This is a genomic window from Nocardioides sp. NBC_00163 (assembly GCF_045206295.1).
Classification (GTDB): domain Bacteria; phylum Actinomycetota; class Actinomycetes; order Propionibacteriales; family Nocardioidaceae; genus Nocardioides.
Genome location: NZ_CP108155.1, coordinates 1 through 111498, shown reverse-complemented (window position 1 = coordinate 111498; position 111498 = coordinate 1). Strand labels below are relative to the sequence as shown.

Genomic DNA, 111498 nt, shown 5'->3' with positions numbered 1-111498 from the left:
GCGCGCCTGCTCGAGTCCGACGGCCACCTCGACGCGCTCGAGCTCACCGGCGGCTCCTCGTTCATGAACCCGATGTATCTCTTCCGCGGCGACGCCCCCTACCGCGAGATGGCCGCCAACATGCCGCTGCACCCGATGATCAGGATGGGCATGCGAATGGTGGGGAAGGGCTTCTTCAAGGAGTACCCCTACAAGCCGCTCTACTTCCTCGACAACGCCCGCGAGTTCCGCCGCGCCCTGAGCATGCCGCTGGTCCTCCTCGGCGGGGTCACCGACCTGACCGGGATGCGGACCGCGATGGACGAGGGCTTCGAGTACGTCGCGATGGCCCGCGCGCTGCTCCGCGAGCCGGACCTCGTCAACCGGCTCCGGGCCGACCCCTCGGCCGTCTCGCGATGCACCCACTGCAACCTGTGCATGTCGACCATCTATCCGGGGACCCATTGCCACCTCGACGCCGAGCACGTCTACGGTGAGGCTCACCCGATCCTGCTGCCCCCATCCTGAACGCGAGGCCCCAGATGTCCATGCACTACGGACGTGCCACCCACCCGAAGGCCCCAGCCGGATACGTCCATGACGACATGACCAAGGCCGAGATCAAGGAGCGGGAGGCCACCCTGGTCCCGCTGACCGACTCGGTGCGCCGGCTCGTCGACGCCGTCGTGCGCACCCAGGTCGCGGACTCGGTCCTCGACGACGTACGCCGCCGGGTCGAGGCGCTGACCGAAGAGCTGCTCGCCGAGGCGCTGCCTGGGCCGCACGGGGTCCGGTTCGGGGCGGACGGCGGCTTCCGCAACTACGGCAACCCGGTGGTCGGGAAGGGGAACGCCTTCGCCCCGCCGCTGGCGGTCCAGCGCGACGGCGAGGACGTCTGGGCCGACTTCGAGCTCGGGCCGGCGTACGAGGGTCCGCCCGGACTGGTCCATGGCGGTGTGTCTGCGCTGATCCTGGACCAGTTGCTCGGCGAGGCCGCCTCGGCGGGTGGTCGCCCCGGGATGACCGGCACCTTGACGATCGTCTACAAGCAGGGGACACCCCTGGGGCCGCTGCGGGGTGAGGCGCGGATCGCATCGACCGAGGGCGTGAAGGCGGTCGTACGCGGCCGGCTGCTGACCCGGCCGGCCGACGGCTCCGAGCCGGTGCTGTGCGTCGAGGCCGAGGGCATCTTCATCCTGCCGCGCTGGGCCCGCGAGGCGATGGCCGCCGTCGACCGGGACCACGTCGGCGACGCCTGAATCGACTCTCGCCGCAGCAGCCTCCAACGGGGCTAGAACACGTTCTAGTTTCGCGGTAAGGTGCGGGCATGGATACCAGCCGCATCGGTCCCCACAACGGTCATCTGATGGTCTCGGCGCTCGAGCGCCACAAGAACCGTCCGATCATCCATCTCGGCGACGTCAGCCTGACCGGGTCGGAGGTGGCGGCGCGGATCAGTCAGTACGTCCAGGCCTTCGAGGCGCTCGGCGCCGGCACCGGCTCGGCGACCGCGCTGCTCGCGCTCAACCGCCCCGAGGTGCTCTTCATCCTCGGCGCCGGCCAGACCCAGGGATTCCAGCGCACGGCGCTGCACCCGCTGGGCAGCGCGGAGGACCAGGCGTACGTCATCAACGATGCCGGGATCACCGGTCTGATCATCGACCCCTACTTCGCCGACCGCGCGGTCGAGCTGCTGGAGATGTGCCCGGGGCTGAAGCGGGTGCTGACCATCGGGCCGGTCCCGCCGCAGCTGGCGGATGTCGGCGTCGATCTCGTCGCCGCCGCGGAGACCTACCCGGTCGAGCCGCTCGCTGCGAGGCTGCTCCCGCCGAACCACGTCACCTCGATCACCTACACCGGCGGCACGACCGGGAAGCCGAAGGGCGTGATCGGGCTGTCCGGGTCGTTCGCGACGATGACCCAGGTGCAGCTCTCGGAGTGGGAGTGGCCCGAGGCGCCCCGGTTCCTGATGTGCACACCGCTCTCGCACGCCGGTGCCGCCTTCTTCGTGCCCGTCGTGATCAAGGGCGGCACCCTCTTCGTGATGCCGAGGTTCGACCCCGCCGCCGTCCTGGAGACCATCGAGCGCGAGCGGATCTCCTCGCTGATGGTGGTCCCGACGATGCTGTACGCGCTTCTCGACCACCCGGACTCCCGCACCCGCGACCTGTCCTCGCTCGAGACCGTCTACTACGGCGCCTCCGCGATCAACCCGGTGCGCCTGGCGGAGGCGATCGAGCGGTTCGGGCCGATCTTCGCGCAGTACTACGGCCAGTCCGAGGCGCCGATGGCGATCACCTACTTCGCCAAGGGCGACCACGTCGACCCCGACGGGAAGCCGCTCACCCATCGGCTCACCTCCTGCGGCCGGCCGTCCGCGCTGGTCCGTACGGCCCTGCTCGGTGCGGACGGCCAGCCGGTCGCTCCTGGCGAGCCCGGCGAGATCTGCGTCGCCGGACCGCTGCTCTCCGGTGGCTACTGGCAGCTGCCCGAGGTCACCGCCGAAACCTTCCGGGACGGCTGGATGCACACCGGCGACGTCGCCCGGGAGGACGAGGACGGCTTCTGGTACATCGTCGACCGCACGAAGGACATGATCGTCACCGGCGGCTTCAACGTCTTCCCCCGCGAGGTCGAAGACGTCATCGCGACCCATCCCGCGGTCGCCCAGGTCGCCGTCATCGGCACCCCGCACGAGAAGTTCGGCGAGGCCGTCACCGCCGTGGTCGTCCCCCGCCCCGACGCCGTCCTCTCGGACGAGGTCGTCGCCGAGATCCAGGCCCTGGTCAAGGAGCGGAAGGGATCCGTCCATGCACCCAAGTCGGTCATCGAGATCGACGCGATCCCGATGACCGCCCTCGGCAAGCCGGACAAGAAGGCCCTCCGCGCGCGCTACGCTGCCTCCTGATGTCAGGCACGTCGGCAACGGGCTATGGGGTCGTCGCCAAGACCCTTCACTGGCTGACGGTCGCCGCCTTCGGGATGCAGTTCGTGGTCGGCTATGCCATGTCGACAGAGACCGACTGCGACCCGCCGGGGGAGGACCGCAGCGGCGGTGACACCTCCGACGCGGAGGAGGAGCGGATCGACCGCCTCGAGGAAGCCTGCGAGGCCCGGGTCGGCGACGAGGGCTCGCTCGACACCGCCTGGGCCGACCTGTGGGGCGGCGGCATCGGTGTGGACGGCATCAGCCTGCCCGAGCTGCACATCCTGCTCGGCCTGGCCATCCTGCTTCTCGGCGGTCTTCGGGTCGCCTGGCGCATGATCGCCCCGCTACCCCCGTGGGACCCGCGACTCACCGCGACCGACCGACGCCTGGCCCATGTCACCGAGCGGGTGCTGCTCTCGCTGATGTTCGTCGTCCCGCTCACCGGCCTCGCGCTGGTGGCGGTCTCCGACGACCTGGTCGCGCTGCACATCGCCGCCCACATCGCGTTCTTCGTCGCGCTCGGCGCACATCTGCTGCTGGTGCTGCGGCGGGGGCTGCTTCCGCGGATGCTGCCAGGGGCTGCGTACGTCAGGAAGGGCCGCGCCTGAGGGGGTCTCAGCGTCCCTTGAACTCGGGCTTGCGCTTCTCGAGGAAGGCCTTGGGGCCCTCCTTGGCGTCCTCGGAGGCGAAAACGGCGGCACCGACCTTGGCGTCGTCGGCCCAGGCCTCCTCCTCGTGCTTGCCCTCGGACTCGCGCATGGTGCGGAGGATCGCCTGGACGGCCAGAGGCCCGTTGGCGGCGATCATGTCGGCGAGCTCGTGGGCCTTCTCGAGCGCGGTGCCGTCGGGGACGACGTGGCCGATGAGGCCGAGCTCCTTGGCCTCGGGGGCGAGCAGCGTACGTCCGGTCAGGAGCAGCTCGGCGGCGACGGTGTAGGGGATCTGGCGGGGGAGACGGACCGCGGAGCCGCCCATCGGGTAGAGCGACCAGCGGGCCTCGGCGACGCCGAACTTGGCTGACTCGCCGGCGACCCGGATGTCGGTGCCCTGCAGGATCTCGGTGCCGCCGGCGATGGCGGGGCCCTCGACGGCGGCGATCAGCGGCTTGGTGAGCCGGAAGCCCTTGAGCAGGCCCTTGATCACCGTCGGGTCGAAGCCCTCCTCGAACGACTCCGAGGGCGGCTTCTCGTCGGCCTTCTTCAGGTCCATCCCGGCACAGAAGTAGCCACTCGCGCCGGTCAGGATGCAGACCCGGATCTCGGGGTCCGAGTTCACCCGGTCCCAGGCGTCCTCCATGATCCGCAGCATCTCGGAAGAGAGGGCGTTGCGGCGCTCGGGACGGTTCATGGTGACGATGAGCTTGTGGCCGTCCTGCTCGACGATCGCGTGCGGCTGAGCAGAAGTTTCTGTGATCGGCATAACATCAGACCCTAGCGGAAAACTGAAACGTGTTCTAGTGTCGCAGTCATGGCGCTGAACCTTGCTGACCTCTTCGAACACGCCGTCGACGCCGCGCCTGCGAAGGTGTCGGTCCAAGTCGGCGACCGCAAAGTGACTTACGCAGAGCTCGAGCGTGAGTCCAACAAGCTGGCCCACTATCTGGCCGGCCAGGGGATCGGGAAGGGCGATCACGTCGGGCTCTACTCCAAGAACTCCGTCGAGCACGTCGTCGCCCTGCTCGCGATCCTCAAGATCCGTGCCGTGGCGATCAACGTGAACTATCGCTACGTCGCCGGTGAGCTGGAGTACCTCTTCGGCAACGCCGACCTCAAGGCCCTGGTCCACGACCGCGTCTACGCGCCGCTGGTCGCCGAGGTCTCCCCGAAGCTGGAGGGGCTGAAGACGTTCGTCGCCGTCGCCAACCCGCTCGAGCCCCACGACGACTCCGACCTGAGTCCGTTCGGCGGCGTCACGCTCGAGGATGCCCAGGCCGGGCAGTCCGACGCGCGAGACTTCGGCGAGCGCAGCCCCGACGACATCCACGTCATCTACACCGGCGGCACCACCGGCTTCCCCAAGGGCGTGATGTGGCGCCACGAGGATTTCTGGCGCGTGCTCGGCGGCGGCATCGACTTCATGACGGGTGTGCCCCTGGAGGAGTACGACCAGTCCAAGCAGGCCGCCGGAGGCGGGCTCATCACCCTGCCGCTCAGCCCGCTGATGCACGGCGGTGCGCAGGCGAGCCTGCTGATGCACCTCTTCGCCGGCCAGGTCACGATCCTGGAGCCGAAGTTCGACCCGGTACGCACCTGGGAGATCGTCGACCGCGAGAAGGTCCAGATGATGTTCATGACCGGTGACGCGATGGCGGTGCCGCTCATCGACGCGTACGAGGCCGGCCCCGGCAACGGGCAGAGCTTCGACGGTCAGTCGCTGTTCGCCATCGCCTCCTCGGCCGCGATCTTCTCCAAGTCGGTCAAGGAACGTTGGATGAGGGCCTTCCCGAACGCGGTGTTCACCGATTCGATCGGATCGACCGAGACCGGCTTCCAGGGCACCGGCCTGCAGGACGCCTCTGCGCTCTCGACCGACGGACCCGTGGTCACCGCGGGTGCCCACACCGCCGTGATCGGCGACGACGGCCACCCGCTCGACCTCGCCACCGACGTCGGCAAGATCGGCCGTACCGCTCGCAAGGGCCACGTGCCGGTCGGCTACTACAAGGACCCCGAGAAGTCGGCGAAGACCTTCGTGGAGATCGACGGCATCCGCTACGCGATCCCGGGGGACTACGCCCGGGTCGAGACAGACAACCGCCTCACCCTGCTCGGACGAGGCTCCAACTGCATCAACACCGGCGGCGAGAAGGTCTATCCCGAGGAGGTCGAGGCTGCCATCAAGGCGCACCCCGACGTCTACGACACGCTCGTCGTCGGGATCCCGGACGAACGCTACGGCCAGGCCGTCGCCGCGGTCGTCCAGCCGCGACCGGGCGCGACCATCGAGCTCGAGGGGCTGCGTACATTCCTGCGGGCTCACCTGTCCGGCTACAAGCTGCCGCGCGCCCTGACCATCGTCGACGAGGTGCCCCGCAACGCCACGGGCAAGGCCCAGTACCCCAAGGCCAAGGAGATCGCCCTGGCCACCCAAGCGACCGCAACAGAGCAGGACCCCGAAGGAGCAAAGGCATGATCCGTACGGCACTGTGCGAGGCGTTCGGGATCGACTACCCGATCTTCGCCTTCACCCCCTCGGAGCACGTGGCCGCGGAGGTCTCCAAGGCCGGTGGGCTGGGCGTGCTGGGCTGCGTACGCTTCAACGACGCCGAGGAGCTCGACCGCACCCTGACGTGGATGGACGAGAACACCGACGGCAAGCCCTACGGCGTCGACGTGGTCATGCCGATGAAGGTGCCGACCGAAGGCACCTCGACCGACCTGTCCGCCTACATCCCGGCGGAGCACGCCGAGTGGGTCGACAAGACGCTGCTCTCCCTCGGCGTACCGCCGCTGCCGGAGGGGGAGGGGCGCGAGGGCGTGCTCGGCTGGCTGCACTCGACCGCGCGCTCGCACGTCGACGTCGCGCTGCAGCACCGGCCGGTGCTGATCGCCAACGCGCTCGGCACCCCGCCCAACGACGTGATCGAGAAGGCCCACGAGCACGGCGTCAAGGTGGCCGCCCTCGCGGGTGCACCGAAGCACGCGGTGTCGCACGTCTCGAACGGCGTCGACATCATCGTCGCCCAGGGCTACGAGGCCGGCGGGCACACCGGAGAGATCGCCTCGATGGTGCTCCAGCCCGACATCGTCGACGCGGTCGGGCCGGACGTGCCGGTGCTGGGTGCCGGCGGGATCGGCTCGGGCCGTCAGATCGCCGCCTCGCTGGCGCTCGGTGCACAGGGCGTCTGGACCGGCTCCATCTGGCTCGGGACGAGCGAGTATCGCAACCTCAACACCCACGCCGGCTGGGAGAGTGCCTTCACCCGCGCCACCTCCGCCGACACCCGCCGGATGCGGATCTACACCGGCAAGCCCGCTCGACTGCTGAAGTCGAAGTGGACCGACGCCTGGGAGGCCGAGGGCTCGCCGGAACCGCTGCCGATGCCACTGCAGAACCTGCTCGTCTCCGACGCCCACAACCGGATCAACGCCGCCGGGGATCCCGACGTCGTCGCGATGCCGGTCGGGCAGATCGTCGGCCGGATGAACGAGGTACGCCCCGTCGCCGCGGTCATGGCCGACCTCATCGCCGAGTTCGAGGCCACCGTCAAGCGCCTGGACGCGATCGCCGAGGGATAGTCCGCAGCACCACGAAGGCGCCGGCTCGTCGACCGAGCCGGCGCCTTTCTCGTGCCGTGATTCCGTCGCGCCTTACCTCAGCGCGCTATCGCACACACTGGTCGTTGGCGCCGCTACCGCACACCACAGCCCCGCCGCAGAGACGGAAGAGGCACTGACAGGATGGCCGCGTGACGATCTCGAGCTACGTACGTGACGGACTCACCTTCGACGTGATCGACTCGGGCCCGGCCGACGGCGACCCGGTCGTGCTCCTGCACGGTTTCCCGGAGCGGGCGACCTGCTGGCGTGAGGTGTCACCGATCCTGCACGAGGCCGGCTTCCGCACGATCGCCCCGGACCAGCGCGGCTACTCGCCGGGCGCCAGGCCGCGTACGCGCCTCGGCTACGGCGCCGGCAAGCTGGTCGAGGACGTGGTGGCGCTCATCGACGAGATCGGCCGGCCGGTGCACCTGGCCGGCCACGACTGGGGGAGTGCGGTCGGTTGGGGAGTGGCGGCCAAGCGACCCGACCTGGTCCGGAGCTGGACCGCGATGTCGGTGCCGCACCCGGTTCCGTTCGCCCGGTCGATGAAAGGTCCGCAGCGGCGCAAGTCCACCTACATAGCGCTCTTCAACATCCCGCTGCTGCCCGAGCTGGTCTCCGGGCGAGGCGGCCGGATGGAGCGGATGATGCGGGGGAGCGGCTGGAACGACGAAGACGTCGAGCGCTTCCGGGAGGAGATCGTCGACTACGGCGCGCTGCCCGGTGGTCTGGGCTGGTATCGCGCCCTGCCCCTGGCCCCGCGCATCGGCCGCGTCTCGGTGCCGACGACGATGCTCTGGAGCGATGGCGACGTCGCGATCGGCCGAACGGCCCTGGAGGGCAACGAGGACTCCGTCACCGGTCCCTACGAGTTCATCGAGCTGACCGGAGTCAGCCACTGGATCCCCATCAAGGCGCCGCAGGCGGCTGCCGACGCGATCCTCTCGACCATCGCCAGGGCGAGTCGGTCGTGATCGATGGCCGAGGCGGAGTGGCGCGCCATTCCGTGATCGGTGGTGCCGCCGCGGCTGCTGGTGCGTTGGCGGGCATCGGGCTGATGCGGCTGCTGTTCGCGCCGGCTGTGGCCTTCTTCGGTGGCTTCATCGAGGTGGAGGGGGCCGAGACCGGATCGGCGCTGGGCGACGCGCTCGCCACCGGGCTCGGCGCGGTGGGGGCGGTGCTGGCCGCGTTCTTCTTCGCGGCCGTCGCGCTGCTCACTGTCGTGGCGGTGATGCCGTTGGTGGCGATGGGTCTTACGCTCGGAGGCTCCGGGTTCGAGCGCGCTTGGCTGGCAGTGCTGATCACGCTTCCGCTCGCCCTGGTCTGGTTCTTCGGGATCGGACAGCTGTTGCCCGGTTCGGTCCCGTGGTGGTTCTGGCCGGTGACCGTGGCAGCCGCGGCGGCGGGATCGGTCTGGCTCGCAGCGGCCCTCCCTGCACCGGTGCTCAGTCGGTCGCGGCCACGGTAGGAGAGCTCGACCGGGGCGTGGTGTCGCGAGCTGTGATCGCGTCCCGGACACCGCGGATCGCTGTGCGGATCATGTCGCCGTACGGCCCTTGCGGCAGGGTAGCGACACGTTCCTCGGCCTCGCTGATCTGGCCGGCGGCTGCCTCGAAGGAGCCCAGGCGGCGCAGGTTGTCGGCGATGTTGAGGTGCAGGCTCGGATAGAAGCCGGCAACCTCGAGGCCCGCGTGGTGCTCGCCGGCCCGACGGTCGGTGAGGGCGCCTGCGGCGTCGAGGGCGCGTACGTCCCACATCAGTGCCTCGGCCGGGTCGGGATGCAGGTCGGCGAGGTAGTGGGCGAGGGTGCACCGGTGAAGCGGATCGCCCAGCACTCCGAGGTCTTCCCAGATGACGAGCAGCTCCTGCCGTGCTCTGGCGGTCTCGCCTTGGTGGCCAAGGGTCACGGCGGTGGTGATGGCGTCCATCGTCGGATCGGCTGCAGGGGTCGCGGTCATGCGCCGATGCTGGGGCTTCGACCGACCTGAAGGTCAAGAGTTGAGTACGCGGGCTCATCACGCCGCGCCGCGGCGCCGCGAGACTCGTCGCATGCTCGCTTTCGACCGCCCGGCCAGTGTCCGCTGGCGCATCACGCGCGTGCCCTGGTTTCCCGTCACCACGGCTCTCGCGTCCGTCGTGGCTCTTCTCGCCATCGGGAAGCTGGCCATGAACTGGCTGGACGTCTATCTCGTCTTCTTCGGCGAGCAGCCGGAGATCGACCCGGCGAACATCGCGGCGTACCGCGTCTGGGGTGCGATCGCGCTCGCCGCGCTCCTGTGCGGCGCGGTCGCCCACATGCTCAACCCCGACCGCCGAATGCTCGGAACCTTCTGGCAGGGCCTGTTGGTCCTCGTCGGCACGGCGATGGTCCTGCTCTGCTACATCCCCGGCTCGGTGGATCTACCGGCGCCGGAGCGGGAGGACGACGGGTATCGCGCCCCGCCCTGCTACTCCGGCGGCGACAACGACGAGTGTGTCGGTGGCTGACGCTGTCAGCCGCGGTCGTGGAGCGTGATCTGGTAGCCGTCGGGGTCGGCGAAGGTGAACGTACGCCCGAAGGGACCGTCGATCGCGGGGGAGACGATGGTGTGTCCGTCGGCGACGAGAGCGTCGTGGATGGCCTGGACGTCGGTGGCATGGAGCCAGATCGCGGCACCGATGCCAGGTTGGGCGACCGAGGCGAGATCGGTGCCCGGGACGACCTCGCGAAGCGCGAACGCGATCGGCTTGGTCTCGAAGACGACGGCATGCGGTGGCCCGGCCGGCGAGCGGACGAGGCCGAGGTAGAGCTCGTAGAACGCCTGCGACGCGTCGAGGTCGCGCGCCTGCAGGGAGATGAAGTCGGGGCCGGTGACGGGCATGGGATGCTCCTTCGATGTGTGTCAGGTAACTGACACGGCAAACGTATGTCAGAATACTGACATGAGTCAAGACGGCGTCGACCTGGACAAGTCGCTGGGCTACCTGCTGAAGGAGGCGTCGAGCGCCCTGCGCGCCGCGATGGAGGAGGTGCTTCGCCCGCTCGGGATGAGCATCACCCACTACGCATGCCTGGAACTACTGGCGCAGCGGCCCGGTCTGTCGAACTCCGAGCTCGCCCGAGGCGCGTTCGTGACGCGCCAGACGATGAACGTGCTGCTCCGTTCCTTGGAGCGAGACGGTGACGTGACCAGGCCGGCGGCGGCCCCCGTCGGAAAAGTCCTCCCCACGCAGCTCACGCCTCGTGGCAGGCAGAAGCTCGAGGAGGCGACCGTGGCGGTCCGCTCTGTGGAGGTCAGGATGCTGGCCGGCATGACTCCGACCGATCAGTCCGAGGCCTTCCGGCTCCTGCAGGGCATGGTCCACTCTCTACGCGATGGGGGCGACGGCGCCTGATCGGCCCGCAGTTGCGAGGAGGCTACGAGCGGACCCTCGAAGCACGCCAGAGCGCAGCGGCAAGCCATAGCGCCGCGACGGCGACGAGTACGCCCCAGACGATCCGCCCCGCGTGCGGGAGGAAGTACTGGGGGAGCATCGTGACCAGGAGAGCTGCCAGCGGGACGGCGCTCCAGCGGGGCAGGGACCCCGAGCGCCAGACCGCGATCGCGACGAGCACGGCGGCGACGGCGATGAGCAGCAGTCCGATCACGAAGACGGTCATCGCGGTCGGGTCGAGGCGGAAGTCGTTGCCCACGTCGGTCAGGCTGGGGTCGCCGTCGGCCACGGCGCGCTCGCCGATGGCCTTGAGACCGTAGACCTCGGCGCCGTAGTAGGAGATGGTCAGACCGGAGCCGATGTAGCCGATGACGGCGGCAAGATATGCGGTCCTCTCCTGTGGTGTGCCGTCGAGGAAGTGGCGGATCGCGCCATAGCCGAGCGGGATGAGAATGAGGCCGACGATGGCACTGATGTGCGCGATGCTCCAGCCGGCGGAGGCCCACGCCGCTGCTCCGTCAAGCGTGGTCTCGTCGGCGCGTGGGGCAACGACCTCGTAGACGGCAAAGAGGATGCCACTGATCGCAAACGCGACGGCGCCCATCTGGGTGCGGCGGTCGGGGGAGGCGTGGGGGACGGTCACTGCGGAGCTCCTAGGTGGATGCAGTGAGAGCAGTGCTCTCAATTGCGAGCGATGATGACATGCATCCGCCTGCGCCGCACGCGATTTGCCCGGCCTTCGTCCAAGACCGATCCGGGCGGCCCTCCCGTGAGTGACTCATAGGTCGAAGCGCTATCGCACACCGTGGTCATTTGGCGCGATACAGCACAGACAGCCGCGACGAAGATGTGGAATCGCGTCCGTGCCGCAGGCGAGATGGAGAACCCGGCCCGGTGCCGATCTTCGCGATCCTGGCACTTTCTAAGTGCGTCGGGTGAAGCGGATGTCGCCGCTGGGTAGGCGTTCGTGGAGGTACGCGGTGTCGTGGGCGCGGTGGTGGTGATGACTGCAGAGCAGGGCGGCGTTTTCGAGGTCGGTGGCGCCGCCTTGGGCCCATTCGATCCAGTGGTGGGCCTCGGCCCAGGTGCCGGGGATGTCGCATCCCTCGGCCTCACAGGTCGCCGACCTCAGCAGGAGGGCTCGGCGTTGGGCGGCGGTGAAGAAGCGTTCCTTGCGCCCGAGATCGAGAACCTCGGATGCACCGCCGAGGACGGCGGGGAGGATGCCTGCGGTGCAGGCCAGCCGCCGGGCCTCGGCCGCGGTGATCGGGCTGCCGCCGACGATGCTGGCGATGCCGGCTTCCTTGCGGAGCTGGTCGATGTCGATAGTGACGATCACCGTGGTGGCGTCCCCGCCATGGACGGGAAGCCGGGTCGGGTCGAGGGTCTCCAGCATCTGGCACAACGCCCGACCCAGCCTGCGGTCGTAGGGCAGGTACTCGCCGGTCTCGGTGCGGGTGCCGTCGTCGCGCCGGGGCGAGGCGAACGCTTCCAGGTTGGTCGCGAGCCGATCCGCGGCCCCGTTTGGGACCACCGCAGTGATCCGGGTGGTGCCGTCCCCGACACGGCGCATGGTCAGCCGGGTCTTCTTCCGAGCGTGGGCCTCCTCCGCGGCGAGCCGTCGGGCTTCCTCGGCCTCGGCGATCTCAGGCGCGATCACGTCCAGGATCCGACGCCCGAGGCGGCGCAGTTGGGTGGGGTCGAACTGGGTCGCGTAGCCGACCAGCGTCTCCTCGGCCTTCATCTTGATCTCCGGGTCGAGGTCGGCGGGCAGATCGTCGAGGGCATTCACGATCACCTGGGCCTGCGCCGGGTTGCACGCACCGGCGCGCATCGCCGCCGCGACCAGCCCATAGGAACGATCCAGGGCCTCAGCCAGCCGCAGGTCAGCACGCAAAGTCTCGGGGCGCTGGTGGGTGTGGTGATGCAACCACACCGCCACATCCCGCGCGGCGGACTCGGCCGCGACGTCATCAGCGGCAGCGAGCACCCGCAGCTCGAGCTCAGCCAACTGGGCCTTGGCCCGGGCGATCTCGATCAGGGTGGTGGCCTTCTGGTCGGTGGCCATGAACGAGGGGTTCGCCTCAGCAACCTGCTCGAGGGAGGCGGTGATCGCGACCACCGCCCCCAGCACAGGGTGTTGTGGCTGCTGCAGCGTGGTCATCACGGTCACCTCCCGACGCACGAACTCTCCACACCCGCTGATGCGGATGTGTTCTGGTTCGCTGGTCTCGGAGGCCCGGCAGTACGGGCTATTACTTACCCTCGCAGCTCAGCGTTCACGCCCCTGGTTCCCCTGGATTACCCCACACCCGTTGTCTCCCGAGCGACAGAGCACGCCTCATTCTGAGGTGGTCGGCCTTCACGTTCACGCCTGCGCCGAGCCTACCACACAAAGCAAAACCAATGAACCCAGTCAGGGACAGGTATCCCCAACAAAACCCGGACCGCTGCTGGAAGCCCGCAAGACAGGTAAATGGCACCCCACCCAGGCACCCTGGCTCTAAATCTCCCAACCCAGACAACGTATTGGCCCCACCCGCGCTGGAACGCCGCACGAGACCAACGGACACACATCCAGATCCCCACTCGAAGGCGGCCAGCCCTGGACGAGGGATTGACTGAGGTCAATGAGACAAAGCGCTATCGCACACAATGGGTACTTTCCGCGATACAGCACAAAACCAGCCACAAATGAGAGGCCCCGGCAGCCGCCGGGGCCTCTCATGACGTCGGTACGAATCAGGACGCAGCGAGAGATCGTCCGATCCGCAAAGCCTGCTCGGTAGCCCCGCCAAAGACGAACTCGAAGCGCTTGGCGGTCGTGAAGTAGCGATGGGCCTCGCCGTCGAGGTCGATGCCGACACCGCCGTGGACGTGGACGGTGGTGTGGGCGAGCCGGTGGGCGGCGTCGGCGGCCCAGAGCTTGGCGACGGCGACCTGGTCGGCGGCGGGGAGGCCGGAGGAGACCCGCCAGACGGCCTGCCAGAGGGTGAGCCGCTGGGCGAGTACGTCGATGAACCCGTCGGCCAGCCGCTGGGAGACGGCCTGGAAGGTGCCGATGGCGCGGCCGAACTGCTCCCGGGTCTTGGCGTACGACGACGTGAGCGAGAGGGCTCCTTCGGTGACTCCCAACAGCTCGGCGGCCGCCGCCACGGTCAACATCGAGCCGAGCCGGGAAGCGGCCGGGGAGTCCCCGACACGACGAGCGGGGGCCGAGGCGAACGAGACCAGCGCGGTGACGTCGCCGTCGCTGGTGTGCTGCGCGCGGCGGTCGACGCCTTCGGCGGATGCTTCGACCAGGAAGACCCCGACGGTGCCGTCCGGGGATGCCGCGGTCACCAGGAACGCATCGGCGATCATCCCTGCCCTGACCAGCGTCTTCACGCCGGTGACAGTGTCCCCGGTGGCGACGACCATAGGGATGTCGGGCAGGTGGGAGTGCTCCTCGGCGACCGCGGCCGTCAGGATCCGGGAGCCGTCGGCGACGCCGGTCAGCGTGTCCGCGGCGGTCTCGGCGAGGAACAGGCCGCACGGCCCGTGCACGGCGAGCGGTACCGGCGCGACCTGCCGCCCGGCCTCGACCAGCACCCGGCACAGCTCGACGAGCCCGAGCCCGGCACCGTCGTACGTCTCGGGCAGATGCAGCCCGAGCAGCCCGGCCTCGCCGAGGGCGGACCAGAGGGAGGCGTCGAAGCGGCCGCGGTCGCCGGCAGCCGCCTCGACCGTACGCAGCCGCTCGACCGAGGTCGCATCGCCGATGATCTTGGCCGCGAGCTCGGCGGCGTCGTCGGATTCGGTGGTGAAGGAGAAGTCCATGAGGTGTCCTCGGGTCGGGGTGGTCAACGCTTGGCGGCGGGGAGGCCGAGGCCCACGTAGCCGATGATGTCTCGCTGGATCTCGTTGGTGCCGCCGCCGAAGGTCATGACCAGCGAGGACCGGTGGAACCGCTCGAGGCGGCCGGCGAGCACGGCGCCGGGGGAGTCGGCCGTCAGGCCGGCCTGCGGTCCGACGATCTCCATCAGCGTGCGGTAGACCTCGGTCGCGAGCTCGGAGCCGTAGACCTTGGTCGCCGACGCCTCGGCCGGCGAGAGCGCGACCCCGTGGTCGGCGTCCGAGGCGAGCTTCCAGTTGATCAGCGAGAGCGCCTCGATGCGTGCGTGCGCTCGTCCGAGGGCCAGCTGGACCCACTCGGCGTCGATCACTCGGCTGCCATCAGGGAGCACCGTGGTCAGCGCCCACTCCTTCACCAGTCCGAGCGAGTGGACCAGCGGTGCCGCCGAGGTCAGCGCAACTCGCTCGTGGTTGAGCTGGTTGGTCATCAGCGCCCAGCCCCCGCCGCGCGAGGAGACGAGGTTCGACGCCGGCACGCGCACGTCGGAGTAGTAGGTGGCCGAGGTGCCCACTCCGGCCACGGTCTGCACCGGCGTGTAGGAGAACCCCTCGGACGATGTTGGCACCAGGATCATCGACAGCCCCTTGTGCCGCGATGCCTCCGGCTCTGTCCGGCAGGCGAGCCAGATCCAGTCCGCATACTGGATCAGCGAGGTCCACATCTTCTGGCCGTTGATGACCCACTCACCAGAGCCCTCGTCGAGCACCGCGCGAGTCTGCAGCGAGGCGAGGTCCGTCCCGGAGCCCGGCTCTGAGTAGCCGATCGAGAAGTGCAGCTCGCCGGCGAGGATCTTCGGCAGGAAGTACGCCTTCTGCTCGTCGGTCCCGAACCGCATGATCGTCGGTCCGACCGTGTTGAGCGTGAGATAGGGGATCGGCACCCCGGCCACGGCGGCGGCGTCGGTGAAGATCAGCTGCTCCACCATGGAGCGGTCCTGGCCGCCGTACTCCTTCGGCCAGCCGATCCCGAGCCAGCCGTCCGCGCCGATCTGCCGGATGGTCGAGAGGTAGACCTCCTTGTCCGCTTCATCCCCGAACTCGCCCGAGGCTCGCGCGAGAGCAGCCCGGCGCTCCGGCGTGACCAACTGGGCGAAATAGGAGTTGAGCTCTGAGCGAAGTTGCTCCTGGGCGGGTGTCAAGGCCACATGCATGTGATAAAACTAGAACAGGTTCCACTTCTTGGATAGACCCCAGCGGAAGGTACGACGATGGCCGACCCCACCACCCAGACCCGCACGCTCGACCACGGCACCCAGCCGGAGCGCTTCGCGCGCGGCTGGCACTGCCTGGGTCTGGCCAGCGAGTTCAAGGACGGCAAGCCCCACGCCGTCGAGGCGTTCGGCGGCAAGCTGGTCGTCTGGGAGAACACCAAGGGCGAGCTGGGCGTGCTCGACGGCTACTGCCGGCACATGGGCGGCGACCTCACCCAGGGCACGGTGAAGGGCGACGAGGTCGGCTGTCCGTTCCACGACTGGCGCTGGGGCGCCGACGGCCGCTGCAAGCAGATCCCGTACGCCCGCCGTGTCCCGCTGCGCGCCCGCACGAAGGCGTACGAGACCGTGATCCGCAACGACTCGCTGCTGATCTGGCACGACCCCGAGGGGTCGAAGCCCGACTACGACATCCTGCCGCCGGAGTTGCCCGACGTCAGCGACCGCGAGATCTACACCGACTGGATCTGGAACACCGTCCCGATCAAGGGCAGCCACTGCCGCGAGCTGATCGACAACGTGGTCGACATGGCGCACTTCTACTACGTGCACTTCGCCTTCCCGACCGACTTCCGCAACGTCTTCGAGGACCACACGGCCACGCAGTACATGGCCTCCCGAGGGCGTCCGGACGTGTCCGGCGGCTACGGTGACGCCGAGATGTTCCTCAAGTCCGAGGCGACCTACTACGGCCCGGCGTACATGATCAACTGGCTCGAGGTCGACTACAAGGGCTTCGTGACCGAGGTGATCCTGATCAACTGCCACATCCCGACCGGCCCCGACTCGTTCCTCCTGCAGTACGGCATCACCGTCAAGAAGCCCGAGGGTCTCGACGACAAGACCGCCAACTTCATCGGCAGGAAGTACGCCGACATGTTCGGTGACGGGTTCCTGCAGGACGTAGCGATCTGGGAGAACAAGGCGCCGGTGCAGAACCCGCTGCTGTGCGAGGAGGACGGCCCGGTCTACCAGCTGCGCCGCTGGTACGAGCAGTTCTACGTCGACGTCGCCGACATCGAGCCCGAGATGCGTGCCCGCTTCGAGTTCGAGGTAGACACCACCAAGGCCAACGAGTTCTGGCACGAGGAGGTCGCCGAGAACCTGCGCCGGATCGAGGCCGAGAAGGCGGAGAACCCTGAGTCGAGCGACGCAGGGGTCAGTTGATGGCCTCGTTCGTCCCGACGTCCGAGGACACCGTCGAGGATCAGCGGCTCTATACCCAGGCCCGCTTGGTCGAGGTGGAGTGCCTCGACTGCCTCGCCCTCGTCGGGGTGAAGAAGAACAGCGAGCACCAGACTTCCGTCCAGTGGACGGCCGAGGCGCAGGCCCAGTGTCCGGATCTCGTACGCCGCAAGGCCGCCGCCAATGGCGAGCGGCTCGTCCATGCCCGCTGCCCTCGTCTGGCCGCGTCCATCGAAGCAGCCGTCGCCGACGGCCGGATCCAGATCGGAGCCGAGGATGGCTACTGACTCTTTCCTGCTGCCTGTCAGCGACGTGGTCAAGGAGACCGCCGACGCCCACTCGATCGTCTTCGAGGTCCCCGAGGACGTGAGGCACGCGTTCCAGCCGAAGCCGGGGCAGTTCCTCACCGTCGCCGTGCCGAGCGACCGGGACGGCCTGGCGGCGCGCTGCTACTCGCTCTCCAGCGCCCCGGGCGACCCGCTCACGGTCACCGTCAAGCGCACCGTGGACGGCTACGCGTCCAACTGGATCTGCGACAATCTCCGGCCCGGCGACACGCTTCGCGTGCTGCCGCCGAGCGGGATCTTCACCCCTGCCGACATCGACGCCGACTTCCTGCTCTTCGCCGGCGGTTCGGGCGTCACCCCGATCATCTCGATCGCCCGCACGGCCCTGCGCGAGGGCACGGGAAGGATCGTGGTCTTCTACGCCAATCGCGACGAGCGCTCGGTGATCTTCGCCGAGGAGTGGGCGCGGCTCTCCGCCGAGCACCCGGACCGGCTCCAGGTGGTCCACTGGCTCGAGTCGGTCCAGGGGCTGCCCACCGGTGAGCAGCTCAAGGCGTTCGCGGCCGAGCATCTGACGTACGACGCCTTCGTCTGTGGGCCGGCGCCGTTCATGAAGGCGACGGTCGCGGCGCTCAAGGAGCTCGAGTTCCCGCGGGCGCGGCGACACCAGGAGAAGTTCGCCTCCCTGGGCGGCAACCCGTTCGGCGAGGTCGCCCCGGTCGAGGAGGCGGAGACGGAGGTCGTCGACGACGGCCCCAAGCAGCCCGCCACGCTCGAGATCGAGCTCGACGGCACCACCACGACGTACGACGACTGGGACCCGGGCACCCCGATGCTCGAGTTCCTCGAGGCGAAGGGTGTCAAGGCGCCCTACTCCTGTCGCGAGGGCGAGTGCTCGGCGTGCGCGTTCCGGCTGCTCGAGGGTGAGGTGAAGATGGTGCGCAACGACGTGCTCGAGCAGGAGGACCTCGACGACGGGATCCGGCTCGGCTGCCAGTCGTTGCCGACCACCGACACCGTCCGCGGCACCTACTCCTGAGGGACTCGCGAGAGACACAGATCACCAACCGGTTGCCAGGTCGAGGCGCGCGGCGCGATAGTGTCGCGCTGCCCGAACCACATCCCACCGTGTCACCCCGAGGAACGTCGTCGGCTGACCGGTAGGGCTCAAGCGAGGTATCCCCCAACGTGTTCAATCGCAACTTCTACGCCGCCCAGGACGATCGGCGCTTCGTCGTCGGCTATGCCCTCGATCTCGGCTTCAGAGTTTTCGATGCCTACTCGGCACCTGGCCAGCCGTTGACCGAGATCACCACGACGGCATCGGCCTCGCTGCTCGCCGCGAGGCCCGCGTTCAAGCTGTACGCCCCCAACACCGGCCCCGAGCCGGTGATCACCCGGGTCGAGCTGGAGGAGTCGGAGTTCGGTCCCTCAGCCTTCGAGTACCGGTGCAACGGCTGGGGTCTGATCGGGCTCAACTTCGGTGGCGTCGTGGGTCTCGGCGGCCTTGGCTGGAGCACGCTCAACACGATGGCCGAGGCCCGTGCGGCTCGCTGGCACGCGGTGGAGCCGATCGGTGCCGCTCCCTCGGAGTGGAACTGGCCGGCTGTCGACGACGCCGCGATCAAGATGTTCGAGGCGATCGCCTCGATGGCGGGATCCGCCGTGGGCGACAGCCCGATCCTGGCCGCCGCGGGCCAGCTCATCAAGGACAAGGGTCTGCTCTACGAGTCCGGTGGCGGGCTGCACGCGCGTCCGGGTCTCGGCTGAGCGCGCCGCGCGGAGGTTGATACGCCGGGCGTATCAATCGTCCGCGAATCGATACTTCCCAACAACAGGTCAGCGATCCTAGATTCTCGGGCATGGACGCCACCTACGAACCCATCCGAGTGCACCACGTCGTCTCGGGCCAGCCGGACGGCCCGGTGGTGGTGCTGTCCAACTCTTTGGGGGCGACCCACGCGATGTGGGACGAGAACCTGCCCGGCCTCGAGCGGCACTTCCGCGTGGTGCGCTACGACACCCGCGGACACGGGTCCTCGCCCGTGCCCGCTGGCCCGTACTCGATCGACGACCTGGTCGACGACGTCGTCGCCCTCCTGGATCGCCTCGGTGTCGAGCGGGCCCACTTCGTGGGCCTCTCGCTCGGCGGCATGACTGGGATGCGGCTCGCCGCGCGCAACCCCGAGCGCGTCAACCGCCTCGTCCTCCTGTGCACCGGAGCACATCTGGCCCCTTCCTCCGCCTGGCATGACCGTGCAGCCACGGTGCGAGCCGACGGCACTCAGGCCGTCGCCGAGGCGGTCGTAACCCGCTGGTTCACGCCGGGATTCCTCGAGGCGAACCCCGAGGTGAAGGCGACCTGCGAGGCCACGGTCGCTGCCACCCCGGACGAGGGCTACGCCGGCTGCTGTGAGGTCATCGCCGCCATGGACCTCCGCCCCGATCTCCCGACGATCACCGCCCCGACCCTGGCCATCGCCGGTGCCGACGACGCCGCCACGCCGCCCCCGCACCTGGAGGCCATCGCCGATGCTGTCCAGCACGGCCGGCTCCTGGTGGTCCCCGACTCGGCGCACCTGGCCAACGCTGAGCAACCCGAGATCATCACCCGCGCCATCATCGACCACCTCGAAGCGCGTTGACGGGCACCGCCGAATGGTCTCGGGTGGATAACCAGGTGCGTCCAGGTGCGCGACCTGGCTAGGTTCGGAGCCGATGCGAGAACCCGATGCCGCGTTCGCGGACCCACGTCAAGCAGTCCTCTACGACGTCCTTGACGACGACCGTTCCGACCTGGATGCCTATGTCGCGATCGCCGATGAGCTCGGTGCCCGTCACGTCATCGACATCGGGTGCGGGACGGGCTCACTCGCCGTTCGGCTGGTAGGTGAAGGGATCACTGTCGTCGGCCTCGACCCAGCCGCGGCATCTCTCGACGTCGCCCGCACCAAGCCATACGCCGACCGGGTCACCTGGATCAACGGCGACGCAACCGCTCTCGCCGGCCTCTCCGGCACTGCCGACATGGCGGTCATGACCGGCAACGTCGCCCAGGTCTTCGTCTCCGACGCGGACTGGTCCGAGACCCTGACCGCGGTCCACGCGGCGCTCCGTCCTGGCGGCTGGTTCGTCTTCGAGACCCGTCGACCCGAGGTCCGGGCCTGGGAGGACTGGGACATCGCGCCGACAACCGTCGACCTCCCGGATGGCCGAACCGCGGTCGTCACTCGCACAGTCACCGTCGTCGACCTCCCGCTGGTCACCTTCGAGGGGTCGACCACCATCGGCGACGAGATCCTGACCTCGTTCTCCACTCTCCGCTTCCGCGACCGCCCGGAGATCGAGCGCGACCTCCTCGCCCACGGCTTTGCCGTGAGTGACGTACGCGACGCCCCGGACCGGCCGGGCAAGGAGCATGTCTTCATCGCCCGGGCTGGGTGAGCACGTCGAAGACCAGCTCTTGCTCCTCGCCGGAGGCCAGGCGCCAGACGGCGTCGGCGAGCTCGTCGGGGTCGAGGGTGGCGTACGCGGTGGGAGTGGTGAGGTCGGTGAGCATCCGGTGGATGTCGCCGCGCTCGATCAGGCCGCCGACGACGAGGGAGCCGACGTGCACTCCGTCCTCGGCTGCCGCGGCGGCCAGGGTGCGGGCGTAGGTGCGCAGGGCGCCCGAGGCCGGGGCGTAGGGGCCGAGGAACGGTAGCGGGACGAGTGCGCTGAGGCCCGAGACGTAAACCACGGCACCGCTGCGGCGCGAGCGCATCGCGGGCAGGACCAGGCCGGCGACCTCGGCGGCCGGCTCGACGGTCTCGGCCACCGCCCGCCTGATGTCGTCGGAGCCGGTCTCGAGAATCCCGACGGAAGCTGCGCTCAGGTCGTGGGCGCCGGGGCCGTGGTAGACGACGTCGATCGGGCCCAGCTTCGAGGTGATCTCGGCGAGAGCCCGGGCGGCACCGCCCGCGGACCGCAGGTCAGCGGCGACCGCGACGGCGCGTACGCCGCTCGGCGACAGCTCCTCCAGATAGCCCGGGTGCCGGTCAGCGCTGCGGGAGACCAGCCCGACGGCGTACCCCTCCTTGGCGAACCTCCTCGCCACTGACATGCCGAGGCCGGGGCCGGCGCCGAGGACCGCGATCGTGCTCATCTTCTTCTCCCTCATGGATAGGTTGCTGATGTCAGCAACCCTCGCCGCCCGGCGGCGTTCGCGGAAGAAGGCACTTCAATGTCAGATGGGAACACCGATGTGCCCCGACACATCGTGAGCGCGGCGCTCGGGCCCGGCCTGCCGCAGAAGGTCCCGGCGGGGGAGTACGAGACCTGTCCGGTGACACAGGCCGTGCAGATGCTCGGGGACAAGTGGACGCTGCTGATCGTGATGATGCTGGCCGAGCGGCCGCATCGCTACAACGAGCTGCGGCGCCGCGTCGAGGGGATCAGCCAGCGCATGCTCACCCGGACGCTGCGCGTCCTGGAGGAGGAAGGGATCGTGACGCGTACGGTCTTCCCGACGGTGCCGCCGGGTGTGGAGTACGGACTCAGCGACCGGGGCCGGGAGCTGTTGGTTCCGCTCGCCGGGCTAGCGGACTGGGTGATCCGGGGCCGCGCGGCCTGAGGGCTCAGAAGCCGCGGGTCCAGAAGACCTCCTCGTGAAGGTGGCGCGAGCGCCAACCCTCCGGCGTACGCACGAAGGCGTGGCGGTATCGACCGCCCACCTCGACGACGCGCTCGCCCCCGGACCCGTCGGAGATGACCATCGGGTTGTCGAAGTATGCGATGACTTCCGCGCCCTCGTCGGTGAACGTGATGCCGACCTGGCCGATCGTGTGTAGGCGCTTCTGGGAGAACGCGGGCAGCATCTCGGCAAGCCACTTCTTGACCTCGGCGAGCTCGCCGACCGTACCGCCGGACTCGGAGTAGTCGATCGTCGCGTCGGCGGCGAAGACCGTGTCGAGCGCGTCCCAGTCGCCGTCGTCGACAGCCAGGGTGTAGCGGGTCAACGCGTCGGTGATCTCGGCGCGGTCGATCAGCTCTTGAACGCCTTTGATGTGCCCAGTCATGAACGTCTCTCCTTCAGCGGGGTGATAGGACGATGACCGGGATCTCCCGGTCGGTCCAGGTCTGGTAGGTCTCGAAGTCGGCGTACGTCTCCAGCAGCCGTGGCCACAGCTCAGCCCGCTCGGAGGGGTCGGCGACGCGTGCCCGGGCGAGCCGGCGCCCCTGACGAGGGACGCGGACCGCGACGTCGGGCTGGGCGCGCAGGTTGGCGACCCACTGCGGGTCCTTCGGAAGCCCGCCCTGGGAGCCGACGACCACGAGATCCGCTCCCGAGCGCATGAACAGCAGGGGAGTGGTGAAGGTGCGGCCCGACTTGCGGCCGATGTGCTCGAGCAGCAGGACCGGGGCGGGTTTGCGCCAGCCGGCCATCACCCGCCAGGTGCCGCCGATCCGGCCGTTGGTCAGCTTGAACAGCGCGGTGTTGGCGCGGGCGCCGTACTTGATGATTCTCGCCGTCAGCGGCGAGTCGAGGCCTGCGGGACGTTCGAGAGAAGGCGACATGACGAACACTCTGGCAGAAACTTAGAACACGTTCTAGTGTTGGCACATGCGCTTCACCTATGCCGAGGCAATGACGCAGGCCGACTACTACGCACCGCTGGCCCAAGCGGCGGAGGCCGCCGGCTACACCAGCATGACGGTGGCCGACAGCCTGATCTATCCCGAGGAGTCCGACTCCACCTATCCCTACACCGACACCGGCGACCGTGAGTTCCTGCAGGGCAAGGAGTTCATCGAGGCGTTCATCCTGTGCGCCCATCTCTTCGCGGTGACCGAGACGCTGAGACTGACTCCGTTCGTGGTGAAGCTGCCAGTGCGTCCCCCGGTGCTGGCCGCCAAGCAGGCCTCGAGCCTCGCCTTCCTCTCCGGCAACCGGCTCGGACTCGGCGTCGGGCTGTCCCCGTGGCCGGAGGACTTCGCCGCCCTCGGCGTCGACTGGAAACGCCGCGGCAAGCGGATGGACGAGTGCATGGACATCCTGCGCGGCCTCACCGACCCGAGTGGCGACTTCTTCGGCTATGCGGGCGAGTTCTACGAGTTCGCGCCGCTCCAGCAGCGCCCCGCGCCGACCGAGAAGATCCCGCTCCTCGTCGGCGGCCACGCCGACGCCGCCCTGCGCCGCGCGGTGCTCAAGGGCGACGGCTGGATGCACGCCGGCGGCGACGGTGAGGAGCTCGACCGCCTCCTCGTCCGCCTCGCCGAGATCCGGCGCGAGGAGGGTGACACCCGGGACGACTTCGAGGTCCACGTGATCAGCTACGACGCGTACGACCTGGACGGGATCAAGCGGCTCGAGGACAAGGGCGTCACCGACTGCATCGTCGGCTTCCGCGACCCCTACGTGAAGGGCGCCGACCCCGAGCCGCTGGAGAAGAAGATCAAGCACCTGGAGTGGTACGGGGAGAACATCATCGCGAAGGCTGCGCAGTGACCGAGCAGAGCGCGGCGTACGGCCTGACCGAGCCGCTGCAGCGGGCGATCGCTGAGGCGGAGGAGCTGATCGCGAACGCGCCGTTCATCCGGACCGAGGCCGACCGGCTCGAGGGCTATGAGTATCTCTCCGGCCGGATCCGGATGGCGATGCAGACGGCGTTCGACTACGACCTCGAGCAGCCGCTCTTCGTGAACCCGACCCACCAGTTCTCCAAGCAGGGCCTGGACAACCCCGACGCGATCTACTTCAACGCCTACCTGCGAGAGGGCGTCGAGTACGTCGTCCGCGGCCGCCGCGGGACCAGCGCCGACCTCTCCTTCCAGGTGATGGGCGGTGCCTATACCGCGGACTCCGCCGCGACCAGCCTGATGGCCTTCGACGACCGCAAGCTCCAGCTCGACTACGACGGGTCTTTCGAGTTCACCTATGTGGCCGAGCCGGGCGCGAAGACCCTGATCGTGCGCGAGGTCTTCAACGACTGGGACACCGAGACCCGCGGCACGATCACCATCGAGCGCCCCGACACCCTCGGCCGGCCGCGCCGCCCGCTCACCCAGGAGTTGCTCCGCAAGAAGTACGAGGTCGCCGCCCGGTCGCTGACCGGCTCGATCCAGACCTGGTTCGCCTTCCCTCAGTTCTTCCAGTACAAGGAGCCGGTCAACACGCTCACGGTCCCGGCCCGGACCCCGGGCGGGCTGGAGTCGCAGTTCTCCTCGATCGGTCACTACGAGCTGGCCGAGGACGAGGCGCTCGTGGTGGAGGTGCCGCGCTGTGACGACTGCAGCTATCAGGCCATCCAGGTCGGCTCGGACTGGTACGCCTCGACGGACTACGAGACCCACCAGACCAGCCTCACCAAGGCCCAGGCCGTCACCGACCCCGACGGCGTGATGCGCTTCGTGATCTCCGAGCACCCGCCCCTGGACGGCAGGCCGATCGCGAACTGGCTCGAGACCACCGGCCACCGCACCGGCTCGCTGATGCTGCGCTGGCAGAGGCTTGAACGCGACCTCACTGCCGCCGACGGGCCCGTGGTCCACAAGGTGAGCATGGATGACGTACGCGACCTGCTGCCGCACACCGAGGCGTTGAGCCCCGGGGGGTATGCCGAGCGGATCACCGCACGTCAGCGGGCCGTTGCACGCAGGATGCTGAGCTGAGAGCGGACGCGACGCGAAGGCGTAGGACGCCTATGCTTGCCGCCCATGGCCAGTCCCCACCACGAGCCACCGACGATCCCGGGCTTCCGGCATCGTCGACTGATCGGCGCAGGCGGCTCCTCCGAGGTCTTCCTCTACGAGTGGCCCCAGGAGAAGGTCGACGTCGTCGTCAAGGTCTGGAATGACCGGCTCAGCGGCGAGACCCAGGACGCGCTCGCCAAGGAGACCAAGGAGGTCGCCGAGCTCGCCGCCCATCCCCATGTGCTGCCGCTGCACGCCGTCGGCGTCAGTGACGACGACCGCTGCTTCGTGGTGATGGACCACCGCACCGGCGGCGATCTGCAGGCCCGCTGGCGGCGCGAGCGGCTCTCGGTCGCCGAGGCCCTGAGCATCACGATCAAGGTCGCGGGCGCGCTCGACGTCGCCGCCCGGCACGGGATCCTGCACGGTGACGTCAAGCCCGCCAACATCCTGCTGACCAGCGGCGGTGAGCCGCAGCTGGTCGGCTTCGGAGGCCTCTCCTCGGCCGGGCGCCCCGGCGGCGCCGATTCGACCTCGCTGCCGTGGATGGCTCCGGAGATGCTCTCCGATCCGCCCGAGCCGAGCGGCTGGGCGGACATCTGGAGTCTGGCCGCGACCTGCTACACGCTGCTGGCGGGACGTACGCCGTTCGAGGGGCCGGGCCGTGGCGATGCCCCCGCGGCGCTGTCGGAGCGGATCCGGGAGTACGACCCGCTGCCCATCGAACGCGACGACATCCCGGCGTCGTTCGACGAGGCGCTGCGCAAGGCGATGTTCAAGCGCCGGGCCGGACGGCACTGGAGCGCCGCCGACTTCGCCAAGGCGCTCCAGGCGGTCGAGGCGGAGCTCGGGCTGTCGGTCACGCCGCTCGCGGAGATGCGCGAGCCCCGGGACGAGATCGCCGAGGCCGCGGAGGTGGTTGAGATAGCCGAGCCGGCCCCGGTCGAGGTCGCTCCGGATCCGGTTCCGTCGCAGGTCGAGTCGCCGGGGATGGGGGATACGGCCGAGGTGCCGATCGTCACCGGCCCCGTGATCGGCCCCGTGATCGACCCTGTGGTCGAACCCGTGATCGCCCCCGCGCCGGTGCTCGACCAGACCGACGACGACGTCCTCGGCCACCGGGTCGACGTCGACCGGCTGGCCCGCCTGCTCGCCTCCGCGCGCACCCAGCTCCCGATCTCGGTCGCCGTCCAGGGGCTGCCCGGCAGTGGCCGGTCGACCTTCCTGCGGAAGGTCCAGGAGCGCATCGAGTGGCTCACCGAGAACGACGAGACCTACCCCGCCCGCACCACCCACGTACGTATAGACGCCCGCCAGTACGCCGATGGAGACGTGGCGGGCGCGGTGCTCGAGAGCGTGCGGAGCGCCGGGAAGAGCGAGCCGCCGCCGCTGGTGGCGAAGCACCAGGCCGCGCAGCGGCGGACCGCCGAGCTGCGGGCGGCGCTCGCGGGTGTGCCCGAGGATGACGGCACCCGCGGCAAGCGCCGCGCACAGCCGATGAGCACCACGATGGCCCTGGCGGCCATGGACCGCGAGGTCGCGGCCTACGAGGCGGCGCTGCGGGCAGCCCCGCCCGGACCTCCGCCGCGCCCGTCGGCCGGCTCGCTGAGAGGGCCGCTGGCGAGCCGCACCATCGTCTACGTCGACGACCTCGACAGGTGCGACCCGGCGACCGCGGCCGGGGTGCTGCAGGCGATCGACGAGCTGAGCAGCCAAGAGGGTGTCGCGGTCGTGGCGGCCGTGGACGCCCAGACGCTGCGGCGGGCGATCGGGGGCCGAGTGGCGGAGCCAGCGGCGTACCTCTCCCGGGTCTTCGACGTGCCGTTCGGGCTGCGGGCGTTCGCGGGCGACCCCGCGGTGCGGTTCATGCGGTCGCTGATGCGTCAGGCGGTGCCGTCTTGGCCGGCCGCGCTGGCCACCGGCACGGGCGATCGGGCCGGGCGTACGAGCCCGGTCGAGAGCTTCGAGATGACCCCGGGCGAGGCGCTGTTCGCGAGCGAGCTGGCCAGGTTCTGCCCGACGCCCGGAGCGGCCCGGAAGCTGCTCGCGGTCTATCGGCTGGCGCGCACGGCCCCGGTGGCGAGCGTGGGCACCGAGCCGGCCGGCCACCATGCCCTCGGGATCCTGATGGCGATCCTGGTCGGGGCGCCGGCGCAGGCCGTCCAGGTGCTCGGGGCCGTGGTCGAGTCGCTGGCCGCGGGCGAGGACGGGACGACGTTCCGGAAGCTGATCGAGCAGGTCGCGCGCGAGCACACCGCGGGCTGCGGTCGGGCCACCTGCGGCTCGTGCGCCGACTGGTCCCGGGTGCTCCGTGCCCACGCCGACCTCGTCCGGACTCAGCAGGTGCCGCATGAGGTCGGGGCGTACGCCGCCTGGGTCGACGAGGTCGCCAGGTTCAGCTTCCCGACCTGACCCAGCACACCCCTTCCGCAAAAGTGAAACACGTTCTAGTCTAGGCGCCATGACTGGACTCCTGGATGGCAAGGTCGTCGTGCTCTCGGGGGTCGGCCCCGGCCTCGGCCGCTCGCTGGGCGAGCAGGCGGCGCTGATGGGCGCCGACCTGGTGCTCGCCAGCCGCACCGAGAAGCGGCTGCAGAAGATGGCCGGCGTCATCGAGGAGCACGGACGACGTGCGCTGGTGGTGCCGACCGACATCACCGACGAGGACGCGCGCCGGCACCTGGTCGACGCCGCGCTGGAGGAGTTCGGGCGCGTCGACGTACTCCTCAACAACGCCTTCGGCATCCCGCCGATGGATCCGCTCACCCAGATCCCGCTCGACGCGCTCCGGCTGGCCCAGGAGTCCAACGTGTACGCCCCGCTGCGGCTCTCCGCGCTCTTCGCCGACGCGCTCGCGGCCACCCCGGACAAGCCCGGAGGCGCGATCGTGATGATCAACTCCGCGGTGCTCTACCAGAGCCAGCCGGAGTTCGCGGGCTACAAGCTCTCCAAGGGCGCTCTCGCCCATCTGGCCTCCTCGCTGGCCACCGAGCTCGGCCCGCGCGGCATCCGGGTCAACTCGGTCGCGCCGTCCTACATCTACGAGGACGTCAACAAGGCCTACTTCGACTGGATGGCGTCGGAGTCGGGGCGCACCCACGAGGAGGTGTACGCCGAGAAGGCCGCACCCACCGACCTGAAGCGCCTCGCCACGCCTGAGGAGGTAGCCCGGGCGGCGCTGTTCCTGGGCAGCGACCTGGCCTCAGCGGTCACCGGGACCGTGCTCAACGTGGACTGCGGGGAGTTCCATGACTGAGACGGCGCCCCGCGAACGGGCGGATGTCGGGACGTACGAGGACATCTGCGCCGCCGCTGTCCGCACGACCGGGCTGAACGACTTCGGTGGGACAGACCACGAGGAGGGGCTGCGGCTCCTGGTCGAGGATCTGGCCTCGCCCGAGGCCGGGCTGACTCCGGTCGGCAACTACTTCCATCGGTCCCAGGTGAAGTCGGCACTTGTCGGCCGGCTGATGACGCAGGCCCGGCTCGCGGAGTTCCCCCAGCACCAGGACGTACGCATCGAGCGCCCGATCTTCGTCACCGGCCTCGTCCGCACCGGCACCACGGCCCTGCACCGGCTGCTGGCCGCCGACCCGGCGCACCAGGGTCTGGAGACCTGGCTGACCGAGTTCCCCCAGCCGCGCCCTCCGCGCGAGACCTGGGAGCAGGACCCGGTCTTCAACGCCCTGCAGGGCGCCTACCGGCAGCACCATGTCTCCAACCCCGAGTTCATGGGGATCCACTACATGGACGCCACCAGCGTCGAGGAGTGCTGGCGGGTGCTGCGGCAGAGCGGCAAGTCGATCTCGTTCGAGTCGCTGGCCCACGTCCCGCGCTACTCGGCCTGGCTGGCGAAGCAGGACTGGCGCGATGCGTACGAGGTCCATCGCCGTTCCCTCCAGCTCATCGGGCTCAACGACACCGACAAGCGCTGGGTGCTCAAGAACCCCTCGCACCTGGTCGCGCTAGACGCGCTGATGGAGGTCTACCCGGACGCACTCGTGGTGGTTACCCATCGCGACCCGGTCGTCTCGGTCGCCTCCGGCTGCTCGCTCTCCGCCGAGGCGACCGCCGGGATGTCGACCACGTTCGTCGGGGAGATCATCGGCAAGACCCAGCTCGAGATGCTCTCCCGCTCGTGGCGCTCCTTCGGTGAGACCCGGAAGAGGTATGACCCGGCGCAGTTCCTCGACGTCGACTACCGCGGGTTCGTCAAGGACCCGGTCGGCACCGTCGAGAACATCTACGCCCACTTCGACATCCCCTGGAGCGACGCCGCCCGAGCCGAGGTCTCCCGCATCGACGCCGAGTCCCGATCGGGGAGCGCCCGGCCCAAGCACGACTACAGCCTGGCCGACTACGGGCTGACGGAGGACGAGGTTCGCCAGGCGTTCACCCTCTGATTCCGCACGGCGGCCACCACTGCTCCATCGAGGTGTTCTACGGTTCGACGCGAGCTCACGGGGGTGCGGCTCATGACGCCGTCCGACCACGGGAGCCATGTGATGAGCCATGCCGCTGCGGTGCTGAGCACCGAGCCGACGGACGCGCCCGCCAGGCCGACGGCCAGGCTGGTCACGGTTCTCGCCCTGCTGGCCGCGTTCGCGGCCTCGATGAGCCTCTACGTCGCCACCACGCAGGCGTTGTCGTACCACGCGCGTGACGAGGGCCCGAACGCCTCGTACGCCATCACGCTCCACGAGGGCGAGCTGCCCACGATCGACACACCGGTGGCGCAGGACAAGGAGCACTTCCCACAGATCACCCGTGGCGCGAACCGCGAGGAGTTCGATCGCCACCGGATGATCTGGACCGCCAACCATCCGCCGCTCTACTACCTCCTCGGCGTGCCGTGGGTCGCCCTGGCCGACGCGCTCGACAACCCGCAGGTGCTGATCGCCGGGATGCGGGCGGTGAGCGCTCTGGCGTACGGGGCCCTGGTGTTCCTGGTCGGCCTGATCGCCTTCGAGGTCACCCCGCGGCGTCCGGCCGCGGCGATGCTCGCCACCGCGATCACGGCCTCGCCGGCGGTGCTGGCGATCGCGGCGGGGTTCATCATGAACGACAGTCTGTCGGTGGCGGCGTCGTCGCTGACCGTGCTCGCGACCCTGCGCATCCTCCGCCTCGGGGTGACCCGGAACCGGATGATCGTCATGGCTGTCGCCGGCACCCTGGCCGCCGCGACGAAGGCGCCCGGCGTGATCGCGGTGATCATGTGCGGTGCCGCGCTCGGGGTGACGCTGCTGCTCCGCGACCGCACCCGGCAGGGCTTCCTCCGGGCGACCTGGCTGACCGCGATCGCCACCGGGGTGCCCGGCCTGGCGATCGGCTGGTTCTACGTACGCAACATCGTGCTCTACGGTGACGCGACCGCGAGCTCGGCGCTCCTGGAGCGCTACCAGCGGGTGCAGGTCGACACCTGGTTCGAGGTGATGACCGCGCCGCGCTTCTGGCACGGCTGGTACGACCACCTGTGGGTGCCGCTCCAACTGCGCGGCACGGCGCTGCACTGGGTGATCGACGCCATCACCTTCATCGCTCTGCTCGGACTGGCCCTGGGGGTCGTCGCGCGTCTGCGGGATCACGGTCGCGAGCGCGGTCTCGTGGTCAGCGCTCCCCGGGTCCCCTCGGTGGCGACCGTCGGGCTGCTCGTGCTGATCGCGCACGCGTTCGTGATCATCGTCAACCTCGCCCAGTTCCGCTCCGGCGGCGGCAACCCGCACGAGCGCTACCTGATGACGATCATGCCGCTGGTCGCGATCATGCTGTCCGTCGGCCTCCTCGCCATCGTCGATGCGCTGCCGTGGGGTGAGATCCGCCGGCGTGAGGAGATCGCGGCAGCGCTGATCTCGGCGTTCCTGGTGGGGATGGCGACCGCCACCTTCGCCGTCTGGGTGCGCACCCAGATCCGTCTGGGGGTCGATCTCATGCTTCCCGAGATGCGGCCGGTGCCATATCTGGTGCTGGGCGTCGGGGCGATCTGTGCGGTCGCTGCGGTGGTGCTGCCATTGCTCTGGCGGCCACGCGCCGAGTCGGCGGAACCCCTTGACGTACGCATCGTGGAGCCGCGGCGAAGCGGAAGCACACGCGAAACTGTCGGTGGTCCCGCGTAGCCTTGGTGTCATGCGTCCAGTCACCGATCTCGAGCGTCGTGTCGCCCCGTTCAAGGTGGTCTCCGACTACCAGCCCTCGGGTGACCAACCGGCTGCGATCGCGGAGATCACCCAGCGGATCCAGGGCGGCGTCAAGGACGTCGTTCTGCTCGGCGCGACCGGCACCGGAAAGACGGCGACCGTCGCCTGGACCGCCGAGCAGCTGCAGCGCCCATTGCTGGTGCTGCAGCCCAACAAGACCCTCGCCGCCCAGTTCGCCAACGAGCTGCGCCAGCTCTTCCCGGACAACGCGGTCGAATACTTCGTCTCCTACTACGACTACTACCAGCCTGAGGCGTACGTCCCCCAGACCGACACCTACATCGAGAAGGACTCCTCGATCAACGAGGAGGTCGAGCGGCTGCGCCACTCGGCCACCAACTCGCTGCTGACCAGGCGCGACGTCATCGTGGTCTCCACCGTCTCCTGCATCTACGGTCTCGGCACCCCGCAGGAGTACGTCGACCGGATGCTCCGGCTGCGGGTGGGGGAGGAGCACGACCGCGACTCGATCCTGCGGCGGCTGGTGGAGATCCAGTACACCCGCAACGACCTCTCCTTCACCCGAGGCACGTTCCGGGTGCGCGGCGACACCCTGGAGATCTTCCCGGTCTACGAGGAGCACGCGGTCCGGATCGAGTTCTTCGGCGACGAGATCGAGCGGCTGATGACGCTGCACGCCGTCACCGGCGAGGTCCTCACCGAGGACCAGGAGCTCTACGTCTTCCCCGCGACCCACTATGTCGCCGGCCCCGAGCGCATGGAGCGCGCGATCAACGGCATCGAGGCCGAGCTCGACCAGCAGCTGAGCACCTTCGAGAAGCAGGGCAAGATGCTCGAGGCGCAGCGGCTGCGGATGCGTACGAACTATGACATCGAGATGATGCGCCAGGTCGGGTCCTGCTCTGGGATCGAGAACTACTCGATGCACATCGACGGCCGGGAGCGCGGCACAGCGCCCAACTGCCTGCTCGACTACTTCCCGGAGGACTTCGTCCTCGTCGTCGACGAGTCCCACGTCGCGGTCCCGCAGGTCGGCGGGATGTACGAGGGCGACATGTCCCGCAAGCGCAACCTGGTCGAGCACGGCTTCCGGCTGCCCAGCGCCCAGGACAACCGCCCGCTGAAGTGGGAGGAGTTCTTGGAGCGGATCGGCCAGACGATCTACCTCTCCGCGACGCCGGGCAACTACGAGCTGGACCTGGTCAGTCGCGACGGCGGCGAACCTGATGTGGTCGAGCAGATCATCCGCCCGACCGGCCTGATCGACCCCGAGGTGATCATCAAGCAGACCAAGGGCCAGATCGACGACCTGATCGGCGAGATCAACGACCGGGTCGCCAAGAACGAGCGCGTCCTGGTCACCACGCTCACCAAGAAGATGTCCGAGGACCTCACCGACTATCTGCTCGATGCCGGGATCCGGACGCGCTATCTCCACTCCGAGGTCGACACGCTCAAGCGGATCGAGCTGCTCCGCGACCTGCGGCTGGGGGAGTACGACGTCCTGGTCGGCATCAACCTGCTCCGTGAGGGTCTCGACCTCCCCGAGGTGTCGCTGGTCTCGATCCTCGACGCCGACAAGGAAGGCTTCCTGCGCTCGGACAAGTCGCTGATCCAGACCATCGGCCGTGCGGCCCGAAACGTTTCCGGTCAGGTGCACATGTACGCCGACAAGATCACCCCCTCCATGGAGTCGGCGATCGAGGAGACCAACCGCCGCCGTGCGATCCAGACGGCCTACAACGAGGCCAACGGCATCGACCCGCAGCCGCTGCGCAAGAAGATCGCCGACATCACCGACATGCTCGCCCGCGAGGAGGAGAGCACCCAGGAGCTGCTCAACACCTGGGCCGGCACCGAGGCCAAGGGTCGAGCGGGCAAGACGGCGGCCAAGTCGCCGACCCCGATGCTCGGCGACGCCGCTCGCGAGGCCCGCGAGCGCGGTCTCGTCGGCCTCCCCGCCTCCGACCTGGCTCAGCTCATCGGCGACCTCACCGACCAGATGAAGGGCGCCGCCGCCGAGCTCCAGTTCGAGGTCGCCGCCCGCCTCCGCGATGAGATCTCTGATCTCAAGAAGGAGCTCAGGCAGATGATGGAAGCCACTAAGTAACACCCGTTGGTCTCGACACACCTTTGCCTAGCGGCTCGAGCAGCGGGGTGCTGGATCAACCCGCGAGCATGCCCTCGATCAGGTCGGCGGCGCGACGAGTGCCGCCCTCGGCGATCGCGTCTGCGCGCAGCTGAGCCGATCGCGCGGCGCGGTCGGGGTCGTCGAGCAGCTCGAGCAGTGCCGTACGCAGCGCAGGGGCGGTGACGTCCTCGGTGTCGATCCGTCGGGCGACGCCGAGTTCGACCAGACGGTCGGCGTTCATGAACTGGTCGACCGCCTGCGGGACGGCGACCATGGGGACGCCTGCCATCAGACCCTCGCTGCTCCCGCCCATCCCGGCGTGGGTGACGAACGCGTCGGCCTGGGCGAGGACTGCGCGCTGCGGCAGCCAGGAGTGGACCTCGACGTTGCTGGGGAGGTCGCCGAGGTCGGCCGGGTCGAGCTGGGTGCCGATCGACATCACGACGTGCCAGCCGGGGAGGGCTGCGTACGCCTCGATGCAGGCGCGGAAGAAGCCCGCGTCGGCGGTGTAGGCCGAGCCGAGGGAGACCAGCAGGACGTGATCGGCCTCGGCGGGGCGGGTCCAGCTCTCGTTGGAGTCGAGCGCGAAGCACGGTCCGACGAAGGTGACGACCTCCTCGTCGACCTTGTCGGCGTTGGGCTGCATCGCCCGCGGAATGAGGGCGAGCGCCCGGTTCGGCGCTCCGGCGAACGTCTCCGGGTCACGAGTGATCGCACCGGCGTCCGCGAGCCAGGCGCCGAACCGGTCCAAGTAGCTGTCGTAGCCCGGCAGCTGCCGCACCTGGGCGCCGACCTCCTCGGCGTACCCGTTCCAGGCGACGAACGTCGGTGAGAGCTGCACGAACGGACGCTGCTGCTTCTCCGCGAGAGCCCGGGCGGCATAGCCGCCGATGTCGTAGAGGTAGAGGTCGGCCGGCTCGGCTCCGTAGAACGCCTCCAGATGCGGGAGCACCTGGACGGCATCCTCGAGGAAGACGCCCATCCCGGCGACCGGGTCCTCGGGCCAGAGCCGGTCCTCGACGGGCAGCACCGTCGGCACCGGAACCAGCTCGGCCCCGGTCGGCTTGATCGCGTCGGACATCGACTCGTGGGTGGCGTACGTGACCCGGTGGCCGCGCGCGACCAGCTCCTTGATGAGCTCGAGACTCGGCAGGAGATGGCTGATCGCGGGGGAGGCGACCATGGCGATGTGGCGCGGCAGCGACCGCTGCGGTGAAGTAGTCATGACACCGTCGGACGCTATCGGCCCGTCAGGGGCGGACGCGACCGAGTTTTGCGTCAACCTTCGCTCACCCGCCCGTCGCGCTCTGTTCACCGCCCGTGAGCCGTGGCTCGTGTGTCTCGTCAGTTTCGACGGTTACCGTCGCCTGCGTGTCTGTTCCTCGGGTCTCCATGTCCCAATCCACGATCTGCGTCCTGCTGCTGGGTGTGCTCGGCTTCGCGATGAGCGCCCAGGTGGCGATCGCGATGCCGGCCCTGTTCAAGGCCGACGAGCGGGCCCATGCGGCGTACGCGGTGGCGCTGTCCCAGGGGACGCTGCCGACGATCGACACCGACATCCCCGACGACCCGGCTCGCTACCCGCAGCTGGCCGAGAGCCTCTTCGGGGCCGATGAGGCCCACCGCGACATCTGGGTCGCCAACCACCCGCCGCTGTTCTACGCGATGAGCCTGCCGCTCGTCTGGCTCGGCGACGCCGTCGGCTCGCCAGGCCTGACGCTGCTCGGGATGCGCCTGCTGAATGCGCTCGGTTTCGCCCTGACCACGATCTTGGTCGGCCTGTTGGCGCGCGAGCTGGTGCCACGACGCCCGGCCGTGCCGGTGATCGCCTCGGCGATGTGCATCGGCTGCGGCGCGATGACCTTCGTGGGCGGCGGCATCTACAACGACGGCTGGGGATCGGCGGCGGCGTTCATGACGCTCTACCTCGGGTTCCGGATGATCCGCCAGGGCGTGACGCGCGAGCGCGTGATCGCCGCGGCCGCGGTCGGCGTCGCCGCCGCCGGGTTCCGCTCGACCGGCCTGGTCGCGGTCCTCTTCCTCGGTGCCTGCGTGCTGGTGGCGATGTGGCTGCGAGAGCCGTCGCTGCGTACGTTCCTGCGCGGTACGTTCTGGCGCGCTGTCGGGATCGCGGCGTGCATCGGGATGGCGCCGGTGGCCGTGTTCGGCTGGTTCTACGTGCGCAACATCCAGATCTACGGTGACCCGACCGCGTCGAGCTCGCTCTTCGAGAAGTTCGGGCGCGAGCCCAACGGCACCACGCTGTTCCAGCTGGTCAACCCGGAGTTCTACGGCCACCTGCTCGGCAGCTTGTGGACCGACGGCAACATCGCCAACACCTGGAGCCAGGCGGCCGTCATCGTGCTGACGCTGACCCTGATCGGCCTGGTGCTCGATGCCGCCGCGAAGGCCAACCCGCGCCGTACGGGAGTCCTGCGGCGCATCCGGCTCGCGCCGCAGAGCACGATGCAGCACCGCCAGGACCTGGCCATCTGGGCGCTCCTGGGTGGCTACTGCCTGCTGATCCTGGTCAACGTCGCCGGGTTCATCGCCGGTGGCGGCTGGATCCACGCCCGCTACGCGGTGCCGTTCCTGCCGTTCCTCGCCGCCGGCGCCGGGATCGCCGCGCTGCGCCTGGGGCGGCTCCTGCCGCTGCGGGTCATCTCGACAGGCTCGCGCACCGGCGTCACCGCGATCGACGAGGCGCGCGACCTGCGCATCGGCCTGGGGGTCTCGCTTGCCTTCGTGGTCGTCGGCTTGGTGTGCCACCTCGACACCGAGCAGTACGTCGACGGACCGGTCAGCAGCACCTTCGCGCTCGTCGCCCTGGTGGCCGCCGACCTGGTGATGTTCGCGGTCGCCGCGTACGTCGCCACCGAGCTTCGTCGGCGCATGCGGCCGGGCACCTTCGACGCTCCCCGCACTCTCGCCGCTCCTGTGACCGAGATCGCGCGTCCACGACAGGACGCTCGTACGTCGACGGGCCTGTAGGCAAAGTAGCCTCGCTATGTGAACGAGCACGATCCCCAGCAGACAACACGAGCATGGGTCGTGTGGGGTATCGCCCTCGCGGTCTACGGCTTGGCCGTCTTCCATCGCAGCAGCCTCGCGGTGGCCGGTCTGGTGGCGACGGAGCGCTTCGGGATCGGCGCCGGGCAGCTGGCGACCTTCGTCATGCTGCAGCTGCTCGTCTATGCCCTCATGCAGGTGCCGGTCGGGCTGCTGGTCGACCGGTTCGGCTCGCGTACGGTCCTCTCCGCCGGCGCTCTGATCCTGGCGGTCGCTCAGATCGGGTTCGCGTTCGCGGACTCCTACGCGCTGGCCCTGCTCGCGCGTACGTTCGTGGGGATGGGCGACGCGATGACGTTCATCTGCGTGCTGCGCCTGGTGCCGTCGTGGTTCCCGGCCCGCAAGGTGCCGCTGGTCAGCCAGCTGACCGGCACCGTCGGACAGCTGGGCGCGATCGCGGCCGCGGTCCCGATGACGTGGGCGCTCGGCCATCTCGGCTGGACCCGGGCCTACCTCACGGCCGCGTTGCTCGGCCCGGTGCTTCTCGTGCTGCTGCGCCTATTCGTCCACGACGGACCCGGCGACCGACACCGCCGAGGCACCACCCTCAAGCCGCGCGAGCTCGGCCGGAGCCTGATGGCGTCCTGGTACCAGCCGGGCACCCGCCTCGGCTTCTGGATCCACTTCTCCACCCCGTTCAGCTCACACCTGATGGGGCTGCTGTGGGGCTTCCCGTTCCTGGTGACCTCCGAAGGGCTCTCCGACACTCTCGCCGGCACCCTGCTCTCGGTCACCGTCGTCGCCGCCCTGGCCGCGGGTCCGGTGATGGGCATCCTCGCCGGACGCCACCCGTGGCACCGCTCGACGGTGGCGCTGACGATGATCGCCGCCCTGGTCTCGGTGTGGACGCTCGTGCTCGCCTGGCCGGGCGAGGCGCCGCTGCCGGTGCTGCTGCTCCTGATGGCCGTGGTCGGCTTCGGCGGACCCGCCTCGATGATCGGCTTCGACGTCGGCCGCACCAGCAACCCGCCCGCGCGGATGGCGAGCGCCAGCGGGATCATCAACCAGGGCGGCTTCGTAGCAGCGCTGCTGGTGATCGTGCTGGTCGGCTGGATCCTCGACTGGCGTACGCCGGGGGCCTCGACCTCCTACACGCCGGAGGCGTTCCGCTGGGCGATGTCGGTGCAGTACCTGTTCTGGGGCCTCGGGGTGGTGCAGATCTGGCGTCACCGGCGCGACGTGCGGCGGCGTACGACCAGGGAGCAGGTCGCCTCCGGCTCCTCGATGGTCGCCGACCGAGGCTCGGTCCGATAGCGAGCGAAGAGTTTTCGCCCACTCGTCACCTGAGCGCAAACCACGATGGCGGCTGAATGGCATCTGGGCCCACTAGCTTGTCGAGGTGCTCACGCCCTCGCGCTCGCTCTCCCAGGTGACCGTATGCCTGCTCCTGCTCGGGGTGCTCGGCTTCGCGATGAGTGCGCAGTTCGCGATCGGGATGCCGGCGCTGCTGAAGGCCGACGAGAAGCAGCACGCGGCCTACGCCATCGTGCTGTCCCAGGGCGTCCTGCCCACGATCGACACGAACACACCGGCCGACCCGGTGCGCTACCCGCAGTTCGCCGAGGCGCTCTTCGGTCTCGACGAGCCGCGCCGCGACATCTGGGTCGCCAACCACCCGCCGCTGTTCTACGTGATGAGCCTGCCGATGGTCTGGCTCGGCGACGCCGTCGGCAACGTCGGGGTGACCCTGCTCGGGATGCGGCTGCTCAACGCCCTCGGCTACGCGCTGAGCATCATCCTGGTCGGGCTGCTGGCGCGCGAGCTGGTGCCCAGACGCCGGGTGGTCCCGGTGCTCTCCGCGGCGATGGTGCTCGGCTGCGGTGCGGTGACCTACGACGGCGGCGCGATCTACAACGACGGCTGGGGCACGGTCGCCGCCTCGCTGACCCTGCTGCTCGGCTTCCGGATGGTCCGCGAGGGCGTCACCCGGGACCGGCTGATCTGGGCGACGGTCGCCGGCGTCGCGGCGGCCAGCTTCCGCTCGACCGGCCTGGTGGCGGTGCTCGTGCTGGGTGCCTGCGTGCTGGCCGCGCTGTGGCTGCGCGACCCGACGCTGCGTACGTTCCGTCGGGGTGTGCTCCTGGCGATCCGGATCGGGCTGGCGCCGGTGGTGGTGATCGGCTGGTTCTACGTACGCAACATCGTGCTCTACGGCGACGCGACCGCCTCCGCGGCGCTCTTCGAGAAGTTCTCCCGCCAGACCCACGGCGACACGCTCTTCCAGCTGGTCAACCCGGAGCTCTACCTGCACCTCTACGGGTCGCTGTGGGCCGACGATGTGATCCCGAAGATCTGGATCGTGGCCGCCGCGGCGACCCTGGCCGTCACGGTCACCGGCATGGTGCTCGACGTCAACGCGAAGGCCCGGCCGAGGCCGGACGGGGTGATGCGCCGTGTCGTGATCCCCGGGCCGGAGCCGACCGTCCTGGAGCGCCGGCTGGAGGTGGCGGTGCGGGTGTTGATGGGGATCTACTGCGTGATCATCATCGTCAACCTGGCCTCGTTCCACGCCGGCGGCGGCTGGATCCACGCCCGCTACGCGGTGCCGTTCCTGCCGGTGATCGCAGCGCTGACCTCGCTCGCGATCCTGCGGGTCGGCCGCCACTGGGTGCGTGGCGTCGACGAAGAGGGAGTGGACCTGCGCATCACCCTCTACGCCGGCGTCGGGTTCATCGTCTCGGCGATGGTCGCCCACCTCCACATCCAGCAGCGGATCGACGGACCGGCCGACGCCTCCTGGCTGTTCGCGCTGATCGCGGCCGACCTGGTGATGTTCGCCGGCGCCGCCTACGTCACCGCGCAGCTGCGCCGCCGCCTGCGGCCGGACGGCGAACTCTTCGCCCGCCGGTCACCTCGCGACCAACCGCGCGTCGCCCAGGTGAGCCACTGACCCGTGATCGTGGTCGCCGCCCACCCCCACGTCAAGGAGCTTCTGTGGTTGACATCGATCGTCGTCGGTTCCTAGGTCTCGCCGGCGGTGCAGCCGCGCTGACCATGCTCGATCAGAGCATCGCGCGAGCCGCCTCCATCCCCGCCGCCCGACGGACCGGCACCATCCGGGACATCGAGCACGTGGTCGTCCTGATGCAGGAGAACCGCAGCTTCGAGCACTACCTGGGCACCCTGCGCGGCGTACGCGGCTTCGGTGACCCGCACCCGGCGATCCTGCCCTCGGGCAACCCGGTCTGGCACCAGCCCAACGGCGACAGCGAACTGCTCCCGTTCCACCCCGAGGTCGACGACCTGGGCGCGGCCTTCCTCGAGGGTCTCCCGCACAGCTGGACCGACGGCCAGCAGGCCATCAACGGCGGTCGCTACGACCAGTGGGTCCCGGCCAAGGGCACCACCACGATGGCGTACCTCCAGCGGCAGGACGCCGCGTTCCACTTCGCGCTCGCCGACGCGTTCACGGTGTGCGACGCCTACTACTGCTCCTTCATCGGCAACACCGACCCCAACCGCTACTACATGCTCTCGGGCTGGACCGGCAACGACGGCAAGGGCGGCGGCCCGGTGCTCTACAACGACGAGGCCGGCTACGACTGGACCACCTACGCCGAGCGGCTCGAGAAGGCCGGGGTCAGCTGGAAGGTCTACCAGGACGAGGGCACCGGCCTCAACGCCGAGGGCGACAACTGGTGGGGCTGGACCAAGGACGCCTACATCGGCAACTACGGCGACAACTCGCTGCTCTACTTCAACAGGTTCCAGGACGCCCAGCCCGGAGACCCGCTCTTCGAGAAGGCCCGCACCGGCACCCGCGCGGTCGACGGCCAGGACTACTTCGAGATCCTGCGCACCGACGTCGAGGCCGACAAGCTGCCCTCGGTCAGCTGGATCGCGGCGCCGGAGGCGTTCTCCGAGCACTCGAACTGGCCGACCAACTACGGCGCCTGGTACATCGCCAAGGTCCTCGACGCGCTCACCTCCAACCCCGAGGTGTGGGCCAAGACCGCGCTCTTCATCACCTACGACGAGAACGACGGCTTCTTCGACCACCTGGTGCCGCCGCACATCAACAGCCCGCTGGTGCCGGGGGAGTCCACCGTCTCGACGGAGAACGAGCTCTACACCGGCTCGCACGGCGACGGCCACTACGGTCTCGGGCCGCGGGTGCCGATGTTCGTCGTCTCCCCGTGGAGCGTCGGCGGCTGGGTCTCCTCGGAGACCTTCGACCACACCTCGATCCTGCGGTTCATGGAGGAGCGCTTCGGTGTAGCCGAGCCCAACATCACGCCCTGGCGTCGCGCCGTGTGTGGTGACCTGACCTCGGCCTTCGACTTCTCTCGCACCTCCGAGCCGCCCGTGCTCCCCGACACGAGCGGGTGGGAGCCCGCCGACCGCGAGCGCCACCCGGACTACGCCCCGGAGGCGCCCGCGAACGGGACGATGCCGACGCAGGAGCGCGGCACCCGACCGGCTCGCCCGACCCCCTACCGGCTCGAGGTCGTCGAGACCGCCGCCGTCGGGGAGATCGCCGTCGAGATCCACAACACCGGCAGCGTCGGCGCCCACTTCCAGGCTCGGCTGCTCACCCCGGAGGGCGCGCCGCACAGCTACACCGTCGGCGCCGGTGACACCGTCTCGGTGCGCTGGCCGGTCAGCGGCGACTACGAGATCCACCTGCACGGGCCCAACGGGTTCTTCCGCTCCTACGCCGGTACCGCGGGCGCCGACCCCGCGCCCGCAAACCTCCGGCGCGATGGCCGCTCGCAGCGGCTCACCGTGACCGCGCCCCGCAAGGCCGAGATCACCAGCGCGTACGCCGGCAAGATCCGCTCCCGCCACCTGGACACCCGCGCCACCGGGGGCTGGTACGACCTGACCCTGACCGTCCCGGGCACCACCTGGGTACGCGGGTTCGCGGGCCACCTGGAAACCGGACGTCCCTCTGTGAGCGACCCGCAGCTTGGCGCTTAGGAGGGATCGCTGGGCCGGTCCTTCTCGGACTGGGCCGGCGGGTCGAGGATCGGGGCAGCAGTCTCGGGGGCTGCCTCGACCTCGGCCTTGGCTGCCTTCTTCGCAGCCTTCTTGGCGGCCTTCTTCTCGAGGCGGTGCACCTCGCGCTGGATGATCGCCTCGCGGCGTACGCCGGTGCCGACCAGGTTCACGACCAGGAAGAGCATCGGATAGATCGGCCACGGATGCCCGTCGGGGGCTGCGGTGAACACCCAGATGCCCCAGGTGATGAGGCTGACCATCAAGAAGGTGGCGACCGCTTCCTGGAGCTCCTTGCGGTAGGCAGCCGCACCCTGCTCGCGGAACCTGAGGGTCTCGGGGAGGTTCGCTCCGGGCTCGTCGGCAGCGGGCTCGGCGACCACGAGATCGTCCACGAGCGCGGGCAGCTCACCGAGCGTACGAGCCTCCAAGAGGGTGCCGACTCTCTCCTCGTGCTCCTCGCGGGTCAGCCGGCCGTCGGCGAAGGCATCGGTCAGAACGGCGCGTACAACCTCCCGATCGGCATCGGAGGCGCGCATACGTGCGTTGTCGGCCTGCCTCGGGTCGAGGCGGAACCCGGTCCAGAAACCCTCCACACCACCAGCCTAGACGCCAAGCCCGACACCGTCTGTTGAAGCGCCTGCATTAGAGTGACTCGCGCTGGCTACCTGCTAGTATAGAACACGTTCTAGTTTTGCTCTGCCTAGGTTTGAGGGAGGTGGCGGATGCGGATCGCTCTGCTGTCGTATCGCAGCAAGCCGCACGTCGGCGGTCAAGGCGTCTATATCCGCCATCTGAGTCGGGAGCTCGCCAAGCTCGGGCACACGGTCGAGGTCTTCTCCGGTCAGCCCTATCCCGAGCTCGACCTCGTGGGGCAGGGCGTGACCCTCACCAAGGTGCCGAGCCTGGGCCTCTACGAGGAGCCCAACCCGTTCGGCAACCCGAAGCTCTCCGAGCTGCGCGACCTCATCGACGTCGAGGAGTGGGCCCGGATGCGCACCGGCGCGTTCCCCGAGCCGCTGACCTTCGCCAAGCGCGTCCTGAAGGTGCTGAAGGAGCGGAAGGACGACTTCGACATCGTCCACGACAACCAGACCCTGGCCACGCCGCTGCTGAGCATCGAGCCCGAGCTCGGTGTGCCGCTGGTGACCACGATCCACCACCCGATCTCCTTCGACCGCCGCATCGAGCTGGACAGCGCTCAGGGCTGGAAGAAGAAGTTCGGCGTCTGGCGCTGGTACTCGTTCGTGAAGATGCAGGCGAAGGTCGCCTCGCAGCTGCGGCACGTGATCACGCCCTCGGACAACTCCAAGCGCGACATCCTCACCGACTTCGGCGTCCCCTCCGAGCGGGTGCAGACCGTGCACCTCGGCGTACCGGAGGAGTTCGTCCCGCCGACCGGGCCCCGCATCCCCGGCCGGATCCTGGCCATGGCCAGCGCCGACGCCCCGCTGAAGGGCATCGCCTTTCTGCTCGAGGCCTTCGCCAAGCTGCGTACCGAACGTGATCTCGAGCTGGTCCTGGTCTCCAAGCCCAAGAAGGGCGGTCCGACCGAGCAGCTGATCGAGAAGCTCGCGATCAAGGACCACGTACGTTTCGTCAACGGCATCTCCGACGCCGAGCTCGTCGAGCTGATGGGCTCCGCGGAGATCGCCTGCGTGCCCTCGCTCTACGAGGGGTTCTCGTTGCCCACCGCCGAGCTGATGGCGTGCGGCACTCCGCTCGTCGTCTCCCGCGCCGGCGCGATCCCCGAGGTCGTCGGCCCCGACGACCTGTGCGCGAAACAGGTCACCCCGGGAGAGACCGAGGAGCTCGAGCAGGCCATCGCGGCACTGCTCGACGACCCCGAGCGCCGGGCCCGCTACTCGGCCGCCGGGCGCGCCCGGGTCGAGGAGCACTTCTCCTGGCACGCGGTCGCCGAGCGGATGACAGCCCTCTATCAGCAGTCCATCGACGAGTTCCACACAGACGAGAGGAAGTGAGCCGTGCTCACCGTTGACTTCGACCGCCTTGGCCTTCAGCCGGGAGAGCGCGTGCTCGACATGGGTGCCGGCGGTGGCCGGCACGCATTCGAGATGTACCGCCGCGGCGCCGACGTGATCGCGTTCGACCAGGACGCCGAGGAGCTGGCCAAGGTCAGCGACTGGTTCTTCGCGATGCGCGACGAGGTCCCCGAGGGCGCGAACGCGGAGGTCAAGGAGGGCGACGCCCTGTCCCTGCCCTTCGCCGACGGCGAGTTCGACCGGATCGTCGCCGCCGAGGTGCTCGAGCACATCCACCGCGACGTCGACGCGATCAAGGAGCTCGTCCGGGTGCTGCGTCCCGGTGGCACCCTGGCCATCTCGGTGCCGCGCTGGCTGCCCGAGGTCGTCAACTGGAAGCTCTCCGAGGACTACCACAACACCGCCGGCGGCCACATCCGCATCTACACCGACCACGAGCTCATCGACAAGGTCACCAAGGCCGGCCGGCCCAACGACGGCACCCCCGGTGAGGCGATGATCTTCGAGGGCAAGTCCTACGCCCACGGCCTGCACGCGCCCTACTGGTGGCTGAAGTCCGCCGTCGGCGTCGACAACGACAAGCACGTCCTGGTGAAGGCGTACCACCAGATCCTGGTCTGGGAGATCATGAAGAACCCGCTGCCGCTGCGCCTCGCCGGGAAGGTCCTCGACCCGATGATCGGCAAGAGCATGGTCCTCTACTTCCGCAAGCCGGGCCCCATCGCCACCGACCCCACCTCGGCTGCCTGATTCGCGGATGAGAGTCGAGATCCCGTACGTCGACGGGGTGCTGACCCCTGCCCAGATCGTCGCCACGGCCGGGTCGATCGCCCGCGCCCAGGAGGCGTCGGGCGCGATCCCGTGGGTCCCTGGTCAGCACACCGACATCTGGAACCACGTCGAGGCGGCCATGGGCCTGCTCGTCGGTGGCCTGGTGGAGGAGGCCGAGGCTGCGTACGACTGGATCCCGTCCCTGCAGAACGGCGACGGGTCCTGGCCGATGAAGATCGTCGCCGGCTCACCGGTGGAGTCGATCGGCGAGTCCAACATGTCGGCGTACTTCGCGGTCGGGCTCTGGCACCACTGGCTGATCCGCCGTGACCGGGCGTTCGTCGAGCGGCTGTGGCCCTCGGTGCGCGCCGGGCTCGACTTCGTGGTCGGGCTGCAGCTGCCCTTCGGTGGGATCGCCTGGACCCCGCGCGACCCGTTCGCCCTGCTCACCGGCTCGTCATCGATCTACCAGTCGCTGCGCGCAGGTGTCGCCCTGGCCGACCTGATGGACGACCCGCAGCCTGAGTGGGAGATCGTCGGCGGCCGGCTCGGTCACGCGCTGCGCCACCACCGTGACTCGTTCGAGGACAAGTCGCACCACTCGATGGACTGGTACTACCCGGTCCTCGGCGGCGCCGTCGTCGGTGCCGATGGCCTCGATCTCATCGAGTCGCGCTGGGACCATTTCGTACGCCCCGGCCTCGGCGCCCTCTGCGTCGACACCAACCCGTGGGTGACCGGCGCGGAGACCTGCGAGCTGGCGATGGCGCTCGACAACATCGGCGACCACCGCCGCGCCCTCCGGCTGCTGACCGAGATGCAGCACATGCGTGCCGACGACGGCGGCTACTGGACCGGCTGGGTCTACGAGTCGCCCGACTACCCCAACCCCAACCCCAACGCCTACTGGCCCGAGGAGCACTCCACCTTCACCGCCGCCGCCGTCATCCTGGCCGCGGACGCGCTGGGGGAGCGCTACGGCGGGTCCACCCCCGGCTCCGCCATCATGCGCGGCACCTCCCTCGCCGCTCCGTTCGAGGAGCTGGCGCTGGAGTGTGGGTGCGAGACGAGTTCGGCTGGGATACCCGGTTAACCGGGTATTCCTGCACTTCTCGGGCAATGCAACACCCGAGAAGTGCAGGAATACCCTGATCGATGTGACTCCTGTGGCGCTTGGGGTCAGCTCAGCCGACGCAGGACCCGCAGGGAACCGATCGCGTCGATCTCCTCGAACTGCTTCGAGGCGAGCGCGGGGAGGTAGATCTCCTCGTACGGTGGCCGGCCACCCTCGGCCGGGTCTGGGAACACATCATGGACCAGCAGAAGCCCACCGGGCATCACCTTCGGCGCCCAGCCGCGGTAGTCCAGTTGCGCGGGCTCCACACCGTGGCCGCCGTCGATGAACAGCAGCGAGACCGGCGTCGTCCACCACCGGCTCACGGTCGTCGAGGCGCCGATCACCGCGACCACCTCGTCCTCGAGGCCGGCCTGCTCGATCGTGCGCCTGAAGGTCGGCAGCGTGTCCAGCCGCCCGGTGCGCTCATCGACCAGGGTCGTGTCGTGGTGCTCCCACCCCGCCTGGTTCTCCTCGCTGCCGTGGTGATGGTCGACGGTGAACACCGTGCCGCCGGTCAGCTTCGCCGCGGCGCCGAGATAGACCGACGACTTCCCGCAGTAGGTCCCGATCTCGACCGCCGGCCCGTGGGGCAGACGCTCCACGGCGTACTCGAACAGCGCCATGCCCTCCTCGGGAGGCATGAACCCCGTAGCGTCGAGAGCGTGCTTCAGCAGTTCCGCGGGCATCTCAGGCGTAGACACCCGGGCACCTTAGCCGAGTGGTGAGCGGTCCGCGTCGAGTGGTCATCAACCAGCGGTCACGGCGAGAATCCCGCCATGAGCAGATCCTCCGCCGGGCACTCGGTGATCGTCGTCCCGGTGCCCGAGCTGGAGGCGTACGTCCTGGAGCGGACGCGCCACTATGACGACTCGTTCGTCTCCGCGGACCCCACGTTCGTGCACGCGCACATCACGCTGCTCGCACCGTTTCTGGCCCCGCCCACCTCGGACGATCTGGAGCGGGTCGGGAAGATCGCTGCCGCCGCAGCCGCGTTCGACTTCCGACTGGACGACGTACGCGTCTTCGCCGGCGGCACGATCTATCTGCATCCCGATCCCGCGGAGCCGTTCGCAGCGCTGACCGCCGAGCTGAGCGCTGCGTTTCCGCAGTGCCCGCCCTACGACGGCCTCTTCGAACCGGTGCCGCACCTGACCGTCGACCACATCGCCGGGGGAGTGGACCTCGACTCGACACGTACGTCCCTGGCGCCGTTCCTCCCCGCGCGATGCCACGCGGACCGGGTCAGCCTGCAGTGGTACGCGAACCACGCCTGCCGCACCATCGCCGAGTGGCCGCTGGGCGGAGCCCCGTGTCAGGGCCTCGGTGCGGACATCGTCTGCACCACGTAGCCGATGACGACCAGCATCGTCAGGCTGCTGATGGCGATACCGGCAACCGCGGCCCAGCGGCCGCGACGCTTGTCGTCGGCGGTGCGGGCCAGGCCGATGATGCCGAGGATGAAGCCGAGCGGGCCGCACATCAACACGCTGGCTAGCAGCGACGCGACCGAGACGGCGTCGAGCGGCACGGCGTAGAGCGACCATGCGTTGGCCGGCTTGTCCGCGGACGCCGCGGTCTGCTGCTGCGGAGCCACCGGCTGAGGGTTCGCGGGCTGAGGGTTCGGGGGCTGCGGCGCGGCGGGCTGGGCCTTCATCGTCTGCTGCCCGGCGGGCTGTGCAGGAGGCGGCTCCGTCACGGTGCGAGGAGGCTTCGGCGCCGGGGTTCGCTGTCGCGAGGACAGCGCGGCGTTCGCCGCGCGGGCTTGGCGCGTGGCCTGCCGCAGCCGGTTGGCCGACGGGCGCACGCGCGCGGCCGGAGGAACCGGGGCCGGTGAGCTGCCTCCGGGCGCCGGGGCGGGCCGCGGAGTCGCGGCACCCCACTCGGCCCGCCAGCGCCGGTCGCGGCTGAGCGACGGAGTAGGAGAAGCAGAGGCCTTGCCCGGAGCCCCCGAGGCGGCGGCCTTACGGCGGCGCCGGGCGAGCTCCTCGTCGAGGGTGGCCCTGGCAACGGGGTCGAGCAGCACGTCGCGCGCCCGGTTGATGCGCATCATCAGCTCGCCGTCGGCGGCACGACCGCCACGGTCGGGGTGGAACTGCTTGGCGAGCTCACGATGGCGAGCTCGGACGGCCGCGTCGTCCGCGTCCGGACCGATTTCGAGCACGGCATAGGCGTCGATGAACTTCCCGCTCACTCAACGCCCCCCACGCACAGTCCTTCGGTTGTCGGCCTCGCCCCCGGGCTCATCCACACCTGGCGCATAAATCCCAGAGCAGTGAAATCCTAGAGCAGTTGCGGCGAGATGCTGGTTTCGCCACGGGAAATTGATCGAGGGCCGCCCGATTGGGCGGCCCTCGATGGTGGAGCGGACGACGAGGCTCGAACTCGCGACCTCAACCTTGGCAAGGTTGCGCTCTACCAACTGAGCTACGTCCGCTTGCGAGAAGAACAGTAGCGGATGTGGTCCGTTCACCTCCAACTGGGGTCCCGCGTGTCACGCACCCTCTTCCGGCACATCGGGAGATGCCGTACGCCGCTCGATCTGCTCCACCAGCTGCGCGACCTGGGCCTGGTGTGCCGCCCGCAGATCCTCGAGCCGTTCGCTCGCATGAGCGCGTTCGCGATCGAGCTCGGCGCGGGTGGCATCGCGATCCGCCTTCGCCGCCGCCTCGCTCCCGCGAAGGTCGGCCACCTGGTCCCGCAGGGCGTCGATCTGCTCGCGGGCGGCGTCGCGCTGCGTACGCAGCCCGGAGATCGCCGCCTCTGCACTCGCCGCCGCCTTCTCGGCGGCCTTCTTCTCCGCGATCAGCTGCTCCTGGAGCCGTGCCATCGCCTTCTCGGCGTGGTCGGCACGCGCGGTCTCGCTCCGGCGGCGTTGCACGGCCGAAGCGTGCTCGGCCTGCAGCTTCTCGAGCTTCTCGGCCAGGGCTTCGCGCGCCGAGGCTGTCTCCTCGAGACGCTTCTCGAGCGTGCCGATAGTCGCGGAGGCGGTCTTCGCCGCGGCTGCCGCGTCGGACTCTGCTCTCTCCCGCGCCGCCTGTGCGGCCTGACGGGACTCCTCGGCCGCGGTCGTGGCGGACAGCGCCTCCCGCAGGATCTCGGCAGAGCGCTCCGACTCCTCCAACGCCTCCGCCGCAGCGGCATCTGCCTCGTCGCGCTCCGCCTCGGCCGTACGCTGCGCCTGCTCAGCGCGGACGGCGCGAGCGCTCGCGGCGGCGATCTGCTCCTGCGCCTCGCTCTGCACGGTCGCGATCTGGGCCTCGGCAGCGGTCAGGTCGCCGAGCGTACGCAGCTCCTCCAGCGCCTTCGGGAGCTGGTCGAGGAACCTGTCGGCGAGCTGGGTCAGCTGGGTGGTGATCTCGGCTGCCCGTTGCTGAGCCGCCTGCACCGGTCGCGCGGTCTCCTCGGGATCCCGTGTCGCGACGAGTCGCTGCAGGCGTTTCCGTTCGCGCCAGGCCGCGGCTCGGTTGTGGGTGGGGTCGTCGCAGTACTCCGGCGGCCGGCCGCTTCCGTTCTCCGACGCGGCCGCGGGCAGCGGGCAGCCGGGGAAGCGGCAGAGCTTCTCGTCGACTATCGTTTCCGTCATTACGTCAGCATAGCGTGACGAAAGACGTAACGAATACTCAATGTACGTCAAATGAGATCCCCGCGAGATACACAACATAACCGGCATTATGATGTGTGCTTGTGAGCGCGATCGAGCACCGTCCGCAGACCCCCTCAACCGACCTCTCCGTGACGGAATCCGTCAGAGAGCTGTTCCTCGAAGACCTGGGGGAGTTGCCCCAGGAGAAGAGGGCCGAAGCGCTCGCCAGAAGGTTCCTGCTCTCCTACGCGGGGCACACCCGCGCTGCGTACGGGCGAGACCTCGCCGACTGGTTCGGCTGGTGTGCCGCGCTGGAGATCGACCCTCTCGCCGCCAACCGGGCGATGGTCGACGGCTACGCCCGCCATCTCGAGACACGGCGGAGCCCCGCGACGATCGCGCGACGACTCTCCGCGATCGCCGGCTTCTACCGCTACGGCGTGGCGGAGGACGTCCTCAGCGCCTCACCGGCCGAGCACATCAAGCGCCCCAAGACCAGCAACGACTCCCAGACCCTGGGCATGGACAGGGGAGAGGCGCGCGCCTTCCTCGCCGCCGCGCGTGAGCACTCCAGCCGCGCCGTCGCGCTGGTGACTCTCCTGCTCCACGACGGCCTGCGCATCTCCGAGGCCCTGGGTGCCGACGTCACCGACCTCAGCCACTCCCGCGGCCACCGCATCCTGACGATCACCCGCAAGGGCGGCGCCCGGCGCGACGTCGTCCTCAACCCGGCGACCACACAGGCGCTCGACGCCTACCTCGATGCCCGCCCCGACGGCCCGGTCTTCATCACCGCCACCGGCAACCGCTGGCACCGCTCCGAGGCCTTTCGACTCATCCGCAAACTCGGCGCCTCGGCCGGCATCGAGCACGGCGACAAGCTCTCCCCGCACAGCCTCCGCCACACCTTCGTCACCCTGGCCCGCGAGGCCGGCGTACCTCTCGAGGACGTCCAGGACGCCGCCGGCCACGCCGACCCCCGTACCACCCGCCGCTACGACCGCGGCCGCCACAACCTCGACCGCCACCCCGCCTACGCCTTGGGCGCCTTCCTCGCCGACTGACCCCAAGCCGAAGCGTCAGAAATTGACCGCGAGACGTCAGAAGACCTGACTTCTCGCGGTCAAAATCTGACTTCTCGCGATCGAGAAATGACGTCTCGGCGGGCGGTAGGCTTCCGGGAGCCCGTCATCGTTGACGAAGGAGATCCGGTATGAGCCAGGAACTGACCAGCGACTACGTGGTGGTGGGGGCCGGATCGTCAGGGGCCGTGCTCGCGGCACGTCTCAGCGAGGATCCGAGCGTCCGGGTCACGCTGCTCGAGGCGGGACCGCGCGACAAGAGCATGAACATCCATATCCCGGCGGCGTTCTCGAAGCTCTTCCAGTCCGAGCACGACTGGGACTACTCCACCGAGCCACAGCCGGCGCTCGGCGGCCGACGGATCTACTGGCCGCGCGGCCGGATGCTCGGCGGCTCGTCCTCGATGAACGCGATGATGTGGGTCAAGGGCCTCCAGGCCGACTACGAGGAGTGGGGCGCGGCGGCCGGACCCGAGTGGGGCTGGGACGTCGTGAAGAAGACGTACGCGAAGCTCGAGGACGTCGAGGACGCCATCGCGCTGGACGGCACCGGTGGCCCGGTCCGCGTCGAGCGGCAACGGAGCCCCCGTCCCTACACCGAGTCCTTCCTCCAGGCCGCCGAGCAGGCCGGCTATCGGCGCGGACGGGCCAACGGCCCCAACCCCGAGGCGTACGTCGAGACCATGGTCACCCAGCGCCGAGGCGCCCGGTGGAGCACAGCGTCGGCCTACCTCAAGCCCGCCGCCAGGCGCGCCAACCTGAACGTGGTGACCGGCGCCCTGGTGTCGCGGGTGACATTCGACGGCACCCGCGCCACCGGTGTCGAAGCCGTCGTCGACGGCCAGCAGACGACCATCACCGCCCGGCGCGAGGTGATCCTCTCCGGCGGTGCGATCAACACGCCGCAGCTGCTGATGCTCTCCGGGATCGGTCCGGCGGCCCAGCTGAAGGGCCTCGGTATCGACGTCGTCCGTGATGCGAAGGAGGTGGGGGAGAACCTCACCGACCACCTCGTCGCCGGCATCGGCTGGGAGGTCGAGCAGGGCTCCCTCGCGACCGCGGAGTCGGCACGTCACCTCCTCAACTACCTGCTGCGCAGACGCGGGATGCTCACCTCCAACGTGGGTGAGGCGTACGGCTTCATCCGCTCGCGCCCCGACCTGGAGGCGCCCGACATCGAGATGATCTTCGCCCCGGTCGGCTTTTTCGACGAGGGCCTGATTCCGTTCGTGGGGGAGGCGGTCGTCGCCGGTCCGATCCTCGTCGATCCGGCCAGCCGGGGCAGCGTCACGCTCGCCTCCACGGACCCGGCCGCCAAGGCGATCATCGACCCCCGCTACCTCTCCGACCCCGAGGGCAGGGACCGTGCGGCCATCGTCGAGGGTGTCCGGGTGACGCTGGAGATCGCCTCGCAGCCCGCGCTCAAGCCGTTCCTCGGCAAGTTCCTGCGTCCCGACGTCCCGGTGGACTCGTCCGCGGAGGAGGTCGCCGACGCGCTCCTGGCACGTCACGCTCACACCCTCTACCACCCGACCGGCACCTGCCGGATGGGCACGGACGAGGCCAGCGTGGTCGATCCCCGGCTTCGCGTACGCGGCGTCGAGGGCCTCCGCGTCGCCGACGCCTCGGTCATGCCCAGGATCGTGCGCGGCCACACCAACGCGCCCGCGATCCTGATCGGCGAGCGCGCCGCGGAGCTCATCACCGGCGACTGACACCCTCAGCAGACCCTTTGAACCCACCCGTGACTCAGGTCACACTGGGCTCATGACGGATTCCTACGCTGCCGGAGAGACCACCACCCCGCTGCTGGAGGAGACGATCGGCGCGAGCTTCGACCGCACCGTAGCCAGATTCGGCGACCGGGAAGCCCTGGTCGAAGTGGCATCCGGCAGAAGGTGGACGTACGCCGAGATGAGCCGTGACGTCGACGCGCTGGCGGTCGGGCTCCGCAAGGCCGGGATCGGGAAGGGCGACCGGGTCGGCATCTGGGCACCCAACTGCGCGGAGTGGACGCTGACCCAGGTGGCGACCGCGAAGATCGGCGCGATCCTGGTCAACATCAACCCGGCCTACCGCACCCACGAGCTCGCGTACGCCCTGACCCAGTCAGGCATCAAGCTGCTCGTCTCCGCGCCCGAGTTCAAGACCTCCGACTATCGCTCGATGGTGGCCGACGTCCGCGGCGACTGCCCCGACCTCGAGCAGACCGTCTTCATCGGCGACCCGGAGTGGACCGCGCTCCTCGAAGCCGGCGCCGGCGAGAAGCTGGCTGACCACGTCGACTACGAGCTGAGCCCCGAGGACCCGATCAACATCCAGTACACCTCGGGCACGACCGGCTATCCGAAGGGCGCGACCCTGAGCCACCGCAACATCCTCAACAACGGCTACTTCACCACCGAGACGATCGGCTTCACCGAGAACGACCGGTTGGCGATCCCGGTGCCCTTCTACCACTGCTTCGGGATGGTGATGGGCAACCTCGGCTGCATCACCCACGGAGCCACGATGGTGATCCCGGGCCCCGCCTTCGACCCGGCGGTCACCCTGAAGGCGGTCCAGGACGAGCGCTGCACGGCCGTCTACGGCGTACCCACCATGTTCATCGCGATGCAGAGCCACCCCGACTTCTCCACCTTCGACCTCAGCACGCTGCGTACCGGGATCATGGCGGGCAGCCCGTGCCCGGTCGAGGTGATGAAGCGGTGCGTCAACGAGATGCACATGAGCGAGGTCTCGATCGCCTACGGGATGACCGAGACCTCGCCGGTCTCGACCCAGACCCGGATGGACGACGACCTCGAGCACCGTACCGCCACCGTCGGCCGGGTGCACCCGCACGTCGAGGTACGCGTCGTCGACCCGACCTCCGGCACGGTGCTGCCCCGGGGCGAGGCCGGCGAGCTGCAGACCCGCGGCTACTCGGTGATGCTCGGCTACTGGGCGGACGAGGAGAAGACCAGGGCGGCGATCGACGAGGACGGCTGGATGCACACCGGCGACCTCGCCGTGATGAACCCCGACGGCTACTGCAACATCGTCGGCCGGATCAAGGACATGGTCATCCGGGGCGGCGAGAACATCTACCCCCGCGAGATCGAGGAGTTCCTCTACACCCACCCCGACATCGAGGACGTCCAGGTCATCGGCGTCCCCGACGAGACCTACGGCGAGGAGCTCTGCGCCTGGGTCCGCCTGCGTCCAGGCGCCGAGCGGATGACCACCGAGACCCTGAGGGCGTACGCCACCGGCAAGCTCGCCCACTACAAGATCCCGCGCTACGTCCTGGTCGTCGAGGAGTTCCCGATGACCGTGACCGGCAAGGTCCGCAAGGTCGAGATGCGGGAGAAGACCGTCTCCGAGCTCGGACTCTAGGGGCTCTTCAGAGCGTCAGGTCAGCGAGGCTGCCGCGACCGCGGTGTCCTCGCCGACGAGGGTGATCTCGACCCGCTCGACGTCGGCGATCGGCACCGCGGAGGAGGCGTCCAGCCCGAGCGTCTCCCCACCCGACCAGGTCCACGACCCAGCGACGGTGCGCGCGCCGTCGCGGCCGACCAGCACCAGGTCGTACGTCACCGGCTCACCCTGATAGTCCGACGGCCCCGGCGGGCTCTTGCCGGGCTCGGGCGGGTAGTGGCAGCTCCACTTGAGCTTGGTGCCCCACGAGGTCGGGGTGACGACGAGCTGGGCCCACATGTCGACGCTGCCCACCGGGCGCAGGTCGACGGTGCGCACGTTCGCGCCCGCAGAACCTGATGGCGTGGCGGAGAGTGAGGGGGCCGCGACCGGCGGCTGAGTGTCGTCACGACCGATCACCAGACCGCCGATCGCCGTGCCGCCGGCGAGGAGTACGACGGCGGCCGCGACCGCGAAAACCCGGCGACGCAGCCGCGACCGGCGTACCGCTCCGGCCAGCTCCGCCAGCGGCGGAGTCACGACCGCGGCAGGCTCCTCGAGCAGCTCCTCGGCCTCCTCGCGCGAGAGCGCGCTGAGCAGCCCGGGCATCCCGGCGAGCTCGGCGACGGCGTCGTGGCAGATGCTGCAGCTGGTCAGGTGCCGCTCGTACGCCCTCCGCTCGCTCGGGCTCAGCGCCCCGAGCACGTAGGACGCGTCCCAGTCGGCGTACGTCTCGTGTGCGGAGGCGTCCAGGTCGTCGTTCATGAGGTGACCCCCTTCTCTTGCAGGGCGAGACGCAGGGCTCGCAGACCGTAGTGCAGCCGGGACTTGACCGTGCCGGGCGGGATGTCGAGCTCGTGGGCGAGCTCGGCGACCGACCGGCTGCCGTAGTAGGCGCCCACCACCACCGCACGGTGCTCGGGGGAGAGGGCGAGCAGCGCATCGGCGACGACCCAGGAGTCGAGCACCGCCTGGGTCTCGTCCGCTCGCGTCCCCTCGGGCGGCGACTCGGCGGCGTACTCCCGCTTCCGGCGCGCGCTGCGCAGGTCGTCGATGACGAGGTTGCGTGCGGTGGTGAACAGCCAGGCGCGTACGCCTTCGTCGGGCCGCTGCAGCACCTCCGGATGACGCCAGGCGCGCAGCAGCGTCTCCTGCACCACGTCGCGCGCCTCCTCGGCGTCACCGGTGCGGCGTACGACGTAGCGGTAGAGCGCCTCCGAGTGGGCGTCGTGCACCGCTACGAGCAGCTCGTCCTCCGCACCCATGTCACCTCCCGCACGCACCCAGGATCCCAGAGACCCGGATCAGCCCTTGGCCAGGTCGAGCGAGAACTCGACGCTGCCGGTGTCCTCGACGCTCACGAAGCCCAGGTTCGGCGCCTCGACACCGAAGTCCGCGAAGGTGATCGGGACGCTCCCGACGACCTGCAGCGTGCTTGCGCCGTCGCCGCCGACCTCGGCGTCCACGGTCACCGACTTCGTCTCGCCGTGCACGGTGAGGTCACCGACCAGCGCGACCTCGGTCGCGCCCTCCTCGAGGGCGGCGGGCTCGGTCAGCTCGAAGGTGGCGGTGGGGAACTGGTCGGCCTCGATCGCGTTCTCGCGGAAGTAGCCGTCGCGGTTGTCGGAGTCGGTGGCGATCGTCGCGACCTTGACCTCGATGTTCGCCTCGGTGACCTCGCCATCGGCGATGGTGACCTCGCCGGTCACGTCCTCGGTGCGGCCGGTGACGGTGACGTCCTCGCCTTGCAGCACCTCGTCGAGCCGGTAGCCGGCGTACGAGCCGTCCGAGACGGTCCAGGTGCCGCTGCTGTCGGCGCCGTCCGCGGGCGCGGCCGAAGCGCTGAGGCTGGGCTCGTCGGCGGCCGCTTTCTCGGCCCGGTCCGCGTACCAGCCGGGTCCGAAGATCACCGCGGCGCCTCCGACCACGACCACTGCCGCACCGATCCCGACTGCTGCTTTCGTACGTGTCCGCACGCCGTTTCCTCTCGCCTGGAGGCTGACCCGATGCCGGCCTTCACCCCTACTACGGAGCGATGCGGCGAACGGTTCAATCGACTTCCAGTGACGGGTGACACAATCGGCAGCGCCCTCTCTCGACCCCAAGGAGACCCCATGCCCCAGACCCCGCTCGAGCTCTTCGGCACCGAGGCCCTCATCGGCGATGAGGACCGCGCGATCCGCGACACGGTGCGATCCTTCGCGGAGAAGGAGATCAAGCCGCACCTCGCGGGCTGGTTCGAGGCGGGCGAGGTCCCGGTCCGTGAGCTCGCTCCCGAGCTGGGCAAGCTGGGAGTCCTCGGCATGCATCTGGAGGGCTACGGCTGCGCGGGCACGAGCGCCACGGCGTACGGCCTGGCCTGCATGGAGCTCGAGGCGGCCGACTCCGGGATCCGCTCGCTGGTCTCGGTGCAGGGTTCGCTGGCGATGTTCGCGATCTGGAAGTGGGGGAGCGAGGAGCAGAAGCAGGAGTGGCTGCCGCGGATGGCCGCCGGCGAGGCGATCGGCTGCTTCGGCCTGACTGAGCCCGACTTCGGCTCCAACCCAGCCGGCATGCGGACCCGGGCGCGCCGAGATGCTTCGGGCGACTGGATCCTGTCCGGCACCAAGATGTGGATCACCAACGCCCCGGTCGCAGACGTCGCGGTCGTCTGGGCGCAGACCGACGAGGCACCCGACGGCAAGGGCATCCGCGGCTTCGTGGTCCCCACCGACACCCAGGGCTTCTCCGCGCCGGTGATCAAGCAGAAGCTGTCCCTGCGGGCCTCGGTCACCGGCGAGATCGTCCTCGATGGCGTACGCCTCCCGGAGGCTGCCGCGTTCCCCGAGGTCAGGGGCTTGAAGGGTCCATTGTCGTGTCTGAACGAGGCCCGCTTCGGCATCGTCTTCGGCGCCGTCGGCGCGGCCCGCGACTGCCTCGAGTCCGCCATCGCGTACGCCGCCTCCCGCGAGATCTACGACAAGCCCCTGGCCGGCTTCCAGATCACCCAGACCAAGCTCGCCGACATGACTCTCGAGCTCGGCAAGGCGATGCTCCTCGCACTCCACCTGGGCCGGCTGAAGGACGAGGGCACCCTCCGCTCCGAGCAGATCTCCCTCGGCAAGCTCAACAACGTCCGCGAGGCCATCGCCATCGCCCGTGAGTGCCGCACCATCCTCGCCGCCGCCGGCGTCACCCTCGAGTACCCGATCCTCCGCCACGCCAACAACCTCGAGTCGGTCCTGACGTACGAGGGCACCAGCGAGGTCCACCAGCTCATCATCGGCCAGGCGCTGACGGGGGAGTCCGCCTTCCGCTGACCCGCTGAGCCCGGTAGTGCCGCCGCTCGGATGTCTAGCGGTGCTAGGATCATGCCATGTCGGTACAGGAGCGCAAGCAGCGCGAGCGGGCGGACCGCGAGCGGCTCATCGTGGCGACGGCCCGCGAGCTCGCCGAACAGCAGGGCTGGGATGCGGTGACCACGCGCCGGCTCGCCGAGCGCATCGAATACAGCCAGCCGGTCCTCTACAGCCACTTCCGCGGCAAGCGCGAGATCATCGGTGCCGTCGCGCTCGAGGGCGCCTCGGAGATGGCTGCGGCGATGCGGTCGGCGACGGCGGCCGCGAGCACCCCACGTGACCGGGTCGCCGCCCTCGCCCGCGCCTATCTCGAGTTCGCCGAGCGCAACCCGGCGGTCTACGACGCCCTGTTCCAGCTCGACGGGGGCCTCGCTTATGCGCAGGAGGACACCCCCGAGCAGCTGAAGGACGCCTTCGCTGCGTTGATCGAGACGCTGGGCGAGGTCGCCGGCGACGGCGTCGAGCCGGAGCTGTTCACCGAGGTGTTCTGGGCGTCACTGCACGGAGTGGCGACCCTGACCCGGTCGAGGCGTCTCCTGCCGGAGGACGCCGAGCGTCGGATCGAGCTGCTGGTGGATCGCCTCGCCGTGATCTGACGCGCCGCCTCAGTCGCGTGGCACCAGGAAGGACGCCCGCCAGAGCTTGCGGTCCTTCTCCGAGACCATCCCGTGCTCGGTGAGGTACGGCATCATCTTCTCGCCCATCCAGGCCAGCGTCGCGCGATAGTGCTCGTTGCCGAGCGCCTCTCGGCGGGCGGCCATCGGGTCGAGGCCGACGGCGGCGTAGCAGTCCGGGTGGACCAGCGAGCGCGCCATCACGTAGGCGGAGCGGGCGGTGAGGTTCTGGTGCATCCGGAGCTGCGTACGCCCCATCTTCTGCGACATCGCCGAGGCGAGCTCCTCGCGGGCGAAGGTGACGTGGCGGGCCTCCTCGGTGACGTGGATGCGGGAGGCCATCCGGGTCAGCGGCTGGCAGCGCTCGTCCTTCATCAGCTCGCGCTGCCACCGGTCGAGCGGTTCCTCGCCGACGAGGGTCGCGGAGAAGACGCTGGGTCCGTGCAGCAGCGGAGCGAACTTCCCGATGCGTAGGACGGCGGGCCGGGGACCGTACGCCGGTGCCCCCATCGCCGCGATCGCTCGGCCGAACATCACCGAGTGCCGGGTCTCGTCCCCGATCTCGGTCAGCGCGTACTGGGTGCGGGCCGTGCGCGGGTCCGCGCCGTAGACCTCGCGGAGCAGCAGCTGCATCAGCAGCACCTCGAACCACAGTCCGACGCTCATGATGCTGGCCACCTCGTGCCGCGAGAGCTCGATCTGCTGCTCCTGGCTGAGCCGGTCCCAGGTCGGGGTGCCGTAGAGGGAGACGCGCTCGGGCTGCATCCACCACAGTCCCTCGACCGGCGCGGCGTCCCAGTCGAGGTCGACCTCCGGGTCGTAGGACTGACGTGCGGTGGAGCGCAGGAGCCGGTCGGAGGTCGGGTCGGCGATGGTCATTCTTCTCCCTGACTGAGCGATCTGACTGGGCGATGGAACTAGCTGTTACCCAGAGTTACGGGTAGTTGCTAGAGTGCAGGACATGACACGGAAGGTCAAGGACGACGGCCGCTCCTCGCGCTGGGACGCCCACCGCGAGACCAGACGGGCGGAGCTGGTGGCGGCAGCCGTACGCGCCGTCGACTCGGCCGGAGCGGAGGTCTCGATCGCCGACATCGCCGCGGAGGCCGGGGTCAGCAAGCCGGTGCTCTATCGCTACTTCGCCGACAAGGCCGAGCTGCACGGCGCCGTGGGCATGTGGGCGGCGCGGCAGATCCTCGACGCGGTCGTCGACGCCGTGCTCGCCCCCGCACCGACCCGCCAGCGGGTCGAGGCCGGCGTCGCGGCGTACGTCGAGACCATCGCCGAGCACCCCAACGTCTACCTGCTCCTGGTGCGCCAGCACACCGGCGGGACCGACCCACTGGCGGACGGCAAGCAGCTCATCGCGGCGACCTTCGCGCGGTTGCTCGGCGACACCTTCGGCCGCCTCGGTGTCGACGCCGCCGGTGCCGAGCCGTGGGCGCACAGCCTCGTCGGGATCGGTGAGTCCGCCGGCCAGTGGTGGCTCGACCGTCGCACCATGTCCCGCGCTGCGTTCACCCGCTATCTGAGCGAGTTCGTCTGGCACGCGCTGGAGGGCACCACCGCCGAGTACGGCGTCGACCTGAGCGCCCTGGACCGTCCCGAGATCGTCACCCCGCTGCGAAAGAGCCCCCGATGAGCGACCACGAGCCCCAGCACCGCTACGACGGTCCCGCGCGCCTCGAGTCCGAGCACGGCACCTGGGAGGTCGATGTCGCGCTGCGCGGCGTCTTCCAGCCGATCGACGGCCACTTCCACTGGTACGGCCGGGTCGGCACGGCCCTCGACGGCGTACGCAACGGCCAGAGCGTCACTGTCCGCACCGACCATGGCGAAGCCGAGGGGCGGCTCTCCGACATCGACCCCTGGGGACGGTTCCGTGTCTCCGGGACGGGAAAGCCGCCGTTCTGACGCCGAGGACAACCTCAGCGCATGAGCATGAGCGTCGCGGCGCCGATCCCGACGACGACGATCAGTGACCGCAGGACCGTTGCCGGCAGTCGGCGGCCGATGTGCGCCCCGACGTACCCGCCCACGACCGATCCCGCGGCGAGCAGGCCGACGGCCCGCCAGTCGAGGTCGGCGATGGCCACGAAGATCACCGTCGCGACCACGTTCGAGGCCATCACCGCGAGCGTCTTGAGCGCGTTGACCGTACGGAACTCCAGATCGGTCCCGAGCCCGAGCACGGCCATCATCATCACCCCGGACCCGGCACCGAAGTAGCCGCCGTAGGCGCCGGTCAGCGTCGCAAACAGCGTGGTGAACCCCGAGATCCGCACCCGCGGCTCGTCATCGGTGGCGTGCTGGCGCAGGAAGCGGCTCAGCCGCGGCTGCACCCCCACGAGTACGCAGGTGCCCAGGATCAGCCACGGCACGACGGCCTCGAAGACCGACCCCGGCAGCCACAGCAGCAGCAACGCTCCGGCGATGCTGCCGCCGCCCGCGGTGATCAGCACAGCGGCGGTCACTCCCGGATGCTCGGCCAGCTCGCGCCGGTAGCCGAAGGAGCCGCTGAGACCGGCCGGCGTCATCCCGACCGTGTTGGACGTGTTGGCCACGACCGGCGGGAGGCCGACCGCGACCAGGACGGGGAAGCTGAGCAGCGAGGCGACGCCGACGGTGGAGGTGAGGATGCCCGCACCCAGGCCCGCGGCGAGCACCACGAGCTGGTCGACCCACGTCATGCGTCGCGGAGCAGCGCCACGTCACTGACCAGCATGACGTGGCCGTGCATCGCGGCGGCGGCACGTTGGGCGTCACCGGCAGCGATCGCGTCGGCGATCTTCTGGTGCCCGGCGAGCGACGTCTTGGGGCGGTCGGGCTGGGAGAGCGACTCGATGCGGGTCTCCCGGATCAGCTCGCTGATCTCGGACATCATCTGCTCGAGCAGAGGGGAGTGGGCCGCCTGGGTCACCGCCCGGTGGAACAGCTCGTCGCCGTGGACACCGCGCCCGCCGCCGGTGATGTCCTCGTCCATCGTTTTCAGCGCCGCATCGATGCGGTCCAGGTCCTCCTGCGTACGCCGCTGTGCCGCCAGTGCGGCGAGCTTCGTCTCCAGCGCGTCACGCGCCTCGATGACCTCGGGAATCCGCTCCGCGTGCGCCCGGATCGCATCGGTGATGCGCTCGACCCGCGGCTTGTCGGTCAGCACCGTGCCGTCGCCGTGGCGTACCGCGACGACGCCGATGACCTCGAGCGCGACGAGGGCCTGGCTGAGGGTCGCTCGGCTCACGCCGAGGCTGGTGGCGAGCTGTCTCTCCGGCGGCAGCCGGTCTCCGGACTTCAGGTCGTTCTCCGAGATCCAGGCCGTGATCTGCTCCGCGACCTGCTCATACAGGCGGGTTCGCTGCAGCGGACGTGGAAAGCGCGCGGACTCACTCATGGCTACAGGGTATTGACGTTCGGCCGATTGTCCTATTGGCTAGGCCACTGAGCCGATGGTGATGCGAGTCACACCGGTGCCAGACGGGGGCCAGACAGAAGGGAAGTCCGATGGGACCGGAATGGGTGGCGATCATCGCGCTGGTCGCCTTGTTCGTGGCAGGCACGTTGCTGCCGATCAACATGGGAGCGCTCGCGTACGTCGCAGCGTGGCTCGTCGGGATGTTCGCGCTGAACCTCGATGAGAAGGAGATCCTGGCCGGAGTCAGTGCCGACCTGATCCTGACGCTGATAGGCGTGACCTATCTGTTCGCGATCGCGAGGAACAACGGCACGGTCGACCTGATCGTCAGCAGTGCCGTACGCGCGGTGGGCGGCAGGGTCGCCCTGATCCCGTGGGTGATGTTCGGCGTGACCGCGCTGTTGACCGCCATGGGAGCCGCCAGCCCGGCGGCCTGCGCGATCATCGGGCCGGTGGCGCTCGGGTTCGCGGGCCGCTACAAGATCAACCCGCTGATGATGGGCATGTTCGTCGTGCACGGTGCCCAGGGCGGTGGCTTCTCGCCGATCAGCATCTACGGCACGATCACCAACTCGGTCATGGTCGACAACGGCCTCCCCGCCAGCGAGATGACGATCTTCGTGGCCAGCCTCGTGGTCAACCTGATCATGGCGACCATCCTGTTCTTCGCCCTCGGCGGGCGATCGCTGATGAGCATGCGGCTCGACCCGGACGAGGCGGCCGGCGCCGCCGCCGGCGTACCAGGTGATCTGCACGAGGGCGGCGTGACCGTCCCGGCGCGCGGTTACGGCACCCTCGCCCCGACCGGGACCAAGCCCGGCATCCGCACCGAGCAGGTCCTGACCCTCGCCGCCTTCGTGATCGTCGCGGCCGTCGCCCTGTTCTTCGACAAGAACATCGGCTTCGCCTCGATCACCGCGGCGACCATCCTCGCGGCGCTCTCGCCGAGCCAGCACAAGGACGCCATCCGCCAGATCGCCTGGCCGACGGTCCTCCTGGTCGCCGGCGTCTCGACGTACGCCACGATCCTCAACACCGCCGGATCGCCGGAGTTCGTGGGGGGCTGGGCGGCGAGCCTGGGTGTCGCGGCCATCGGCGCGCTCATCCTCTGCTACGTCGGCGCGGTCGTCTCCGCGTTCGCCTCCTCGACGGCACTGCTTCCGATCATCATCCCGATCTCGGTGCCGCTGATCGCCGAGGGCGGGATCGACGCCGCCATGTTCGTGGCCGCGCTGGCGATCTCCTCGACCATCGTCGACGTGAGCCCGTTCTCCACCAACGGAGCGTTGATGCTGGCCAACCGGCCCGACACCATCACCGAGGAGCGCTATTACAAGCAGATCCTCGGCTACAGCGTCATCGTGGTGCTCGTCGGTCCCCTCCTGGTCTGGGCCACCATGGTCCTCCCGGGCTGGTGACGGGCATGCGTGGACCGCTCGACGACGTCGTCGTCCTCGACCTCTCCCGCGCCCTGGCCGGGCCGCACGCCGCGATGATGATGGGCGACCTCGGTGCCCGCGTGATCAAGGTGGAGGCACCCGGGCACGGCGACGACACCCGGGGCTGGGGACCGCCGTTCGTGGGGGAGGAGGGGCAGCGGGAGGCGACGTACTTCCTCTCCGCCAACCGCAACAAGGAGTCGATCACCCTCGACCTCAAGGACACCGACGACAAGGACGTGCTGCTGCGCCTGGTCGACCGGGCCGACGTGCTCATCGAGAACTTCCGCACCGGCGTCCTGGACCGGCTCGGGCTCGGCATCGACGAGCTCCAGGCCCGCAACCCGCGCCTCGTCGTGCTCTCGATCACCGGGTTCGGCCACGACGGCCCCGAGGGCGGTCGATCCGGCTACGACCAGATCGCGCAGGGCGAGGCCGGGCTGATGTCGCTCACCGGATCGGGTCCCGACGACCCCCAACGGGTCGGCACGCCCATCGCCGACCTGCTCGCCGGGATGTACGGCGCCTACGGTGTGCTCGCCGCTCTGCACGAGCGCGACCGCACCGGCCACGGCACGGTCGTACGCACCTCGCTGCTCTCCGCCGTCGTCGGCGTCCACGGTTTCCAGGGCACCCGCTGGACCGTGGCAGGCGAGGTCGGCCGCGCCCAGGGGAACCATCACCCGAGCATCTCCCCGTACGGCCTGTTCCGCTGCGCCGACGGGACCGTGCAGATCGCGGTCGGGAGCGAGGGACTGTGGCGGAGGTTCTGCACCGCCTTCGACATCTCACCCGACCTCGAGGGGATGGCCACCAACCCCGAGCGGGCGGCCAACCGCGAGAAGGTCGTCGAGCTCGTCGAGACGCTCTTCGCGCCCTGGCCGGCCGAGGACCTGCTCGCCAAGCTCGCCGAGGCCGGCGTCCCGGCCGGCAAGGTGCGCTCCCTCGACGAGGTCTACGCCTGGGAGCAGACCGCCAGCCAGGGTCTGCTGATCGACGTCGACCACTCCACCCTCGGCCACCTGACCCTCCCCGGACCGCCGCTGCGGTTCTTCACCGACGGGTCGGAGGTGACTCCCACCGACCACGCCGCGCCGCCCACCCTCGACCAGCACGGGCCCGGGCTGCGTACGTGGGTGGCGGACCAGCCCTGACCGCCCCCTGACTGGGATACTGCTCGCACCGCGTCTCTGTCATCGAGGGAGGAGCCCGATCATGAAGGAATCCACGAGTGATCGGGCTCCTCTCCGGCTGGGTACCGCCCGCGGCCGCTGGGTGCTGGCGACGACCGTGCTGGGCTCTGGCCTGGCGATGCTCGACTCGACCGTCGTCAACGTCGCCCTCGGCCGTATCGGCGACGACCTCGACGCGAGCTTCTCCGGTCTGCAGTGGACGGTCAACGCGTACACCCTGAGCCTCGCGTCCCTGATTCTCCTCGGCGGTTCCCTCGGCGACCGCTTCGGACGGCGCCGGGTCTTCCTCGTCGGCGTGGTGTGGTTCGCCGTCGCGTCACTGCTGTGCGGGCTCGCTCCCAACATCGAGCTGCTGATCGCCGCACGGGCGCTGCAAGGGGTCGGCGGCGCGCTGCTGACACCGGGGAGCCTGGCGATCATCGCCGCGTCGTTCCATGTCGACGACCGGTCCGCGGCCGTGGGCGCCTGGTCGGGTCTCAGCGGCATCGCGGCTGCGGTCGGACCGCTCGTCGGCGGCTGGCTGGTCGAGATCGACTGGCGGCTGGTCTTCCTCATCAACGTGCCGGTCGCGGTGCTCATCGTCATCGTCGCCCTGCGCCACGTCCCGGAGAGCCGAGACCCGGACGCCGCCGGCCGGCTCGACCTGACCGGCACCCTGCTCGCCGCGACCGGGCTCGGCGTACTCACCTTCGGGCTGACCCGGGCGGGCGACGTCGGGTTCAACGGCTCCGTGGCGCTGACCGCCGCAGCCGGCATCGCATGCCTGGTCGCCTTCGTCGTCGTCGAGGCCCGCTCGACCCACCCGTTGGTCCCGCTCGAGCTGTTCCGCAATCCCCAGTTCAGCGCGGCCAACGCCGTCACCCTGCTCGTGTACGCGGCGCTCGGTGTCATCTTCGTGTTCCTCGTCCTGCAGCTCCAGGTCGTCAGCGGCTGGTCGCCCATCGCCGCGGGATCCGCGCTGCTGCCGGTCACCGTGGTGATGTTGCTCTTCTCGTCGCGTGCCGGCGCGCTGGCGCAGCGCATCGGTCCGCGCCTGCCGATGACCCTCGGGCCGCTGCTAGCGGCCGGCGGCGCCCTCTGGATGGGGCAGATCGGCCCGGAGGCGTCGTACGTCGGCGACGTGCTGGCGCCTGTCCTGCTCTTCGCCATCGGGCTGACGCTGCTGGTCTCGCCGCTGACCGCCACCGTGCTCGATGCCGCTGACGACCGGCATGCCGGGATCGCCTCGGGCGTCAACAACGCGGTGGCCCGGACCGCCGGGCTGCTGGCCGTCGCGGTCATCCCAGCGGCGGTCGGGATCGCCGGCGCCGACTACACCGACCCGCAGACCTTCGACGAGGGCTATGGCATGGCGATGGTCATCAACGCGGCCCTCCTGATCCTCGGCGCGGCACTCTCCGCGGTGTTCGTACGCCGCCCGCTCGCCGCCGGCTCCGAGCCCGACGAGCATCGGGTGCACATCGAGACCTGCGCGCACTGCGGTGTGACCGGCACCCAGCTGCACCCCGCCGACCACGACCACTGACTTCACGGTCTCGGTGGAGCGGGGGGAGTCTGGGAACGAGTCTGGGCTCGGACGAGCGACGCCACCACCACGATGTTGAAGACGATCATCACGCACACCATCGCCCGCGCGATCTGACCCTCGGCGTGGACATCGCCGTACCCGACCGTCGTCATCGTGCTCAAGGTGAAGTAGAGGGCATCGGTGCGCGTATCCAGGCCGGTGATCTCGTCAGGACGAATCTGATCGAGCAGGAAGAAGGTCAGCGATGACGCCATCACCAGCACGATCAGCAACATGGCCAGCACCCGCAGGCTGCGGCCCGGTCCACCCCTGCGGACGGAGCCGAGCTCTTTGACCATCACCGTCCCGACGAGTGAAAGTGCCCCCACTGTGACCAGCAAGCTCGTGCCGACGGCCAGCACCGAGTCTGTCCACCGCAGAGGAAAAGCGTAGTAGGCGACCAGCAGGCCGCTGAAGGTCCAGATCGGACGCCACCTGGCTTTCCCCATGGATCTCTCGATTCGTCGTACGACTGAGTCCTCAGGATGCGTTCGCGGGCGGAGTGACGCGTCACCCGTCCTGGGTGACACCGGCACTAAGGTGTGCGCATGGCTCTGACCCATGACTACACGGTCTCGGTGGAATGGACGGGCAACCGAGGCACCGGGACGAGCGGCTACCGCGACTACGCCCGAGACCACGTCGTACGCATCGAGGGCCTGCCCGACATCCTGGGCTCCTCCGATCCGACCTTCCGCGGCGACGCGAGCCGGCACAACCCCGAGCAGCTGCTGCTGACCTCGCTGGCGCAGTGCCACATGCTCTCCTACCTGCACCAGGCGGTGACGGTGGGCGTCGTCGTCATCGACTACCACGACGCCGCGACCGCCACCATGGAGACGCAGGGGACCGGAGGCCGGTTCACCCGGGCCGTGCTGCACCCCGTCGTCACCGTCGGAGACGCTTCCATGATCGAGGCGGCGACCTCCGCCCACCACCAGGCCCACCTGGACTGCTTCATCGCGAGCAGCGTGAACTTCCCCGTCGACGTCGAGCCGACCGTGATCGTCGGTGGACTGAAGCCTTAGCCCCCTCTTCCGGGGGTAGGGCAGGTGTCGGCCTCGCGACGATGATGACCGCCATGACCCGATCGACCTCGACCGACGCCCTGCTCGCCGCCCGGGACGCGCTGATCGCCCAGCGCCTGGACTACGCCGAGGCGCTCGACACCTTCCGCTGGCCCGACGTCGGGGCGAGCTTCAACTTCGCCCACGACTGGTTCGACCCGATGGCTCGGGGCAACGACGCTCCGGCGCTGGTCATCGCCGAGTCGGACGGGTCGCGGGCTGCGTACTCCTTCGACGAGCTGGCGCGTCGCTCGGACGCGGTGGCCCGCTACCTTCGGCGTCTCGGCGTCGGGGTGGGCGACAGCGTGGTCGTCATGCTGGGCAACCAGGTCGAGCTGTGGGAGACGATGCTCGCGGCGATGAAGGTCGGCGCGGTACTGATGCCGACGACGACCGCGGTCGGCACCGCCGAACTGGTCGACCGGCTCGCCCGGGGCCGGGCGAAGGCCGTGGTGTGCAACGCCGAGGACGCGGACAAGTTCGACGGCGTCCCGGGCGACTACGTACGGATCGGCGTTGGGCTCAGCGCGGGGGAGCGGGAGGGTTGGAACGACTACGCCGCGGCCGCCGCCGAGGCGCAGGTGCCGCTCGAGCACCCCGGCAACGCCACCACTGACGCGCTGCTCCTCTACTTCACCAGCGGCACCACCAGCCGCCCGAAGCTGGTCGAGCACACCCACTACACCTACCCGGTGGGACACCTGTCGACGATGTACTGGCTCGGTCTGCGCCCCGGCGACGTCCACATGAACATCTCCAGCCCCGGGTGGGCCAAGCACGCCTGGTCGAACTTCTTCGCTCCCTGGCTCGCCGGCGCGACCGTCTTCGTCCTCAACTACGCGCGCTTCGAGGCGGCCACGCTGCTGCAGCGGATCCGCGAGGAGCACGTCACCAGCATGTGCGCTCCGCCGACGGTGTGGCGGATGCTCATCCAGGCCGACCTCTCCGGTGGCTGTGGCTCGCTGCGCGAGGCGATCAGTGCCGGTGAGCCGCTCAACCCCGAGGTGATCAGCCAGGTCGACCAGGCGTGGGGCCTGACCATCCGCGACGGCTTCGGGCAGACCGAGATGACCGCGACGGTCGCCAACAGCCCGGGTCAGCCGGTACGTCCGGGCTCGATGGGCCGGCCGTTGCCCGGTGTGCCGGTCGTGCTGGTCGACCCGATCGAGGGAACCGTGATCGAGGGCCCGGGCGAGGGCGAGCTGTGCCTCGATCTGGGCCTGGATCTCTCGTCGCGACCTGCCACGCTGATGACCGAATACCGTGATGACGAGAAGCGCACCGCTGAGGCGATGCGCGGTGGCTTCTTCCACACCGGCGACGTCGCCAGCCGCGACGAGGAGGGCTACATCACCTACGTCGGCCGCACCGACGACGTCTTCAAGGCCTCCGACTACAAGGTCTCGCCCTTCGAGCTGGAGTCGGTCCTGATCGAGCATCCCGCGGTGGCCGAGGCGGCGGTCGTGCCGGCCCCGGACCCGGTGCGGCTCGCGGTCCCCAAGGCGTACGTCTCCCTCACTGCCGGCCACGAGCCGACCGCCGAGACCGCCCGGGCCATCCTCGAGTTCGCCCGCGACCACCTGCCGCCCTACCTACGGGTGCGGCGCCTGGAGTTCTTCGACCTGCCCAAGACGATCTCGGGCAAGATCCGGCGCGTCGAGCTCCGGAGCCGCGAGCAGGAGGTCGTCGACCAGCGGCCACCGGGGGAGCACCGCTACGAGGACTTCTTCACCCGCATCTGAAACCACCGGGGTGCCTGACCGTCCATCAGGGACGGACGGTCAGGCACTGCGTACTGATGCCGAAGGCGCCCTGCTCGTCATGGAGCACGGACGTGGTCACGCCGGCACCCTCCGGGCCGAACGAGACGGTCGTGTCGAGCCCCAACCACCCGGGAGCAGGAGCACGGAACAGGTGCGCGGTCAGGTCGAGGTTGGGAAAGCTGACGACCTTCGGGTCGACCCGGACGGCGACGCCGTTGGTGATGTCGAGCAGCCCTGCGACCTGCGCCAGCCGGCTCACCTCGTCGGCGACGAGGGGGTGAGCCGTACGCACCCAGGACTGCGCCCGCCCCGGGCCGAGGTCATGGCGCCGCACCTCGACCGAGGCGATGAAGCCCCCGTCCCACAGCGTGGTCATGTCCCAAGCCGGCACCTCGTCCGGTGCGGACATCGGCAGGTGCCGGGTGCCCTCGAGCTCCGCGGTCGGGTAGCCGGCGGTCAGCCAGGCACGCAGGAGTACGACGGGCCGGCCGCCATGGCAGGCTCTAGCCTCGACGAGCTCGATGGTGCGCCCGGCGCGGAGCACGGTGACCTCGACGTCGACCGGCTCGAGCGGGACGGTGCCGAGGATGTCGTAGCCGAGCCGGGTGATCTGGAGCCCGTCGTCGCGGCGGGCGTCGCGGTCCCGTTCGACCTCGTGGGCGAGCACGCCCAGCAGAGTGGCGATGTGCTGTGTGTCCAGGTCCCAGGCGCCGCCGACGTGCTCGGTCGGGGTGAAGGTGTGTTGACCGGTCCGGTGCCAATAGCTCATCAGCGGCTCAGAGGCCGAGCAGCGCGACGCTCTGCTCGCGCATGTCGATCTTGCGGACCTTGCCGGTCACGGTCATCGGGAACTCCTCGACGAGCAGCACGTAGCGCGGTGCCTTGTAGTGGGCGAGCTTGCCGCTGGCGAAGGCGCGGACGGCCTCGGCGTCCAGCGGCTCGGCGCCGGGTCGCATCCGGATCCAGGCGCAGAGCTCTTCGCCGTACCTCTCGTCCGGAACACCCACGACCTGCGCCTCGGCGATGTCGGGATGGGTGAAGAGGAACTCCTCGATCTCGCGCGGGTAGATGTTCTCGCCACCACGGATCACCATGTCCTTGATCCTGCCCACCACCACGCAGTAGCCGTCCTCGCGCATCACGGCCAGGTCGCCGGTGTGCATCCAGCCGTCGGCGTCGATCGCGTCGGCCGTCTTCGTCTCATCGTCCCAGTAGCCCAGCATCACCGAGTAGCCGCGAGTGCAGAACTCGCCCGCCGTACCGCGCGGCACCACCTCGCCCGTGGCCGGGTCGACGATCTTGATCTCGACGTGCGGGGCGGCCCGGCCGATCGTCTCGGTACGCCGCTCGAGATCGTCGTCGGTGCGGGTCTGGCAGGAGACCGGCGAGGTCTCGGTCATCCCGTACGCGATCGCGACCTCGCTCATGTGCATCTCGCTGACGCACCGCTTCATGACCTCGATCGGGCACAGCGCGCCGGCCATGATCCCGGTACGCAGCGTCGAGAGGTCGTAGGAGGCGAACCCCGGGTCGTTCTGCATCGCGATGAACATCGTCGGCACACCGTACAGCGCAGTGCACCTCTCGTCCTGGACCGTCTGCAGCGTCGTGGCCGGGTCGAAGCCCGGGCCCGGGATGACCATCGTCGCGCCGTGGGTGGTGCAGCCGAGGTTGGCCATCACCATCCCGAAGCAGTGGTAGAAGGGGACCGGGATGCAGAGCCGGTCCTGCTCGGTGAAGTGGATCGTCTCGGTGACGAAGAAGCCGTTGTTCAAGATGTTGCGGTGCGACAGCGTCGCACCCTTCGGGAACCCCGTGGTCCCGGAGGTGTACTGGATGTTGATCGCATCGTTCGGGTCGAGCGTGTAATCGACGTGGTCGGCCAGCCGCTCACCACGGCCGGCGGCCAGCAGCGCATCCCACTGCGGCGTACCCAGGAAGACGGTCTGCTCCAGCGCGCCGCAGTCGCCTGCCACCTCGCCGACGAGCGAGACGTAGTCGCTGCTCTTGAACTCCGTCGCGCTGATCAGCAGCCGCACCCCGGACTGGTTGAGCGCGTAGGCGAGCTCGTGCGTGCGGTAGGCGGGGTTGATGTTGACCAGGATCGCGCCGATCTTGGCCGTGGCGAACTGGACCATCGTCCACTCGGCGCAGTTCGGAGCCCAGATGCCGACGCGGTCGCCCTTGCCGATGCCCGCCTTTCGGAGGCCGACCGCGAGGGCGTCCACGTCGGCGTCCAGCTCGGCGTAGGTCCAACGTCGTCCGGTGGCGATCTCGACGAGCGCCTCACGGTCTCCGTGGCGGGCGACGGTGCGCTCGAAGTTGGCTCCGATCGTCTCCTCGAGCAGCGGAACGTCGATGTCGCCACGGGCCGACGAAGCGGTGATGGATGAGGTCTCGGTCATGCCGCGAGCATGACCGAGACCGTGGTGGCAGCCACACCCCCGAAGGAGGGTGAGCGGGTGCCGGATCAGGCGAGTGCGGGCTCCGCGTCGAGCTCCACGCCGCTGGTCTCCTTGGCCACCAGCAGGCAGCCGATGCTCAGCACAGCCAGGGCGCTGAGGAAGTACGCGATTCCGTCGGTGCCCCACCGGGCCAGCAGATCCTCGGCGATGACCAGCGGGACGGCGCCGCCGAGGATACCCGCGATGTTGTAGCCCAGACCGGCTCCCGTGTAGCGGTACTTCGCCTGGAACATCTCTGGCAGGAATGCCGCGATCGGACCGTAGTTGAGACCGAGTACGCACAGCATCAGGCTGTTGCCGAGGGCGAAACTCGCGAAGCTGCCGGGCTCCATGATGGCGAAGGACAGCGGGCCGGCGACGAGGCCGAAGGCGGCGCCGATGAGCAGGACCACACGGCGGCCGAGAACGTCGGAGAGCCACGCGGAGGCGATCACCGTCACGCTCATCGCGAACGCCGCGACGATGACGCCGAGCAGGGCCTGACTCATGCTCAGGCCGAGGGTGCCGACCGCGTGCGCGACCATGAAGCTGGCGCCGGTGTAGAAGGCGCCGAAGACGACCGCCATGATCCCGCCGCTGAGCAGCACCTGCCGCCACTGGTCACGGATGCAGCCGACGAACGGCAGCGCGCTGCGGGTGCCTGCCGACTGGACCTTCTTGAACGACGGCGTCTCGGCGATCTTCAGCCGGACCCAGAGCCCGACCGCGATGAGGACGGCGCTGGCCAGGAACGGGATCCGCCAGCCCCAGGCCGCGAACGCCGCGGGCTCCATCAGGCGGAAGGTGGTGAGCATGGCTGCGGCGGCGAGGATCAGCCCCAGGCTGGGGCCGAGCTGCGGGAACATGCTGTAGCGCCCGCGCTGTCCGCGGGCGGCGTACTCGGTGGTGAGGAGTGCGGCGCCCGCCCACTCTCCGCCGAGCGCGATGCCCTGTAGCGCGCGCAGCAGAACGAGGATCACGACGGCGCCCTTGCCGATCGACTCCACGCTCGGGAGCAGGCCGATCGCGAACGTCGAGGTGCCCATGATCATCAGGGTGGTGATCAGTGTGGCCTTGCGGCCGATCCGGTCGCCGTAGTGGCCGAAGAGGATCGCTCCCAATGGTCGGAAGACGAACGCGACGCCGAAGGTCGCGATCGAGGCCAAGGTGCCCTCGGGGCCGCCCATGGACGGGAAGAAGACGGCATTGAAGACGAGGGCTGCCGCGAGCCCGTAGATGAGGAAGTCGTAGAACTCGATGGTGGTGCCGGTCAGTGACGCCGTCGCGACGCGGCGCATGGTGCGCCCGTCGACCTCGGCTCGGTCAGCCGCGATTTGGGCCATGATCGTGCCTCCTACTCGGATTGGTGAACCGAGTGTGGGACCGCCACCATCTGTCCGATACCCCCGGACGAGTGCCCTCGAAAGAGGGGGTACGCCTCTTGTTGCCTGTGATGGTCGTCACTTACGCTCAACGTCATGAGCACCACCGCCATCGCCCCAGAGGCGCCGTACGACGGGTCCCGGATCGCCCAGACGCTGGCCTCCTTCCGGACCGCGTCGGGGCTGGACCTCGCCTTCGGTGGCCCGGTGCGCGGTGACGGCACGGCCATCGACATCACCGCGACCTGTGGCGCGAAGGGCGTCTCGCTGCGCGGCCTGCGGGTCGTCAACGGGGAGGGCCTGGGCGGCAAGACCCTGCAGACCCGTCAGCCCGGCTCGGTCGACCACTACTACACCGCTCGCGGGATCACCCATCTCTACGACACCGCCGTCGCTCAGGAGCAGATCCAGACCGTCGCCGCCCTGCCGATCATGGTCGACCGGGCCCCGCGGATGCTCATCTACCTCGCCTCCCGCTCGCGGCTCGGTCTCGGCGGCGTCTGGTTCGACTCGCTGCGTCCGCTGATCCGCACCCTCGAGCGCGAGATCCTGATCGACGACGAGGTCCGCAACCGGCTCTCCCGGCTGGCGCCTGCGCCGAGCCGGGCTCCTCGCCCGGACGAGGCGGCCGCGAAGCGCGACCTCGCCGAACGCCGGGAGATGGCGGCCGAGCTCACCGACCTGGCCGGCCAGGTGGTCGACCCCGAGGTCCGCAGCCGCCTCGAGGCCATGGTCCTCCGGCTCACCGCCGCACCAGGGGAGAAGCAGCCGGCTCAGCTCGCTCCGGCCGTACGCCTGGCCGCCCGCGAGCTCGACGTCCTGCGCCAGGTGGCGCTCGGGAACAGCAACCGGCAGGCCGCCGAGGCCCTCGGGATCGTGGAGAGCACGGTGAAGTCCTACCTCAAGAGCGCCACCCGCAAGCTCAACGCCAACAACCGCGTCCACGCCGTCCGGATGGCGCGTGAGGCCGGCCTGATCGACTGATCACGTCGCGTACGCTCTCGGCGTGGCCATCATCGGAGTCATCGCCTGCGCTGCAGGCGGTGTGGAGGACCTCTGTGACGAGCTGATCACCCCGCTGGTGGATGCCGGCCACCAAGTGCCGGTGACCCTGACGCCGACAGCCTTCACCTGGCTGCGCGCGAACGGCGAGGCCGCGCGGATCGAGGCCGCCACCGGCTTCCCGGTACGCGGGCCGAGCCGGCTCCCCTGGGAGCCGCGCACGCACCCGGCGCAGCTCGACGCCATCGTCGTCGCCCCCGCGACCTTCAACAGCACCGCCAAGATCGCCCTCGGCCTGGCCGACAACCAGGCCCTCACCGTCGTCACCGAAAACCTCACCACCGTTCCGGTCGTGCTCTTCCCGCTCATCAACGCCGCCCACGCCGGGCACCCCGCCTGGCCCTCCCACGTGGCAGCCCTACGCCGCGCCGGCGTCGACCTCATCGAAGGCCCCGACGTCTGGCCCCTCCACCCACCCCGCCAGATGCCACCGGACCAGAAACTGCCGTGGGGCGCAATCGTCGAGGCCGTCCAACGGGGCCTCAAGGCAGGCGAACAGCGCGGGTGACCGCGTCCAGCGTGATCCGGTGGGTCGTGGCCTGGATGTAGCGCGCTGGGACCCACGAAGCGCCGTCTACGACTCGACCCACGTTGACGGGTCGAAGATCGACTGCCACGACCGTTCGCGGCCGACAACCTGGGGCGCTTCAGATTGGCTAACCTCAGAGGCCAAAGGATCCGCGCCCGACCCATTGAGCACAGTCCCAAGTCAGTCCTACCAGCTGTTGGCCCATCGCCTGGTCTTGTCGGAGAGCTCCTCGGCCAGCTTCCGAGTGGCTGCATGGTCACTCGCAGCGGTGTCCAGCAAAGTCCTATCGTTCGGGGTGCCACCGTCGCGAACAGCTATCGCTGTCGATGAGAAGGAGTTGTGGATCGCCGTCGCGAGATCGCGAGCAGTGTCGGATACCTCAACATCAGGATGACCCGCAGCCAGAACTTGAAGCTGTAGACGAAGCTCTCCGTGTCTCCATTCGAGGTCACGAAGCTCCTGAGTGCGATAATCAGGGTCTGCTGTCCCGACTCCAGCGAGGCTTCGTGGATCAGCAACGTCGAGATAGTCGTGGACGGCACCTACGACGGCCCCATCCCGTTGCTGTTGCTCATGCTGTCGAATACGCGCCTGCGAACGTAGCGACATCCATGTACTGAGCCACGATCCGGCGAAGCCTCCAGCCCCACTGACGACGGCAACCGTGAGCACGAACCAGGCCGAGTCTGTCATCAGGAGTCCTCCTTCATTTCCTGCAGGGGAGACAAGTCGCTTTGCATGCACGCGACAAACTCGAACGCTAGGGGACAGTCGGTCTGGGGCGATCGTGGCGTCGACGATGTCCCCTGATTTGAATACGGGCGGGTGAGGGGTCGTGTCTCCGGGGTTGTCGGCGCTGGTGATCAAGGATGCGTTTCTGCAGTTCAGGAGGCGGATACTTAGTGGAGGGCGATACTGGCCTGGGCAATGGATGCTGTATTCGGCAACCCAGACGTGGACGGGCACCCGGAAGCTAGTTAGGAGCCGAGCGCGTGGACGCCAATCATGCGAAGTAGTCCGACGTACTCCGCAACACCGCTTCCGACGGCACATCGGCGAATTGCCATCCGTTAGGAGTGACACCGATGAGCGTCCCGCTGTACCCGGATAGGAACCAGAGATGGGTGAGCCCAGCCGGCAGTCGCGGCGGATCGACATCGAGAGCATCAATCCGGCCGAATAGCCCTACCTCGATGCTGCTGGGCAATCCGCCGTCGAGCAGCAGAAGGCAGAGATGTCGCTCGACGTGTCCGCTGCGCGCAAGTTTCGCAACATGCGCCTTCTGATTGGGCTCATCGAGGACGGCGCCCAACGCGTCAGGTAAGGCGTCGGCGATACCGTCGGGGAAACCCCCAGATGGACGCGGGAAGGAGGAAGATCTTGCCTGGCCGGGACCGCTTGGGGTGTCCCCAGAGTTTGATGTCCGTCGTCAGCAGCCAGGCGAGGTCCGAGCCGTCCTCCACCTCCCACGACTGGAGTCGGTTGGGGTCAGTGATCCCGGCAGACTCACAATGCAGGACAAGCCGCGACACGCGCTCCTCAAACTCAGGTAGGTGGCGAACCGATATGAACTGAGCCGTCCACGTCCACTGTCCAGGCGAGATCAGTTTGGAACCGCGCTTTGCCAGTTCGCCGTTGCGCTGCCGGATCCCGTCTCCGGCATGGCTGGTCACCTCCAACGCGGCGCACCGGCCGTCTGGGTACCTGAGCAGCGCGTCAACAACGCCTTGTCGGCCGGCGACGTCATTCTCAACAGCGGTGGCGCCGACGGCCTCTGCGACCCCAACGGCAAGAACGGCCTCCTCCTGGCTCTTCAGATTCCGCACTCGATGCTGGGTCACTGCTGCTCCTGAATGGCGTTGCTGAGTCGAGGACCGCTGGACCACTGGTCGAGCGTGAAGCCAGAGCCTAGTCAGGCACTTTGTCAGGCAGCGTCGAACGCACTTTCGAATCAACCAAATCGAACCGGCCCCCGATCTGCGTTTCCGCAGTTCAGGGGCCGGTTCTGGTGGTGGACGATACTGGGTTTGAACCAGTGACCTCTTCCGTGTCAAGGAAGCGCGCTACCGCTGCGCCAATCGTCCGGGGTTATTCAGTTTATATCAGGGTGGTGCTTCGAGGTGGGTACGGGATTTGAACCCGTGTACACGGATTTGCAGTCCGTTGCCTCGCCTCTCGGCCAACCCACCGCTGGAGGCAATGCCTCCGGTGGAGACCTACTCCGAGCGGACGACGAGGCTCGAACTCGCGACCTCAACCTTGGCAAGGTTGCGCTCTACCAACTGAGCTACGTCCGCTTGCTGCTTCAGGCCCGGTTTCCCGTGCCCTTGGCGACGAGAAGAACATTATCGGAGCCGCTGCCCGAGGCCAAATCCGGGGTCACCTGCGTGTCATTCACCTGTCATCTCGACGACCACACCGGCGCGCTTTCCCGGCTCTGACCAGGGACGTTTTAGAGTTGCCGCATGCGCGCGTGGATCGATGGTCAGCTTCTCGACAACCCGGCCGCCCCGGCGGTCTCCATCAGAGACCACGGTCTGGTGGTCGGCGACGGCGTCTTCGAGACGCTCAAGGTGATCAAGGACCAGCCGTTCGCGCTCGCCCTCCACCTCGACCGCCTCGAGCGCTCCGCGAGCGGCCTCGGTCTACCCACCCCCGACCGCTCGCTCATCACCAAGGGTGTGGAGGCAGTGCTGGGCGCAGCCCCGACTGCGTACGGACGGCTGCGGATCACCGTCACGGGCGGGCCGGCCCCGTTCGGGTCCGGGCGTGCGGACGTGGCGCCCACGATCATCATCGGCCTCGAGGACGCGGAGCCCAACCCGACCGAGACCAAGGTCGTCAGCGTGCCGTGGCGCCGCAACGAGCACGGTGCGACGACGGGCCTGAAGACGACGTCGTACGCCGAGAACGTCATCGCCCTCGCCGAGGCCCGTAAGCACGGGGCCAGCGAGGCGATCTTCGCCAACACCGTGGGCGATCTGTGCGAGGGCACCGGGAGCAACATCTTCTACGTGCTCGACGGCGCACTCAAGACTCCGAGGCTCTCCAGCGGCCCGCTGGCCGGGATCACTCGCGCCCTGGTGCTGGAGTGGTTCGGTGCCGAGGAGACCGACGAGCCGCTGGCGGAGGTCGAGGAGTACGCCTCGGAGGTCTTCCTCACCTCCAGCCTGCGCGACGTCCAGGCTGTGGCGGAGTGGGGCACGCGCACGCTCCCGCACGGCCCGGTCACCCGGGCGGCGCAGGAGGCGTGGCGTACGAACGAGCCGAGCCTGCTCGGCCTCTGACCTGACTGACGCCGAGCTCAGCCCGTGAAGAGCTGTGCCGCGCGGCGCAGCGTCTCGATGACTCCGTAGGCCAGCGGGATCCCGACCAGGGCCCAGGCACCTGCGATCTTGGCGTTCATGCTGCGCTCCTCTCGGTCTCGGTGGAGTCGGCGGACTTGGGCTCGTGGAACCGGTCGGGGACCTGGTGCACCAGCAGGTTGGCGATGAAGCCGACCGCGAGGACGCCGACCATGGTCAACAGCGCGGGCCGGTAGGCGGCCGCGGTGAGCGTGCCGGGTTCACCCTGCGCGTCGAGGAAGGCGTTGATGATGAGCGGCCCGGCGATGCCGGCGGCCGACCAGGCGGTCAGCAGCCGGCCGTGGATGGCGCCGACCTGGAAGGTGCCGAAGAGGTCCCGCAGGTAGGCGGGGACGGTGGCGAAGCCGCCGCCGTAGAAGGACAGGATCACGACGGCGAGCAGCACGAACAGAGCCATCGAGGTGTCCCCGATGGTCGCCAACAGGAGATAGAGCACCAGTCCGACCCCGAGATACATCATGTAGATCGGCTTGCGACCGATGACGTCGGAGGTCGAGGACCAGATGAACCGGCCGCTCATGTTGGCGATGGAGAGCAGCCCGACGAAGCCGCCGGCCGCGACCGCGCTGACGGAGGAGACCCCGTCGGTGCGGAAGAAGTCCTGGATCATCGGCGCCGCTTGCTCGAGGATGCCGATACCGGCGGTGACGTTGCAGAAGAGGACGATCCACACCAGCCAGAACGACCGGGTCCTGATCGCGTTGTTGGCCGAGACGCTCGCCGTGGTGACGAGCTTCTTCTGCTTCACGCTGGCCGGGTCCCAGCCCGCCGGCGTCCAGCCCTCGGGGGGTACGCGGACGGTGGCCGCGCCGAAGGACATGAAGACCAGGTAGACCACGCCGAGGGTGAGGAACAGCATCATCACCGCGTGGCCGTCTGGGACGGTGCTGGCGTCACCTGTGTAGGACGGGTCGTAGAGCGCGAGCAGCCGGCCGCTCAGCGGGCTGGCGATCATCGCGCCCCCGCCGAAGCCCATGATCGCCATGCCGGTGGCCAGGCCCGGGCGGTCCGGGAACCATTTGATCAGCGTGGAGACGGGGGAGATGTAGCCGATCCCGAGTCCGATGCCGCCGATGACGCCGTAGCCGAGGTAGACCAACCACAGCTGGCCGGTGCCGATGCCGAGGGCGCCGACGAAGAAGCCGGAGGACCAGAAGATCGCGGCCGCGGTCATCGCCGCCCGCGGTCCGTTGCGGTCTACCCAGGTGCCCATCACCGCGGCCGAGAGGCCGAGCATCACGATCGCGATCGAGAAGATCACCCCGATCGCGGTCTGGCTCGTGTCGAAGTGCTCGACCAGGGCGGTCTTGTAGACGCTGGTGGCGTACACCTGGCCGATGCAGAGGTGGACGGCGAGGGCGGCGGGCGGGATGAGCCAGCGACTGAAGCCGGGGCCGGCCACGGTTCGCTCGCGAGAAAGGAAAGCTGGCAGCACTGTGACCTCCGAGAGGATGCGGGTGACGCACATCACTACCACAGTTGACGTGGCAACGGCGAGGAATTGCTTCCGGCCAGCGAAAGAGCGAACCCTCCAGCCCCGGAGAATCCGGGACGGGAGGGTTCGTGAACGAATGAGCAGGCGGGCGGAGTGCCTACTCAGCGTCGAACGAGCTGCCCAGCAGGTCTGCGATCAGCGCGTCGAGATCCAGGTGCTGGCTCTCGGAGCCGACCGGGACGGCCGAGAAGGACTTGCCGAGGAACGTCTGCACCTCGCGCGAGTCGGCGGTCGCGATCAGGCGGCCGTCGGGGGAGCTGAAGTCGAAGACGGCGACGGCCTTCGCGTCCTCGTCGATGCTGGGGTAGATCTTCACGTCGCCCTCACCGGCGGGGGCGGCCAGGCCCTGCAGCATCAGCGTGCGGGACACGACCCACTCGACGTCACCGGCGCCGGAGTGGAAGGTCAGGCTCACTGCGTACGGGTCGTTCTCGCGGTAGCCGAGGGTCGTCGGCACCTCCACGGTCCGGCCCCACGGGTCGAGGCACGAGATCTTGATGTCCTGCTGCACTGCCGGGTGCTTGATGTCGCTCATTCGTCCGCTCCTTCTTGGTGGTCTTGCCAAGGAGACGGAGACGTACGCGGCTGATGATGCCGTTTCTACAAACTTTCTGAATGGAGTTGTGGAGACCTGTGTCACACCCGCGCGAGCGCGGCTTCCAGGCGGGCGACGGGGGAGGCCAGGTTGTAGGTCGCGGCGAGCTCGTGCAGGCGTGCCGGGTCGGCCGGAGCGCTCGGCAGAGCGGTGCCGGTGCGGTCCAGCGGGATGTCCCGAGCGACCGCCACGACCTTCGGCGCGACCGCCAGATACTCGACGGCGTCGATGAACTTCTGCCGCTGCGCCTTGGTGATCGGCGTGGTCGGGTCGGCGACGGCGGCCACGATCCCCTCGAGGTCCCCGTACTGCTCGAGCAGCTTGGCGGCGGTCTTCTCGCCGACGCCCTTCACCCCCGGCAACCCGTCGGAGGTGTCGCCACGCATCGTGGCGAAGTCGGCGTACTGCGCGGCGCTGATGCCGTACTTGGCGAGCACCCACTTCTCGTCGACCAGATCCGGGTCGGTCACCCCTCGGGTCGGGTAGAGGATGCGTACGCCGGCAGCGTCATCGACGAGCTGGAAGAGGTCGCGGTCGCCGGTGACGACATCGACCGGCATCCCGGCGTCGGTCGCGAGGGTGCCGATCACGTCGTCGGCCTCGTAGCCGTCGGCGCCGATGACGCAGATCCCGGCCGCGGCGAGCACCTCGCGGATGATCGGCACCTGGACCTGCAGCGGGTCGGGCACCTCCTCGACGTCGGGGGCGGTCTCGAGCTCCTCGACCACCCGGTGCGCCTTGTAGGAGGGGATCAGGTCGACCCGCCAATGCGGGCGCCAGTCGTTGTCCCAGCAGCACACCAGGTCGGTGGGGGAGTAGTCGTTGACCAGCCGGGAGATGAACTCCAACAGGCCGCGGACGGCGTTGACCGGAGTGCCGTCCTCGGCTCGGATGTCGGGTACGCCGAAGAAGGCGCGGAAGTAGAGCGACGCGGTGTCCAGCAGGAGCATTCGAGGTTCAGCCACGCTGTGCACACTATCCGCTGAGACAGAGGGTGAGCCTGATCCGTGAATCGGTACGCGCCGCCGGCCGCGATGAGACTCTGGCGCCCGGCTATTGTCGAACGCGGCGACCGGAAATCTTTCTACAGCAACCACTTTTTTGGACGTTACGGCGGAGATATTGCTGTTGTGGGTACGCTGTCGCCGTGACTGCACCTGAGATCGAGGCCACCGACCGTAAAATCCTCCAACTTCTCGCGGAGGACGGTCGGATGTCCTACACAGACCTGGGCAAGGCGACCGGCCTGTCGACCTCGGCGGTGCATCAGCGCGTCAAGCGGCTCGAGCAGCGTGGTCTGATCACCGGCTACGGCGCCACCGTCAACTACGCCGCGATCGGCGTGCCGCTGACCGCGTTCGTGGCGGTGCAGCCCATGGACCCCTCCCAGCCCGACGACACCCCTGAGCGGGTGGCCGACCTCCACGAGGTCGAGGCCTGCTGGTCCATCGCAGGTGTCGAGTCCTACATGCTCAAGGTGCGCGTCGCCACGCCCGAGGCGCTCGAGGAGCTGCTCGGCCGGATCCGCTCGGTCGCCAACGTGTCCACGCGCACCACGATCGCGATGTACACCTACTACGAGAACCGCCCCACCATGACGCACTGAGACCCGGCGCCACAGCGCCGGGTCCCAGTCACGCTCGAGTCACTCCCCGTGCGTACGCCACCACTCCTGGCCCGACTCGGGCAGGGTGTGGATCGGGTCGTAGTACTCGTAGGTCCTGGTCAGCGCCTCGGAGTCCGAGGCCTCGATCGAGGTGCGGTAGTTCTTGGTCCAGTAGGAGATGCCGCGCTCGGTGTCGTAGTCGGCGATCTGGTGGACCCAGCGCTTGCCGACGAAAGGTACGTCGCACACGATGCGCGGGGTGGCGAACCCAGGCAGGTAGCCCATGATGTCGTGCTGCAGCCGCTGCGCGTCGGCGACCGAGACCCGCCAGTGCTCGCTGAACGGGATCATGTCGCACATGTAGAAGTAGTAGGGCATGATCTGCGCGCCGTCGAGCAGGCGGAAGCTCAGGTCGAGCAGGCTGTGGCTGTCGGCGTTGACGCCGGCCAGCAACACGCCCTGGTTGCGTACGTCGCGAACCCCGGCCGCCAGCAGCGCCTTGGACGCCTCGGCGACCAGCGGAGTGACCGAGTTGGCGTGGTTGGCGTGGGTGTGGATCGCCAGCGAGACGCCGCGCTCGCGGGCGATGGTGGTCACCCGGTTCATCCCCTCCAGGAGCGGCTCCTGGAGCCAGTGCTGGGGGAGACCGATCAGGCCCTTGGTGGCCAGCCGGATGTCGCGGATGTTGTCGATCGCCATCAGCTTGGTGAGGAAGTCCTCCAGCCGCGGCCAGGGCAGGTTGGCGACGTCGCCGCCGGAGACGACCACGTCGCGCACCTGCGGGGTGTTGCGGAGGTACTCGAGCATCGCCTCGTGGCGGTCGACCGGCTTGCCGGTGAGCTTGAGCTTGTCGATGACCGGGGTCGAGTTGCCGACCAGGTCCATCCGGGTGCAGTGGCCGCAGTACTGCGGGCAGGTGGAGAGCAGCTCGGCGAGCACCTTCGTCGGGTAGCGGTGGGTCAGCCCCTCGGCGACCCACATGTCGTGCTCGTGCAGCGAGTCACGGCTCGCCTGCGGGTGTGACGGCCAGTCGGTGCGGCGGTCGGAGAAGACCGGGATCATGTAGTGCCGGATCGGGTCTGCGTAGAACGCCGCGGTGAACTCTTCGCCGGCCGACGCGCCCGAGGGCACCATCGTGTTGACCATCTGCGGCGGCACCAGCATCGACATCGTCGCCCGCTCGGCCATGTCGCGCTCGAGGTCGGCGTAGAACCGCTCGTCGAGGAGGTCGCCCATCAGGGCGCGCATCTGGCGGACGTTCTTGATGCAGTTGACGCGCTGCCACTGCACGTCGCGCCACTGCTCGTCGGTGATGTCGGCCCAGCCTGGGAACCGGGTCCAGTCGGGTTCGACCAGCTCTACGCGCTGGTAGGCGTAGGGCTGTCCGTCTCGGGTCGTAGGCTCGATGGTTGCCGTCATGTTCTCCACCATAGCGGGAGATCCTGCGGCATCTGCAACCATCGGCCGCAATTCTTCCCGCAACCGCTGGTAGGGTCCGCCGTGAGATGGACGCAAGGAGGCGTACGACGATGACCACTTCTGACCCGACAGGCCTGCACCGAGTGCTCGATGAGCCGGTGAGCGGCTCGTTGCCGCTGCCCCAGGCCGCCCGGAGACTCGACACCCGCAAGACCTTGTGGCCCGACGAGGTGCGGATCCGGGTGGAGCGTCTGAACCTGGACGCCGCCTCGTTCCGGCAGCTCGAGTCCGTGCACGACGGCGACGGAGAGGCCGTGCGCCGCGAGGTGCTCGACATCGTCGCCGAGCGCGGCAAGATGCAGAACCCGGTGACCGGGTCGGGCGGCATGCTCGTCGGTGTCGTCGATGAGGTTGGACCCGAGTCGCCTCTGGGGCTGAAGGTCGGGGACCGGGTCGCGACGCTGGTGTCGCTGACCCTGACGCCGTTGGTGATCGAGGACGGGCTCGCCGGCTGGGGCGGTGACTCCGAGCAGGTGCCGTGCGACGGCTACGCCATCCTCTTCGGCCGCTCGATCGCAGCCGTCCTGCCCGACGACCTCACTCCCGAGCTCGCGCTGTCGGTGATGGACGTGTGCGGTGCCCCGGCACTGACCCGGCGAGTCGTCTCGGAGCGCTACGCAGGTGGCGTCGTCGCGGTGATCGGTGGCGGCGGCAAGTCAGGATCGCTGTCGCTGGCCGCGGCCCGCGACGCGGGAGCCGGCCACCTGATCGGCATCGTCCCGACCGAAGCCGAGGCCGAACGCCTGCGCGAGTCGGGTTTGGCCGACGAGGTCGTGATCGCCGACGCCCGCAACCCGGTGGCGCTGCGCGACGCGGTCGTCAAGGCTGGCGGGCCCGCCGACGTCACCGTGGTGTGCGTGGATGTGCCCGGCTGCGAGGGTGGAGCCATCCTCTCGACCGCAGACAGCGGCACCGTCGTCTTCTTCTCGATGGCGACCTCCTTCTCCGCAGCCGCGCTCGGCGCCGAGGGCCTCGCCGCCGACGTCACGATGCTCGTCGGCAACGGCTACGTCCCCGGCCACGCCGCCTACGCCCTGGATCTTCTCCGCGCCAATGCCGGGGTCCGGGCACTGTTCGAAGGAAGACTGGAACTGTGAGACTCGAACTGGACCCACGCACGATTGCCCAGGCCCGCGCGCTGGCCGCCAAGGTCGGCGACCCGATCGTCGAGATGGCCAAGAAGCACACCACGGTCGCCGTCGAGCGAGCCACGCTGCGGCTGGCCGGGCTCGCCGGCGCCGACCCGGACGGTACCCCGTGGGTGAACCACCTGGTCGACGCGGTGCGCGCCGACATCGGGCTGGAGCACGGCGTCGCACTGCCGGTGTGGCAGGCGCTGGCCGCCCACGGCAACGATCTCTCGCGGCTCGCCGAGGAGGCCGCCGCCGGTCAGGTGACCTTCCACCTGCCCGAGGGTGCCGAGGCCGAGCTGGCCGCGAAGCACGCCCGCGAGGCGGTCGGGGTCGGTATCGCCCGCCTCGACGCCAGCCGGGTGGCGCGCGAGCGGATGATCGCCGAGATCGGAGACGCACCTCGCAAGCCGTGGATCTACCTGATCGTCGCGACCGGTGACATCTACGAGGACATCCCGCAGGCGCAGGCGGCAGCACGCGAGGGCGCCGACATCATCGCGGTGATCCGCTCGACCGGCCAGTCGCTGCTCGACTACGTGCCCGAGGGCGCGACCCGGGAGGGGTTCGCCGGGACGTACGCGACCCAGGAGAACTTCCGGCTGATGCGGGCCGCGCTCGACGAGACGAGCCGTGAGCTCGGCCGCTACGTGCGGCTCACCAACTACGCGAGCGGCCTGTGCATGCCCGAGATCGCCGCGCTGGCGGGCATGGAGCGTCTCGACATGATGCTCAACGACTCGATGTACGGGATCCTGTTCCGCGACATCAACCCGGTGCGTACGTTCGTCGACCAGCGGCTCTCGCGCCAGATCCACGCGCGGGCGGGGATCATCATCAACACCGGCGAGGACAACTACCTCACCACCGCCGACGCGGTCGAGGCGGCGCACACGGTGACCACCTCGCAGCTGCTCAACGAGTACTTCGCCAAGGAGGCTGGTCTCGAGGACTGGCAGCTGGGTCTGGGCCACGCGTTCGAGATCAATCCCGACGTACCGGACTCGTTCCGTCTCGAGCTCGCGCACGCGCTGCTGGCGAAGACGATCTTCCCGGACGCCCCGCTGAAGTGGATGCCCCCGACCCGGCACATGACCGGCGACATCTTCAAGGGCTACCTGCTCGACGGGTTCTTCAACCTGGCCGGCGCGATGACCGACCAGGGCATCCTGCTGGTCGGGATGATGACCGAGGCGGTGGTGACGCCGTGGATCTCCGACCGCGACCTGGCCCTGCAGAACGTCCGGTACGTCATGGACGCGGCCGGACGCCTCGGCGAGGACTTCCACCCGGCCCCCGACGGGTTCATCGCCAACCGGGCGCGCGAGGTCCTGGGGGAGTCGATCGACCTGCTCGGGAAGATCATCGACGAGCCCAACGGGCTCCTCGACGCGATCGCCGACGGCACCTTCGGTCTGATGAAGCGCCCCGCCGACGCCGGCAAGGGCCTCGAGGGCGTGGCCGTGAAGTCCGAGGCGTACTACAACCCCGCGAGCACCATTCTGGAGGGCGAGGAATGAGCATCATCCGGCCGTACGGCGACACCACGGGCGACGGGATGGTGCAGGTCTCCTTCACGTTGCCGATCAAGCACAGCAAGGTCGCCGACGGCGCCGCGCTGCAGCTGGCCAACAAGATGGGCATGGAGCCGGCGATGGTCGTCCACTCCAAGCCGATGGGCGACGACTTCACCTTCTTCGTCGTCTACGGGCAGGTGAACCATCTCGTCGACACCGACAAGGTGCAGGTCGTCGAGCGTGACTTCCCGCTGCTGACGCCGAAGGAGGCCAACGCGGTGATCAAGGAGACGCTGCGGCGCCCGATGGTCGTCGTCGGCGCCTGCATCGGCACCGACGCCCACACCGTCGGGATCGACGCGATCCTCAACATCAAGGGGTTCGCGGGGGAGAAGGGGCTGGAGTACTACAAGGAGATCGAGGTCGTGAACCTCGGCGCCCAGGTCTCGGTGCCCTCCCTGGTCGAGGCTGCCGTCACCCGGCGTGCCGACGCCGTGCTCGTCTCCCAGGTCGTCACCCAGCGTGACGCGCACCTGCTCAACACCCGGGAGATGTCGGCGGCGTTCCGGGAGGCCTATCCGGCGGGGGAGCGGCCGCTCCTGGTCGCCGGTGGTCCACGATTCGACGAGTCGATGACTTCCGAGCTCGGCGTCGACCGCATCTTCGGCCGCGGCACCACCCCTGCCGAGGTCGCCTCCTACCTCGTCCACCGCACCACCTCGAAGGAGCCCGCGGCATGAGCAGTCCCAAGATCGGCCCTGAGATCGGCACCAAGGTCGTCCACCGCCGCTACGTGCCCTACTCCCACGCCCACTACGCCGGGAACCTCGTCGACGGGGCCTACAGCCTGGGGCTGTTCGGCGACGTCGCGACCGAGATGTGCATCCTCACCGACGGCGACGAGGGTCTGTTCGCCTCCTACGACGACGTGCAGTTCAAGGCACCCGTGCGTGCCGGCGACGTCCTGGAGATCACCTGCGAGCTGATCAAGGCCGGGAGCCGGTCCCGGGTGATGGAGTTCGCCGTGTACGTCGTGGCTCGAGGAGCCGCGACCGAGGCCCATCCTGGGGCCGCTGAGATCCTGGGGGAGCCACTCCTGGCCACCTCCGCGCGCGGTACAGTCGTCGTTCCATGAGTGCCGTAACGAGTACGCGAAGGCGACACGCCGAAGTTCCTCGATAATTCGTCACTTTCTCGCGCTCCACAGGCTGTGGTTGACCTGCGAAAACATATGTTTCCGCAGGTCAGGGCCGTGTTGACTTCTGCGGATCCAGCGGGTGATGGTGGCAACGTTCGCTCATGCAGAGTTGCGGCCGGCGGACCGGCGCTCGACGAAGCGGGTCGGGGGGTGTCGAGCCAGGCATGCCTTCGACGCGTTTTCGTGGGCGCGGTCAACGGCCGCGAGGGCAACGCGGGAGGGCCAAGGCGCCCTTAGACAACGATCGTCCCCCTGTCTCCAGCAGGGATCGGAACGGCCCGAAGATCGTCTTGGTGCTCCCGCGCCTCTGCTGATTGGCATTCGAGCATGTGACCAACGGCCGGATATCCTGTGATCTCCACCCCCATTCCTTGACAAGGCCGGCGTACGTGACGAACGAGCAGCTTCCACCCTGGACCGAGATCGGTCGGGCGGTGATGGTCATCCCGACCTACAACGAGGCGGACAACCTCGCCTGGATCGTCGGGCGGCTACGCAAGGCGCAGCCACGTGTCGATGTGCTGATCGTCGACGACGGATCACCCGACGGCACCGGCACGATCGCCAACGAGCTGGCCGACAACGACGAGCAGATCCACGTGCTGCACCGCACCGAGAAGGCCGGGCTGGGGGCTGCGTATCTGCACGGGTTCGGCTGGGCCCTCGAGCAGGGCTACGACGTCGTGGGGGAGATGGACGCCGACGGCTCGCACCAGCCCGAGGAGCTCCACCTGCTGCTCGAGGCGCTCACCTCCGCCGACCTGGTGATCGGTGCCCGCTGGATCCGCGGCGGCTCGGTGGTCAACTGGCCGCTGTCGCGACGCGTGCTGTCAGTCGGCGGCAACTTCTACGTCCGGCTCCTGCTCGGTATCGGCGTCCACGACGCCACCGCGGGCTACCGCCTCTTCCGGCGTACGACGCTGGAGAAGCTGCAGCTGAACAGCGTCGAGTCGACCGGCTATGTCTTCCAGACCGAGATGGTGACGCGTACGCTGCGGGCCGGCCTGACCGTCAAGGAGGTCCCGATCCAGTTCATCGAGCGGGTCCGGGGCGAGTCGAAGATGAGCCCTGCGGTCGCCGCCGAGTCGATGCGTCGGGTGACCCGCTGGGGCCTGTCCGAACGCCGCGACCAGCTGCTCCGCCTGCTGCGCCGATTCGGGCTGGACCGTTTCGTGGGAGGCCGTCGATGACGACGCGTCGCCGCCGGTTCTCCTGGGTGCTGGTGCTGCTGTTCCTGGTGATGCCGCTGGCCGAGCTGTTCGTGCTCATCCAGGTCGGCCAGGTGATCGGCGTGTGGTGGACGATCCTGCTGCTGGTCGCCGACTCGATCTTCGGCGCCTGGCTGATGCGCCGCGAGGGCTCCCGAGCCTGGTCCGCGTTGTCCACGGCGCTCTCCTCGGGCAAGCTCCCGTCCAACGAGATCGCCGACGGCGCGCTGATCCTGCTCGGCGGCGCGCTGATGCTCAGCCCCGGGTTCGTGACCGACATCTTCGGCATCGTGCTGATCCTGCCGTTCACTCGGCCGTTCTTCCGCCGCATCCTGGCCAAGGTCGTGCAGAAGCGCTTGGTGACCGCCGCGATGCCCTCCACGTTCGGTGCTGGAGCCAGGCCGCGCAACGACGACATCGTCACCGGCGAGGTCATCGACAAGGACAACCTGGCCTGACGATCTGGCCCGAGATACGCCGATGGCGACCTTCCAGTTGGAAGGCCGCCATCGGCGTATCTGGCTGTGTCAGAAGTCAGGCGTTGGCCTTCTTCTTCCCCGGTCCCTTGCGGTGCAGGTGAGCCGGGCCGATCTCGCCACCGCGAAGCAGGTCGAGGCGCTCCTTGAGGATGTCCTCGAGCTCCTTCTCCGAGCGCCGCTCCAGGAGCATGTCCCAGTGCGTACGCGCCGGCTTCTCGGCCTTCTCCTCCGGCTTGGCACCGGAGAGGTTGAGAGCTTCCATGCCGCAGCGCGGGCACTCCCAGATGGCCGGAACCTCGGCCTCGTCCGACATCGTGATCTCGAAGTCGTGACCCTGCGGGCAGCGGTACGCCACCTGCTGACGACCCGCGAACTCGATCCCGCGTTCGTCCTCAAAACTTTGTCCGCCCAGTCGGGCGCCGCGCAACGTGCGCTCGGCCATGAAGCACCTCCTGAGTCGATCGTCCCCCGTTGAATGAGCTGAAGAGCGAGGCGGTCTGCGGACTCATAACGCAGGCCGGTCAGGCCTCTTCACATCGTCAACGGTACAGAGGAGGTGATGATTCCGTGAATTGTCGAGATTCTCGCCGTGTTGTTCGACACAGGACCCGCCTGACCTGCGGATCTCCCTGAGAAAGTCCTGAGTGGCCGATGTCTTGAAACCGCCAGCCGCCAGGCATGGTCCTAGACCCGTTCGGGCGCCCGATTGCCCGCCTGCTCGATGCCCTTCGCGGTGTTCACCAGCGCGAGCAGTCCGCCCCCGATGACGAAGAAGGCGATCAGCGCCAGGATCGCCGGCCGGTAAGAGTCGGTGATCTGGTAGACGAGCCCGAAGACCAGGGTGCCGAGCCAGGAGGTGCCGCGGTCCATGGCGTGGTAGAGGCTGAAGTACTCCGCCTCCTTGCCGGCCGGGATGAACAGCGAGAAGTAGGACCGGGCCAGCGCCTGGGTGCCGCCCATGACCAGACCGATCCCGACCGCGACGACCAGGAGCGGCAGCAGGGTCTGCTCGGGCACGAAGTACGCCGCGACGACGATGACCATCCAGCCGACCAGACCGCCGAGGATCACCCGCTTGGCGCCGAAGCTCTTGGCCAGCCGGCCGAAGAAGATCGCCCCGCCGACGGCGACGAACTGCACCAGCAGGTAGATGCCGAGCATCGTGCCGGTCTCGAACCCGAGCTCCTCGACGCCGTAGATCGACGCCGAGCTGATCACCGTCTGGATGCCGTCGTTGAAGAAGAGGTACGCCAGCAGGAAGGTCAGTGCGACCGGATACTGCGGCAGCTCCCGGAGCGTCACGAACAGCTGACCGAAGGAGCGCGCCACGACACCGCCGGAGACGTCCTCGACGTCGGCGGGCTCGCGCCGGCGGATCCGGCGCCACGGGATGATGATGAACCCCGCCCACCACAGCCCGGCCGAGAGCATCGAGATCCGCACGGCCAGCGCCGTCCCGAGCCCGAGCGGGTCGGCGAAGGTGACCAGGAGGAAGTTGACCGCGAGCAGCAGCCCGCCACCGGCGTACCCGTAGGCCCAGCCGATGGAGGAGACCCGGTCGCGCTCCTCCTCGGTCGAGATCAGCGGCAGGATCGAGTCACTGACCACGACCGCCGCACCCGCACACAGGTTGGCGATGATGAACATGATCGAGCCGAACCACCAGTTGTCCCCGGTCATGAAGAACAACAGCGCCGCGCAGAGCGCGCCGGCCCAGGCGAATCCGGCCATCAGGTCCGGCTTTCGCGAGGTGCGGTCGGCGATCGCGCCAACCAGCGGGTAGACGAGCGCCGACAGGATCGTCGAGAACGTGATGATGAACGACGGCAGTGCGCCGGGCGCGATCGAGAGCCCGAGCACGTCGATCCGGTTGTCGACGGCGGCTGCCTTCGCGATCTCGATCAGGTAGGGCGCGAACAGCACGCCGGCCACCGTCGTCTGGAAGGCGGAGACGGCCCAGTCGGTGAAGAACCAGCCCTTCTGCTCCCGCGCCCGCTCGACCGGCGTGAAGTCGCCGATCCCGGCTGATGTGGTCACTTCTCGGGCTCCTCGTCATTCGCATCGGACTCGGCCTCGTCGACGGGCTCGACCCGAGACGGCACAGCCTCCCACAGCCCACGTTCCTCCAGGAACGCTTTCAGTACGTCGGTGCGATCGGTCATCAGCCCGTCGACCTCGCGCTTGAGCAACCGCTCCATCTCGGCCGGGTCGTCGACCGTCCAGACATGGACCTCCTTGCCCGCCTTGTGGGCGCGGCGGACGAGACCACGAGATGCCACCCGGATAGACAGCGGCCCTCGAAGGTGCTGGTGGTGGGGGATCTGGAAGGCGTCGAACCGCGACCCGACGAGCCTCTTGGCGATCCCGGTGGTGGGCGCCAGCAGGTAGGCCAGCACCTCGCGCGGATGCGCCGAGGTCCGCACCCGCCCTTCGGTCAACCGGCGGAACGCCTTCAGCCGCCGGACCGAGAACGAGCCGACGATGACCTTGTCCTCGTGGCCGGTCGCGGCGAGCAGCTCGGCCACCGCGCCGACCGAGCCGTCGGACTTGAGGTCGATGTTGAAGGTGACCTCGGGGAACGCCTCGAAGAGCGCCGCCAGCGTCGGCACCCCGTGCAGACCGCCGATCCGGGCGGCCTGCACCTCGGCGTACGTCATCTCCGCGATCAGGCCGCTGACGTCGGTCACCCGGTCGAGCGCCTCATCGTGGAAGGCCAGCAGGACACCGTCGCGGGTGACGTGCACATCGGTCTCGAGATGGGTGTAGCCGAGCTCCACCGCATGCCGGAACGCTTCCATGGTGTTCTCCATCCCGACCAGGTCGGGATGGAGCGCTCCACCACGGTGCGCATAGGCGCGTACGCGTCGTTGCTGCTCCCTCACGGGGAGCATCTAACCACCCGTGAGTCCCGGATCACATGAGCCCGCAGGCTCAGTTCACTCAGATGTCGCGGAAGGCGGTGATGTTCGCGCCGAGCTGGTTGAGCCGCTCGGCGAGGTCCTCGTAGCCGCGGGCGATGACGTAGGTCGAGCGGAGCACCGAGGTGCCCTTCGAGGCGAGCATCGCGAGTAGCACGACGACGGCGGGACGCAGCGCCGGCGGGCAGACGATCTCGGTGCCGGAGAAGTGGGTCGGGCCCTCGATCATCACCCGGTGCGGGTCCATGAGCGTGACGTTGCCGCCGAGCTTGTTGAGCTCGGTCAGGTAGATCGCGCGGTTGTCGTAGACCCAGTCGTGCAGCAGCGTCTGACCCTGCGCCACCGCGGCGATCGCGGCGAAGAACGGCAGGTTGTCGATGTTGAGGCCCGGGAAGGGGAGCGGGTGGATCTTGTCCAGCGGCGCGTGCAGGACCGAGTGCTTGGTGGTGATGTCGACCAGCCGGGTCTTGCCGTTGAGCGCCAGGTACTCCTCGGAGAGGGTGTAGTTGAGGCCCATCTCCTCCAGCGTCGCCAGCTCGATCTCCATGAACTCGATCGGGACCCGCTTGATGGTGATCTCGGAGTCGGTCACGATCGCGGCGGTCAGCAGCGACATCGCCTCGATCGGGTCCTCGCTCGGCGCGTAGTCGACGTCGACGTCGATGACCTCGCGGCCGGTGACGCGCAGCGTGGTGGTGCCGATGCCCTCGACCTCGACGCCCAGCTTCTGCAGGTAGAAGCAGAGGTCCTGGACCATGTAGTTGGACGAGGCGTTGCGGATCACCGTGGTGCCCGGGTGCAGCGCGGCGGCCATGAGGGCGTTCTCGGTGACGGTGTCGCCGCGCTCGGTCAGGACGATCGGGCGGCCCGGCTGGATCTCCCGGTTGACGCTTGCATGGTAGGCGCCGTCGGTCGCCTTGACCTCGAGCCCGAAGGGACGCAGGGCCGACATGTGCGGCTCGATCGTGCGGGTGCCGAGGTTGCAGCCGCCTGCGTAGGGCAGCTCGAACGTGTCCAAGCGGTGCAGCAGCGGACCGAGGAACATGATCACCGAGCGCGTACGGCGCGCGGCGGCCTCGTCCACGGCGTCCAGGCGCAGCTCCTTCGGCGGCACGATCTCGAGGTCGTTGTCGTCGTTGAGCCAGCGGGTCTGCACGCCGATCGAGTTGAGCACCTCGATGATCCGGTTGACCTCTTCGATGCGTGCGACCTTGCGCAGCGTCGTACGGCCCCGGTTGAGGAGCGAGCCGACCAGGAGGGCGACCCCGGCGTTCTTCGAGGTCTTGACCGTGATCTCACCCGAGAGCGTCGTCGGGCCGGTGACGCGCAGGTGCGTGGGGCCGGCGCCGATGTCCACGAGGGAGGAGTCCAGAGCGGCACCCACCCGGGCGATCATCTCCAGCGACAGGTTCTGTTGCCCCTGCTCGATGCGGTTGATCGCGCTCTGACTGGTGTTGAGCAGGTCGGCGAGCTGTGCCTGGGTGAGGCCCTTGTGCTTGCGCGCATCGCGAATCAGATTCCCGATACGACCTTTGTATCCGTCGGTCATGGTGCACCACCGTAACTCATATATGAGATAAGCCTGGATTCCCCGCGAAGTGTCGGCGTTTCGTTTCAGGTCTGTTGCTCCGGCTCCGGCAGGGCCACCATGTGCAACATCTCGTACGCCGGGTGACAGGATGCCACCATGCGCGCGACGACTATCCATGGGGTGGGCGACATCCGCTTCACCCAGGTACCCGATCCTGCTCTGGCGAAGCCCACCGACGCAATCGTCAAAGTGGTGGGCTCCTGCATCTGCGGCTCCGATCTGTGGAACTACCGTGGCTCCAACGGCGACATCGACGAGCCCCGCACCATCGGCCACGAGTGCATCGGCGTCATCGAGGAGGTCGGCGCCGACGTACGCGACTTCAAGGCCGGCGACTTCGTGATCGTCCCCTTCGACCACTGCGACAACACCTGCCCGCACTGCCTGGCCGGAGTCCAGTCGGTCTGTGAGAACCTCGGCTTCACGGTCAGCGGCCAGAGCGAGTACGCCCTGGTCAACCAGGCCGACGGCTCGCTGGTCAAGCTCGACGAGACGCCGGATCCGTCGATGTACCCCGACCTGCTGGCGCTCACCGACGTGATGGCCACCGGCTGGCACGCCGCGGTGATGTCGGGCCTCGGCAACGGAGCCAAGGGCGGCACCGCGGTCGTGGTCGGCGACGGCGCGGTCGGTCTGTGCGGCGTGCTGGCTGCTGCCCGGCTCGGCGCCGAGCGGGTCGTGGCGATGTCGCGCCACGAGGCCCGCCAGGAGATCGCCAAGAAGTTCGGCGCCACCGACATCGTCGCCGCCCGCGGCAAGGAGGGCGAGGCGGCCGTACGCGAGCTCACCGGCGGCGTCGGGGCCGACTACGTCCTGGAGTGCGTCGGCACCGACCAGTCCTTCAAGACGGCCTCCAAGGTGGCTCGCCCGGGTGCGACCGTCGGGTTCGTCGGGGTCCCGCACGACGTCAACCTTCCGGTCAACGCGCTCTTCCGCACCAACGTCGGCCTCAAGGGCGGGATGGCGCCGGTACGCCGCTACCTCCCCGACCTCCTGCGCCTGACCCTGGAGGGCACGATCAACCCCGGTCTGGTCTTCGACAAGGCGCTGCCTTTCGCGGAGGCCGCCGAGGGCTACCGGCTCATGGACGAGCGGCTCGCGACCAAGGTCCAGCTCACCTACTGATCCACGCTGATCCCGGGCGGGGGATCGGCCGGGCGCCTCATCTGAGAGACTCGGTCGATGCCCCGCACCGACACCATGCGCCTGCGCCCGCTGTCACCGGGTGACGAACACGTCTTCGCCGACTGGGCACACGATGAGGAGTTCCGGGTGGCCAACGGCTGGCCGGAGCGCGACCGCGACGGTCACCTCCGCCACTGGCGCCGGTTGATCGATGCCCCGCCGCCCGAGCTGATCAGGCTCGCGGTGGAGCTCGACGAGGAGGTCGTCGGCTACGCCGATATCCACGGTTTGGCCCCCGACACCCGAGAGCTCGGCATCGCCATCGGCCCCAGCTCTCGATGGGGCCACGGCCTCGGCCAGCGGGCCATCAAGACCGCGCTCACCTACGGCTTCTCCGTCCTCGACCTGACCCGGATCTGGGCCGAGACGCACGAGACCAACACCCGAGCCAAGAAGCTCTTCGACGCGACCGGCTTCATCGAGACCGGTCGCCACGGCTCCGATACCTACCGCGGCGAGGACGTCAGCCTCGTCCAGTACGCCGTCGAGCGCCCCTACTAGGGCCTGTTTCGGAATGTGGAGGCGCCGGCTCCGCGCCGCCCAGCACGCACTCTCGCGGCGTTGCCGCCTCTCGACAGACACCCGGTATGCCTTCGAGGCGGCGCCTTGCGAGAGTACGCGCTGGACGACGCGGCGCTCGGCGCCACATTCCGAAACAGCCCCTAGTCGGCGATGCGTACGGCCTTCTTCTGGGGGTAGCCCTCGGGGAGGAGCATGGTGCCGTCCTGATGGCGGTAGAGCACCTGCCAGTGCCAGTAGAGGTCGTACGCAGCGGGGGACCGCTTCATCTGCTCGGCGTAGGCGCTGACGGCCGCCACGTAGCGGTCGGAGTGGTTGTAGGACCACAGCGCGCCGGCCATGTCGCCGGGAGCGCCGTTGTTGGCGAGCATGCGGCCGGCGGCCATGATCGCGTCGGCGGGGTCGTTGATGTCGCCGCCGGCGCCGTACTGGGCGAAGGTCGGGGGCAGGAACTGCATCGGGCCCTGGGCGCCCGCGGTGCTGGTGCCGCGGATGCGACCCATGCGGGTCTCGACCAGATGGACGGCGGCGAGGTACTCCCACGGCGTCCCTGTCGCACGCTGCGCCTTGCGGTAGAGCGGGCGCAGCTCGTCCGGCGTCGGCGGCGTCTGGATCCTCCAGTCCGGGAGCTCGGGCTGGGGATCGGTCATCACCATGAGCTCGCGCGCCGCGGTGATGTCTGACGCGAGCTGGGCGCGGTCGGCGCGGCCGAGCGCGCCCAGCACGTCGTCGGCCTTCGCCTTCGACCCGCGGGCGAGGTCGCGGGCGGTCGTCTGCTCGAACAGCGCGGCCTCGCGTACGTCCTCGGCTCCTGGCTTTCCAGCGGCGACCGTCGCCATCGCCTGGGTGAGGCGGTCTGCCAGCGGCACCGACGCATCGTCCAGAGGGACCGTCGTCGGTGACGGGGCCGGCGTCGAGGACGGGACAGGTGATGACGCCGACGGGCTGCGGGCCGGATCCGAGGACGGCTCACCGCCACAGCCGGCGACGAGCGCCAGGGCTGTGACGGCGGTCAGGGCAGCGAGCCGAGTACGCACGCTCTCGACGCTACCCGAGGGCCGACTACTGGCCGCTGCGGCCGATGCTCTGACCGATGATGGCCGCGAGCTCGGCCGGCTTGGTCAGTTGCGGCCAGTGCCCCGTGGGCAGGTCGACGAAGGTCGCGTCCTTGTGCTTCGGGATGGCGGCGACCGATTCGGTGCCGTCGGCGATCCACTCCTTCAGATCGGCGGCGGTGTATTCGGGGCAGACGAACGCCGCCGGGACCGAGTAGCGACGTTCGTCGCTGAGCTCGAACGGCTCGGAGGTCAGGCTGGCGGGGGAGGGCCGCAGCAGCGCCTCGAAGGCGGCGCGGTCCAGGTCGCGTACGTCGGCCTCGTCGAACTCCTCCCATGGCACCGGCGGCAGGTCGGCGCCGTCGGTGGGGAAGTTCTTGGCCGGGATCATGCCCGGCTCGGCCGGCCAGCCGCCGACGTAGACCACGGCGGCGACCTTGTCGACGCGAGCATCGAGGGCTGCACCGGCCACCGCACAACCCATCGAGTGGCCGACGAGGATCACCTGCCCGGCTGACTCGTCGATGGCGGCCACCACGGCAGCGACCTGGTCGGCGACGTGCACGCCGGATCGGTCGGTCTCGGCCGACTCGAGGCCGGGCAGGGTGAGCGGCCACGGGGTGTGGCCGGCATCGGTCAGATGGGGGACGACGAGGTCCCATGAGGAGGCGTCCAGCCAGAGGCCGGGTACAAGAACGATGTCCATGCAGCGATCCTCTTCCTGGTTGCGGACGATCTGCTTCCGCCATCCCGAAGAATCTTCGAACAAAAGAACGGTGACCACCGCGACTGCGGTGGTCACCGTTCTGGACGCCCGAGACAGCTGACGCCAGGTCGTTCAGCGAGCGCCGGCGACCTCCAGTAGCTCCGCGACCTCGTGGGCGCGGCAGTCGCAGTCGGAGTCGCACGGCAAGAAGCGGTGACGTGCGTGACCGCAGTCGCGGCACGGCATGTCGTGAGAAAGCGTGAAGCTCTGCACCTCAACGGTGTCCCACATAATTAATTCATCCCCCAGAGAATGTTGGTCGGTCTTTATCGGGTGAAGCTGCCTGATATGTAACACGATAATCCGCGACTTCGGAAGAGCTCGGACAACACGCCGAGACATTGTTTTCCCTGGTCAGTCGACCGATATGATTATTCGGTCGACCGATAGATAAACTCATAAGGGGCTGCTGTTGATGCCGTGTGGACGTCCGCTTTACCGGGCATGCGAAGGTGATCTCGCCTGTTGATCGAATGAGAACAGAACGCGGAACTGCAGGTCACCACCGACAAGCTGGTGTCAGTTCCGAGCCGATTCCGGAGTGCAGAACAGTCAGAGGCGAAGGTCCCAGCCTCCCTGGGCCACCCGACCCGGTCGTCGCCTGCGGGTGCTCTGAGGGAATCCCGAGGGGATGTTGAGAGTTCTACTAGTCGTGAAGAACATCGGATTCTTGTCTTTCGGCCACTGGACACCGTCGCCCTACTCGCAGACGCAGTCGGCACGAGACGCGCTGATCCAGGGGATCGAGCTCGCGGTCGCCGCCGAGGAGCTGGGGGTCGACGGTGCGTACTTCCGGGTCCACCACTTCGCCCGCCAGTACGCCTCGCCCTTCCCGCTGCTGTCCGCGGTCGGCGCCCGCACCTCGAAGATCGAGATCGGCACCGGTGTCATCGACATGCGCTACGAGAACCCGCTCTACATGGCCGAGGACTCGGCGGCGGCTGACCTGATCTCCGGCGAGCGCCTGCAGCTCGGGATCAGCCGCGGCTCACCCGAGCAGGTGATCGAGGGGTGGCGCTACTTCGGCTACGACCCCGGCGAGAACGCCTCCGAGGCTGACATGGCCCGTGCTCACACCGAGACGTACCTCAAGATCATCGAGGGGGTGCAGTTCGCCGAGCCCAACCCGCGGCCGATGTTTCCCAACCCGCCCGGCAAGCTCCGCGTCGAGCCCTACTCCGAGACCCTGCGCGATCGGATCTGGTGGGGTTCGAGCTCGCTCGCGACCGCGCGCTGGGCCGCGGGGCTCGGGATGAACCTGCAGAGCTCGACCCTCAAGAACGACGAGAACGGCAAGCCGTTCCACATCCAGCAGCGCGAGCAGATCGAGGCTTACCGCGAAGCCTGGAAGGAGGCCGGCCACGTGCGTGAGCCACGCGTATCGGTCTCGCGTTCCGTCTTCGCCCTCGTCAACGACGAGGACCGGCGCTACTTCGGCCTCGACCGGCAGACCAAGGACCAGATCGGCAACATCGACGACCAGACTCGCGCGATCTTCGGGCGTTCATACGCGGCGGAGCCCGACGTGCTGGTCGAGGAGCTGGCCGCGGACGAGGCGATCCAGGTCGCGGACACGCTGCTGCTCACGGTGCCGAACCAGCTCGGCGTCGACTACAACGCGCATGCCCTGGAGAGCATCCTGACCCACGTAGCCCCAGACCTCGGCTGGCGCTAGAAACACGCGGCCCGCGCAACTTCCGAGTCACAAAAGGGCGCATAATCGTTGTCAACCGCCCCACGTAGCCGTGCTATTGGCTACCGTGCACGGCGACCGTTATTCAAGGGGGACCCCTGTTGGCTACGTACGCTGAGCTGCTCGACGTCTATCTTCGCGAACCGAGCCCGGAGTCGCTGAGAGCCCTACGTGAGGCGATCCTCGAGGCTCCTAACTTCCGGCCCGATCTCGAGATCACCGAGATGATCGCCCCGATGATGTCGGTCGGCGACTACGCCGGCGCGATCGCCGCCGTACACGGGCTGATGCCCGGCGCGATCTTCAGCCCGTCGGCCCACGCCGCCCTCGCCGACGCCCAGCGCGGCCTCGGCAACGTCGAGCAGGCCCAACGCGAGTCGATCCTGGCCCAGTCAGCACTCGACAGCATCATCAGCACCGGAGAGGGCACCGAGTCCGAGCCGTGGTCGGTGCTGCGGACCAGCGACGCCTACGACGTGGTGCTGGCCTCGGGCAAGACGCCGCGTTCACAGGTCGCGGTCGGCAAGCTCGACCGGATCGTGTGCACCGACTCGACGGTCTGGTTCTTCGACACCAGCAACGACTTCGCCAGGGCCTGACCGCGGCGTGCCGAGATCCGTACTGATCACCGGCGCTGCCGCCGGCATCGGCCGGGCGACCGCGCTCCGTTTCGCCCGTGAGGGGTGGCTGGTCGGCGCCTACGACATCGACCTCGACGGCCTGGCATCGCTGACGACCGAGGTCGAGTCGCTCGCCGGCGAGCTGGTCACCGGAACCCTCGACGTACGCGACGCCGGGTCCTGGCAGACCGCCCTGGACGGCTTCGTCGCCGTGAGCGGCGGCAGCCTCGACGTACTCGTCAACAACGCCGGCATCATCCAGATCGGCAAGTTCGCCGAGCTCCCGCTGGATCGGCAGCAGGCGATCATCGACGTCAACGTCAAAGGCCTGGTCAACGGGTGCCACCTCGCACGCCCGTTCCTGCGGCCCGGTTCCCACGTCGTCAACCTCGCTTCCGCCTCGGCCATCTACGGCCAGCCGGGCATGGCGATCTACTCGGCCACCAAGTTCGCCGTACGCGGCCTCTCCGAGGCTCTCGACCTGGAGTGGTCCGGCGACGGGATCACGGTGACGGCCCTGTGGCCGCTCTTCGCCGACACCTCGATGGTGTGGGGTCATGACTTCCCGGCGCTGCGGCGGCTCAAGGTCTCGCTCACTCCCGACGACGTCGCGGAGTCGGTCTACGCCGCCGCGACCAGCGGCCACGGTCTCCTCGGTGGAGTCCATCGCGGCGTCGGCACCAAGGCGCGCGTCCTGCTCGGCCTCTCCGGAGTCACCCCGAGCTGGGCCAACCGGGTGTTCAACCGGCTGATCTCGACCTGATCGACACCTCCTGATTGTTCACCGGGTTGTTGCCGGTAGGGACGGTGTGCGTCGGGTTCCTGACGGCCCCGGCGCGCACGCTCGTGAGCATGATGAGTCGCACCTTGCGGATTCTGCTCGCCGGGATGGTTGCCGTCGTACTCGCCTCCGCGGCGCTGAGCGCGGCAAGGGCCGACGAGCCCCGGGCCTCCGACCAGGGGCAGGTCGTCTTCGACCGTCACGAGGTGCCGCCCGAGGATGCGCGGCCGGGCGGTGGCGCGGCGCCGTTCGAGACCGGCGTGGTGATCGTGCTCAACACGCTGCTCCTTGGCGGGCTCCTGGGCGGGATGCTCTGGGCCCGGCGGCGGCTCGGGTGCGCCGACTCGACGCTTCCGCGCATGTCCGTATAGCGATATTGCTGTCTCATCTTTCGGGATTTCGCGCGTAGAGTCGATGCATGTCGACCTACACCCATGGCCATCACGAGTCGGTCCTGCGCTCGCACCGGTGGCGTACGGCGGAGAACTCCGCTGCGTACCTGTTGCCTCGGCTGAGCCCTGAGCAGCGCCTGCTCGACGTGGGTGCCGGGCCGGGGACGATCACGCTCGATCTCGCCGGCCGGGTCGCTCACGTGACCGCCACGGAGATCGGGGAGGCGGAGCTCGAGCTCTCCCGGCAGTCCGCCGAGGCCAGGGGAGTCACGAACATCGACTTCCGGGTCGAGGACGTGCACGCCCTGAGCATCGAGGACGATGCGTACGACGTGGTTCACGCCCATCAGGTGCTGCAGCACGTGAAGGACCCGGTGCAGGCGCTGCGGGAGATGCGACGGGTGACGAAGCCCGGAGGCATCGTCGCGGCAAGGGACAGCGACTACGCGGCCTTCGTCTGGTGGCCGGAGTCGGCCGGGCTGACCGAGTGGCTGCGCCTCTACCGCCACGCCGCGCGGGCCAACGGCGGTGAGCCCGACGCGGGCCGGCGGCTGGTCTCCTGGGCACGCGCTGCCGGGTTCGACGACATCGTGGCCACCTCGAGCACCTGGTGCTTCTCCACCGCTGAGGACCGGGCCTGGTGGGGCGGGCTGTGGGCCGACCGGTTCACCGACTCGGCGGTCGCTCGCCAGCTCATCGACTCCGGAGACGCCACGACCGCCGACCTCGCCCGGGTCGCGGACGGGTGGCGGTCGTGGGCTGAGGCGGAGGACGGTTGGTTCTCCGTCCTCCACGGCGAGATCCTGGCTCGCGCCTGAGGGTCGTCGCCGAGCCTCAGCGGCGCAGGATCCGCGCCGAGAGCGTGTTGCCGAGCAGCTGGATGACCTGCACGAGCGCGACCAGGATGAGCACGCAGACCCAGGTGACGGTCGGGTCGTACTGCCGGTAGCCGAAGGTCTGGGCGAAGCTGCCCAGACCGCCACCCGCGATCAGGCCGGCGACCGCCGACATGTCGACGACCGCCACGAAGGCGAAGGTGTAGCCGAGGATGATCGGCGCCAACGCCTCGGGGAGGACGACGGTGGCGGCGATCCGGGCACGGCTCGCGCCCATCGCCCGGGCGGCTTCGATCACTCCCGGCGGGACGGTCACGAGGTTCTGCTCGATGATCCGGGCGATGCCGAACATCGCGGCGAGGATCAGCGAGAACACGACCGCCGGCATGCCGATTCCGGTGCCGACGACCAGCCGCGCCGCCGGTTGGACGGCGGCGATGAAGATGATGAACGGGATCGGCCGGAAGAAGTTGACCAGTACGTTGAGGATGACCGAGACGGTGACGTTCTCGTAGAGCCCACCCTTGCGGGTCAGGTAGAGCCCGAGCGCGAGCAGCAGTCCCAGGGTGCCGCCGATCAGCATCGTCAGCGCGACCATGAGCAGCGTCTCGCCGGTGGCCTGCCAGATGTCCGGCCACAGCTCGCCGAGGCGGGTGTCGGTGGGGAGAGCGGTCAGCATCACAGCTCCTTGGCGGGGACGAGGGCGGCGAGCTCGCGTACGGCCTCGTCGACCGAGGTCGTAGGACCGTCGAGGGCGAGCGTCAGGTTGCCGAAGGTGGCGCCCTGGATCTCCTCGATGCCGCCGAAGACGAGCTCGAAGGCGATCCCGCGCTCGAGGAGGACCGCGAAGATGTCGGTCTGGCGGGGCCCGCCCTCGCGCAGCTCGACCTTCACGAACCGGCCGGGATGGCGGGACCGCAGTGCCGCCAGCGCGTCGGGGGCGGGCTCGTCGTCGACGACGGTGCCGACGAAGCGCCGGGTGACTGGCTGCCGAGGTGCCGAGAAGACGTCGTAGACGGCACCAGACTCCACGATGCGTCCGTTCTCCATGACCGCGACGTGGTCGGCGAGCTCGCGGACGACCTCCATCTCGTGGGTGATCGCCACGATCGTGGTGCCGAACTCCTCGTTGACCCGCTTCAGGAGGCGCAGCACCTCGTGGGTCGTCTCCGGGTCGAGTGCGCTGGTGGCCTCGTCGGCGAGCAGCAGGGACGGGTTGGTGGTGAGCGCGCGGGCGATGCCGACGCGCTGCTTCTGTCCGCCCGAGAGGTTGCGCGGGTAGGTGTGGGCCTTGTCAGGGAGCCCGACGAAGTGGAGCAGCTCGGAGATCCGGCGCTGCTGCTCGGCCTTGTCGACGCCGGCGATCTGTAGCGGGTAGGCCAGGTTGCCCCAGACCGTACGCGACTCGAAGAGGTTGAACTGCTGGAAGATCATCCCGATGCCCAGCCGGATCGGCCGCAGCTGGCGCTCGTGCAGACCGACCAGCTCGGTGCCGCCGACCTGGATGGAGCCCGAAGTGGCCGGCTCGAGGCCGTTGAGCAGCCGGACCAGGGTGGACTTGCCGGCCCCGGAGTAGCCGACGATCGCCTGTACGTCACCGGCAGCGATGTCGAGGTCGACATCGACCACGGCGTTGACCTCGTTGCGACCCTTCGCAGCCGGGTAGGTCTTGGTGACGTTGCGGAGCCGCACCAGCGGCTCCGCAACGTTGGCCGAGTGCGTCACTGACGCTCCTCCACCTGCTTCTCGGTGTCATCGAGCGACTTCTGCAGGTCCTCGACCGGGATCTTCACCAGCTCGGCGGTGTTGCCGGAGGTCTCGTAGACCCCCTGCTGCACGTCCTCGTTGGTCTGGAAGATCTCGACGAGCTTCTTGTAGGTCGCGTTGTCCTTGTCCTCGGCGCGTACGGCGAAGATGTTGACGTAGGGGAGCGCCTTCGGGTCGGAGGGATCGTCGGTCGCGAGCGCGTCCTCGAACTTCAGGCCGGCGTCCTCGACGAAGTCGTTGTTGATGATCGCCGCGGCGACGTCGGGGAGCGAGGAGGCGGTGATCGAGGCCTGGACCGCCCGGACCTTCACCTTGGAGGCGGCGGTGTCGACCTCCTTGACGGTGCTGAACGGAGTGCCACCGTCGGTCAGCTCGATCAGGCCCTTGGACTGCAGCAGCACCAGGCCGCGGGCCTGGTTGGTCTCGTCGTCGGGGACGATCACGGTCTCGCCGGCCTTGATGTCGTCGAGCGAGGTGTACTTCGAGGAGTAGAGACCCAGGGGATAGGTCGCGGTCGAGCCGAGCGCCACCAGGTCGTCGTCGTTCTGGACGTTGTAGTCGGCCAGGAAGATGATGTGCTGGAACTGGTTGAGGTCGAGCTCGCCCTCCGACAGCGCCGGGTTGGGCTGGTTGTAGTCACCGAAGTTCTTGACCTCGAGGTCGATGCCCTCCTCGCGAGCGGCGTCCTGGAAGGTCTTCCAGTAGGGGTCGTCGGCGCCGACGACGCCGATGGACACCTTGGTCAGCTCGCTGCCCGCGTCGTCGTCGCGGGTGAGGAAGAAGGCAAGGCCGCCGATCACGATGGCGGCGACGACGACGATCCCGATGATCAGCGGGAGCTTGGACTTGGGGGCCTCGATGAGCGGGGTGGGCTCAGGCGTGTTGGAGGACACGGGTGGGAACCTCTTCTGGATGTCGAAAGTGCTGAGACAACGCGGTTGTTGTCCACAAACACAGTAGACTTAACGAGGATCACACTCGCGTACGCGGCCACACCCCGAGATCATGTCATCGACATGCCTCGAGGTGTGTTAAGCGCCGTTCACGCGAGGTCGCGTCGCCTCATCACGACCACCGCCGCGACCGCGGCGACCAGGACGTACGCCGCCACGGTGACCAGCGCCCGCTCGCCGGAGATCGCGTCGAGGACGCCCGGAGTGCCGTTGGGCCCGCCGATGATCGCGCCTGCCAACGAGCCTCCGGCGGTGCCCGGGAGGGCGTCGGTGACGGTCTCGATGCCCGGGAGCAGGCTGCCGACCCCACGGAGCAGGTTCTCCACCACCAGCGACCAGACCAGCCCCAGTCCGACGGCGAGCGCCGGCCCCTTGGCGAGCACGCCGACGAGGAACCCGAGCAGCGCCCACATCTCCAGCACCAGGAACCCGGAGCCGAAGGACTGCGCCAGATCGCTCAGGGCCGGCATGGTGATCGACTGGCCCTCGCTCGCCGCGATCGCCACCGAGACACCCGCGCACAGAGCCAGGGTCGCGGTCATCATCGCGAAGATGAAGATCGTCACCGCGGTCAGCGAGCCGCCGACGGCGGCGAACCGGCTCGGCCCCTGGGTGAAGACGGTCTTCCAGGTGCCCCAGCCGAACCCGTTGCCGGCCACCAACGCACCGACCACCATCGCCAGGGCACCACCGAACATCGGCAGGCCGCTGACGATGACGTCGGGGATGGCGCTCGGCATCAGCTCGGAGAGGAGCTGGGCGTTGCTTGCGCCGTCGCCGGCGAAGTTGTCGTCGCCGGTCTTGTAGGCGACGTAGTTGAAGACGTACCCGAAGGAGAGCGACAGCGCCAGCCAGGCGCCGACGATCACCCAGATCGCCGACCACTTGCGCAGGCGGAGCAGCTCGGCGCGGGTGCTGTTGATGAGAGCGTTCATGACACGAGCTCCTTGCTGGTCATCTCGAAGAAGACATCCTCCAGGGAACGCTCCGCGACGGTGACCTCGTGGACATCGATGGAGTGGGCGACCAGCTGACGTACGACATCGGGGGCCGCGGTGACGGGCAGGTCGACCTCGAGCGTCTCGTTGCCGATGCGGCGTACGTCCTCGTCGCCGGCCATCCGCATCAGTGCAGCCAGGGCGGCGTCCTCGGGGGTGGCCCGGACGCGTAGCGTCGCGCCACCGCGCAGGTCGGCGACGGTGGACTCGCGCAGCAGGCGGCCGTTGTTGATCACACCGACGCGATCGCAGATCTCCTGCACCTCCGCGAGGATGTGGCTGGAGAGGATCACCGTCTGGCCGGCCTCGGCGAGCGAGACGACCAGGGCCCGCATGTCGGCCATGCCGGCCGGGTCGAGCCCGTTGGTGGGCTCGTCGAGGACCAGCAGGTCCGGTGAGCCGAGCATCGCGGCGGCGACGCCGAGGCGCTGCTTCATCCCGAGCGAGTAGCCCTTGAAGGCGTCCTTCGCCCGGTCGGCGAGGTCGACCATCTCGAGCACCCGGTCGACCTCGGTGTTCGGCAGCCCCTGGTAGCGCGCCAACGTGCGCAGGTTGTCGCGGCCGTTCAGGTAGGGGTAGAAGCCGGGGCCCTCGATCAGGGCGCCGATGCGGGCAGTGACCTCGGGTCGTCCGGCGGGACGGCCCAGGACGCTGGCCGTTCCGGCGGTGGGCCGGATCAGGCCGAGCATCATCCGCAAGGTGGTCGTCTTGCCGGCCCCGTTGGGGCCGAGGAAGCCGTACACCTCGCCACGCATGACGGTCATGCTGACCCGGTCGACGGCGAGCCTGTCGCCGTACCGCTTCGTCAGCCCGTCGGTCTCAACCACTCGTTCGTTCATGCCTCTCACGCTCTCGTGACTGCCCCTGGGTCGCATCGGCGTCGGCGATGCTCCCGGTTACGCAGATCTGCGTAGGCGGCTGGCCGCATTTGTCGTACGCCTCGCGCGGCCGCGCGAACTAGGGTCAGGTCCATGTCCCGGATCCGTCGCCACTGGCTGCCGTGGCTGGTCGTCGTGGTGGAGCTGGTCGGCTCACTGGGCAGCAACGCCCGCACCGACACCCGGGGCCCGGCGCTCCTCGGGGCACTGCTCGCCCTCGTCGCCATCCTCCCGGTGCTCCTGCAGCGGCCTCGCGGCTGGATGCTCGCGGTCAGCGGGCTGTGCGCCGGGGCCTATTTCACCGCGGGCTATGCCGAGGGACCGATCTTCATGGCCGTGCCCGTGGTCACCTTCGCGGTGGCACTGTCGCTGCCGCCGCGACGCTGGATCGGGTGGGCGGCCGTGGCCGCGGCGCTGGTCGCCACCGGGATGGTGCTGAGTCCCGAGAGCCCCCAGCTCGACGGCGGTTCCGGGCGAGGGCCCTGGGGACAGGGTGGCGGCCCGGAGAGTGACCTCTCGCTGTGGCAGGCCTTCGGGCAGGTGGCGCTCATCGCCGCCTGCGGTGCGATCGCGAGTGCGCTGCGCTCGCGCAACGAGGCCCGGGCCCAACGGCAACGACGGGTGGTCAGCGAGGAACGGGTGCGGATGGCCGCCGACCTGCACGACGGCGTCGGTCACGGGCTCGCGGTGATCGCGATGCAGGCCGGTGCCGCGCTGCACGTCCTCGACCGCGATCCCGAGGCGGCCCGCCGCAACCTGGAGGCGATCCGTGCCGAGAGCAAGGAGTCGCTCGACCTGCTGCGCCGGCAGCTGGCCCGGCTGACCGACACCGAGACCGGCGCCGGTCCGGCACCGCGGGCACCGGAGCACGGGCTCGCCGACCTGCCTGCTCTCGTCGAGCGGGTGCGTACCGGGGGGCTGGAGGTCTCCCTCCGCCTCGAGGTGGATTCGGCGTCGGCGGAGGCTGAGCGGGCCGCGTACGCAGTGGTCCAGGAGGGGCTCACCAACGTGCTGCGGCATGCCGCAGCGACGCGAGCCGAGGTGTCGATCGTCTCGACCCCCGCGGCCGAGATGGTCGTGACAGTCGACGACGACGGGCGGGGATCGGACATGTTGAGCGGGGAAAGGCGTCCCGGGATGGGAATTGTGGGAATGCGGTCGCGCGTGGAGGCACTTGGGGGCACCCTAGAGGCGGGGCCGGAGGTACGGGGCTTCCGGCTGCGGGCTTCCCTCCCGCTTTCAGGGTCCTCGGCGGGTGGCGCGGAGGGGCTGGCATGAGCATCACCGATCACACGCTGATCAGGGTTGCTCTGGTCGATGACCAGCCCCTCGTGCGCATGGGCCTGGCGACGATGATCGGCGCCGAACCCGACCTGGAGGTAGTCGGCGAGGCCTCCGACGGGAGCGCGGCGCTGCCGATGCTGCGCCGCACCCACCCCGACGTGGTCCTGTGCGACATCCGGATGCCGGTCCTCGACGGCCTCGGCCTGCTGGAGCAGGTCACCCGCGACCCCTCGCTGAAGGACGTACGGGTGGTGATGCTGACGACCTTCGAGCTCGATGAGTACGTCTTCGAGGCGCTGCGGCTGGGAGCGAGCGGGTTCCTGCTCAAGGACGCCGAGCCGGTCGCGCTGCTCGACGCGATCCGGGTCGTCGCCGACGGTGGCTCGCTGCTCGCTCCAACGGTGACCAAGCGGGTCATCGAGGAGTTCGGCTCCTCACGACGGGCGGCGAACCCGCATCCGCGTCTGGGTGATCTGACCGAGCGTGAGCGGGAGATGGTCGCTTGGGTGGCCACCGGCCGCTCGAACGCCGAGATCGCCGCCGAGCTCGTGGTCAGCCCGGACACGGTCCGTACGCATGTCTCGCGCGCGATGGTGAAGCTGCATGCCCGTGACCGCGCCCAGCTCGTCGTCTTCGCGATCGAGTCCGGGCTCAAGATCTAGGCGGCGAGCGAGACGCTGCCGGGCATCACGACCGGGGCGCACGAGCACGTGTCGCTGCAGGCCAGGTAGGTGTGCACCTCGTGGCCGCATCGCGGGCACGGCAGGAAGTGCGACATCGGGAAGCTGTGTACGTTGGTGCTCTCGGGGTTCTGAACTGTGTCCCACATGACTTTCTCCTATCCGCGTTTTGTGCCTTCACCTACTCCACGAGTGTGCGCGCCCGAATTCGACACTTTTACTTCGACACGCGGCAGATTCATCAAATGGGAGGATCGGAGGGTGACGACGAAACCCGATCAGGAGCAGCGACTACGCGACCTGAAGCTGCTTCGGAAGGTCAAGGACCGGGTCGACCGGGAGTACGCGCAGCCGCTGGATGTAGAGGCTCTCGCTGCCGGCGTACACATGTCGGCCGGCCATCTGAGCAGGGAGTTCAAGAAGGCCTACGGTGAGCCGCCGTACTCCTATCTGATGACCCGCCGCGTGGAGCGGGCGATGACGCTGCTGCGGCGCGGTGATCTCAGCGTCACCGACATCTGCTTCGAGGTCGGGTTCTCCTCGCTGGGCACCTTCTCCACCCGGTTCAGCGAGCTCGTCGGAATGTCGCCGAGCGTCTACCGGGAGAGGGCCGTCGCCGGAGAGGCCGGGATCCCTCCGTGCGTGTCCAAGCAGGTCACCCGTCCGATCAGACGGAGTTCGATCAGGAATCGAGAAGCGCCAAGGCCCGATCCTTACCTAGCCTGAGTGCATGGACATCAACATCTGCCACAGCTACCTGCCGCACACCGACCCCGAGGCCTCGCTGAGGTTCTACCGCGACCTGCTGGGGTTCGAGGTGAGGAAGGACGTCGGGTACGAGGCGATGCGCTGGCTCACGATCGGGCCGCCGGCGCAGCCCGGTGTGAGCGTCGTGCTCTATCCGCCACTGGCCGACCCGAACATCAGCGAGGAGGAGGGCCGGGTGATCCAGGAGATGATGGCCAAGGGCACCTTCGCCAGCCTGATGCTCTCCTCCACCGACGTCGACGCCGCGTTCGAGAAGATCCAGGCCGGTATCGAGGCCAGCGGCGGCGAGATCATGTCGGAGCCGACCGACCAGGACTGGGGCATGCGGGACTGCTCCTTCCGCGACCCGGCCGGCAACACCATCCGGCTGCAGCAGGTCAAGTGAGTCGGAAATGTGCAGGCCTGGATTCACGCCTCCGACTAGCCTGATCGCCATGACCGACCCCGGCTCGAACGAGCACAGCGCAGACACTCACGACCTGATCCGTGTCCAGGGGGCCCGGCAGAACAACCTCAAGGACGTCTCGGTCGAGATCCCCAAGCGCCGGCTCTCGGTGTTCACCGGGGTGTCGGGGTCGGGGAAGTCCTCGCTGGTCTTCGGCACGATCGCGGCGGAGTCGCGGCGGCTGATCGACGAGACGTACTCGACGTTCATCCAGGGGTTCATGCCCAGCCTGCCGCGGCCCGAGGTCGACGCGATGGAGGGGCTGACCACCGCCATCCTGGTCGACCAGGAGCGGCTCGGCGCCAACCCGCGCTCGACGCTCGGCACGGTCACCGACGGCCACGCGATGCTTCGCCAGCTCTTCTCACGCCTGGGGGATCCCTACATCGGCGGAGCGACAGCGTTCTCGTTCAACATCCCGACCACCAAGGTCGGTGGTGTCTCGGTCACGGAGTCGGGCAAGAAGAACGTCATCAAGCAGGAGATCTACCTCGGCGGCATGTGCCCGAGGTGTGAGGGCCGCGGCGTCGTCTCCGACCTGGATCTCGCTGCCATCGTCGACGAGTCCAAGTCGCTCAACGAGGGCGCGATCCTCGTGCCCGGCTACAAGGCCGACGGCTGGATGGTGAAGGGCTTCGCCGAGACGGGCCTCCTCGACGGGGACAAGCCGATCAAGGACTACACAGAGACCGAGCGCCACGACTTCCTCTACAAGGAGAAGGGCAAGATCAAGGCGCTCGGGATGAACATGACGTACCAGGGGCTCATCCCCAAGCTGCGCGAGTCGGTCTTCAGCAAGGACCCCGAGCAACTGCAGCCGCACATCAAGGCGTTCGTGGAGCGTGCGGCCGTCTTCGCGTCGTGCCCGACCTGCGGCGGCACCCGTCTGAACGAGTCGGCCCGCTCCTCGAAGATCAGGGGCCTCGACATCGGCGAGGTCGCCGCCATGCAGATCACCGACCTCGCCGAATGGCTGCGCGGGATCGACGAGCCGGGCGTCGCCCCGCTGATCCGGTCGCTCCTCCACCTGTGCGACTCGATGACCGAGATCGGGCTGGGCTATCTCTCCTTCGACCGGCCTTCGGGGACCCTGAGCGGCGGTGAGGCGCAGCGTACGAAGATGGTGCGGCACCTGGGGTCAGCCCTGACCGATGTGACCTACGTCTTCGACGAGCCCACCGTGGGGCTGCACCCGCACGACATCGAGCGGATGAACAAGCTGCTGCTGGACCTGCGCGACAAGGGCAACACCGTGCTCGTGGTCGAGCACAAGCCGGAGACGATCGCGATCGCCGACCGCGTGTTCGACCTCGGACCGGGGGCCGGCAGCGACGGCGGGACGATCTGCTTCGAGGGGACGTTCGACGACCTGGCGAAGGCGGACACCCTCACCGGACGTCATCTGGGACATCGTGCCTCGCTGAAGGACAGCGTGCGCAAGCCGACCGGCCATCTGGAGATCCGTGGGGCGACCTCGCACAACCTGAAGAACGTCGACGTCGACATCCCGCTCGGAGTGTTGACCGTGGTCACCGGTGTGGCAGGCTCGGGCAAGTCCTCGCTCATCCACGACTCGATCCCGCGCGGAACCGATGTGGAGTTCGTCGACCAGAGTGCGATCAAGGGCTCGCGACGGAGCAACCCGGCGACGTACACAGGTCTTCTGGAGCCCATCCGCAAGGCGTTCGCGAAGGCGAACGGTGTGAAGCCGGCGCTCTTCTCCGCCAACTCGGAGGGAGCGTGTCCGACCTGTAAGGGCAACGGGATGATCTTCACCGAGCTGGGGTTCATGGAGACCGTCTCGAGCCCGTGCGAGGACTGTGGCGGGAAGCGGTTCCAGCCGCTGGTGCTGGAGTATCGCCTCGGCGAGCTCAACATCGCCGAGGTGCTCGACCTCTCCGTCGCCAAGGCGCACGACTTCTTCTCTGAGGGCGAGTCGAAGGTGCCGCCGGCGGCGAACATCCTCGGACGGATGCAGGACGTCGGGCTGGGCTACCTCAAGCTCGGCCAGCCACTCAACACCCTCTCCGGCGGCGAGCGGCAGCGGATCAAGCTGGCCATGCACCTGGGGGAGAAGGGCGGGACGTACGTCCTGGACGAGCCGACCACCGGTCTCCACCTCGCCGACGTCGACAACCTGCTGGCGCTGCTCGACAAGCTGGTCGACGCCGGCAAGTCGGTGATCGTGATCGAGCACCACCAGGCGGTCATGGCTCACGCCGACTGGATCATCGACCTCGGCCCGGGTGCCGGTCACGACGGCGGCCTGGTCGTCTTCGAAGGTACGCCCGCCGAGCTCGTCGCCAAGAAGTCGACGCTCACCGGCGAGCACCTGGCGGCGTACGTCGGGGCCTGACCTGACGCGCCGGGTGGCGCGAATCACGCCCGGTTGCGGCCGTCTGGATGCGGTCGAGGTAGTGGGTCTCTCTTAGTGTGAATTGGTTTCAGCATCAATCAAGGAGCACCCGAGATGACCCTCTACCTTCCCGAGCACAGGCGGACCACGGCGGCGGAGATGACTCCGGTGCGGGAGCGCCCGGCGCGGGTATGGCCACGCGGGCTGGTGGCCACCGCCATCGCCGCGGTCGCCACCAGCCTGATGGCCGTGATCGCCAAGGCGGCCGGGATCGACTTCGGCAGCAGCGTGGGCGACGTACCGCTCGCGGCGTTCCCGATGCTCACCGTCTACTGCTCGCTGATCGGCATCATCATCGCCGAGGTGATGATCCGGGTGGCAACGATGCCCCGCTCGACCTTCCAGATCACCATGATCGTGCTCACCGGGCTCTCGTTGGTCCCCGACGTGCTGCCGTTCTTCGAGTTCGATCTGGCCTTCGTCGGCGTCCTGTGCCTGACCCACATCGTCGCCGCCGCGATCGTGGTCCCCATGATCGCCGGGCGAATGGAGGAGCGCCGCGGCCTCGGTCTGCCCGCTCCTGCTCATCGTCGATAGCGGACGCCGACCGTCCTGATTCGGTGTCATGGTGGAGCCATGGCACTCGAGACCCGCACCTTCCAGGTCACCTTCGACGCGCACGACCCACGCGCGCTCTCCACGTTCTGGCGGGACGTCCTCGGCTACGTCCATCCGGGTCCACCGGGGGTCGAGGTCGCCGAGGGTAGCGAGCCGCTGGATGCGTGGGACGAGTTCCTCGCTCGTGTCGGGGTACCGGAAGACCAGCGCAACAACGCTTCGGCGATCGAGGATCCGGCAGGCGCCGGTCCGCGCGTCTTCTTTCAGCGCGTGCCGGAGTCGAAGACCGCCAAGAACCGCGTCCACCTCGACGTCCGGGCCGCTCCCGGGCTGCAGGGTGAGGAGCGGATGGCCGCACTCGAGGCGGAGTGCGAGCGCGTCGTCGCGCTGGGAGCCACCCGCGTCCACCGCTTCGAGCCCGACCCGCCGATGAGCCTCGGCTTCATCGTCATGCAGGACCCCGAGGGAAACGAGTGGTGCCTGGACTAGCCGGCACGGCGGGCGAGCAGGGTCGAGTCGTCGATCTGGACCGGGACGCCGTCGCGGATGGTCAAGCGCGGGCGCTGCTCGACGACGACCGGCTCGAAACCGGCGGGCAGGCCGGGGAGCAGGTCGGAGGCGAGGAACATCGCGTTGTGGTGGCCGTGGCGGGCGAAGACCTCGGAGGGCGCGTGGCCGACGACGAGGAGGTGGCCGCCGGGGGCGACCGCGGTGGCCAGGCGGCCGGCGACCTCGACCATGCTCCCGTCGGGGGTGTGCAGGAAGTGGCACGTGACCAGGTCGAACTCGCGTCCCTCGGCGTCGAAGGTGCGCGCGTCGACCTGCCACCAGGACGTACGGTCCGCGACCCCGGCGCCCTCGGCATGCCGCCTCGCCCGGGCCAGCCCGTTGGTCGAGAAGTCGGCGCCGGTGACCGTCCAGCCCTGCTGCGCGAGCCAGATGACGTCGCCGCCCTCGCCGCAGCCGACATCGAGCGCAGTGCCGGGCGTCAGTTCGGAGATCTCGGCGACGAGCTGGGGGTTCGGGTTGCCGCTCCAGACCTTCTCCTCGCCGGCGTAGCGCTCCTCCCATGACTCCGGCTCGAACATCCTGCGTCCCTCGTCCTCGCTCATGGGCTCAATCTAGCCACCGCCCCCGTCAAAACCTGGTGCGTTCGCAGCATGCAGTGTGGTTGCCTGACCGGCGATGATCACGCTGAGCGAACCACCCCGCCTGGTCCGTCCGACGACGGCCGTACGCACCTCCTATCTCACCGGCGAACAGGCCGACTGTCTCCTGCGCGGCACCGACACCGACTGGCTCGGGCCGGCCAGCACGGACTTCGACGCGTTCGTCGCTGCCCGGGACCACGACAAGGAGCGCTGGGACGTGATGTCGACGGTCTACTGGTACGTCTCCGAGGAGCACTATCTCGGCACCCTCGTCGTGCGCCACAC

General features: G+C 68.9%; 112 protein-coding genes and 4 tRNA genes (1 of these 116 only partly in view). 69 read left to right on the top strand and 47 right to left on the bottom strand.

What is annotated here, in order from left to right; all coding sequences use genetic code 11:
- The 4 genes from OG801_RS00580 to OG801_RS00565 all read left to right on the top strand — a co-directional run.
- On the top strand, nt 1-507 hold the 3' end of the coding sequence (locus tag OG801_RS00580) for an NADH:flavin oxidoreductase (RefSeq protein ID WP_406032859.1). Its footprint begins 741 nt before the window's first position; the window shows 507 of its 1248 coding nt (coding positions 742-1248); the start codon falls outside the window, past its left edge; its stop codon occupies nt 505-507.
- Between the two features lie 14 nt (nt 508-521).
- Entirely contained in the window at nt 522-1238 is a 717-nt protein-coding gene (locus OG801_RS00575; protein WP_406032857.1) for a PaaI family thioesterase, read from the top strand.
- A 68-nt stretch (nt 1239-1306) separates the two neighbouring features.
- Entirely contained in the window at nt 1307-2887 is a 1581-nt protein-coding gene (fadD8, locus tag OG801_RS00570) for a fatty-acid--CoA ligase FadD8 (RefSeq protein ID WP_406032855.1), read from the top strand.
- Entirely contained in the window at nt 2887-3516 is a 630-nt protein-coding gene (locus OG801_RS00565) for a cytochrome b/b6 domain-containing protein (RefSeq protein ID WP_406032854.1), read from the top strand. The genes fadD8 and OG801_RS00565 overlap by 1 nt, the downstream gene beginning before the upstream one ends.
- Nucleotides 3517-3523: 7 nt before the next feature.
- Here OG801_RS00565 and OG801_RS00560 read toward each other — a convergent pair whose 3' ends face one another.
- Complete coding sequence (locus OG801_RS00560) at nt 3524-4327, bottom strand: crotonase/enoyl-CoA hydratase family protein (protein ID WP_406032852.1); 804 nt, start codon at nt 4325-4327, stop codon at nt 3524-3526.
- Nucleotides 4328-4375: 48 nt separating this feature from the next.
- Here OG801_RS00560 and OG801_RS00555 point away from each other — a divergent pair, with 48 nt between their 5' ends.
- From OG801_RS00555 to OG801_RS00540, 4 genes are all read left to right on the top strand, one after another.
- Nucleotides 4376-6040: an acyl-CoA synthetase gene (locus tag OG801_RS00555; protein ID WP_406032851.1), complete on the top strand. Its 1665-nt coding sequence runs from the start codon at nt 4376-4378 to the stop codon at nt 6038-6040.
- The gene (locus OG801_RS00550; RefSeq protein ID WP_406032849.1) at nt 6037-7146 is read left to right on the top strand and encodes an NAD(P)H-dependent flavin oxidoreductase; all 1110 of its coding nucleotides are present in this window, start codon (nt 6037-6039) and stop codon (nt 7144-7146) included. Before OG801_RS00555 ends, OG801_RS00550 begins: the two co-directional genes overlap by 4 nt.
- 170 nt (nt 7147-7316) lie before the next feature.
- Nucleotides 7317-8144, top strand: coding sequence for an alpha/beta fold hydrolase (locus OG801_RS00545; RefSeq protein ID WP_406032847.1), 828 nt, complete (start codon nt 7317-7319; stop codon nt 8142-8144).
- A gap of 17 nt (nt 8145-8161) precedes the next feature.
- Nucleotides 8162-8638 (top strand): hypothetical protein, encoded by a 477-nt coding sequence (locus tag OG801_RS00540; RefSeq protein ID WP_406032845.1) that lies wholly within the window; start codon nt 8162-8164, stop codon nt 8636-8638.
- Here OG801_RS00540 and OG801_RS00535 read toward each other — a convergent pair.
- A complete protein-coding gene (locus tag OG801_RS00535; protein WP_406032844.1) occupies nt 8616-9128 on the bottom strand; it encodes a hypothetical protein in 513 nt (170 codons plus the stop codon). The two genes, OG801_RS00540 and OG801_RS00535, sit on opposite strands and share 23 nt — an antisense overlap.
- Before the next feature lie 91 nt (nt 9129-9219).
- On the opposite strand from OG801_RS00535, the gene OG801_RS00530 reads away from it, so the two are divergent.
- Complete coding sequence (locus OG801_RS00530; protein WP_406032842.1) at nt 9220-9657, top strand: hypothetical protein; 438 nt, start codon at nt 9220-9222, stop codon at nt 9655-9657.
- A 5-nt stretch (nt 9658-9662) separates the two neighbouring features.
- Here OG801_RS00530 and OG801_RS00525 read toward each other — a convergent pair whose 3' ends face one another.
- Nucleotides 9663-10031 (bottom strand): VOC family protein, encoded by a 369-nt coding sequence (locus tag OG801_RS00525; protein WP_406032841.1) that lies wholly within the window; start codon nt 10029-10031, stop codon nt 9663-9665.
- A gap of 61 nt (nt 10032-10092) precedes the next feature.
- Between OG801_RS00525 and OG801_RS00520 the strand changes: the two genes are divergently transcribed.
- The gene (locus tag OG801_RS00520; RefSeq protein WP_406032839.1) at nt 10093-10545 is read left to right on the top strand and encodes a MarR family winged helix-turn-helix transcriptional regulator; all 453 of its coding nucleotides are present in this window, start codon (nt 10093-10095) and stop codon (nt 10543-10545) included.
- A 22-nt stretch (nt 10546-10567) separates the two neighbouring features.
- Here the strand turns inward: OG801_RS00520 and OG801_RS00515 are convergent, their stop codons facing one another.
- The 4 genes from OG801_RS00515 to OG801_RS00500 all read right to left on the bottom strand — a co-directional run bounded on the left by OG801_RS00515 (nt 10568) and on the right by OG801_RS00500 (nt 15629).
- Nucleotides 10568-11227, bottom strand: a complete 660-nt coding sequence (locus OG801_RS00515; RefSeq protein WP_406032838.1) for a hypothetical protein — start codon at nt 11225-11227, stop codon at nt 10568-10570.
- A gap of 279 nt (nt 11228-11506) precedes the next feature.
- Nucleotides 11507-12748, bottom strand: coding sequence for a DUF222 domain-containing protein (locus tag OG801_RS00510; RefSeq protein ID WP_406032837.1), 1242 nt, complete (start codon nt 12746-12748; stop codon nt 11507-11509).
- A 578-nt stretch (nt 12749-13326) separates the two neighbouring features.
- On the bottom strand, nt 13327-14403 hold the full coding sequence (locus OG801_RS00505; RefSeq protein ID WP_406032835.1) for an acyl-CoA dehydrogenase family protein: 1077 nt from the start codon (nt 14401-14403) through the stop codon (nt 13327-13329).
- 23 nt (nt 14404-14426) lie between these two features.
- Complete coding sequence (locus OG801_RS00500) at nt 14427-15629, bottom strand: acyl-CoA dehydrogenase family protein (RefSeq protein WP_355021272.1); 1203 nt, start codon at nt 15627-15629, stop codon at nt 14427-14429.
- A gap of 57 nt (nt 15630-15686) precedes the next feature.
- Here OG801_RS00500 and OG801_RS00495 point away from each other — a divergent pair, with 57 nt between their 5' ends.
- From OG801_RS00495 to OG801_RS00470, 6 genes are all read left to right on the top strand, one after another.
- Nucleotides 15687-16856, top strand: a complete 1170-nt coding sequence (locus tag OG801_RS00495) for a Rieske 2Fe-2S domain-containing protein (RefSeq protein WP_406032832.1) — start codon at nt 15687-15689, stop codon at nt 16854-16856.
- On the top strand, nt 16856-17161 hold the full coding sequence (locus OG801_RS00490) for a hypothetical protein (protein WP_406032831.1): 306 nt from the start codon (nt 16856-16858) through the stop codon (nt 17159-17161). The genes OG801_RS00495 and OG801_RS00490 overlap by 1 nt, the downstream gene beginning before the upstream one ends.
- Complete coding sequence (locus tag OG801_RS00485; RefSeq protein WP_406032829.1) at nt 17151-18200, top strand: 2Fe-2S iron-sulfur cluster-binding protein; 1050 nt, start codon at nt 17151-17153, stop codon at nt 18198-18200. Before OG801_RS00490 ends, OG801_RS00485 begins: the two co-directional genes overlap by 11 nt.
- A 149-nt stretch (nt 18201-18349) precedes the next feature.
- Nucleotides 18350-18931 carry a hypothetical protein gene (locus OG801_RS00480; protein ID WP_160023363.1) on the top strand — a complete coding sequence of 194 codons (582 nt, stop codon included), beginning with the start codon at nt 18350-18352 and terminating at the stop codon, nt 18929-18931.
- A gap of 92 nt (nt 18932-19023) precedes the next feature.
- The gene (gene pcaD / locus OG801_RS00475; RefSeq protein WP_406032827.1) at nt 19024-19806 is read left to right on the top strand and encodes a 3-oxoadipate enol-lactonase; all 783 of its coding nucleotides are present in this window, start codon (nt 19024-19026) and stop codon (nt 19804-19806) included.
- Between the two features lie 73 nt (nt 19807-19879).
- Nucleotides 19880-20605 carry a class I SAM-dependent DNA methyltransferase gene (locus tag OG801_RS00470; protein ID WP_406032825.1) on the top strand — a complete coding sequence of 242 codons (726 nt, stop codon included), beginning with the start codon at nt 19880-19882 and terminating at the stop codon, nt 20603-20605.
- Here OG801_RS00470 and OG801_RS00465 read toward each other — a convergent pair.
- Nucleotides 20586-21305: an SDR family NAD(P)-dependent oxidoreductase gene (locus OG801_RS00465; RefSeq protein ID WP_406032824.1), complete on the bottom strand. Its 720-nt coding sequence runs from the start codon at nt 21303-21305 to the stop codon at nt 20586-20588. The two genes, OG801_RS00470 and OG801_RS00465, sit on opposite strands and share 20 nt — an antisense overlap.
- 78 nt (nt 21306-21383) lie before the next feature.
- Here OG801_RS00465 and OG801_RS00460 point away from each other — a divergent pair, with 78 nt between their 5' ends.
- Nucleotides 21384-21773, top strand: a complete 390-nt coding sequence (locus OG801_RS00460) for a helix-turn-helix domain-containing protein (RefSeq protein ID WP_355021261.1) — start codon at nt 21384-21386, stop codon at nt 21771-21773.
- A gap of 4 nt (nt 21774-21777) precedes the next feature.
- Here the strand turns inward: OG801_RS00460 and OG801_RS00455 are convergent, their stop codons facing one another.
- Nucleotides 21778-22218 (bottom strand): nuclear transport factor 2 family protein, encoded by a 441-nt coding sequence (locus OG801_RS00455; RefSeq protein ID WP_406032821.1) that lies wholly within the window; start codon nt 22216-22218, stop codon nt 21778-21780.
- 13 nt (nt 22219-22231) lie between these two features.
- Nucleotides 22232-22717, bottom strand: a complete 486-nt coding sequence (locus OG801_RS00450) for a nitroreductase/quinone reductase family protein (protein ID WP_406032819.1) — start codon at nt 22715-22717, stop codon at nt 22232-22234.
- A gap of 46 nt (nt 22718-22763) precedes the next feature.
- Between OG801_RS00450 and OG801_RS00445 the strand changes: the two genes are divergently transcribed.
- From OG801_RS00445 to uvrB, 7 genes are all read left to right on the top strand, one after another.
- Nucleotides 22764-23648 (top strand): TIGR03619 family F420-dependent LLM class oxidoreductase, encoded by an 885-nt coding sequence (locus OG801_RS00445; RefSeq protein WP_406032817.1) that lies wholly within the window; start codon nt 22764-22766, stop codon nt 23646-23648.
- Nucleotides 23645-24811 carry a hypothetical protein gene (locus tag OG801_RS00440; RefSeq protein ID WP_406032815.1) on the top strand — a complete coding sequence of 389 codons (1167 nt, stop codon included), beginning with the start codon at nt 23645-23647 and terminating at the stop codon, nt 24809-24811. Before OG801_RS00445 ends, OG801_RS00440 begins: the two co-directional genes overlap by 4 nt.
- Nucleotides 24812-24856: 45 nt before the next feature.
- Nucleotides 24857-27244 carry a protein kinase domain-containing protein gene (locus OG801_RS00435; protein WP_406032813.1) on the top strand — a complete coding sequence of 796 codons (2388 nt, stop codon included), beginning with the start codon at nt 24857-24859 and terminating at the stop codon, nt 27242-27244.
- Nucleotides 27245-27293: 49 nt separating this feature from the next.
- Nucleotides 27294-28088, top strand: coding sequence for an SDR family oxidoreductase (locus tag OG801_RS00430; protein ID WP_008360049.1), 795 nt, complete (start codon nt 27294-27296; stop codon nt 28086-28088).
- Nucleotides 28081-29235, top strand: a complete 1155-nt coding sequence (locus OG801_RS00425) for a sulfotransferase family protein (RefSeq protein WP_406032811.1) — start codon at nt 28081-28083, stop codon at nt 29233-29235. Before OG801_RS00430 ends, OG801_RS00425 begins: the two co-directional genes overlap by 8 nt.
- Nucleotides 29236-29307: 72 nt before the next feature.
- Entirely contained in the window at nt 29308-30945 is a 1638-nt protein-coding gene (locus OG801_RS00420; protein WP_406032809.1) for a hypothetical protein, read from the top strand.
- Nucleotides 30946-30955: 10 nt separating this feature from the next.
- Nucleotides 30956-33097 (top strand): excinuclease ABC subunit UvrB, encoded by a 2142-nt coding sequence (gene uvrB / locus OG801_RS00415; protein ID WP_406032807.1) that lies wholly within the window; start codon nt 30956-30958, stop codon nt 33095-33097.
- A 55-nt stretch (nt 33098-33152) separates the two neighbouring features.
- On the opposite strand, the gene OG801_RS00410 is transcribed toward uvrB, so the two are convergent.
- Nucleotides 33153-34343 carry a macrolide family glycosyltransferase gene (locus tag OG801_RS00410; RefSeq protein WP_406032805.1) on the bottom strand — a complete coding sequence of 397 codons (1191 nt, stop codon included), beginning with the start codon at nt 34341-34343 and terminating at the stop codon, nt 33153-33155.
- A gap of 146 nt (nt 34344-34489) precedes the next feature.
- On the opposite strand from OG801_RS00410, the gene OG801_RS00405 reads away from it, so the two are divergent.
- The 4 genes from OG801_RS00405 (at nt 34490) to OG801_RS00390 (ending at nt 41107) form a co-directional block, all read left to right on the top strand.
- Nucleotides 34490-36109 carry a hypothetical protein gene (locus OG801_RS00405; RefSeq protein WP_406032803.1) on the top strand — a complete coding sequence of 540 codons (1620 nt, stop codon included), beginning with the start codon at nt 34490-34492 and terminating at the stop codon, nt 36107-36109.
- A gap of 18 nt (nt 36110-36127) precedes the next feature.
- The gene (locus OG801_RS00400) at nt 36128-37441 is read left to right on the top strand and encodes a nitrate/nitrite transporter (protein ID WP_406032801.1); all 1314 of its coding nucleotides are present in this window, start codon (nt 36128-36130) and stop codon (nt 37439-37441) included.
- Between the two features lie 85 nt (nt 37442-37526).
- Nucleotides 37527-39077: an ArnT family glycosyltransferase gene (locus tag OG801_RS00395; protein WP_406032799.1), complete on the top strand. Its 1551-nt coding sequence runs from the start codon at nt 37527-37529 to the stop codon at nt 39075-39077.
- 44 nt (nt 39078-39121) lie between these two features.
- Nucleotides 39122-41107, top strand: coding sequence for a phosphocholine-specific phospholipase C (locus OG801_RS00390; protein WP_406032797.1), 1986 nt, complete (start codon nt 39122-39124; stop codon nt 41105-41107).
- Here the strand turns inward: OG801_RS00390 and OG801_RS00385 are convergent.
- Entirely contained in the window at nt 41104-41721 is a 618-nt protein-coding gene (locus tag OG801_RS00385; RefSeq protein ID WP_355020052.1) for a DUF1707 domain-containing protein, read from the bottom strand. The genes OG801_RS00390 and OG801_RS00385 overlap by 4 nt on opposite strands.
- Before the next feature lie 129 nt (nt 41722-41850).
- On the opposite strand from OG801_RS00385, the gene OG801_RS00380 reads away from it, so the two are divergent.
- Genes OG801_RS00380 through OG801_RS00370 form a run of 3 tightly spaced genes read left to right on the top strand, consistent with a single transcriptional unit; the run spans nt 41851 to nt 44992 of the window.
- Nucleotides 41851-43107, top strand: coding sequence for a glycosyltransferase family 4 protein (locus tag OG801_RS00380; protein ID WP_406032795.1), 1257 nt, complete (start codon nt 41851-41853; stop codon nt 43105-43107).
- A 3-nt stretch (nt 43108-43110) separates the two neighbouring features.
- A complete protein-coding gene (locus OG801_RS00375) occupies nt 43111-43878 on the top strand; it encodes a class I SAM-dependent methyltransferase (protein WP_355020050.1) in 768 nt (255 codons plus the stop codon).
- A gap of 7 nt (nt 43879-43885) precedes the next feature.
- On the top strand, nt 43886-44992 hold the full coding sequence (locus tag OG801_RS00370; protein WP_355020049.1) for a prenyltransferase: 1107 nt from the start codon (nt 43886-43888) through the stop codon (nt 44990-44992).
- Between the two features lie 86 nt (nt 44993-45078).
- Here OG801_RS00370 and OG801_RS00365 read toward each other — a convergent pair whose 3' ends face one another.
- Nucleotides 45079-45717 (bottom strand): class I SAM-dependent methyltransferase, encoded by a 639-nt coding sequence (locus OG801_RS00365; protein WP_355020048.1) that lies wholly within the window; start codon nt 45715-45717, stop codon nt 45079-45081.
- Between the two features lie 75 nt (nt 45718-45792).
- Between OG801_RS00365 and OG801_RS00360 the strand changes: the two genes are divergently transcribed.
- Nucleotides 45793-46365, top strand: coding sequence for a 2'-5' RNA ligase family protein (locus OG801_RS00360; protein WP_406032793.1), 573 nt, complete (start codon nt 45793-45795; stop codon nt 46363-46365).
- Here the strand turns inward: OG801_RS00360 and OG801_RS00355 are convergent.
- The 3 genes from OG801_RS00355 to OG801_RS00345 all read right to left on the bottom strand — a co-directional run bounded on the left by OG801_RS00355 (nt 46329) and on the right by OG801_RS00345 (nt 48599).
- Complete coding sequence (locus OG801_RS00355) at nt 46329-47207, bottom strand: DnaJ domain-containing protein (protein WP_406032792.1); 879 nt, start codon at nt 47205-47207, stop codon at nt 46329-46331. The two genes, OG801_RS00360 and OG801_RS00355, sit on opposite strands and share 37 nt — an antisense overlap.
- A 167-nt stretch (nt 47208-47374) precedes the next feature.
- Nucleotides 47375-47450: transfer RNA gene (locus OG801_RS00350), tRNA-Gly, on the bottom strand.
- 57 nt (nt 47451-47507) lie between these two features.
- The gene (locus OG801_RS00345; protein ID WP_406032790.1) at nt 47508-48599 is read right to left on the bottom strand and encodes a hypothetical protein; all 1092 of its coding nucleotides are present in this window, start codon (nt 48597-48599) and stop codon (nt 47508-47510) included.
- A 101-nt stretch (nt 48600-48700) separates the two neighbouring features.
- On the opposite strand from OG801_RS00345, the gene OG801_RS00340 reads away from it, so the two are divergent.
- From OG801_RS00340 to OG801_RS00330, 3 genes are all read left to right on the top strand, one after another.
- Nucleotides 48701-49663 (top strand): tyrosine-type recombinase/integrase, encoded by a 963-nt coding sequence (locus OG801_RS00340; protein WP_406032788.1) that lies wholly within the window; start codon nt 48701-48703, stop codon nt 49661-49663.
- A 149-nt stretch (nt 49664-49812) separates the two neighbouring features.
- The gene (locus OG801_RS00335; protein ID WP_406032786.1) at nt 49813-51396 is read left to right on the top strand and encodes a GMC family oxidoreductase; all 1584 of its coding nucleotides are present in this window, start codon (nt 49813-49815) and stop codon (nt 51394-51396) included.
- 52 nt (nt 51397-51448) lie between these two features.
- Nucleotides 51449-53059 carry an AMP-binding protein gene (locus tag OG801_RS00330; protein WP_406032784.1) on the top strand — a complete coding sequence of 537 codons (1611 nt, stop codon included), beginning with the start codon at nt 51449-51451 and terminating at the stop codon, nt 53057-53059.
- A 15-nt stretch (nt 53060-53074) separates the two neighbouring features.
- On the opposite strand, the gene OG801_RS00325 is transcribed toward OG801_RS00330, so the two are convergent.
- From OG801_RS00325 to OG801_RS00315, 3 genes are read right to left on the bottom strand one after another with little or no spacing between them, the layout of a single operon-like run.
- Complete coding sequence (locus OG801_RS00325) at nt 53075-53845, bottom strand: anti-sigma factor family protein (RefSeq protein ID WP_406032782.1); 771 nt, start codon at nt 53843-53845, stop codon at nt 53075-53077.
- Entirely contained in the window at nt 53842-54345 is a 504-nt protein-coding gene (locus OG801_RS00320; protein ID WP_355020039.1) for a sigma-70 family RNA polymerase sigma factor, read from the bottom strand. The genes OG801_RS00325 and OG801_RS00320 overlap by 4 nt, the downstream gene beginning before the upstream one ends.
- Before the next feature lie 39 nt (nt 54346-54384).
- Nucleotides 54385-55056 (bottom strand): YceI family protein, encoded by a 672-nt coding sequence (locus tag OG801_RS00315; RefSeq protein ID WP_406032779.1) that lies wholly within the window; start codon nt 55054-55056, stop codon nt 54385-54387.
- A 138-nt stretch (nt 55057-55194) separates the two neighbouring features.
- Between OG801_RS00315 and OG801_RS00310 the strand changes: the two genes are divergently transcribed.
- On the top strand, nt 55195-56379 hold the full coding sequence (locus tag OG801_RS00310; protein WP_406032777.1) for an acyl-CoA dehydrogenase family protein: 1185 nt from the start codon (nt 55195-55197) through the stop codon (nt 56377-56379).
- A gap of 56 nt (nt 56380-56435) precedes the next feature.
- The gene (locus OG801_RS00305) at nt 56436-57014 is read left to right on the top strand and encodes a TetR/AcrR family transcriptional regulator (RefSeq protein ID WP_406032776.1); all 579 of its coding nucleotides are present in this window, start codon (nt 56436-56438) and stop codon (nt 57012-57014) included.
- Between the two features lie 9 nt (nt 57015-57023).
- On the opposite strand, the gene OG801_RS00300 is transcribed toward OG801_RS00305, so the two are convergent.
- Nucleotides 57024-57911: a diiron oxygenase gene (locus OG801_RS00300; RefSeq protein WP_406032774.1), complete on the bottom strand. Its 888-nt coding sequence runs from the start codon at nt 57909-57911 to the stop codon at nt 57024-57026.
- A gap of 82 nt (nt 57912-57993) precedes the next feature.
- Here OG801_RS00300 and OG801_RS00295 point away from each other — a divergent pair, with 82 nt between their 5' ends.
- Nucleotides 57994-58674, top strand: coding sequence for a TetR/AcrR family transcriptional regulator (locus tag OG801_RS00295; RefSeq protein ID WP_355020034.1), 681 nt, complete (start codon nt 57994-57996; stop codon nt 58672-58674).
- Complete coding sequence (locus tag OG801_RS00290) at nt 58671-58946, top strand: DUF4873 domain-containing protein (RefSeq protein WP_406032772.1); 276 nt, start codon at nt 58671-58673, stop codon at nt 58944-58946. The genes OG801_RS00295 and OG801_RS00290 overlap by 4 nt, the downstream gene beginning before the upstream one ends.
- A 14-nt stretch (nt 58947-58960) precedes the next feature.
- On the opposite strand, the gene OG801_RS00285 is transcribed toward OG801_RS00290, so the two are convergent.
- Entirely contained in the window at nt 58961-59722 is a 762-nt protein-coding gene (locus OG801_RS00285; protein WP_406032770.1) for a sulfite exporter TauE/SafE family protein, read from the bottom strand.
- Entirely contained in the window at nt 59719-60420 is a 702-nt protein-coding gene (locus tag OG801_RS00280) for a FadR/GntR family transcriptional regulator (RefSeq protein WP_406032768.1), read from the bottom strand. The genes OG801_RS00285 and OG801_RS00280 overlap by 4 nt, the downstream gene beginning before the upstream one ends.
- Before the next feature lie 110 nt (nt 60421-60530).
- On the opposite strand from OG801_RS00280, the gene OG801_RS00275 reads away from it, so the two are divergent.
- The 3 genes from OG801_RS00275 to OG801_RS00265 all read left to right on the top strand — a co-directional run bounded on the left by OG801_RS00275 (nt 60531) and on the right by OG801_RS00265 (nt 64598).
- A complete protein-coding gene (locus tag OG801_RS00275) occupies nt 60531-61859 on the top strand; it encodes an SLC13 family permease (protein WP_406032766.1) in 1329 nt (442 codons plus the stop codon).
- 5 nt (nt 61860-61864) lie between these two features.
- Nucleotides 61865-63034 (top strand): CaiB/BaiF CoA transferase family protein, encoded by a 1170-nt coding sequence (locus tag OG801_RS00270; RefSeq protein ID WP_406032765.1) that lies wholly within the window; start codon nt 61865-61867, stop codon nt 63032-63034.
- Between the two features lie 61 nt (nt 63035-63095).
- Nucleotides 63096-64598 carry an MFS transporter gene (locus OG801_RS00265; protein WP_406032763.1) on the top strand — a complete coding sequence of 501 codons (1503 nt, stop codon included), beginning with the start codon at nt 63096-63098 and terminating at the stop codon, nt 64596-64598.
- 2 nt (nt 64599-64600) lie between these two features.
- Here the strand turns inward: OG801_RS00265 and OG801_RS00260 are convergent, their stop codons facing one another.
- Nucleotides 64601-65002: an ion channel gene (locus OG801_RS00260; RefSeq protein ID WP_355020027.1), complete on the bottom strand. Its 402-nt coding sequence runs from the start codon at nt 65000-65002 to the stop codon at nt 64601-64603.
- 186 nt (nt 65003-65188) lie between these two features.
- Between OG801_RS00260 and OG801_RS00255 the strand changes: the two genes are divergently transcribed.
- Both OG801_RS00255 and OG801_RS00250 read left to right on the top strand, forming a co-directional pair.
- Nucleotides 65189-65668 carry an OsmC family protein gene (locus tag OG801_RS00255; protein ID WP_406032760.1) on the top strand — a complete coding sequence of 160 codons (480 nt, stop codon included), beginning with the start codon at nt 65189-65191 and terminating at the stop codon, nt 65666-65668.
- A gap of 53 nt (nt 65669-65721) precedes the next feature.
- Nucleotides 65722-67449, top strand: coding sequence for an AMP-binding protein (locus tag OG801_RS00250; RefSeq protein ID WP_406032758.1), 1728 nt, complete (start codon nt 65722-65724; stop codon nt 67447-67449).
- 25 nt (nt 67450-67474) lie between these two features.
- Here OG801_RS00250 and OG801_RS00245 read toward each other — a convergent pair whose 3' ends face one another.
- The 3 genes from OG801_RS00245 to OG801_RS00235 form a co-directional block, all read right to left on the bottom strand.
- Complete coding sequence (locus OG801_RS00245; RefSeq protein WP_406032756.1) at nt 67475-68239, bottom strand: thioesterase family protein; 765 nt, start codon at nt 68237-68239, stop codon at nt 67475-67477.
- 7 nt (nt 68240-68246) lie between these two features.
- Nucleotides 68247-69875: an AMP-binding protein gene (locus OG801_RS00240; protein ID WP_406032755.1), complete on the bottom strand. Its 1629-nt coding sequence runs from the start codon at nt 69873-69875 to the stop codon at nt 68247-68249.
- A gap of 65 nt (nt 69876-69940) precedes the next feature.
- Nucleotides 69941-71257, bottom strand: coding sequence for an MFS transporter (locus OG801_RS00235; protein ID WP_406032753.1), 1317 nt, complete (start codon nt 71255-71257; stop codon nt 69941-69943).
- 135 nt (nt 71258-71392) lie between these two features.
- Here OG801_RS00235 and OG801_RS00230 point away from each other — a divergent pair, with 135 nt between their 5' ends.
- Nucleotides 71393-72280 (top strand): response regulator transcription factor, encoded by an 888-nt coding sequence (locus tag OG801_RS00230; protein WP_406032751.1) that lies wholly within the window; start codon nt 71393-71395, stop codon nt 72278-72280.
- Nucleotides 72281-72302: 22 nt separating this feature from the next.
- A complete protein-coding gene (locus tag OG801_RS00225) occupies nt 72303-72866 on the top strand; it encodes a flavoprotein (protein WP_406032749.1) in 564 nt (187 codons plus the stop codon).
- Between the two features lie 1024 nt (nt 72867-73890).
- Here OG801_RS00225 and OG801_RS00220 read toward each other — a convergent pair.
- Nucleotides 73891-74199 carry a hypothetical protein gene (locus tag OG801_RS00220; RefSeq protein WP_406032747.1) on the bottom strand — a complete coding sequence of 103 codons (309 nt, stop codon included), beginning with the start codon at nt 74197-74199 and terminating at the stop codon, nt 73891-73893.
- 349 nt (nt 74200-74548) lie between these two features.
- Between OG801_RS00220 and OG801_RS00215 the strand changes: the two genes are divergently transcribed.
- Nucleotides 74549-74740, top strand: a complete 192-nt coding sequence (locus tag OG801_RS00215; protein WP_406032745.1) for a hypothetical protein — start codon at nt 74549-74551, stop codon at nt 74738-74740.
- A gap of 156 nt (nt 74741-74896) precedes the next feature.
- Here the strand turns inward: OG801_RS00215 and OG801_RS00210 are convergent.
- From OG801_RS00210 to OG801_RS00200, 3 genes are all read right to left on the bottom strand, one after another.
- Nucleotides 74897-74971, bottom strand: a tRNA-Val gene (locus OG801_RS00210).
- A gap of 34 nt (nt 74972-75005) precedes the next feature.
- A tRNA-Cys gene (locus OG801_RS00205) sits at nt 75006-75076 on the bottom strand.
- Between the two features lie 35 nt (nt 75077-75111).
- Nucleotides 75112-75184 (bottom strand) — tRNA-Gly (locus OG801_RS00200).
- 168 nt (nt 75185-75352) lie between these two features.
- Between OG801_RS00200 and OG801_RS00195 the strand changes: the two genes are divergently transcribed.
- Nucleotides 75353-76174, top strand: coding sequence for an aminotransferase class IV (locus OG801_RS00195; RefSeq protein ID WP_406032744.1), 822 nt, complete (start codon nt 75353-75355; stop codon nt 76172-76174).
- Between the two features lie 115 nt (nt 76175-76289).
- On the opposite strand, the gene OG801_RS00190 is transcribed toward OG801_RS00195, so the two are convergent.
- The 3 genes from OG801_RS00190 to OG801_RS00180 all read right to left on the bottom strand — a co-directional run bounded on the left by OG801_RS00190 (nt 76290) and on the right by OG801_RS00180 (nt 79292).
- On the bottom strand, nt 76290-77720 hold the full coding sequence (locus OG801_RS00190; RefSeq protein ID WP_406032742.1) for an OFA family MFS transporter: 1431 nt from the start codon (nt 77718-77720) through the stop codon (nt 76290-76292).
- A 124-nt stretch (nt 77721-77844) separates the two neighbouring features.
- Nucleotides 77845-78282 (bottom strand): SsgA family sporulation/cell division regulator, encoded by a 438-nt coding sequence (locus OG801_RS00185; RefSeq protein WP_355019981.1) that lies wholly within the window; start codon nt 78280-78282, stop codon nt 77845-77847.
- 101 nt (nt 78283-78383) lie between these two features.
- Nucleotides 78384-79292, bottom strand: coding sequence for a 5'-3' exonuclease H3TH domain-containing protein (locus OG801_RS00180; protein ID WP_406036321.1), 909 nt, complete (start codon nt 79290-79292; stop codon nt 78384-78386).
- 212 nt (nt 79293-79504) lie between these two features.
- On the opposite strand from OG801_RS00180, the gene OG801_RS00175 reads away from it, so the two are divergent.
- Nucleotides 79505-79948, top strand: a complete 444-nt coding sequence (locus OG801_RS00175) for an Lrp/AsnC family transcriptional regulator (protein ID WP_355020057.1) — start codon at nt 79505-79507, stop codon at nt 79946-79948.
- Between the two features lie 39 nt (nt 79949-79987).
- On the opposite strand, the gene OG801_RS00170 is transcribed toward OG801_RS00175, so the two are convergent.
- Nucleotides 79988-81367, bottom strand: coding sequence for a lysine 2,3-aminomutase (locus OG801_RS00170; RefSeq protein ID WP_355019980.1), 1380 nt, complete (start codon nt 81365-81367; stop codon nt 79988-79990).
- A gap of 110 nt (nt 81368-81477) precedes the next feature.
- Between OG801_RS00170 and OG801_RS00165 the strand changes: the two genes are divergently transcribed.
- The 6 genes from OG801_RS00165 to OG801_RS00140 all read left to right on the top strand — a co-directional run bounded on the left by OG801_RS00165 (nt 81478) and on the right by OG801_RS00140 (nt 86938).
- On the top strand, nt 81478-82524 hold the full coding sequence (locus OG801_RS00165) for an L-erythro-3,5-diaminohexanoate dehydrogenase (protein ID WP_406032739.1): 1047 nt from the start codon (nt 81478-81480) through the stop codon (nt 82522-82524).
- The gene (locus OG801_RS00160; RefSeq protein ID WP_406032737.1) at nt 82521-84077 is read left to right on the top strand and encodes a lysine 5,6-aminomutase subunit alpha; all 1557 of its coding nucleotides are present in this window, start codon (nt 82521-82523) and stop codon (nt 84075-84077) included. Before OG801_RS00165 ends, OG801_RS00160 begins: the two co-directional genes overlap by 4 nt.
- Entirely contained in the window at nt 84074-84814 is a 741-nt protein-coding gene (locus tag OG801_RS00155) for an OAM dimerization domain-containing protein (protein WP_355231425.1), read from the top strand. Before OG801_RS00160 ends, OG801_RS00155 begins: the two co-directional genes overlap by 4 nt.
- Entirely contained in the window at nt 84811-85209 is a 399-nt protein-coding gene (locus OG801_RS00150; protein WP_355019976.1) for a hotdog fold domain-containing protein, read from the top strand. The genes OG801_RS00155 and OG801_RS00150 overlap by 4 nt, the downstream gene beginning before the upstream one ends.
- 500 nt (nt 85210-85709) lie before the next feature.
- A complete protein-coding gene (locus OG801_RS00145) occupies nt 85710-86462 on the top strand; it encodes a polyprenol monophosphomannose synthase (RefSeq protein WP_406036320.1) in 753 nt (250 codons plus the stop codon).
- A complete protein-coding gene (locus OG801_RS00140) occupies nt 86459-86938 on the top strand; it encodes an FxsA family protein (protein WP_406032735.1) in 480 nt (159 codons plus the stop codon). Before OG801_RS00145 ends, OG801_RS00140 begins: the two co-directional genes overlap by 4 nt.
- 76 nt (nt 86939-87014) lie before the next feature.
- Here OG801_RS00140 and OG801_RS00135 read toward each other — a convergent pair whose 3' ends face one another.
- The 4 genes from OG801_RS00135 to OG801_RS00120 form a co-directional block, all read right to left on the bottom strand.
- Nucleotides 87015-87401 carry an RNA polymerase-binding protein RbpA gene (locus OG801_RS00135; RefSeq protein ID WP_008359714.1) on the bottom strand — a complete coding sequence of 129 codons (387 nt, stop codon included), beginning with the start codon at nt 87399-87401 and terminating at the stop codon, nt 87015-87017.
- Nucleotides 87402-87643: 242 nt separating this feature from the next.
- Nucleotides 87644-88996 (bottom strand): MFS transporter, encoded by a 1353-nt coding sequence (locus OG801_RS00130; RefSeq protein ID WP_406032734.1) that lies wholly within the window; start codon nt 88994-88996, stop codon nt 87644-87646.
- Nucleotides 88993-89850, bottom strand: a complete 858-nt coding sequence (locus OG801_RS00125) for a glycerophosphodiester phosphodiesterase (protein ID WP_406032732.1) — start codon at nt 89848-89850, stop codon at nt 88993-88995. Before OG801_RS00125 ends, OG801_RS00130 begins: the two co-directional genes overlap by 4 nt.
- A gap of 49 nt (nt 89851-89899) precedes the next feature.
- Nucleotides 89900-91426: a UDP-N-acetylglucosamine 1-carboxyvinyltransferase gene (locus tag OG801_RS00120; protein WP_355019971.1), complete on the bottom strand. Its 1527-nt coding sequence runs from the start codon at nt 91424-91426 to the stop codon at nt 89900-89902.
- Between the two features lie 138 nt (nt 91427-91564).
- Here OG801_RS00120 and OG801_RS00115 point away from each other — a divergent pair, with 138 nt between their 5' ends.
- Both OG801_RS00115 and OG801_RS00110 read left to right on the top strand, forming a co-directional pair.
- The gene (locus OG801_RS00115) at nt 91565-92593 is read left to right on the top strand and encodes a zinc-dependent alcohol dehydrogenase family protein (RefSeq protein ID WP_355019970.1); all 1029 of its coding nucleotides are present in this window, start codon (nt 91565-91567) and stop codon (nt 92591-92593) included.
- A gap of 57 nt (nt 92594-92650) precedes the next feature.
- Complete coding sequence (locus OG801_RS00110; RefSeq protein ID WP_355019969.1) at nt 92651-93154, top strand: GNAT family protein; 504 nt, start codon at nt 92651-92653, stop codon at nt 93152-93154.
- A gap of 161 nt (nt 93155-93315) precedes the next feature.
- On the opposite strand, the gene OG801_RS00105 is transcribed toward OG801_RS00110, so the two are convergent.
- Both OG801_RS00105 and OG801_RS00100 read right to left on the bottom strand, forming a co-directional pair.
- Nucleotides 93316-94209: a transglycosylase SLT domain-containing protein gene (locus OG801_RS00105; RefSeq protein ID WP_406032729.1), complete on the bottom strand. Its 894-nt coding sequence runs from the start codon at nt 94207-94209 to the stop codon at nt 93316-93318.
- Nucleotides 94210-94234: 25 nt separating this feature from the next.
- Nucleotides 94235-94933: an alpha/beta fold hydrolase gene (locus OG801_RS00100; protein WP_406032727.1), complete on the bottom strand. Its 699-nt coding sequence runs from the start codon at nt 94931-94933 to the stop codon at nt 94235-94237.
- Nucleotides 94934-95645: 712 nt separating this feature from the next.
- Here OG801_RS00100 and OG801_RS00095 point away from each other — a divergent pair.
- From OG801_RS00095 to OG801_RS00075, 5 genes are all read left to right on the top strand, one after another.
- Entirely contained in the window at nt 95646-96668 is a 1023-nt protein-coding gene (locus OG801_RS00095; RefSeq protein WP_406032725.1) for an LLM class flavin-dependent oxidoreductase, read from the top strand.
- Nucleotides 96669-96787: 119 nt separating this feature from the next.
- Nucleotides 96788-97285: a DUF4919 domain-containing protein gene (locus tag OG801_RS00090; RefSeq protein WP_406032723.1), complete on the top strand. Its 498-nt coding sequence runs from the start codon at nt 96788-96790 to the stop codon at nt 97283-97285.
- Between the two features lie 7 nt (nt 97286-97292).
- Nucleotides 97293-98069 (top strand): SDR family oxidoreductase, encoded by a 777-nt coding sequence (locus OG801_RS00085; protein WP_355019964.1) that lies wholly within the window; start codon nt 97293-97295, stop codon nt 98067-98069.
- A gap of 89 nt (nt 98070-98158) precedes the next feature.
- Nucleotides 98159-98458: a hypothetical protein gene (locus OG801_RS00080; protein ID WP_355019963.1), complete on the top strand. Its 300-nt coding sequence runs from the start codon at nt 98159-98161 to the stop codon at nt 98456-98458.
- 47 nt (nt 98459-98505) lie between these two features.
- The gene (locus tag OG801_RS00075; protein ID WP_406032720.1) at nt 98506-99297 is read left to right on the top strand and encodes a class I SAM-dependent methyltransferase; all 792 of its coding nucleotides are present in this window, start codon (nt 98506-98508) and stop codon (nt 99295-99297) included.
- A gap of 16 nt (nt 99298-99313) precedes the next feature.
- On the opposite strand, the gene OG801_RS00070 is transcribed toward OG801_RS00075, so the two are convergent.
- The 5 genes from OG801_RS00070 to OG801_RS00050 all read right to left on the bottom strand — a co-directional run bounded on the left by OG801_RS00070 (nt 99314) and on the right by OG801_RS00050 (nt 103872).
- Complete coding sequence (locus OG801_RS00070) at nt 99314-99994, bottom strand: methionine ABC transporter permease (RefSeq protein WP_355019961.1); 681 nt, start codon at nt 99992-99994, stop codon at nt 99314-99316.
- Nucleotides 99994-101040, bottom strand: a complete 1047-nt coding sequence (locus tag OG801_RS00065; protein WP_406032718.1) for a methionine ABC transporter ATP-binding protein — start codon at nt 101038-101040, stop codon at nt 99994-99996. Before OG801_RS00065 ends, OG801_RS00070 begins: the two co-directional genes overlap by 1 nt.
- Nucleotides 101037-101975 carry a MetQ/NlpA family ABC transporter substrate-binding protein gene (locus OG801_RS00060; RefSeq protein WP_406032716.1) on the bottom strand — a complete coding sequence of 313 codons (939 nt, stop codon included), beginning with the start codon at nt 101973-101975 and terminating at the stop codon, nt 101037-101039. The genes OG801_RS00065 and OG801_RS00060 overlap by 4 nt, the downstream gene beginning before the upstream one ends.
- Nucleotides 101976-102124: 149 nt before the next feature.
- Entirely contained in the window at nt 102125-102970 is an 846-nt protein-coding gene (locus OG801_RS00055) for an ABC transporter permease (RefSeq protein WP_406032714.1), read from the bottom strand.
- Nucleotides 102967-103872 carry an ABC transporter ATP-binding protein gene (locus tag OG801_RS00050; protein WP_406032713.1) on the bottom strand — a complete coding sequence of 302 codons (906 nt, stop codon included), beginning with the start codon at nt 103870-103872 and terminating at the stop codon, nt 102967-102969. Before OG801_RS00050 ends, OG801_RS00055 begins: the two co-directional genes overlap by 4 nt.
- A 132-nt stretch (nt 103873-104004) precedes the next feature.
- On the opposite strand from OG801_RS00050, the gene OG801_RS00045 reads away from it, so the two are divergent.
- Both OG801_RS00045 and OG801_RS00040 read left to right on the top strand, forming a co-directional pair.
- The gene (locus tag OG801_RS00045; RefSeq protein WP_406032711.1) at nt 104005-105189 is read left to right on the top strand and encodes a sensor histidine kinase; all 1185 of its coding nucleotides are present in this window, start codon (nt 104005-104007) and stop codon (nt 105187-105189) included.
- A complete protein-coding gene (locus OG801_RS00040) occupies nt 105186-105857 on the top strand; it encodes a response regulator transcription factor (protein ID WP_355021450.1) in 672 nt (223 codons plus the stop codon). Before OG801_RS00045 ends, OG801_RS00040 begins: the two co-directional genes overlap by 4 nt.
- Here the strand turns inward: OG801_RS00040 and OG801_RS00035 are convergent.
- Nucleotides 105854-106024 carry a hypothetical protein gene (locus OG801_RS00035; protein ID WP_355021449.1) on the bottom strand — a complete coding sequence of 57 codons (171 nt, stop codon included), beginning with the start codon at nt 106022-106024 and terminating at the stop codon, nt 105854-105856. The two genes, OG801_RS00040 and OG801_RS00035, sit on opposite strands and share 4 nt — an antisense overlap.
- A gap of 112 nt (nt 106025-106136) precedes the next feature.
- Between OG801_RS00035 and OG801_RS00030 the strand changes: the two genes are divergently transcribed.
- The 5 genes from OG801_RS00030 (at nt 106137) to OG801_RS00010 (ending at nt 110551) form a co-directional block, all read left to right on the top strand.
- Nucleotides 106137-106601 (top strand): helix-turn-helix transcriptional regulator, encoded by a 465-nt coding sequence (locus tag OG801_RS00030; protein WP_355021448.1) that lies wholly within the window; start codon nt 106137-106139, stop codon nt 106599-106601.
- 4 nt (nt 106602-106605) lie between these two features.
- Nucleotides 106606-107028, top strand: a complete 423-nt coding sequence (locus tag OG801_RS00025) for a VOC family protein (protein ID WP_406032708.1) — start codon at nt 106606-106608, stop codon at nt 107026-107028.
- A gap of 49 nt (nt 107029-107077) precedes the next feature.
- Nucleotides 107078-109444, top strand: coding sequence for an excinuclease ABC subunit UvrA (locus OG801_RS00020; protein ID WP_406032706.1), 2367 nt, complete (start codon nt 107078-107080; stop codon nt 109442-109444).
- A 114-nt stretch (nt 109445-109558) separates the two neighbouring features.
- Nucleotides 109559-110041, top strand: a complete 483-nt coding sequence (locus tag OG801_RS00015; protein ID WP_406032704.1) for a DUF6069 family protein — start codon at nt 109559-109561, stop codon at nt 110039-110041.
- Nucleotides 110042-110080: 39 nt separating this feature from the next.
- On the top strand, nt 110081-110551 hold the full coding sequence (locus OG801_RS00010; RefSeq protein ID WP_406032702.1) for a VOC family protein: 471 nt from the start codon (nt 110081-110083) through the stop codon (nt 110549-110551).
- Here the strand turns inward: OG801_RS00010 and OG801_RS00005 are convergent.
- Complete coding sequence (locus OG801_RS00005) at nt 110548-111174, bottom strand: class I SAM-dependent methyltransferase (RefSeq protein ID WP_406032700.1); 627 nt, start codon at nt 111172-111174, stop codon at nt 110548-110550. The two genes, OG801_RS00010 and OG801_RS00005, sit on opposite strands and share 4 nt — an antisense overlap.
- Nucleotides 111175-111498: the final 324 nt, after the last annotated feature.

Excerpts from the sequence above, each read along its gene's own strand:
- OG801_RS00265 (WP_406032763.1), top strand. The coding sequence starts at position 63,096 with ATGAAGGAATCCACGAGTGATCGGGCTCCTCTCCGGCTGGGTACCGCC.
- OG801_RS00255 (WP_406032760.1), top strand. The coding sequence starts at position 65,189 with ATGGCTCTGACCCATGACTACACGGTCTCGGTGGAATGGACGGGCAAC.
- OG801_RS00235 (WP_406032753.1), bottom strand. The coding sequence starts at position 71,257 with ATGGCCCAAATCGCGGCTGACCGAGCCGAGGTCGACGGGCGCACCATG.
- OG801_RS00120 (WP_355019971.1), bottom strand. The coding sequence starts at position 91,426 with ATGACCGACGGATACAAAGGTCGTATCGGGAATCTGATTCGCGATGCG.
- pcaD (WP_406032827.1), top strand. The coding sequence starts at position 19,024 with ATGGACGCCACCTACGAACCCATCCGAGTGCACCACGTCGTCTCGGGC.
- OG801_RS00290 (WP_406032772.1), top strand. The coding sequence starts at position 58,671 with ATGAGCGACCACGAGCCCCAGCACCGCTACGACGGTCCCGCGCGCCTC.
- OG801_RS00305 (WP_406032776.1), top strand. The coding sequence starts at position 56,436 with ATGTCGGTACAGGAGCGCAAGCAGCGCGAGCGGGCGGACCGCGAGCGG.
- OG801_RS00555 (WP_406032851.1), top strand. The coding sequence starts at position 4,376 with ATGGCGCTGAACCTTGCTGACCTCTTCGAACACGCCGTCGACGCCGCG.
- OG801_RS00055 (WP_406032714.1), bottom strand. The coding sequence starts at position 102,970 with ATGAACGCTCTCATCAACAGCACCCGCGCCGAGCTGCTCCGCCTGCGC.
- OG801_RS00470 (WP_406032825.1), top strand. The coding sequence starts at position 19,880 with ATGCGAGAACCCGATGCCGCGTTCGCGGACCCACGTCAAGCAGTCCTC.
- OG801_RS00020 (WP_406032706.1), top strand. The coding sequence starts at position 107,078 with ATGACCGACCCCGGCTCGAACGAGCACAGCGCAGACACTCACGACCTG.
- OG801_RS00010 (WP_406032702.1), top strand. The coding sequence starts at position 110,081 with ATGGCACTCGAGACCCGCACCTTCCAGGTCACCTTCGACGCGCACGAC.
- OG801_RS00100 (WP_406032727.1), bottom strand. The coding sequence starts at position 94,933 with ATGGACATCGTTCTTGTACCCGGCCTCTGGCTGGACGCCTCCTCATGG.
- OG801_RS00215 (WP_406032745.1), top strand. The coding sequence starts at position 74,549 with ATGGCTGGTCACCTCCAACGCGGCGCACCGGCCGTCTGGGTACCTGAG.
- OG801_RS00275 (WP_406032766.1), top strand. The coding sequence starts at position 60,531 with ATGGGACCGGAATGGGTGGCGATCATCGCGCTGGTCGCCTTGTTCGTG.
- OG801_RS00455 (WP_406032821.1), bottom strand. The coding sequence starts at position 22,218 with ATGACTGGGCACATCAAAGGCGTTCAAGAGCTGATCGACCGCGCCGAG.
- OG801_RS00125 (WP_406032732.1), bottom strand. The coding sequence starts at position 89,850 with ATGCTCCCCGTGAGGGAGCAGCAACGACGCGTACGCGCCTATGCGCAC.
- OG801_RS00310 (WP_406032777.1), top strand. The coding sequence starts at position 55,195 with ATGCCCCAGACCCCGCTCGAGCTCTTCGGCACCGAGGCCCTCATCGGC.
- OG801_RS00380 (WP_406032795.1), top strand. The coding sequence starts at position 41,851 with ATGCGGATCGCTCTGCTGTCGTATCGCAGCAAGCCGCACGTCGGCGGT.
- OG801_RS00155 (WP_355231425.1), top strand. The coding sequence starts at position 84,074 with ATGAGCATCATCCGGCCGTACGGCGACACCACGGGCGACGGGATGGTG.
- OG801_RS00525 (WP_406032841.1), bottom strand. The coding sequence starts at position 10,031 with ATGCCCGTCACCGGCCCCGACTTCATCTCCCTGCAGGCGCGCGACCTC.
- fadD8 (WP_406032855.1), top strand. The coding sequence starts at position 1,307 with ATGGATACCAGCCGCATCGGTCCCCACAACGGTCATCTGATGGTCTCG.
- OG801_RS00370 (WP_355020049.1), top strand. The coding sequence starts at position 43,886 with ATGAGAGTCGAGATCCCGTACGTCGACGGGGTGCTGACCCCTGCCCAG.
- OG801_RS00490 (WP_406032831.1), top strand. The coding sequence starts at position 16,856 with ATGGCCTCGTTCGTCCCGACGTCCGAGGACACCGTCGAGGATCAGCGG.
- OG801_RS00445 (WP_406032817.1), top strand. The coding sequence starts at position 22,764 with ATGCGCTTCACCTATGCCGAGGCAATGACGCAGGCCGACTACTACGCA.
- OG801_RS00495 (WP_406032832.1), top strand. The coding sequence starts at position 15,687 with ATGGCCGACCCCACCACCCAGACCCGCACGCTCGACCACGGCACCCAG.
- OG801_RS00080 (WP_355019963.1), top strand. The coding sequence starts at position 98,159 with ATGATGAGTCGCACCTTGCGGATTCTGCTCGCCGGGATGGTTGCCGTC.
- OG801_RS00430 (WP_008360049.1), top strand. The coding sequence starts at position 27,294 with ATGACTGGACTCCTGGATGGCAAGGTCGTCGTGCTCTCGGGGGTCGGC.
- OG801_RS00530 (WP_406032842.1), top strand. The coding sequence starts at position 9,220 with ATGCTCGCTTTCGACCGCCCGGCCAGTGTCCGCTGGCGCATCACGCGC.
- OG801_RS00170 (WP_355019980.1), bottom strand. The coding sequence starts at position 81,367 with ATGACGGCAACCATCGAGCCTACGACCCGAGACGGACAGCCCTACGCC.
- OG801_RS00245 (WP_406032756.1), bottom strand. The coding sequence starts at position 68,239 with ATGAGCTATTGGCACCGGACCGGTCAACACACCTTCACCCCGACCGAG.
- OG801_RS00460 (WP_355021261.1), top strand. The coding sequence starts at position 21,384 with ATGTCAGATGGGAACACCGATGTGCCCCGACACATCGTGAGCGCGGCG.
- OG801_RS00075 (WP_406032720.1), top strand. The coding sequence starts at position 98,506 with ATGTCGACCTACACCCATGGCCATCACGAGTCGGTCCTGCGCTCGCAC.
- OG801_RS00560 (WP_406032852.1), bottom strand. The coding sequence starts at position 4,327 with ATGCCGATCACAGAAACTTCTGCTCAGCCGCACGCGATCGTCGAGCAG.
- OG801_RS00045 (WP_406032711.1), top strand. The coding sequence starts at position 104,005 with ATGTCCCGGATCCGTCGCCACTGGCTGCCGTGGCTGGTCGTCGTGGTG.
- OG801_RS00520 (WP_406032839.1), top strand. The coding sequence starts at position 10,093 with ATGAGTCAAGACGGCGTCGACCTGGACAAGTCGCTGGGCTACCTGCTG.
- OG801_RS00250 (WP_406032758.1), top strand. The coding sequence starts at position 65,722 with ATGACCCGATCGACCTCGACCGACGCCCTGCTCGCCGCCCGGGACGCG.
- OG801_RS00050 (WP_406032713.1), bottom strand. The coding sequence starts at position 103,872 with ATGAACGAACGAGTGGTTGAGACCGACGGGCTGACGAAGCGGTACGGC.
- OG801_RS00345 (WP_406032790.1), bottom strand. The coding sequence starts at position 48,599 with ATGACGGAAACGATAGTCGACGAGAAGCTCTGCCGCTTCCCCGGCTGC.
- OG801_RS00145 (WP_406036320.1), top strand. The coding sequence starts at position 85,710 with ATGGTCATCCCGACCTACAACGAGGCGGACAACCTCGCCTGGATCGTC.
- OG801_RS00320 (WP_355020039.1), bottom strand. The coding sequence starts at position 54,345 with ATGGGTGCGGAGGACGAGCTGCTCGTAGCGGTGCACGACGCCCACTCG.
- OG801_RS00115 (WP_355019970.1), top strand. The coding sequence starts at position 91,565 with ATGCGCGCGACGACTATCCATGGGGTGGGCGACATCCGCTTCACCCAG.
- OG801_RS00295 (WP_355020034.1), top strand. The coding sequence starts at position 57,994 with ATGACACGGAAGGTCAAGGACGACGGCCGCTCCTCGCGCTGGGACGCC.
- OG801_RS00330 (WP_406032784.1), top strand. The coding sequence starts at position 51,449 with ATGACGGATTCCTACGCTGCCGGAGAGACCACCACCCCGCTGCTGGAG.
- OG801_RS00565 (WP_406032854.1), top strand. The coding sequence starts at position 2,887 with ATGTCAGGCACGTCGGCAACGGGCTATGGGGTCGTCGCCAAGACCCTT.
- OG801_RS00500 (WP_355021272.1), bottom strand. The coding sequence starts at position 15,629 with ATGCATGTGGCCTTGACACCCGCCCAGGAGCAACTTCGCTCAGAGCTC.
- OG801_RS00135 (WP_008359714.1), bottom strand. The coding sequence starts at position 87,401 with ATGGCCGAGCGCACGTTGCGCGGCGCCCGACTGGGCGGACAAAGTTTT.
- OG801_RS00185 (WP_355019981.1), bottom strand. The coding sequence starts at position 78,282 with ATGAGCGACATCAAGCACCCGGCAGTGCAGCAGGACATCAAGATCTCG.
- OG801_RS00410 (WP_406032805.1), bottom strand. The coding sequence starts at position 34,343 with ATGACTACTTCACCGCAGCGGTCGCTGCCGCGCCACATCGCCATGGTC.
- OG801_RS00360 (WP_406032793.1), top strand. The coding sequence starts at position 45,793 with ATGAGCAGATCCTCCGCCGGGCACTCGGTGATCGTCGTCCCGGTGCCC.
- OG801_RS00180 (WP_406036321.1), bottom strand. The coding sequence starts at position 79,292 with ATGCTCCTGCTGGACACCGCGTCGCTCTACTTCCGCGCCTTCTTCGGC.
- uvrB (WP_406032807.1), top strand. The coding sequence starts at position 30,956 with ATGCGTCCAGTCACCGATCTCGAGCGTCGTGTCGCCCCGTTCAAGGTG.
- OG801_RS00230 (WP_406032751.1), top strand. The coding sequence starts at position 71,393 with ATGAGCACCACCGCCATCGCCCCAGAGGCGCCGTACGACGGGTCCCGG.
- OG801_RS00190 (WP_406032742.1), bottom strand. The coding sequence starts at position 77,720 with ATGTGCGTCACCCGCATCCTCTCGGAGGTCACAGTGCTGCCAGCTTTC.
- OG801_RS00335 (WP_406032786.1), top strand. The coding sequence starts at position 49,813 with ATGAGCCAGGAACTGACCAGCGACTACGTGGTGGTGGGGGCCGGATCG.
- OG801_RS00270 (WP_406032765.1), top strand. The coding sequence starts at position 61,865 with ATGCGTGGACCGCTCGACGACGTCGTCGTCCTCGACCTCTCCCGCGCC.
- OG801_RS00040 (WP_355021450.1), top strand. The coding sequence starts at position 105,186 with ATGAGCATCACCGATCACACGCTGATCAGGGTTGCTCTGGTCGATGAC.
- OG801_RS00425 (WP_406032811.1), top strand. The coding sequence starts at position 28,081 with ATGACTGAGACGGCGCCCCGCGAACGGGCGGATGTCGGGACGTACGAG.
- OG801_RS00435 (WP_406032813.1), top strand. The coding sequence starts at position 24,857 with ATGGCCAGTCCCCACCACGAGCCACCGACGATCCCGGGCTTCCGGCAT.
- OG801_RS00450 (WP_406032819.1), bottom strand. The coding sequence starts at position 22,717 with ATGTCGCCTTCTCTCGAACGTCCCGCAGGCCTCGACTCGCCGCTGACG.
- OG801_RS00070 (WP_355019961.1), bottom strand. The coding sequence starts at position 99,994 with ATGCTGACCGCTCTCCCCACCGACACCCGCCTCGGCGAGCTGTGGCCG.
- OG801_RS00505 (WP_406032835.1), bottom strand. The coding sequence starts at position 14,403 with ATGGACTTCTCCTTCACCACCGAATCCGACGACGCCGCCGAGCTCGCG.
- OG801_RS00325 (WP_406032782.1), bottom strand. The coding sequence starts at position 53,845 with ATGAACGACGACCTGGACGCCTCCGCACACGAGACGTACGCCGACTGG.
- OG801_RS00150 (WP_355019976.1), top strand. The coding sequence starts at position 84,811 with ATGAGCAGTCCCAAGATCGGCCCTGAGATCGGCACCAAGGTCGTCCAC.
- OG801_RS00140 (WP_406032735.1), top strand. The coding sequence starts at position 86,459 with ATGACGACGCGTCGCCGCCGGTTCTCCTGGGTGCTGGTGCTGCTGTTC.
- OG801_RS00025 (WP_406032708.1), top strand. The coding sequence starts at position 106,606 with ATGGACATCAACATCTGCCACAGCTACCTGCCGCACACCGACCCCGAG.
- OG801_RS00485 (WP_406032829.1), top strand. The coding sequence starts at position 17,151 with ATGGCTACTGACTCTTTCCTGCTGCCTGTCAGCGACGTGGTCAAGGAG.
- OG801_RS00465 (WP_406032824.1), bottom strand. The coding sequence starts at position 21,305 with ATGAGCACGATCGCGGTCCTCGGCGCCGGCCCCGGCCTCGGCATGTCA.
- OG801_RS00195 (WP_406032744.1), top strand. The coding sequence starts at position 75,353 with ATGCGCGCGTGGATCGATGGTCAGCTTCTCGACAACCCGGCCGCCCCG.
- OG801_RS00280 (WP_406032768.1), bottom strand. The coding sequence starts at position 60,420 with ATGAGTGAGTCCGCGCGCTTTCCACGTCCGCTGCAGCGAACCCGCCTG.
- OG801_RS00110 (WP_355019969.1), top strand. The coding sequence starts at position 92,651 with ATGCCCCGCACCGACACCATGCGCCTGCGCCCGCTGTCACCGGGTGAC.
- OG801_RS00550 (WP_406032849.1), top strand. The coding sequence starts at position 6,037 with ATGATCCGTACGGCACTGTGCGAGGCGTTCGGGATCGACTACCCGATC.
- OG801_RS00285 (WP_406032770.1), bottom strand. The coding sequence starts at position 59,722 with ATGACGTGGGTCGACCAGCTCGTGGTGCTCGCCGCGGGCCTGGGTGCG.
- OG801_RS00015 (WP_406032704.1), top strand. The coding sequence starts at position 109,559 with ATGACCCTCTACCTTCCCGAGCACAGGCGGACCACGGCGGCGGAGATG.
- OG801_RS00535 (WP_406032844.1), bottom strand. The coding sequence starts at position 9,128 with ATGACCGCGACCCCTGCAGCCGATCCGACGATGGACGCCATCACCACC.
- OG801_RS00035 (WP_355021449.1), bottom strand. The coding sequence starts at position 106,024 with ATGTGGGACACAGTTCAGAACCCCGAGAGCACCAACGTACACAGCTTC.
- OG801_RS00240 (WP_406032755.1), bottom strand. The coding sequence starts at position 69,875 with ATGACCGAGACCTCATCCATCACCGCTTCGTCGGCCCGTGGCGACATC.
- OG801_RS00165 (WP_406032739.1), top strand. The coding sequence starts at position 81,478 with ATGACCACTTCTGACCCGACAGGCCTGCACCGAGTGCTCGATGAGCCG.
- OG801_RS00420 (WP_406032809.1), top strand. The coding sequence starts at position 29,308 with ATGACGCCGTCCGACCACGGGAGCCATGTGATGAGCCATGCCGCTGCG.
- OG801_RS00510 (WP_406032837.1), bottom strand. The coding sequence starts at position 12,748 with ATGACCACGCTGCAGCAGCCACAACACCCTGTGCTGGGGGCGGTGGTC.
- OG801_RS00300 (WP_406032774.1), bottom strand. The coding sequence starts at position 57,911 with ATGACCATCGCCGACCCGACCTCCGACCGGCTCCTGCGCTCCACCGCA.
- OG801_RS00575 (WP_406032857.1), top strand. The coding sequence starts at position 522 with ATGTCCATGCACTACGGACGTGCCACCCACCCGAAGGCCCCAGCCGGA.
- OG801_RS00005 (WP_406032700.1), bottom strand. The coding sequence starts at position 111,174 with ATGAGCGAGGACGAGGGACGCAGGATGTTCGAGCCGGAGTCATGGGAG.